Consider the following 114,618-nt stretch of genomic DNA (forward strand, 5'->3'; position numbering starts at 1 on the left):
TCGTCGACAGGATCGACTCGATCCTCTTCTCGAGCTGGCAGCACTTCTCCCTCGTGGTGCAGTGCCTGCTGCTCGCGGCGGTGGCCGCCGTCGTCCTGGCCACGCTGGTCTACCGCAGCCCCACCCTGTCGGCCCTCGTGAACGGTATTTCCGCGATCGGCCTCACGATTCCCGCCTTCGCGCTGATCGGCCTGCTGATCGCCCCCCTCGGCTTCGGGGTGGGCCCGGCGGTGATCGTCGTGGCCTTCTTCGCGGCACTTCCGATCCTGCGCAATGCCGTCGTCGGCCTGACCGGCATCGACCAGTCCCTGGTTGAGGCAGCGCGCGGCATCGGCATGGGCCGGCTCCGCACCCTCGTCCGGATCGAACTCCCCCTGGCCTGGCCGGTCATCCTCACCGGAATCCGCGTTTCGGCGCAGATGGTGATGGGAATCGCCGCGATCACCGCCTACGCCCTCGGCCCCGGCCTCGGTGGCCTCATCTTCTCCGGGCTCTCCCGGCTGGGCGGGGCGAACTCGTTCGAGTCGGTCGCCACCGGTGTCGTGTGCGTCATTCTCCTTGCCCTTGTCCTTGACCTGCTTCTCGTCGGCCTGGGCCGGCTCACAACCCCACGAGGTATCCGTGTCTGAAACAACTCTCCCCTCGCCGGCCGCCGCGGCGGCTCCGCCGATCACCGGCGCCAGCATCCTGCTGGACACCGTCACCAAGCGGTATCCCGGCCAGGGCAAGCCCGCGGTGAACGGGCTCACCCTTGAAATCCCGGCCGGGAAGATCGTGATGTTCGTCGGACCCTCCGGCTGCGGCAAGACCACCACGCTCAAGATGATCAACCGGCTGATCGAGCCCACCGAGGGCCGGATCGTGCTCGACGGCGACGACGTCACCCGGATCGACGGCGACGCCCTGCGCCGGCGTATCGGGTACGTCATCCAGGCCGGAGGACTGTTCCCGCACATGAGCGTCGCAGCCAACATCGCCATCGTTCCCAAAATGCTCGGCTGGAGCAAGGAGCGCATCGCCGCCCGCGTCGACGAACTGCTCGAACTGGTCTCCCTCGATCCCGACCGCTACCGCGACCGGTTCCCGCGCGAACTCTCCGGCGGCCAGCAGCAGCGCGTCGGGGTGGCCCGCGCCCTCGCCGCCGACCCACCGGTGCTGCTCATGGATGAACCGTTCGGTGCGGTCGATCCGATCACGCGCCAGCGCCTGCAGGATGAACTGCTCAACATCCAAAGCGAACTGCAGAAGACCATCGTCTGCGTCACCCACGACTTCGATGAGGCGGTGAAGCTGGGCGACTGGATCGCGATCTTCAACGAAGGCGCCCAGCTCGTCCAGTACGACACCCCCGAACGCATCCTCGCCGAGCCCGCCAACGAATTCGTCGAAAACTTCATCGGCTCCGGCGCCGGCCTCAAGCAGCTGACGCTGACCCGCGTGGACGAGGTCGAGGTGGCTGACGCCGTCGTGGCCCGCCCCGGCGACCTCGCCACCGACGTGCTCTCACGCATGGACGCCGTCGGGCACAACCACTCCGTCATCGTCGATGCACGGAACCGCCCCCTGCAGTGGCTTTCGCGCCGGCAGCTGAGCCGGCTTGAGCGGGTCGGCGCTGCACGCGACCCACGGCTGCCCGTCGTAGGGAACCGCGCCACCCTCAATGACGCCCTCGACACCATGCTCGTCTCGAGCGTCGGCGCGGCGCTGGTGACCGGCCCCCGCGATACGTTCCGCGGCGTGATCGACGTCGACACCGTCATGGACGCGATCGGCCGGGCGCACCGGCATGCCCGCACCGCCCATGCCGAGGGCCGCCCGGTCGGAGTGAACACCGGCACGCTCGAGGCCGTCCGGGCCAGCGGCGCCCCCGGCGTGCCGGCGGCCGGCCTGGCCGGACCGGAGCGCACCGTTGAGTGAGTCCACGCGCGCCGCCGTCCCGGCAGGGCAGGAGGCGGCCCTCCGCGCCGACGCCGCGCCGCTGTCGTGGCGCCCGCTGCTGCTGCAGCTTGCCGGAATCCTGCTGGTCGGCGTGGCCCTGGCGGTCTGGCTGGCCGTGGCCGACCTCAGCGACTCCGAGCGCACCACCCTCAGCCCTGCCTCCCTGGCCGGCTACACCCGTGAGCACCTGGCCCTGACGGGGCTGTCGGCGCTGATCGTGCTGCTGATCGCCGTCCCGCTGGGGGTCCTGCTCACACGCAGGCACCTGGCGCGTTTCAACGGGCCGGTGCTCGCCCTTGCCAATTTCGGCCAGGCTGCCCCGGCCGTCGGGCTCGTGGTGCTTCTTGCCTTCTGGCTCGGCTTCGGGTTTCGGGCCGCGGTCGCCGCTCTGGTGCTCTACGCCATGCTGCCCGTTCTGCGCAACACCATGGTCGGCCTGAACCAGGTCGACCCACGGCTGGTCGAGGCTGGCCGGGGGATGGGCATGAGTGCCCTGGCCGTGCTGCTGCGGGTCGAGCTTCCCCTTGCGGTTCCCATCATGCTCGCGGGCATCCGGACCGCCCTGGTCCTGCTCGTCGGCACCGGCGCCCTGGCCACCTTCATCAACGGCGGCGGCCTCGGCATCCTGATCACCACCGGCGTGAACCTGAACCTTCCGCGCGTGCTCGTGGCGGGCTCGGTGATCGTGGCGCTCCTGGCGCTGCTCGTCGACTGGGCCGGCCGCGTCATCGAGCACGTGGCACGCCCGAAAGGACTCTCATGACCGTGCACCGTTCGCCCTCCGTCACCGGCCGGCGCCAGGTGCTTCCGGGCCTGCTCGCGGCGTCGGCGGCGCTGCTGGCCGGCTGCGGCCTGCAGCCGGCCACCTCCTACGTGCCCGAGGCCGGCCCGGGATCGATCGAGGTCCTCGAGGGTGCGGAGGGCGCCGAGCTGACCGTCACCTCGAAGAACTTCACCGAGCAACTGATCCTCGGGAAGATCTCGGTGCTGGCCGCCGCGGCGGCCGGATTCGACGTCACCGACCTCACCAATGTGCCCGGCAGCCAGCCGGTCCGCGAGCTGCTCGTCTCCGGCGACGCCGACCTGACCATCGAATACACCGGCACGGCGTGGCTGACCTTCCTGAACCAGTCCGAAGGCATTCCCGACAAGGAAAAACAGTGGCAGGCCGTCCACGACGCCGACCTCGCCAACAACCTCACCTGGGGCCGGCCCGCACCGCTGAACAACACCTACGTCATCGCGGTGCGCACCGAGGCTGTAAAGGAACTCGGCGGGATCAGCAGGCTTTCGCAGATCGCCGAGCTGCCCGTGGAGGAGCGCACCTTCTGCGTGGAGTCCGAGTTCAACTCGCGCAGCGACGGCCTGAACCCCATGCTCAAGCACTACGGCCTGACCCGCGGCACTCCCGACGGGGTGCCCGACGGCAACATCGGGGTCTACGACACCGGCGCCGTGTACTCGGCCACCGACAAGGGCGACTGCAACTTCGGTGAGGTGTTCTCGACCGACGGCCGGATCGACGCGCTGGACCTGACCCTCCTCGAGGACGACCTGAACTTCTTCCCCGCCTACAACGCCGCGCCCGTCTTCGGCAGCGAAGTCCTGGAGGAGCACCCGGGTCTCGAGGAGGTGTTCGCCCAGGTCGCGGCCGAACTCACGGACGAGGAGCTGCGGCGGATGAACCTGCTGGTGGATGTCGAGGGCCAGGAACCCGCGGACGTGGCCTTCGACTTCATGGTCGAGAAGGGCTTCATCTCCGAGCCTGGGAAGGGCTGACCTGACGGGGGTGCGCCTTAAGTTTTCCGACTTGCCGCGCCTCATTCACCTCACGGGTGCCTGCGCTCTGCTTTGATGGAAGGCAATTGGGTTGTACGACGCAGTCAACTACCAAGAAGGTTGCCATGGAGTACCGGACGGCCGAACATCCGAGGCCGCAGCATTTCATCCTGCATCTGAGCGACACCCACTTGGTGGGAGGTCCCGGCCCCCTCTACGGGGCGGTGGACAGCGAGGAGCGGCTGCGCCGGATCTTCGCCGACCTGACCGCCTCCGGTGCCCGGCCCGATGCCATCGTGTTCACCGGAGACCTCGCCGACAAGGGCGAGCCCGGCGCCTACGAGAAGCTGCGGGCGATCGTCGATCCCGCCGCTGAGCGCCTCGGGGCGAAGGTGGTGTGGGCGATGGGCAACCACGACGACCGCGCCAGCTTCCGCGAGGGCCTCCTCGACGAAGCCCCGGGCACCGGACCCGTTGACCGATCCTACGACGTCGACGGGCTGCGGATCATCACGCTCGACTCGAGCGTCCCGGGTCACCACCACGGCGCGGTCAGCCGCGGCCAGCTGCTGTGGCTGGCCAACGAACTGCTCACCCCCGCCCCGCACGGCACCATCCTGGCCCTGCATCACCCGCCGGTGCCCAGCGTCCAGGACCTCGCGGTCCTCGTGGAGCTGCGCGGGCAGCGGGATCTGGCCGAGGTGGTGCGCGGCTCGGACATCCGGGCCGTCATCGCCGGACACCTCCACTACTCGACGACGGCAACCTTTGCCGGGGTCCCCGTCTCGGTCGCCTCGGCCACCTGCTACACCCAGGACCTGCTGTTCGACGGCGGCGGGACCCGGGGCCGCGACGGCGCCCAGTCCTTCAACATGGTCCACGTCTACGAGGACACGATCGTGCATTCGGTGGTCCCGTCCGGCCAGTACACCGCGGTGGGGGAGACAGTTCCCCGCGCCGAGACCCGGCGGCGCCTTGAGGCGGCGGGGGTGCGGATCGCCGAGGCGGCCCCGGCCCGCCAGTTCACCGGGGTTTGACCGGCTCACCTGAATTTGACCGGCTCAGCGGAGTCTTACCAATCCAGTGGGGTCGAACCGGTTCAGCGGGGTCGAACCGGCCGCCGCGTCAGGCCAGCGCCGGGGGCCGCGGCACGCAGAACAGGGTGCGCGGATCCTGAAGCAGGGCCGGGCGCTCGAAGTCGCCGCGGCGCACCCAGCCGTCCAGGTCCACCCCGCGCAGCAGGACATCCTCAACCAGCAGCACCGGCCCGGCGGTGCCGGTGCGGAACCGCTCCGGATCGGCACCGGCGAGCACCACCGTGTCGCCGTCGGCGATGCCGTGCTCGAAGACCGCGAGCTGGCGGTCCCACTTCGGGGCGGCCCGGCCGCCGGGGGCCTGCAGCGGCATCCGCAGGGCCGCCTCGGACTCCCCGGCGGGGACGGCGTCGGCCCGCCAGACCCACACCCGGCCGCCGGCGGGTTCGGCCGGAAGGATCTCCCGTTCGGGCTCCGGCCACAGGTAGGGCAGGTCCTCCGGAACGCCGGGGAAGCGGCCCCGGTAGATCTCCGGGGCCTTCTGGATCAGGTTCGACTGGTGGCTCAGATGCACGCCGGCGTCACCGAGCCACGGCGGCAGCGGGACGTCCTGCGGGTCGGCGTCGGGGGCGAATTCCCGGATCAGCAGGCCCGTCGTATCGGCGTGCCCGCGCGAGACCCACTCCTCAACCATCGCCAGGCCGTAAAGGCTCAGGGCCGGCACATAGCCCATCCACATCCGGATGGCCGGGTGCCGCTGCCACCCGTAGTCGGGAAGAACGAGCGCCCGGAGCGCCTGCAGCGTCTCGACGCGCTGCTTGCCCAACCGTGCCTGGTCGAGCACGGCGGCGCTGGCAGCGAAGTCCGGGTACGGCAGGAACGTCTGCATGGAGCAAGTCTGGCACGCGCCCGGACGGGCTACTTCTCCCAGGGCGCCTTGACCGGGAAGTACTTCTCGAGGAACTCCGTGACCAGCCGCGCCCGCTCGTCGGCGGGCACCTCGGGAAAGCTTCCGTCATTGAGGCAGAAGAAGTCGAAGTTCCGCTTGTCGAGCATCTTGTTGAGGCTCTTCAGGCCCGACCGCGCGGTGGTGTCGACGTATTTCACCCGCGCCATCTCCTGGGTGACCGCCCGCCCGGTCAGCAGCGAGTAGTAGTGGTAGAGCGAGTTGGTGACGGAGATGTTGTCCTTGGCGCGGAAGGTTGAGGCGGCGGTGGCCTTGAACTCCGCGGCGAACTCCTGCTCCATCTCCAGCAGCACGCTTCTGCGCAGCGGAGCCGCCGTGTGCTCGAGGTGCCGGGTCGTGATCCGGCCGAACCGCTCGTGGAGCAGCCGCCGGTTCACGCGCGCCGCGTTCTCGAAGCCGCTGCGCTCGGCGTCGTTCTCGCCGAGGCCGATCCGGGTGTCGGCCTCGATGAACTTGGTGATCCCCCCGGGGGAGAAGAACATGTCCGGGGCCACGGGGCGGCCGAAGAACATGTCGTCGTTGGAGTAGAGGAAGTGTTCTGCGAGCCCGGGAATGTGCTGCAGCTGGGCCTCGACGGCCTGCGAATTGTGGGTTGGCAGCACCGAGGGATCCGAGAAGTGTTCCTCGGCCCGCACCAGGGTCACCGAGGGGTGGTCCGCCAGCCACTCAGGACGCTGAGAATCGGTGGCGATGAAGATCCGGCGCACCCAGGGGGCGAACATGTACACCGAGCGCAGCGCGTACTTCAGCTCGTTAATCTGGCGGAAGCGCGCCTCGTGGTCGTCGCCTTCACCGACGACGGCGCCCTTCATCCGGGCGGCGCGTGCCGCCTGGTATTCCGGGCTGCTGCCGTCGACCCAGGAGAAGACGAGGTCGATGTCGAAGCCGATGTCCGAGGCGTGGTCGGCGAACATATTGTCGATGGTGGGCCACTTCAGGCCGTGGCGGTCAACGGATCCGCGCACCGCCTCGCCCGCCGGCACGGTGCGGCGGGTCAGCGAGTTCTCCACCGGAAGTTCGATGTTGTCGGCGTGAAGGGTCCACAGTTCGATCTGCACGCCGGCGGAGGGCCCGTAGGCCAGCCCGCCGATCGGTTCGATGCGGGGGCGGAACAGCCGGTAGATGCGGGCCTTGCGGCTGTGCGACAGGGACCCGTCCGCGACCAGCAGTGTGGTGCGGCGCTTGGTGTCAACGGTGCGTGAATAGAAGGGTTCGTTCCGGCACGCCTCCACCAGGGCCGTGCGCAGCCGCTCCTGGTCCTTGACGTCGATGGCGATGACGGGACGTTCGTCATTGCCGCGCACCAGCAGGAACTCGATGCCGGCGGCATCGAGGGCCACACGGATAAACAGCAGGTCCTCGACCATGGCCTCGTGCGGGGTGCGGTCGGAGTTGATCAGGGTGAAGCGCCGCTTGACGGTGGTGATGTCGGAGCGGTCGGTGAAACGGGCGACTGCCGCACGGGAGGCGGACTCGAGAATCTCGGCTTCGTTCTCCGGTTCGGGAGCGCCGAAATAAATGTCGTGTTGTGCAGCCGTGTCTGTAATCGTTGCCTCCGCGCAGATGGGTGTGAAGCTCCAATGATAGAGCCTGCGGGCGGCTGTTCTTCAAGGCGCCGGTCCGGTACCGGGTGCGGTACGCGGGCGCGCGGCACCCGGCCGTTCCGGCCCCGGAACCGGGCCTAGTAGGTGCGGTAGAGCTCTCCGACCGGGACCTCGGCGTCGAGCCGGTTCTCGGGCCCGGGCAGCGGGCACGCCCACGCCTCGTCGTAGGCACACGAGGCGTTGTAGCAGAAGTTCAGGTCGATCACGATGCTGCCGGGCTGGCGGCCCTCGCCCAGGTGGGCGCCCTTAATGGTGTCGAGCAGGTACCGCCCGCCCCCGTAGGTTCCGCCGTCGCGCCCCGCGGTGGTGTCGCGCAGGGGAAGGAAGATGCCGCCGCCGTAGGACTGGAGGCGCCATAGCGCGAGCTGCCCGAGTCCCGGCAGCACGACGCTGCCCAGCCGTTGGAAGGGCACGGTGCCGTCGGTGCCCGTCTCGACGTCCCGGACCTCCCCGGCCCCCTCATCGCTCACCGCGGCCTCGAACCGGTAGGCAGGGTCGTAGTCGGCCATGGCAACCCCCGAGAAGCGCTCCTTCGCCGCATCGTCGAGGGGCGAGGCCGGGTGGGTGCCCAGCAGGTGGTCCCGGCCGGCCCGCCACAGGGCGTGGGCCGCCTCGGGGGAGTCCTCGGCTGCGCTCCTGCGCACCAGCCCGTAGAGCTTGAACACTGATTTCCGCCAGTCCGCCGTGTCGAGGGCGGTGGTGAGCAAGGTCATGCGTTCAGGGTACCTCCGAGCCGGACGCCCCGACTATGCCACCGCCCTGCGTACTGTGGGGACGGTGACCCTTGGTATCTTTCTGGTCGTACTCGGCGCCATCTTCGCCGGAGCCGTGGCCCAGCGCATCGCCGGCCTCGGCTTCGCCCTGCTCATCGCCCCGTTCCTCGTGCTGATCCTTGGCCCCCACGAGGGGGTTCTGCTGGTGAACATCTGCGGGGTGGTGTCCTCTGCGATTATCGTCGGACGGGTCTGGCGCGACATCGACTGGAGCATGTTCCGCTGGCTGACCCTTCCCTCACTCCTCGGTTCCGTCCCGGGCTCGCTCATCGCCGTCGCCGCCCCCGCGGCGCCGCTGGCGGTGACCGTCGGCGCCGTCGTGCTCGCCGCCCTGTCCATCTCCCTGGTGCTCCAGCGCTCGGACGTCGTCGTCCGGGGCAATGCGCCCAAGGTCCTGGCCGGGTTCGGTGCCGGGCTCACGAACTCGATGGCCGGTGTTGGCGGACCGGCGGTGAGCGCTTACGCCGTCCTGGCGAGGTGGCCGCAGCGGCCCTTCGCGGCGACCCTGCAGCCCTTCTTCGTCGTTATCGGGCTGGTGACCCTCGCGATCAAACTCCTGCTCGACCCGGCCCAGGCTCCGGTGCTCGACCCCTGGATGTGGGGAGCCATCGGCGGAGTCATCCTCGCCGGCATCTTCACCGGAGAAAAGCTCGGGCGCTTCGTGCGGGACGACACCGCCCGCTTGGCCGTCGTCGTTATCGCCTTTGTCGGGGCCGGGCTGGCCACCGCCAGGGGGATCGCCGACCTGCTCGGCTAGCCCGCCGGTGCCGCCGGGCCGCGTCGGTGGGCGGAGCCGGCCGAAGCCGGTGGCACCATTGAAGGGATGAAACTTCCACGCCGGAGACCGACAGCCGTTCCCATGCCCCTCTGGCTGCAGGGGGTGTTCGAGCTCGGCCAGGCTGCAGCGATCTCCGCGGCCCTGGTCCTGATCCCGGTCGCCGCGGTGTGGCTGACCGGCGGATTCGCCGACCGGGACGCCGTCTCCGCGGCGCAGTCGGCCGGCCACGCCTGGCTGGTGATGCACGGGGTGCCGCTGGTGCTCACCTTCCCGCCGGGGACGGTGATCGCCGGGACGACCTCAGGCCTGCTGCACGCCGTTCCGCTCGGCCTGGTGCTCGTGCCGTTCCTCCTCGCCTGGCGCGCCGGACGGCGCCTTGCCCGCGCCTCCTACACCGACCAGCTGTGGCAGGCCGTTCTCGGGGCGCTCGGCATCTACGCGGTGGTGGGCGCCGCCGTGGCCTACTTCTCGACGAACGCCGACGTCACCGTGTCCCTGACGGCGGGTGCGCTGATCCCGCCGGTGTCGGCGGGCCTTGGGATCGTCACCGGCGCCTACCGTGAGGCCGGCGCCTGGAGCCGCCTGATCGGCGTGGACCTTGCCTCCTGGATCGCCCGGACGAGCCAGCACTCGCGCTGGGCCGGATCGTACGCCTGGTCCGTGGTGCGCTCGGCCTTCCTGGGTGTGCTGGCGGCCACCGGCCTGGCGGCGCTCCTGCTCGCCGCCGCCGTGGCCCTTCACTGGACCGAAGTCATTACCGTGTACGAACGCCTCGAGGCAGGGATCGCGGGGTCGACGGCCCTGACCCTTGGGCAGCTCGGCCTGCTGCCGAACCTCGTGGTGTGGACCCTCGCCTGGGCCTCGGGGGCAGGGTTCTCCCTCGGCACCGGCAGCTCGCTCACGCCTATGGCCAGCACCGTCGGTCCCCTCCCCGCCGTCCCGGTGCTCGGCGCTCTGCCGGCCGGGGCCCTCGAATTCGGCATCGTTGCCCTGGCCCTGCCCGTGGTGGCGGGCCTGCTGGCAGGATGGTGGTTCTTCCGGGAGGGCGAGAACCATTTCGATGAGTGGCTGAGCCTCAAGACCTCGGCCCGCTGGCTCACCTCGATCGTCTCCACGGTGTGCCTCGGACTCTTCGTGGGCCTCCTCGCGGGCCTTGGCGGCGCGGCACTCGCCCTGCTGTCGCGGGCATCGCTGGGCATCGGCCGCCTGACCGACCTCGGACCGGACCCGCTCGCGGTCGCCCTGTGGCTGGGTGCCGAGGTCGGGATCGGTGCGGTGCTCGGCTACGCCATGGCGCCCCTGCTGGAGCGCGAACCGCAGAACCGGGACGCCTGACCCTCTCCGGACGCGGGACGCCCGGCTCAGTCCGGAAGGAACCCGTCAGTCCGGAAGGAACCCGTCGAGGGTCAGCAGCCGGTCCTGGCATGCCCGCTCGGCCTCGAGGGTCAGGGCGGTGTCGATGCAGTCCTCGTAGTTCGCGGTGACCGGCCACAGGGCGATCAGGACGGCGGTGGAGAGCGCGAGGAAACCGGCAAGGCCGACCCCGACGGCGGCGGTGACGCGCACCAGCCCGCCCAGCCGGCGCCGCACCGCGCGCACCAGGGTCGCTATTCCCAGCACGAGGGCCAGGACGCTGAAGCCCAGGCCCAGGACCTTGAACGGCAGGTCGAGGGAACTGGTGGCCACCGCCGCCACGAGGCTGACCAGGAACCACATCGGGAGCGCCCGGGAATCCTCCTCGGGAGCGGGCCCCGCCCCGGTGGCGGGCCGGCCGGCGCCGTGCGGGCGGTGGGATGAGTCATTGGACGGGTGGTCGGATGGGCCGTTCGACGGTGGTGCGGGCCGCTGTTTCATCCTCCAACCCTAGCCGCTGCGGTTTACGCCGGGCCGACCGTGCCGCCTACAGTGGAGCCATGCGCATCGTTCTCCTGGTCTCCGGCACGGGGTCCAACCTCCAGGCCGTCATCGACGCGGTTGCCTCCGGCGGCCTCGACGCCGAAATCGCCGCCGTCGGCGCCGACCGCCCCGGAACCCTCGGTGTTGAGCGGGCGGCGCGCGCCGGAATCCCCACGTTCGTCGTCGACTTCGCGGACTACCCGGAGCGCTCCGACTGGAACGACGCGCTGGGGGAGGCGGTCGCCTCCTACGCCCCCGACTACGTCGTCTCCTCCGGGTTCATGAGGATCGTCGGCCAGGGCTTCCTTGACCGGTTCCCCAACCGCTACCTCAATACCCACCCCGCGCTGCTGCCAAGCTTCCCCGGCGCCCACGGGGTCCGCGACGCGCTCGCCTACGGCGTCAAGGTCACCGGGTGCACCGTGATGATCGCCGACGCCGGCGTGGACACCGGCCCCATCCTCGCCCAGGCGCCCGTCGCCGTCCTGCCGGAGGACACCGAGGAGACCCTCCACGAACGCATCAAGGTCGAGGAGCGCAGGCTCCTGATCGAAACCCTGCAGGCGCTGGGGAGCGCACAGTGAACGCGCTGGTCGCGAACGCCGTCTACGTCAACGGCCGGCGGAGGATCGAGCCGGACAACCTCGACTCGACCTTCGAGGCGATGCGTGAGACCGCAGGCATGGGCTGGATCGGCCTGTACCGCCCGGACCGCGCCGAGATCCAGGCGGTGGCCGGCGAGTTCGGGCTGCACGAGCTGGCCGTCGAGGACGCCGCCAACGGCCACCAGCGCGCGAAGCTCGAACGCTACGGCGAAACCCTGTTCGTGGTGCTGCGCCCGGCCCGGTACCTGGACCGCGAGGAGAAGGTCGAGTTCGGCGAGCTCCACGTCTTCGTGGGCGCCGACTTCGTCGTCACCATCCGGCACGCGGAGTCCCCGGACCTGGGTACGGTGCGCGAGCGCATGGAGGCGAGCCCCGACCTGCTGTCGATGGGCCCCCAGGCGGTGCTGTACGCGATCCTCGACGAAGTCGTCGACGAGTACCTGCCCGTGGTGAACGGGCTTGAAAACGACATTGACGAGATCGAAAACGAGCTCTTCGGCGGCGACCCCGATGTGTCCCGGCGGATCTACGAACTCCACCGGGAGGTCATCGAGTTCCAGCGGGCCACCCAGCCGCTCCAGGCCATCATCGAGTCGCTGCAGCGCGGTTCCACCGCTTTTCGGGGCGAGGGGGAACTCGCCCGGCGCCTGCGCGATGTGCTCGACCACGTGCTGCGCATCGTGGAGCGGGTCAACACCTTCCGCACCCTGCTGCAGAGCCTGCTGACCGTCCACTCAACGCTCGTGGCCCAGCGGCAGAACGAGGAGATGACCCGGCTGACGGAGACGTCGCTGGCCCAGAACGAGGAGGTCAAGCGGATCTCCTCCTGGGCTGCGATCCTCTTCGCCCCGACCCTCGTCGCCTCGATCTACGGGATGAACTTCGATGTCATGCCCGAACTGCACTGGGTCCTGGGCTACCCCTTCGCGCTGCTGCTGATGATCGCCATGGGGGTCGGCCTCTACTGGGCCTTCCGCCGCCGGAAGTGGCTCTAGCTTCGGGAACCTCCGATCCGGATGCGATGTCCGTCACAGCGGATCGGTTTTCCTGACTTGTTGCCCTGAGCCACCGATAGTGTGGACCGGGCGGAACCGACGCCCCGGGCGCCCGGCGTCCCGCACTTCCACCTTGGGACACTCCATGAGCCTTTTTCGCACCGCGGTCCTCACCGCCGCCCTTCTTACCGTCACCGTCACCGCCTGCGGCACCCCGGCGCAGCCGGCCGCCCCGGAATCCGCGGCACCGTCGCCGGCCAGTTCGAGCGCGCCGGCATCGAACATCCGCCAGCCGGAGTCCAATGACCTCGTCACCGAGAACTCGCACGAGGGGGCGCGGGCGTTCCTGTTCCACTACTTCGACCTCACTGCCTACGCCCTGCAGACCGGGGACACGGACGTGCTCCTCGCCCACCTCGACGGCGCGGCCGCCGAGGCCGAGCGGGTTGGCCGCATCGCGAAGGTGTACGAGGACGGCGGGTGGATCCTCGGCGGGCAGCCCAAGGTCAAGAACGTCCTCATCACCTCGCCCGAAGGCGCCGGCGGCGCGGTGAGCGCGCTGCTCCCCGTCAATCCCGGGGAGTACACGGCCTTCGGCGCGGAGGGTCAGGTCCTTGAGCACCGGCCGTTCAGCCCGGAGGGGACCATCTACACCGCGTCCGCGACGTACGCCGACGGGGCATGGAAGCTCACCTCGCTGGAGGAAACCCCCGGGGCCGAACTGCCGGAGTAGGACTGTCCCCAAGGGGAACTGCCCTCTCCGGCGTGCATGCCGTGCCCTACGGCAGTTCCGCGCCCCGCGTCTCGGGGGCATTCCGGGCCATCCACAGCACGGCGGCGAGCACCAGGGCGCCGGTGAGCGCGAAGGTCAGGGGTAGTCCAAGGTAGGGCCAGAGCAGGGACCCGAAGATGAGCGGCACCAGCCCGGCCCCGACCCGGGAGACCGTCGAGGCCCAGCCGAAGCCCGACCCGCGCAGGTGCGTAGGGTAGAGCTCCGAGACGTAGGTGTAGAGCACCGGGATGGCGACCTGGATCAGGAAGCCGAAGGCCAGGAGCCACAGGGTCGCGACCAGGGGCAGTTCGACGGTGAGGGCGAACACGACCAGGACGGCGGCCGAAAGCGGCCCGGTGACCCCGAGGATCCACTTGCGGCCCACCCGCTCCACGAGCAGTGCCGCCGCGATTACGCCGAACAGCCCGATGCCGGTCATGCCGGCCGTCGTGATGAACGCGACCGACTGCTTGTACCCGGCCTCGATGAGGATCTTCGGCATCCAGGTGAGCGCCCCGTAGTACACCAGCAGGATGGTCAGGAAGAGCGACCAGGCCGTAAGGGTCAGCCGCCAGTTGTAGCGCCAGATGCCGGAGAACTGACTGGTGAGCCCGCCCAGGGTCAGCTTCTCCGCCGTGCCGGGCTCGGGCAGCCGCCATGCGACCGGCTCACCGCCGGTGCGCTCGACGAGGGAGTCGATGACCTTCCGGGCCTCCTCCTGCCGGCCCTTCTGCACCAGGTACAGCGGGGATTCAGGGACCGAGCGGCGCACCCAGAACACCAGCAGCGCAGGCAGGACCATCACCAGCATGGCGTACCGCCAGTTCCCGAAGGTCGCCACGAGCAGCGTGGTGACGACGCCGCAGAGGAAGGCTCCGATCGGCCACCAGGCGTCCATGGCGGTGAGCACCCGGCCCCGGTGCCTGCGGGGGGTGAACTCACCGACCAGGGCGTAGTCCACCGGGATGCAGCCGCCCAGGCCGAACCCCGCGGCGAAGCGGAAGATGGAGAACCACACGATGTCGGGGGAGAAGGCGCCGAGGACGGTGAAGACGGAGAAGATCAGCAGGGTCGCGGTGAACGCCGTCCGGCGGCCGATGAGGTCGGCGATGGAGCCCCAGGCGAATGCCCCGAGGGCCATGCCAATCAGGTTCGAGGTGCCCACCCAGGCCGCCTGGCCGGGGGTCAGGCCCCAGTCGGCGGAGAGCAGGGGGATGAGGTAGCCGTTGAGGGTGACATCCCAGGCATCGAACATGAAGCCGAGGCCACCGATCAGGAAGATCCTTCCCTGCACGCGCCAGCGCCACGGAAGGTCCTGGACCACCTGGTCGCCGGTGGGTAATGAAATTGAGGTGCTCACGGTGCCTTCCTGGACGGGCGGGGTGATTGCGAAACTTTACAGCCGCGCGAAGGGGCACTGAAAATGTGTCCCTGGTGATCTGCAACGCAGAAATGCCGAGTTAAAGTCCTGATGACTCTAATCTGTGCAGGTCCGATTCTACGCCGGTCCGGGGCCCTCGCCGGAGCGCCTATAGAATTGGTGCGACCCCCCGCACAGCCACAGTACGGAGATCTGCGTGAGCCCCACCCATCTTGACCGTGTTCCCATCCGCCGGGCCCTGATCTCGGTGTACGACAAGACCGGTCTGGAGGATCTGGCCCGCGGCCTCTCCGCGGCGGGGGTAGCCCTCGTCTCCACCGGCTCCACGGCGTCCCGCATCGCCGCGGCCGGAGTGCCTGTGACCGAGGTGTCCGAGGTCACCGGCTTCCCCGAGTGCCTCGACGGCCGGGTCAAAACCCTCCACCCCAAGATCCACGCCGGCATCCTCGCCGACCGCCGCCGCGACGAGCACGTCGCCCAGCTGGCCGAGCTTGACGTCGAGGCCTTCGACCTCGTCGTCGTGAACCTCTACCCCTTTGTCGAGACGGTCCGCTCCGGCGCCGCCCCCGACGACGTCGTCGAGCAGATCGACATCGGCGGCCCCGCCATGGTGCGCTCCGCCGCGAAGAACCACCCCTCGGTCGCCGTCGTCGTCGACCCGGCCCGGTACGCCGACGTCGTCGCCGCCGCGGAGCAGGGCGGATTCGACCTCGGCGCCCGCCGCCGCCTCGCGGCGCTGGCCTTCGCTCACACCGCCGCCTATGACACCGCGGTGGCGACCTGGACCGCAGCCCAGTTCGGCGATGACACCGAGGGGGACACTTCCGGGAACATCGTGTGGCCTGCCTACGCCGGGCAGGCCCTGGAACGCTCCGAGGTGCTGCGCTACGGCGAGAACCCGCACCAGCCGGCGGCCCTCTACGCCGACAAGGCCGCGGCCCCCGGCATCGCCCAGGCCACCCAGCTGCACGGCAAGGCCATGAGCTACAACAACTTCGTCGACGCCGACGCCGCCCTGCGCGCCGCCTTCGACTTCGATGAGCCCGCAGTGGCGATCATCAAGCATGCCAACCCGTGCGGTGTCGCCGTCGGTGCCGCCGGCGCGGAGGACCCGATCGCCGACGCCCACGCCAAGGCGCACGCCTGCGACCCGGTGTCGGCCTTCGGCGGCGTGATCGCCGCCAACCGGGAGGTCAGCGCCCGCATGGCCGAGGCCGTGAAGGACATCTTCACCGAGGTCGTGATCGCCCCGGGATTCGCCCCCGAGGCCGTGGAGATCCTCTCTCAGAAGAAGAACATCCGCCTCCTCGTCCTGCCCGAGGGCTACCGGCGGGAGCCGGTGGAGCTGCGCCAGGTCTCCGGCGGCGTGCTCGTCCAGCGGGCCGACGCGCTGCAGGCCGACGGCGACGACCCCGCCAACTGGACCCTCGCCGCCGGTGAGCCCGTCGACGAGGCAACCCTCGCCGACCTCGCCTTCGCCTGGCGCGCCTGCCGGGCCGCGAAGTCCAACGCCATCCTGCTGGCCGCGGACGGTGCCTCGGTGGGAGTGGGCATGGGCCAGGTCAACCGCCTCGACTCCTGCCGGCTGGCCGTGGAGCGGGCCAACACGCTCGCCGGCGACGGCGTCGAGCGCGCCCGCGGGTCGGTCGCCGCCTCCGATGCCTTCTTCCCCTTCGCCGACGGCCTGCAGATCCTGCTGGACGCCGGGGTGCGCGCCGTCGTCCAGCCCGGGGGATCGGTGCGTGACTCCGAAGTGATCGACGCCGCAAACGCAGCGGGCGTTCCCCTGTACTTTACCGGCGCACGGCACTTCTTCCACTAGCTCCGGCCAGCCCCTCGGGTAGGTTGGAACCGAGGGATACCCAGAATCCACAGCATCCGAAGACTCCCAGGGAGACGCCAATGGCCAAGATCATTTACACTCACACCGATGAAGCGCCCATGCTGGCAACCTACTCATTCCTGCCGGTCATCGAGGCGTTCGCGTCGACGGCCGGAGTGGACATCGAAACCCGCGACATTTCGCTCTCGGGCCGCATCCTCTCCCTCTTCGGCGACCGCCTCACCGAAGACCAGCAGGTGCCCGACGCGCTGGCCGAACTCGGAGCCCTCGCGAAGACCCCCGAGGCGAACATCATCAAGCTCCCCAATATCAGCGCCTCGATCCCGCAGCTGAAGGCCGCAATCGCCGAGCTGCAGGGCCAGGGCTACGCGCTGCCCGATTATCCGGACGCCCCCGCCACCGACGAGGAGAAGGAAGCCCGCGCCCGCTACGACAAGGTCAAGGGCAGCGCCGTCAACCCCGTCCTGCGCGAAGGCAACTCCGACCGGCGGGCCCCCGCCTCGGTGAAGAACTTCGCCCGCCAGAACCCCCACAGCATGGGCGCGTGGACGCCGGAGTCGAAGACCCGCGTGGCCTCCATGGGCGCCGACGATTTCCGGTCGAATGAGAAGTCGGTCGTTCTCGACGCCGAGGACACCCTCCGTATCCAGTTCGTCGATGCCGACGGCGCCACCACCGTCCTGAAGGAGTCCGTCCCCGTCCTCGCCGGTGAGGTGGTGGACGGCACTGTGATGCGCGTGGCCGCCCTCGACGAGTTCCTGAAGGCACAAGTCGCCCTCGCCAAGCAGGAGGACCTGCTGTTCTCGGTCCACCTGAAGGCCACCATGATGAAGGTCTCGGACCCCATCATCTTCGGGCACGTGGTGAAGGCCTTCCTGCCCGAGCTGTTCGCCACCTACGGCGAGCAGCTGGCCGCCGCCGGCCTCAGCCCGAGCAACGGCCTCGCCTCGATCCTGGGTGGGCTCGACGCGCTGCCCGCCGACGTGCGCGACGGCGTGAAGGCCGCCATCGAGAAGGGCATGGCCGAGGGCCCGAAGCTGGCCATGGTCGACTCCGACCGGGGCATCACCAACCTCCACGTGCCCAGCGACGTGATCGTCGACGCCTCCATGCCGGCGATGATCCGCAGCTCCGGACACATGTGGGGGCCGGACGGATCGGAAGCCGACACGCTCGCGGTCATCCCCGACAGCAGCTACGCCGGCATCTACACGGCGGTCCTCGATGACTGCCGGGCCAACGGCGCCTTCGACCCCACCACCATGGGCACCGTCCCGAACGTCGGACTGATGGCACAGGCCGCCGAGGAATACGGCAGCCACGACAAGACCTTCGAGATCGCCGCGGCCGGCACCGTACAGGTCCTCGACCGCGCGGGAACCGTCCTCATCGAGCACGAGGTCCAGCCGGGCGACATCTGGCGGGCCTGCCAGACCAAGGATGCGCCCATCCGCGATTGGGTCAAGCTCGCCGTGACGCGCGCCCGTGCGTCGGGAATGCCCGCTGTGTTCTGGCTCGACGAGAGCCGCGCCCACGACGCCAACCTCATCGCCAAGGTCCGGGAGTACCTCGGGGAGCACGACACCGAGGGCCTGCAGATCGAGATCATGACCCCGGAAAAGGCCACCGCCTTCACCCTGGAGCGGATCCGCAAGGGAGAGGACACCATCTCGGTGTCCGGCAACGTCCTGCGCGACTACCTCACCGACCTGTTCCCGATCCTCGAGCTGGGGACCAGCGCCAAGATGCTCTCGGTGGTTCCCCTCATGAACGGCGGCGGACTCTTCGAGACCGGCGCCGGCGGGTCGGCGCCGAAGCACGTCCAGCAGTTCCTGAAGGAGAACCACCTCCGCTGGGACAGCCTCGGTGAGTTCCTCGCACTGGCCGTGAGTTTCGAGCACCTCGCGGTGTCGACCGGAAATGCGCGCGCGCAGATCCTCGCCGACACCCTTGACCGGGCCACCGGCACGTTCCTGCTTGAGAACAAGTCGCCGAGCCGCCGGGTCGGCGAGATCGACAACCGCGGCAGCCACTTCTACCTGGCGCGGTACTGGGCGCAGGAACTCGCCCAGCAGACCGAGGACACCGAACTGGCGCAGGCCTTCTCCGTGGTCGCCGAGGCGCTGGCGTCCAATGAGGAGACGATCGTCGCCGAACTCCTCGCCGTGCAGGGCTCGCCCGTCGACATCGCCGGCTACTACCACCCCGACGTCACCAAGGTGGCCTCCGCGATGCGTCCGTCGCAGAAGCTCCAGGAAGTCCTGGCGATCCTCGCCGCCTGACGGGCCACCCGGCTCCAACGACCGGCAACCGTCCACCCGAAAAGGCCGCTCCCGCATCCGCGGGGGCGGCCTTCTCGGGTTGAAAGGACGGCCCTACACCGAATCGTTGGCGTAGCGCAGCCCCAGCTGGGCCCGGATCCCGTCAAGCAGGTGCATGGTGGTGAGCGTGTCCGCCAGCGGCATGGTGGGGCTCTCGATCAGCCCGGCCTGGATGCAGCGGGTGGTCTCCCGCAGCTCGTAGGTGTACCCGGCGCCCACGGAGTCGAAGGTTTCGGTCCGCAGCTCGCCGCCCTGCGGCTGGACCGTGAGCTCGCGCGGGTTGTGGAGCGGCCCGCCGCCGGTGCGCAGCCAGCCGCCGCTGCCGGCAACGGTTGCGGAGGCCGGGCCAAGGGCGCCGAGGGAGGAGGTCAGCTGGGCCTGGGCGCCCCCTTCATAGCTGAGCGTCACGGCGTTCTGGACGTCCACCCCGTCCCCGTTCAGTTCCCCGGAGGCGGAGACCGACGCGGGGAAGCCGAGGGCGCCGACGGCCCACGTGAGGGGGTACACGGTGAGGTCGAGCAGCGCTCCGCCGCCGGCGGCGGGGTCCCAGATCCGGCTGGACGGGTTGTAGCCTGCGGGGAAGCCGAGGTCGGCCTGCACCCAACGGATCTCGCCCAGTTCGCCGGAGGCGATGATGTCCAGGGCGCGGTTGACGCTGGGCAGGAAGCGCGTCCACACGGCCTCCATCAGGAATCGGCCGCGGGCGGCGGCGAGGTCGATCAGGACCGCGGCCTCGGCCGCGTTGACGGTGAAGGGCTTTTCGCACAGGACGTGCTTGCCGCTGGCCAGGGCAGCGCGGGCCACCTCGAAGTGCTGTGCGTGCGGGGTGGTGACGTAGACGACGTCGACGTCCGGGTCGTCGAAGAGCTGCTGGTACCCGGGCACCCCGCCGGCATCCCCGTAGCTGGCGGCGAAGCCGAACCGCCCGGCGAACTCACGGGCCCGGTCGGCGCTGCGGGAGCTCACGGCGTGCAGGACGGCGTCCTCAAGCAGGGCGATGTCCGCGGTGACCTTCGAGGCGATGCCGCCGGTGGCCACGACCCCCCACCGCAGGGGGCGGCCGGTGGCCGCCAGGGGGCTGGGCGCCCCGGGCCCGGCGCAGGGAGGCTGAACAACGAATCGCTGGTGAGGTGTCATGACCTCATCCTTTCGGCGAAAGCCCCCGCGGTCCAGCGCCGACGCCGTGTCCGGGTCCGCGCCACGGCTGCTTCCGGTGGCTGGCCCGGTGCCCGGTCCGGTATCCGGCGGGACAAGAAGAAATCCCGGTACCGCCGAGGCGGTACCGGGATTCCCCGCTCAGCCCGTCGCAGGGCCGGATCTAAAAGGTTACTTGACGATCTCGGAGAGCGTGGGATCGTCGGCGTAGGCCTCTGCTGCGTTTTCCTTGGTGACGATCTGCGGCTCGAGCAGGTAGGCCGGAACGACCTTCACGCCGTTGTCGTAGGACTCTTCGTCGTTGACTTCCAGCTCCTCGCCGGCAGCAAGGCCTTCGACCATGGTGATGGAGTGCTCCACCAGGTCGCGGGTGTCCTTGTTGATGGTCGAGTACTGCTCGCCCGCGATGATCGACTTGACCGACTCAACCTCGGAGTCCTGGCCGGTGACGATGGGGATGTCCTTGCCAGCGGCCTTCACCGAGGTGAGGATGGCGCGGGCCAGGGTGTCGTTGGGGGACAGGACGCCGTGGAGTTCCTCGGAGTCGTAGTTTCCGGAGAGCAGGGTGTCCATGCGGCGCTGGGCGTTCTCCGCCTTCCAGCCCTGAGTGACTGCCTGGTTGAACTCGGTCTGGCCGGAGACGACGTTCAGCGTGCCGTCGTCGATCTTTGGCTTGAGGACGCTCATCGCACCGTCGAAGAAGACCTGGGCGTTGGCATCGTCGGGGGATCCAGCGAACAGCTCGACGTTGTAGGGTCCTTCGCCCTTCTCTGCCATTCCGTCGAGCAGGGCCTGGCCCTGCAGCTCGCCGACCTGGAAGTTGTCGTAGGCCACGTAGTAGTCGACGTTCTCCGTGTTCGTGAGGAGGCGGTCGTACGCGATGACGGTGATGCCGGCCTCGGCGGCCTGTGACAGCTGGCTACCCAGCTGGGCGCCGTCGATGGCACCGACAATCAGGACCTCGACGCCGTTGGTGATCATGGAGTTGATCTGGTTCTGCTGCTCCGAAACACCGCCGTTGGCGAACTGCACGTCGGGCTCGTAACCGGCCTCGGTCAGGCCGTCGTTGAACAGCTTTTCGGCCAGGACCCAGTTCTCCGAGGTCTTCTGGGGAAGGGCGACGCCGATCGCGGTGCCTTCCTCGAAGCCTCCGGCGGCCGCTTCGCCGCCACCGCCGCCGCCCTCGTTGCCGGTGCCCGCATCTTCACGGCCGCAGGAGGTCAGCGCGAGCGCCGAGATTGCAGCGACTGCCGCAAAGGATTTTGCGAAATTACGCATTCCATTCTCTTTCTTTAGCTTGCTTTTTTCGGACGGTTGAAACTTGTCGGGCGCCACCGTGAAGGTGCCGGCCGTCAGGATTTGGAGATGACTTCCTTGGTGGAAATCGACTGCTCGCTGTCGGGGCTCCGGACCTCGCTCGGCAGGTCCGGCTTGGACTTGTTGCCGAAGTTGCGGGTCAGGAGGCCGGTGATTGAGGGCTTGCCCTGGGTCTTGTTGTAGACGTCGAAGGCGACGGCGACGAGCAGCACGAGACCCTTGATGATCTGGGTCATGTCCGCGCCGATACCCAGCAGCTGCAGGCCGTTGTTCAGCACGGCCATCACCAGGCCGCCGATGATCGAGCCGATGACCGTACCCACGCCGCCGGTCACCGCGGCGCCGCCGATGAAGACCGCAGCGATAGCGTCAAGCTCCCAGCCGACGCCGTCGAACGGGCCGGAGGCGGTGGAGCGGCCCACGAAGATCATGCCGGCCAGGGCCGCCAGGATGGACATGTTCATCATGACCATGAAGTTGACCTTCTTGCTCTGGACTCCGGAGAGCTCAGCGGCGTGCCGGTTGCCGCCGACGGCGTACACGTGGCGGCCGGCGATGGTCTTGTTCGAGATGAAGCCGAAGATCACGACCAGGGCGCCGAGGATCAGGCCCGGGATCGGGAAGGAGGTGCCGGGACGGCCGGTGGCGAACAGGTAGGTCGCGTACAGGATGGCTGCGGAGATCAGCCCCACCTTGACGAGGGAGACCCACATCTCGGGGACCTCGGCGCCGACCCGGGCCAGGCGCTTGCGGCTGCGGAGTTCGCTGTAGATGACGAAGGCGACAAGGAGCAGGCCCAGCAGGACCGTGAGGTTGTTGTACCCGGTGACCGGGCCGACCTCGGGGAGGTAGCCGGAGCCGATGTACTGGAAGCCCTCGGGAACCGGGACCGTGTTGGACTTGCCGACGAACTGGTTGGCGCCGCGGAAGAGCAGCATGCCGGCGAGGGTCACGATGAACGCCGGTATCCCGACATAGGCGACCCAGAAGCCCTGCCAGGCCCCGATCAGGGCGCCCAGAAGCAGGCCGACGAGGATCCCGCCGAACCACGGCAGGCCCCAGTCACGCATGGCGATCGCCACGACGATGCCGGCGAAGGCCGCCACGGAACCGACGGAGAGGTCGATGTGCCCGGCGATGATGACCAGCACCATCCCGATCGCGAGGATCAGGATGTAGGAGTTGCCGTTGAAGAGGTTCATCATGTTGCCGGAGGTCAGCGTCTTGCCTCCGGTCTGCCACTGGAAGAAGATGACCAGCGCGATCAACGCGAAGATCATCCCGAACTGGCGGGTGTCTCCGCCGAAGATTTTCTTGAGGGAATTCATGGTTGGCGTCCTAGGGGCTTCGGTCAGGCAGCTTTTTTGCTGGCGGTCATCAATTTCATGAGGGATTCCTGGCTTGCGTCCTCCCGGGCGATCTCACCGGTGATGGCACCCTCAAAGATTGTGTAAATACGGTCGGACAGCCCGAGCAGTTCAGGAAGCTCGGAGGAGATGACGATGACTCCCTTGCCCTGCGAGGCGAGGCGCTGGATAATCCCGTAGATCTCGAACTTGGCACCGACATCGATGCCGCGGGTGGGCTCATCGAGGATCAGCAGCTCGGGGTCGGTGAACATCCACTTCGACAGGACCACCTTCTGCTGGTTCCCGCCCGAGAGCTTCGCGACGCCCTCGTTGACGCTGGGCGTCTTGGTGCGCAGCGACTTGCGGTATTCCTCCGCAATCTTGTACTCCTCGTCCTTATCGACGACGAGGTTGCGGGTAATCTTCTTCAGGTTCGCTGAGACGGTGGTCGACTTGATGTCGTCGAGCAGGTTCAGGCCGAGGGACTTGCGGTCCTCGGTGACGTACGCCAGGCCGGCCTCGATGGCCTGGGGCACGGACTTCAGCGTCACCTCCTTGCCGTTGATGAAGATCTGTCCGGATTTGAAGTTGCCGTAGGAGCGGCCGAAGACGGAGCGCGCTAGTTCGGTGCGTCCGGCGCCCATGAGGCCGGCGAACCCGACGATCTCGCCGCGGCGCACGGAGAAGTTCGAACCCTTGGCGACGAGCCGGTCGGGGACCGAGGGGTGGCCGACGGTCCAGTCGCGCACCTCGAAGAACACCTCGCCCAGCTTCGGGGTGTGCTCCGGGAAGCGGGATTCGAGGGAGCGGCCGACCATGCCGCGGATGATGCGGTCCTCGTCGACGCCGTCCTCCTTCACATGGAGGGTTTCGATCGACTTGCCGTCGCGGATGATCGTGATCGAGTCGGCGATCTGCTCGATCTCGTTGAGCTTGTGGGAGATCATGATGCACGAGATGCCTTTGGAGCGCAGCCCGGACATGAGGTCCAGGAGGTGCTGGGAGTCGGTCTCGTTCAAGGCGGCGGTGGGCTCGTCGAGGATGAGCAGCTTCACCGACTTGCTGAGCGCCTTGGCGATCTCGACGAGCTGCTGCTTGCCGACGCCGATGTCCTTGATCTTGGTGGTGGGGTGTTCGGAGAGTCCCACCCGGGCCATCAGTTCGAGGGTTTCGCGGTTGACCTTGTCCCAGTCGATGACCCCGAAGCGGGTCGGCTCATTGCCTAGGAAGATGTTCTCGGCGATGGAGAGCTCGGGGATGAGGGCCAGTTCCTGGTGGATGATGACAATGCCGGCGGCCTCGCTGGAGCGGATGTCCTTGAACTGGACCTCGGAGCCCTGGAAGATGATCGATCCGGAGTAGTCCCCGTAGGGGTACAGGCCGGACAGGACCTTCATCAGGGTGGACTTGCCGGCGCCGTTCTCGCCGCAGATCGCATGGATCTCGCCGGCACGCACAGTGATCGAAACATCGGAAAGGGCCTTGACGCCAGGGAATTCCTTGGTGATCGATCGCATCTCAAGGATTGTGTGGTTCTCCATTGAAGCCTCCCGGCAATGACGGCGTTGTCTCGGTGCAGGCCTCCGAAGCGACCCAAAAGAATTGAACCCTGCCCCTACGCTTGCCGTCAAGTCTTGAACGCAAGACGCAGTGTTTTGACTCCTAACAGTTACGAAGGGACCAGCGGGATGACCGCGCGTGCCGGCTGCGACAGGACGACGGCGGCGCCCCCGAGCGCCTCGGCCCGGTCCCCGAGCGCGGACATGTGAACGCTCGTCGTCTCGCCGACAATGGGCACTGAGTGGCGCAGGAGGCCGCGGCGGATGGGGTTCAGCAGGATGTCCCCGAGCCCCGTCAGGGGCCCGCCCATCACGACCACTTCGGGGTTGATCAGGTTCGCCACGTGGGCCACGGCCCGCCCGATGGCCAGCCCGGCGTCGTCGATCACGCGCAGGGCCGCGGTGTCACCGCCCAGGGCCAGTTCGACAATGCCCTGGGTGTCCACCGGCTGGCCGGATCCACGGTTGAGCAGTTCGATCATGGTGGAGGTCGAGGCGACGGTTTCGAGGCAGCCGCGGTTGCCGCACCGGCACACCAGCCCGTGCTCGCTGATCGTTGTGTGCCCGAGCTCTCCGGTGATCCCCACATTGCCGTAGAAGAGCGAGCCGTTGAGGATCAGGCCCGCCCCGATGCCGGAGCCGACCTTCATGAACATGAGGTTCTCCACCCGGCTGTGCTGGCCCCAGGTGATCTGGGCCAGGGCGCCGAGGTTGGCGTCGTTCTCGATGTAGACGGGCATACCGAGCCGGGCGCCGAAGGTCTCCCGGATGTTGATCCCGACCCACTCGGGCAGGATCGCGCCCTGCACCACGGTGCCGGTGCGCCGGTCGATCGGGCCGGGAATGCCGATACCGGCGCCGAGCACTGCCGACCGGGAAATGCCGGCCTGGCTCAGCACCGTGTCGAGCAGGTCCGCGGCGACCCGAAGGCCCTCCGCCGCGCTGTGCCCGAGGGGCAGGGCCGCGGCCTGCTCGCGCAGGATGCGGTAGTCGAGTCCCGCGAGCACCACCCGCACGTGGCGGCGGCCGATGTCGATTCCGGCGGCAACCGATCCGTTGTCATTGAGGATGACGGAAAGGGCCCGCCGCCCCGAACTCGTGGTGGGGACGGTGGTGACGATCCCGCTCCCGGCCATCACCTTGACGATGTTCGAGACCGTGGCGGTCGAGAGTCCGGTCTGGCGGGCGAGTTCCGCCTGCGTCTGGGGGCCTCCGTTGACCAGGGCCCGGATGATGCGCTGCTGGTTCTGTTCCCGGAGTGCTGACTGGGATCCCGGCCGCGGAAGCAGTGCGCCGGGGTGGATCCTCGTCGTCGAGGCGGGTTCTGCGCGCATGTATCCAAGGGTGCCTCAGCGCCCGCTTGTAGTCAAGAAGTTAACGCAGCTTGGTGCTGCTGTGCGAGGCTGCGGTAGCTCAACGCGTTCTCCCGGATTCCGGCCACCTCTTCATCGGAGAGTGGCCGGCGGACCTTCCCGGGGACGCCGGCCACGAGCGAGCGGGGCGGGACGACCGTCCCCTCGAGCACGACGGCGCCAGCGGCCACCAGCGACTCCGACCCGATGACCGCCCCGTTGAGCACCGTGGCGTTCATGCCGATCAGGCAATCGTTTTCGATTGTGCAGCCGTGGACCACGGCGCCGTGGCCGACGCTGACCCCGCTGCCGATGGTCGTGGGGAAGCCCGGATCGGCATGGACCACCACATTGTCCTGGAGGTTACTTCCCTCGCCCACCCGGATGGGCGCGGTATCGGCGCGCACGCTGACCCCATAGAAGGCGCTGGCCGACTCGCCGAGCACCACGTCGCCGATGATCGATGCGGTGGGTGCCGTGAATGCCGTGCCGGCGATGCTCGGACTGGTTCCGTTGATGCTGATGAGGTGGGCCATACGGCCAGCATAGGGGAGGGGCAGGGTGCGGGTCCGGGCGGAGGCGGCCTAGTTGAACACGATGGTCCGGTGCCCGTCGAGCAGGACCCGGTGTTCGGCGTGCCACTGCACGGCCTGCACCAAAGCGCGGCCCTCCAGTTCCCGGCCGATCGCCACGAACTGCTCGACGCTGCGGGCGTGGTCGACCCGGATCACTTCCTGTTCGATGATCGGGCCCTCGTCAAGGGCCCCGGTGACGTAGTGCGCCGTGGCGCCGATCAGCTTCACGCCGCGGGCATGCGCCTGGTGGTAGGGGCGCGCCCCCTTGAAGGAGGGCAGGAAGGAGTGGTGGATGTTGATGGCCCGCCCGCGCAGGTCGGCGCAGAGGCGGTCGCTGAGGATCTGCATGTACCGGGCGAGCACCACGAGGTCGATCCGGTGTTCAAAGATGAGCGCGCGCAGCTGCTCCTCGGCGTCTTCCTTCGTCTCCGGGGTCACGGGGATGTGGTGGAACTCCACCCCGTAGAACGCGGCGAGGTCCGCAAGGTCGGGATGGTTCGAGACGATCACCGGAACCTCGATGGGCAGCGTGCCGGAGCGGTGCTGGAACAGCAGGTCGTTGAGGCAGTGGGCGGCCTTCGAGACCAGGATCAGCGTCCGGGTGGGCGTGCCGTCCACGTTGAGCTCCCAGTCCATACCGAAGGAACGGGCGACCGGCTCCAGCTGCCGGCGCAGTTCGGCCTCCCCGGCGTCCGTGGCCAGTGCCACGCGCATGAAGAAGGTTCCCGTGTCCGCGCTCCCGTACTGCTGGGACTCGGTGATGTTCGCACCGGCGGCGACGAGGGCCCCGGACACTCCGTGGACAATGCCCGGCCGGTCGGGGCAGGAGAGCGTGAGGGAATAGGAGCTCGATGCTGGTGCGGTCACCGTCCAAGGCTACCGGGGTCCTGGGCTACCGGGCAGGCACCGGTTCCCGGGAGCCCAGAACCTTCAGCGCCGCCCCGGCCGCGGCGCGGCCCGCGCGGGTGGCCCCCACCGTGGAGGCGGACGCGCCGTAGCCGACCATCAGGAGGCGCTCCTCGCGCATCACCCGGACGCCGTCCATGCGGATGCCCCCGCCGGGTTCGCGCAGGTGCAGCGGGGCCAGGTGGTCGATCGAGGCCCGGAAGCCGGTGGCCCACAGCACGACGTCGACGGGTTCGTAGGTGCCGTCCTCAAGCTCGACGCCGTGTTCGGTGAGCCGCCGCATCGGCCCGCGGGAGATGAGGATTCCCGCCTCGATGCCGGCCGCGTACTGCGCCGTGAGGGAGATGCCCGTGGTGCCCACGACACTCTTCGGGGGAAGCCCGGCGCGGGTGCGGGCGTTGACCGCGGCCTCGATCTCCCGCCCCCACTCCGGGGTGAAGTCCCGGTCGAGCCATTCCACCGGCCGGCGGGTGCTCCAGATCGTGCTCGCCCCGGCGTCGTTGAGCTGGAGCAGGAACTGGGCCGCCGAGGTTCCCCCACCGACCACGAGGACCCGCTTGCCGGTGAAATCGGGAGCGGCCCGGAACCCGTGGGTGTGAAGCTGCTGGCCGCGGAAAAGGTCCCGCCCCGGATAGTAGGGCAGGTAGGGGCTGTCCCAGGTGCCCGTGGCGTTGATGACGGCCCGTGCCCGCCAGGAGATGCCCCCGCGGCCGGTGACCTCAAGGCGCTCTCCGCCGTCGATGCGGTCGACGCGGGCCACGCGCGCCGGGCGCAGCACCGGCAGTCCGAACTCGGCCTCATAGGCGCCGTAGTAGCGGGTCACGACGGCCGAGGACGGCTCCTTCGGGTTGGGGGTATCGAAGGGCAGGCCCGGCAGCGGGTGGAGTCCGTGGGCGGCATCGAAGGTCAGCGACGGCCAGCGGTGGCGCCAGGCGCCTCCGGGGCCCTCGTTCGCGTCGAGCATCACGAAGCCGCTGCCCGGCTCGATCCCGTGCTTGCGCAGATAATAGCCACTGCTCAGGCCGGCCTGGCCGGCACCGATGACGACGATATCCGTCTCGCGCACTTCGTTGTCCACTATCCCGCCCTGTTCCACCGGCGTCGGCACCGGCATCCATCGGCCCGGCGGAGACCGGGCATGTGAACGGTGCAACCGGCCCAAATCCACGTGTATTCCGGTGCCGCCCCCAGAAGTGGCCCGCCATGAGGAGCATCACACTGCCGGGCAGGCCTCCCCGGCGCCGAGTCGGTAACCGCGCCGGTGAGGGCGCCGGTGAGGGCGCCGGTGAGGGCGCCGGTGAGGGCGCCGGTGACGGCGCCGGTGCCGCCGCCGGGAGCGCGGCCGGGAGCGGAAAGGTGCGCCGGGACCCGCCGGCCGGGTGGCACCGTCCGGAGCGCTGCGGCTAGGATAGGTGGCGCCGCGACTGGCGTAGGGTGGGCAACCACCGGGAAGCGGCACGCACTGCGGGGAGCCGGGCGAGGGCCCGAAAGACTCCGCGGGGCACTGTGCCAACCACGGATCGCACGCCTGGGCCGGGGGTTACTTCCGCCGCTGAGCGCCGCCCCGAGTGGGCTGCACCACAGTGCTGCGGGTAGCCTGAGCTGTAAAGCACCCCACCACCGAAGGACCTTCCGTGACCACTTCGCCCCTGACCGATTCCGTCACCAACGCCCCGCTGTCCGAGATCGACCCGGAGATCGCCGCGGTCCTGCGCGACGAGCTGGGCCGCCAGCGGGACACCCTCGAAATGATCGCCTCCGAAAACTTCGCCCCCCGCGCCGTGCTTGAGGCCCAGGGCTCGGTCCTGACCAACAAGTACGCCGAGGGCTACCCGGGACGCCGCTACTACGGCGGCTGCGAGCACGTCGACGTCGCCGAAAACCTCGCCATTTCCCGCGTCAAGGAGCTGTTCGGCGCCGAGTACGCCAACGTGCAGCCCCACTCGGGCGCGCAGGCCAACGCCGCCGCCCTCGCCGCCATGATCCGGCCGGGCGACAAGATCATGGGCCTCTCGCTGGCCCACGGCGGGCACCTCACCCACGGCATGAAGCTGAACTTCTCCGGCAAGCTCTACGAGGTCGCCGCCTACGGTGTCGAGGAGGACACCCACCGGCTCGACATGGACCGGGTCCGCGCCCAGGCGCTCGCCGAGAAGCCCGACGTCCTCATCGCAGGCTGGTCCGCGTACCCGCGCCACCTCGACTTCGAGGCGTTCCGCTCCATCGCCGACGAGACCGGTGCGCTCCTGTGGACCGACATGGCCCACTTCGCCGGACTCGTGGCCGCGGGCCTGCACCCCAGCCCGGTCCAGTACTCCGACGTGGTGACCTCGACCGTCCACAAGACCCTCGCCGGACCACGCTCCGGAGTCATCCTGGCCAAGCAGGACTGGGCCAAGAAGCTCAACTCGAGCGTCTTCCCGGGCCAGCAGGGCGGGCCGCTGATGCACGTCATCGCCGCAAAGGCCACCGCCTTCAAGATTGCCGGATCCGCCGAATTCAAGGAACGCCAGGAGCGAGTCCTCGAGGGCGCCCGGATCATCGCTGAGCGCCTCACCGGGTCCGACGTCACCGAGCACGGCGTCTCCGTCCTGACCGGCGGCACGGACGTGCACCTGGTGCTTGTCGACCTGCGCAACTCGAGCCTCGACGGGCAGCAGGCGGAGGACCTCCTCCACTCGGTCGGCATCACCGTCAACCGCAACGCCGTTCCCTTCGATCCGCGGCCTCCCATGGTCACCTCCGGGCTGCGCATCGGCACCCCGGCGCTGGCCACGCGCGGGTTCGGTGCCGCCGAGTTCACCGAGGTCGCCGAAATCATCGCCGCGGCCCTCAAGCCGTCCCCCGACGTCGCCGCCCTGCGGGCACGGGTGTCGGCCCTCGCCGCCAACTTCCCGCTGTACCCGGGCCACGAGGAGTGGTAGGAGAACTCCCCGCGGGCGCCGCCTCCTCCCGGGCGGCGGCGTCCGGGGAGTTCGACATTCCCAGCGTGGAATGCTGCTTCACCGGGTGCTGTGACCGCGGGAAGGCGTTCCTTCTTGAACTGATCGAGACCCCTGAAACGACCGGAGAACGTTCATGAGCACCACCACCGCCCGCGTCCTCGACGGCAAGGCCACGGCCGCCGCGATCAAGGACGAGCTCGCCGTGCGGGTCCGCGAGCTCGCCGCCCGCGGCGTGCAGCCCGGGCTCGGCACCGTCCTCGTAGGGGACGACCCGGCCAGCAGATCCTATGTCGCAGGGAAGCACCGCGACTGCGCCCAGGTCGGCATCCGTTCCATCCGCCGGGACCTGTCCGAGTCCATCACGCAGGAGGAGCTCGAGGCGGTCATCGACGAACTCAACGCCGACGACGACACCACCGGGTACATCGTCCAGCTTCCCCTGCCGAAGCACATCGACACGAACCGCATCCTGGAGCGGATCGACCCCGACAAGGACGCCGACGGCCTGCACCCGACCAACCTGGGCCGGTTGGTGCTCAATGTGGGCGCGCCGATGGCCTCGCCGCTGCCGTGCACGCCCAACGGCATCATCGAGCTGCTGCGGCGCCACGGCATCGAACTCGCCGGGCGCAACGTGCTGGTCGTCGGACGCGGTGTCACCGTCGGCCGGCCGCTTGGGCTCCTCCTGACCCGCAAGGCGGTCAACGCCACGGTCACCCTCGCCCACACGGGCACCACCGACCTCGAGGACCACCTCGCGCGGGCCGACGTCGTCGTGGCCGCGGCGGGCTTCCCCGGAATGATCAAGGCGGCGCAGCTGAAGCCCGGGGCGATCGTGCTCGACGTCGGGGTCACCCGGATCGAGGAGCCCGAGACGGGCAAGGCGGTCCTTTCCGGCGACGTCGAACCTGCCGCGGCCGAGGTCGCCGGCTGGCTGTCACCCAACCCCGGCGGCGTCGGGCCCATGACCCGGGCAATGCTGCTGGCCAACGTCGTCGACGCCGCCGAGCGCCGGCTCTAGCCGCAAGCTCGCCCGAAAACGACAACCGCACCGGAAATATCCGGTGCGGTTGTCGTTTCCGGATACGAGCGTCGTCGTCGGGTGCGCTGGCCGTCCACCCGCCGCTCTCCTGCCCGGATTGGCTAGTCCCAATGGCTTTTCTGGCCTAGGCTTGGCTGGTGCCTCCCAACCTCACCGCTGAGCCTGTTATTGCCGCGCGCGCCCTGAGCAAGCACTACGGCGAGTTCGCCGCCGTCGACGGGATCTCCTTCGAGGTGCCGGCCGGGGAGGCCTTCGGGCTGCTGGGCCCCAACGGAGCCGGCAAGTCGACAACGATGAAGATGATCGGCGGGGTCTCCCAGCGCACCTCCGGCGAGCTCTCCATCATGGGCCTCGACCCCGAACGGCACGGCCCCGAGGTCCGTGCCCACCTTGGCGTCGTGCCGCAGCAGGACAACCTCGACGAGGAACTGCGGGTCCGCGACAACCTCCTGGTCTACGGGCGCTACTTCGGCCTGCCGATGAGCTACCTGAAGCCCAAGGCCGACGAGCTCCTTGAGTTCGCGCAGCTGACCGAGAAGGCCGGCGCCAAAGTCGACTCGCTCTCGGGCGGCATGAAGCGCCGGCTGACCATCGCGCGGTCGCTGATCAACGAGCCGAAGATCCTGCTCCTCGACGAGCCCACGACGGGCCTGGACCCGCAGGCCCGCCACATCCTCTGGGACCGGCTCTTCCGCCTCAAGGAATCCGGGGTCACGCTGATCCTGACGACCCACTACATGGACGAGGCCGAACAGCTGTGCGACCGCCTGGTGGTCGTGGACAAGGGCAGGATCATGGCCGAGGGGTCGCCGGCCACCCTCATCCGGGAACACTCGACCCGCGAGGTGCTCGAACTGCGGTTCGGCTCCGAACGCAACACCACCGTGGCGGCCGACCTCGAGGGCATCGGGGAGCGGCTCGAGACCCTGCCCGACCGGGTCCTGATCTATGCCTCCGACGGCGAGGCGGCCCTCGAGCAGGTCACCGCCCGCGGCCTCCACCCCATCACCTCCCTGGTGCGCCGGTCCTCCCTCGAGGACGTGTTCCTGCGCCTGACCGGAAGGAGCCTCGTTGACTGAGCACCGCACCGGTGCCCGCCCCGCGGCCCCCTCCGGCACGCCGGGACCGGGGGGCGCCCATCCACCTGAGATTTCGGCCGCCCGGGCACGTGCCTTCGGCTCCTGGTACTACGCCGAACATGTCCTGCGGGTCATGAACAGCTACCGGTGGACAATCCTCGCCTCGAGCGTGGGCACTCCGGTGATGTACCTCTTCGCCATGGGCGTGGGCCTGGCCAGCCTGGTCGACAGCTCCGGGGCCGGGACGTTCGGCGGCGTGAGCTACCTCGCCTTCCTCGCCCCCGCCCTGCTGGCCTCGGCCGCCCTGATGGCGGCGACGAACGAATTCACCTACCCGGTGATGGACGGCTTCAAGTGGCGCCGGGTCTACTACGGCCCGCACGCCTCGCCGCTGGGCACCCACCAGATCGTCAACGGCCACATCATCGCCGTCACCCTGAGGCTGGCGGTGATGTCGGTCATCTACTTCGCCATCGTGGCCCTCTTCGGGGCCTCGCCGTCGCCCTGGGGCTGGGTCGCCGTGCCCGTCGCGGTGCTCAGCGGCCTGGCCTTCGGCGTGCCCCTGATGGCCTACGCGGCAAGCCTCACCGAGGACAAGGGCCAGTTCGCCCTGGTGATGCGGTTCATCGCCACCCCGCTGTTCCTGTTCTCCGGAACCTTCTTCCCGCTCGACACCCTTCCGCTGCTGCTGCGCTGGATCGGCTGGATCTCACCGCTGTGGCACGGCACGGAGCTGGGGCGGGCCCTGACCTACGGGCATGCCATCCCGCCGGGCCTCGCCGCGGTCCACCTGATCTTCCTGATCGCCCTGACGGTGCTCGGCTGGCGCCTGGCCCAGCGGACCTTCGCCCGAAGGCTGGGCGCATGACAAACCCGCTCTCCGTCGAGGACTACCGGCTCACCGGCCGCACACGCACCCTGGGCGCCCTGTATTCGCGCAACGCCCGCGCCGTCATCGCCCGCGGCCTGCGCGCCACGAAGAGCAGCAACTGGATGGTGATGGTCTCCGGTTTCTTCGAACCGGTGCTGTACCTGCTGTCGATGGGCGTGGGCCTCGGCGCGCTCGTGGGCACGGTGACCGGCCCCGGCGGTTCCGAGATCAGCTACGCCGCGTACATCGCCCCGGCCCTGCTGGCGGTGTCCGCCATGAACGGCGCCGTCTACGACAGCACCTGGAACGTCTTCTTCAAGATGAACTTCGCCAAGCTGTACCAAGGGATGCTCTCGACCTCGCTCGGGCCGCTCGACGTCGCCATCGGCGAGATCTTCCTGGCCCTGCTGCGCGGGGCGCTCTACGCGACGGGGTTCACGGCGGTGATGGGCGTGATGGGCCTCATCACCACGCCGTGGGCGCTGCTGATGATTCCCGCCTCGGTGCTGATCGCCTTCGGGTTCGCGGCGTTCGGCATGGCCATCACCAGCTTCATGAAGACCTTCCAGCAGATGGAGTGGGTGAACTTCGTGATGCTGCCCATGTTCCTGTTCTCTGCGACCTTCTACCCGCTGAGCGTTTACCCGCAGCCCATCCAGGTGTTCATCCAGGCCCTGCCGCTCTGGCACGGTGTCGAACTCCTCCGGCAGATCAGCGCCGGGGTGTTCACCGCGGCCACCGGGGTCCACGTGCTGTACTACGCCGCCATGATCGCTATCGGCGTGGTGCTCACCACCGGGCGGCTGCGGGCGCTGTTCCTCAAATAGCGGTGCCGGCCCGCGGGACCGGCACCGACCCGCGGTGCACCGGCATGCAGTGGCGGACCCCGCACGGTGGCGCATACTGTGCACATGAATTCCGCCCGGCGCGACCGCACCCTCCCCGTCCTGCTCGCGGTGCTCGGCCTCCTCGTGGTGGTTGCCCTGGCCGTCGTGTTCTCCCGCGGGGAGGTGAAGCTGCTCGATGCCTCCACTCCCGGCGGTGTGGTCCAGCGCTACTCCGCGGCGGTGATCGACGGGGATGATGAGGCCGCGGCCGCCTACCTCACGGAGCAGTCCGAGCCCTGCGACGAGTTCCATACCCCCACCGAGGACAACCTTCGAATCAGCCTCGTCGCGACCCGGGAGCGGGAGAACACCGCGGACGTCGAGGTGTCGATCGTGACCTTCGATGCCGGCGGTCCCTTCGGCTCCTCGGAATACGAATCCCGGGATGAGTTCGGCCTCGTCCGCGACAACGGCGGCTGGCTCATCGAGCGGGCCCCGTGGCAGCTGCGCGTGTGCGACGCCGGTTCGGAGGCCCGGTGAGCACCGGCACGCGGGCCGCCCCCGGGCGGAGCGCTGCTCAGCCGGTCCTGCGCCGGCTGATCGTCTTCACGCTGCTCTTCGCTCTGGTGCTCATCGGCGCCGGCGGCCTCACCGGACTGCTCGGGCGGCTCCTCAACTCCGGCGACGTGCTGGTCGCGGACGATGTCGCCGGCCTGGCCCGCTCGCTGGCCTTCACCCTCGTCGGCGGACCGCTGGCCGCCCTCCTGTGGTGGGCCGCCTGGCGGCGGGTGGAAAGCGAACGGTCCTCGACCGCCTGGGGCCTCTACGTGGCCGGGATCTACGCGGTGTCGCTGATCACCGCGGCCACCGCGCTGCTCGGCACGGCAGCCTCGCTCATCGGCGGCGACCCGGAGCGGTGGTCCTGGGGCCTGGCGCGCGGCCTCGTCTGGACCGGGGTGCTCCTGTGGCACCACTGGATGTGGCGCCACCGGACCAGGGGTCCCCTCGCACTGAAGGATCTTCCGCTCGTTGGGGGCTACATCTTCGGACTCGTCCTGGCGGTCGGTGGGGCCTACTCGGCGCTGGCGGGCCTCCTCGGCGCCGCCGTCGAGGGCTTCACCTCGCCCGGAGCCATCGGGGTGCCCTGGTGGCGCGCGTCCCTTTCGGCCCTCGTGTGGGCGGCCGGGGGAGCCGGTCTGTGGCTGGTGTACTGGGTGCGCGGCGGCGGACGGCGCCTGCGCACGGCGCTCTCCAACGTCGCCCTGGTGCTGTTCGGGGTACTCGGTGCGGGTCTGCTGACCCTCGGCGGGCTGGGCACGGTGCTCTTCGTGCTGCTGCGGCTCGCCTTCGACCGGACGGATCCGCTGCCCGCGCTGCTGAATCCCCTGGCGCCGGCGCTCGCCGCGGCGGCAATCGGCGCGCCGGTGTGGGTCTACCACCTGCGCGCCGCCGCCACCCGGGCCGAGGGCACCCGCCTGGGCGGCCGGCTCGTCACCTCGGGCGTTTCCCTGGCGGCCGCGGCGGCCGGCGTCGGCGTGATCGTCAATGCCCTCCTCGCAGCGCTCGCCTCGCCGGTGGTCGGCGCCGACCCCCGGACGCTGCTGCTTGGGGGAATCAGTTCGCTGGCGGTGGGCGGCCCGGTCTGGTGGTTCGCGTGGCGCCCGACCGCGGCACCCGGCGCCGGGGAACGGTCCCGGCGCAGGGTCTACCTCGTGGCGGTCTTCGGCATCAGCGCCCTGGTCGCCCACATCACGCTGCTGGTGCTCGGGTACCTGATCTTCGAGTTCCTGCTCGCGGACGTCGGCGGGGCGGCACTGATCGAGCGCGTGCGGGCACCCCTGGGGCTGCTCCTGGCGACGGGCGGAACGGCCGCCTACCACTTCAGCGTCTGGCGCCAGGACCGGGCGGCCGGAGGGACCGTGCCCGCGGACCGCCGGGCGATCGGCTCGGTGATCCTTGTGGCCGGAACCGGCGCCGAGACGCTCGCGGAGCTGATCGGCGGGATCACCGGCGCCGGGGTGACCCTCTGGAGGCGGGCCGATCCCGCCCCGGACGCGGCGGTGCCCTCCGGGGAGGAACTCGCCCGGGCCCTCGACGGCGTGGTGGGGGATCGGGTGCTGGTGATCGTCGGCGCGGGCCGGGGGATCGAGGTCATCCCGGTGGCCGGATAGGGCACCGCCAGAGGTTGCCTCCAGCATCTACCGGAGGGGCACGCCCCGACGCATACTGGGACCATGATTGGATCCTGGCAAGCAACTGTCCTTGACTGCCCCGACCCCGGGCAGCTCGCCACCTTCTATCAGAACCTGTTCGGCATGGTCCGGGTCGACGAGTCAGATGACTGGATCACCATCGGTGACGCCGCCGACCGGCCCGCGCTGGCCTTCCAGCTGGTGGAGGATTACACCCCGCCGAAGTGGCCCGGGCAGGAGCTCCCGCAGCAGATGCACCTCGATGTGCTCGTGGCCGACCTCGACGAGGCCGAGGCGCAGGTCCTCGCCGGCGGCGCCGTGAACCTCAACTCGGGCACCGACACCTTTAGGGTCTACCTTGATCCGGCCGGCCACCCGTTCTGCCTGGTCGCCGGCTGAGGCCGGTTCCGCCGGACGGGATCAGCACCGACGGGATCAGCACCGGACGGGATCAGCACGGACGGGATCAGCACGGACGGGATCAGCACGGACGGGATCAGCACCGGCGGGATCAGCACCGACGGGATCAGCCCACGAGGGCCGCGTACACCACGTAGTTGTCGTCGAACTCCCCGGTGGCAGGGTCGTAGCCGTCACAGGTGATGAGCCTCAGCTCCGCGCCGGGGGTGTTCCCGTAGACCTTCGCGGTCGGGAAGGCGGCCTTGGCGTACGCCTCGCCGCGCAGGACCTTGAACTCGGCGGTGCTTCCGTCCTCGCGCGCCACGCTGATGCGGTCGCCGGGCTTCAGCGCCCGGAGGTCGGCGAAGACGCCCTTGCCGCCGTCAGTGGCGTTCACGTGGCCGAGCAGGACGGCGGGCCCCCGCTCGCCCGGGGTGGGGGACTCGGTGTACCAGCTGGCGGGGGCGCCGGGGCCGTCGGGCGGCACCTCGAGGGTCTTATCCGCGCGCAGTCCCAGCCGGAGCAGCTCAGAGGTGGCGCCGATCGCGGGGATGGAGAGGGATACCGGCGGCGATGCCGCCAGGACCGCCGGCGCCTGCGGTGCAGGCGCCGGGGCCTTGGTGGGCGCCGTGGTCTCGGCCGGGCCCGGGGAGTCCGCGGATGGCGCCGGTGTGCCGGGGGCCGCGGACGGGCTGGGGGAGGACGTGCTCGTCGGGGGCGGGGATGTCCCGGGGCCGGAGGCGGCCGGGGTTCCGCCGCAACCGGCCAGGAGGATGACGGCGGCCGCCGCCGGGGCTGCGAAGCCCCAGCGGCGGCCGGTTGTTCTGCTCATCACGGGATGAGGACGGGGTTACGCGTTGTCCGCTGAACGGCGGCGGACGGCGTAGGTGCCGCCGGCTGCTGCCGCGAGGAGCAGGCCACCACCGAGGGCGATCATGGCGGTGTTATCGCCCGCACCCGGCTGCTCGACGCCGGTGTCCGCGCCGCCGTTGGGCATTGCCCCCATCTGCGAGGCGACGAGCGTGCCGCACAGGGCGGGCGAGGTGGCACCCAGCGGGAGGTCGGGGTTCAGGTCGCTCGGCGAGTTGAACGCTTCCTCCGAGCCGGTCGAGGTGGCGGGGTCGAGGCCGTGGACCACCACGACGGCGGTTCCGGCTTCGAGTGCGGCCTTGGTGTCCGCGTCGAGCTCGATGGAACGCTGGATGGAGTAGGTTCCGCCCTGTCCACCCAGTGCCAGGTTCAGGCCCTCGGCGGGGGTTGTGGCGCCGCTGGTGCTCAGGGTGGTCAGGATGCCGCCGTAGCCGGGGGCACCTTCACTGACACTGATGATGCCGTCGCCGTTGGCATCGGCCTCAGGGGTCGGGCAGACGCCCTGGGCGCCACCGTGGATGTGCTGGACGTGCGGGTAGGGCCCGTCCATGAAGGTCTCTGCGAGGCCGGAAACCTGAAGGTTGACCATGGCGGTGTTGCCGGTGACATCGACGGTGATAGTACCGGTTCCCGTGGTGCCGTTCAGCTGGCCAAGGGTCGATGAGTAGGAGCCGTCCGCGGCCAGGGCGGGGGATCCCGCCAGGGCGACTGCGCCGAGGGCAAGGGCTGGAGCTGCAAGGAGACGCATTTTCTTATTCATGAGAATTTCCTCCATAAGTGCGGATGATGCAGGCCGGTAGGGGGCGCGCACACAGGAGGTTCGGGGTGAGATGGATCACGGATGGGTGAATCTGAAAAAACTTTTCCGGCCCGGGTGAGGCGGGGGCCCGCGCGCAGGCGTTCGCCGGTGGTGGAAGCCGTCGGGAGGGGGTTCGTTGTTTGGAAGAATGGGCCCATGCAGTCATTGGGAAGCACAGGAAAGCCCGCCCGCCGGGGTATCAGCGTCCGCATGGGGACGGTGGGCATGGCCATCATGATCGTCGTGTTCCTCGTCGCCGTGGTGTTCGCGGCCAACGAGAACGACGTCGTCGGCTGGCTCGTCGTGCTCATCTCCCTTGGCTGGCTGCTCATCTTCTCCTACGTGGTCTTCACCCTCCGCGGGGCCGCACGGAAGGCCGCTGACCGCTTCAGCGAGGCGCAGCAGGGCTTCGCCCCCGCCCGGCGCCAGGCCGGCCCCTCCGACGAGGCGACCCGCGCCCGCGACCTGAAGCTCGATCACAGCTTCAAGATCGTCCAGGTCCAGGTGGGCGTCGTCCGCGAATACCTCGGCCGCGACGAGGGCATGGTCGAGCGCGCCCTGGAGACCATCGAGATCACCTCGCACAACGCCCGGTCGATGATGAAGAACGCCGGTGACGGGCCCGTCGAGGGCACCATCGTCGACTAGGCGCCCAGCCGTCCTGATCGGGTTCTGCCAACATGATTCGCCCGGTGCTCCGGGGTAAGGTGGGTCGAGTGAGTGCCGCTTCCGATATCCCGATGAAACCCCTCCGGATTGCTTCAGTTAACGTCAACGGAATCCGTGCCGCCTACAAGCGCGGCATGGACCAGTGGCTGGCCGGGCGGGACGTCGACATTCTCTGCCTGCAGGAGGTGCGCGCCCCCGACGCCGTGGTCCGCGAACTGCTCGGTGATTCCTGGCACCTGCTCCACGCCGAGGCGGAGGCCAAGGGCCGCGCGGGCGTGGCCATCGCCTCCCGCGTCGAACCCTCCGCCACCCGGACCTCGATCGGGGAGCCCTACTTCGACACCTCGGGACGCTGGGTCGAGGCCGACTTCAAGGTGAACGGCTCCTCCCTGACGGTGGTGAGCGCCTATGTCCACTCCGGTGACGTCGGCACCCCCAAGCAGGACGACAAGTACCGCTTCCTCGACGTCATGGAGGCCCGCCTGCCGGCGCTCGCCGCCGAGTCGGACCACGTGCTCGTTGTCGGCGACCTCAACGTCGGCCATACCGAACGGGATATCCGCAACTGGAAGGGCAACGTGAAGAAGGCCGGCTTCCTGCCGGAGGAGCGCGCCTACTTCGACCGGTTCTTCGGCGACGGCGTCGGTTATGTCGACGTCCACCGGGCCCTCTCCGGCGATGTCGACGGTCCCTACACCTGGTGGTCCTGGCGCGGGAAGGCCTTCGACAACGACACCGGCTGGCGGATCGATTACCACCTCGCGACCCCCGGGCTCGCCGCGGCGGCGGTCGAGGCCACCGTCGACCGCGCGCCGTCGTGGGACACCCGTTTTTCCGACCACGCCCCCGTGGTCGTTGACTACTCTCTCTAGACGACAGGAAGCGCGCCATGACCCTCACCGCACCCACCGGCCGCCAGCGCATCCTTTCGGGGATGCAGCCCTCCGCGGGATCGCTCCACCTCGGCAACTACCTCGGTGCGCTGGTGCACTGGGTCCGGATGCAGGAGGACTACGACGCGGTGTTCTTCATCCCGGACCTGCATGCGATCACCGTGCCGCAGGACCCCGCGGAGCTCGCCGAACGGACCCGGATCACCGCCGCCCAGTACATCGCCGGCGGGGTCGACGTGGACAAGGCCACCCTCTTCGTCCAGTCCCATGTGCCCGAGCACGCCCAGCTGGCCTGGGTGCTCAACTGCATCACCGGGTTCGGTGAGGCCTCGCGGATGACCCAGTTCAAGGACAAGGCCTCGAGGCAGGGCTCCGAGCAGGCCAGCGTCGGCCTGTTCACCTACCCCATCCTGCAGGCGGCGGACATCCTGCTGTACCAGCCCGAGGGCGTCCCGGTGGGGGAGGACCAGCGCCAGCACGTCGAACTCAGCCGCGACCTCGCGCAGAGGTTCAACGCCCGCTTCGGTGAAACCTTCGTGGTGCCCAAGCCCTTCATCCAGAAGGAGTCGGCCAAGATCTACGACCTGCAGAACCCGACGGCCAAGATGTCGAAGTCGGCCTCGTCCCCGATGGGGCTGGTGAACCTCCTCGACGATCCGAAGGTCACGGCGAAGCGGATCCGGTCGGCGGTCACCGATGCGGGCACCTCGATCACGTTCGACCGCGAGGAAAAACCCGGGGTTTCGAACCTGCTCACGATCTACTCCGCGCTGACCGGCCGCTCCATCCCGTCCCTCGAGGCGGAGTACGAGGGACGGATGTACGGGCACCTGAAGGTGGACCTGGCCGAGGTGGTCGCCGAGTCCCTCGGGCCCATTCAGGCGCGCGCCGCCGAGCTCCTCGACGATCCTGCCGAACTCGACCGCCTGCTCGCCAAGGGGGCGGCCAAGGCGCGGGAGACCGCCTCGGCGACGCTGGCCGATGTGTATGCGAAGGTGGGGTTCCTCCCCACTCCGGTCCCGGCCGGGGCGCGTTAGGCCATGCGGCAGCGGATGAGTGAGCTGCGCCGCGACCCGGCCGACGCCGGGCCGGGACTGTCCGAAACCACCTGCGTGGGTGTCACGCTGCCGGTCCCCGAACCGCTGGCGGGGGAGCTGGAACGCTGGCGGGCCTCCTTCGGGGATCCCATGGCCTTCCTCGTGCCCCCGCACATCACGCTCATCACCACGACGCCGGCCACGGACTGGGAATGGACGCTCGAGCACGTGCGCGCCGTGGCCGCGAAGCAGGGTCCCTTCACCGTGACGCTCAGCGGCACCGGCTCCTTCCGGCCGCTGTCACCGGTGGTGTTCCTCAATGTGCGTGCCGGGTTCCGGGAATGCGTAGAGCTTCACTCCCGGCTGCAGACCGGACCCCTCGAACGCACCCTCGAGTTCCCCTTCCACCCGCATGTCACCGTCGCCCACGACGTGAGCGAGGCCAGTATGGACGAGGCCGCGCAGCAGCTGAGGTCCTTCGAGGCCTCCTTCGAGGTCCGTACCATGGGACTGTATGAGCATGAGCATTCTGGGTTGTGGAAACTGCGGGAAGAGCTGAGCTTTGGCGAAGACACCGAGGACCGCGAGGAGCGCTGATCCTGCCTCTCCGGCCGACCACGCCCGGTTGGTCCTGAAGATCCTCGAAGCACGCCAGAACCTTACCCGCGCCGAGCGGGACAACGCGGGCGCCGCGGCCGTCGCCGCCGCCCGGCTCCGGGTGGCACTCGCCCGGCTGAGCGCCCTGCGGCCGCTGCGGGCGCTCCAGCTGTACGCACTGCGCCGCGGAGCGCTGCTGGCCGCAGGAATCGCCTACCGCATGTTCTTCGCGATCGCTGCGATGCTCGTGGCGGGGTTCTCCATCCTCGGCCTGGTCATCGCGGGGGACACCCGGCTGCAGGACCTGATCGTCGAAACGGTCGGCGCCACCACGCCGGGCCTCATCGACACGGGCGACGGCGGGCTCGCCACCCGGGAGGAACTGTTCTCGGGGGCGGGGTTCGGTGCCGCGCTCGTCATCTCGACGGCCGTCATGCTCATCTCTTCGCTCGTCTGGATGGCGGGCATCCGTGCGGGCATGCGGAGTATCTTCGCCCTGGGCCCGGTGACCGAGAGTGCCCTGAAGATCATCCTGAAGGATCTTGCGGTGCTGCTCGTCCTCGCCGTCGCGCTGCTGGTGACGACAGGCGTCGGGTTCATTGCCAATACGATGCTTGACTTCGCCCTCGACCTGGTGGGGCTGACCGAAGCGTCGCGTCCGCTGACGCAGTTCGCCGGCTTCGCCATCATGCTCGTCCTCGATACGGCGGTCGCCTCCCTCCTGCTCCACACCACCTCCGCGATCGACATGCCCCGGAAGGTCCTGCTGCAGGCCGCGCTCTTCGCCGGGGTGGGCAGTACCGTGCTGCGCACTGTGAGCGCATCGCTCCTTGCAGGTCTTGGCAGCTCACCGCTGCTCGCGCCGTTCGCCGTGATCCTCGGCCTCTTCGTCTGGTTCTACGTGCTGAGCCAGGTGTACCTCCTGGCGGCGGCGTGGGGCGCCGTGGGAACGGCCGACGCCGCGGCGCTGGCCGCCCATGAGCACCGGGAGAAGGCGGGCACGCTGCGGCAGCAGAGCCGGAAGGCCCGCCGCAGGCCCTGACCCGGCGCAGCCCTCGGCGGAAGGGCAGCCCGGGGCGGAGGATGCCGGCCGGGACGCGGAGCGAAGGATGCCCCTTCAGGGATGCCGGCCGGGACGCGAAAAGGGCGGCCCCGCCGGGGCCGCCCTTTATCGGACGCAGGTTGGCCGGAGCCACCCTCAATCGCTACCGCGTCGGGTCAGATCCTGCGGGTCAGGATGGCCTGCTTGACCTCGGAGATGGCCTTGGTGACCTGGATGCCGCGCGGGCAGGCTTCCGAGCAGTTGAAGGTGGTGCGGCAGCGCCACACGCCTTCCTTGTCGTTGAGGATCTCGAGGCGCATGTCGCCGGCGTCGTCGCGGGAGTCGAAGATGAAGCGGTGCGCATTGACGATCGCGGCGGGGCCGAAGTACTGGCCGTCGGTCCAGAACACGGGGCAGGACGAGGTGCACGCGGCGCACAGAATGCACTTGGTGGTGTCGTCATAGCGCTCCCGGTCCTCGGCGGACTGCAGGCGCTCCCGGGTGGGCTCGTGGCCCTTGGTGATCAGGAACGGCATGATCTCGCGGTAGGACTGGAAGAACGGCTCCATGTCCACGATCAGGTCCTTCTCCACGGGCAGGCCCTTGATCGGCTCGACCAGGATCGGCTTGGAGGTGTCGAGGTCCTTCAGCAGGGTCTTGCAGGCGAGCCGGTTGCGGCCGTTGATCCGCATCGCGTCGGAACCGCAGACACCGTGGGCGCAGGAGCGGCGGAAGGACACCGAGCCGTCGTGCTCCCACTTGACCTTGTGCAGGGCGTCGAGCACGCGGTCCGTGCCGTACATGGTCAGCTGCCATTCGTCCCAGTGTGCCTCGTCGGAGACCTCGGGGTTGTAGCGGCGGACCTTGAGCGTGATGTCGAAGGAGGGGATTTCCCCGCCTCCGACGCCGGCGGGAAGCTCGACCTTCGAGGCCGGCTCTTTTTCGATGGTTGGGGTGCTCATCAGTACTTACGCTCCATCGGCTGGTAACGGGTGAAAATGACCGGCTTGGTCTCGAGGCGGACGCCGCTGGTCTCGACGGCGCTGGGGTCTTTGTAGGCCATCGAGTGGGTCATGAAGTTCTCGTCGTCGCGGTTGGGGTAGTCCTCGCGGAAGTGGCCTCCGCGGGACTCCTTGCGGTGCAGGGCTGCGGCGGTCATGACCTTGGCCATGTCCAGCAGGAATCCGAGCTCGACGGCCTCGAGGAGGTCGAGGTTGAAGCGCTTGCCCTTGTCCTGGACGGAGATGCGCTTGTAGCGCTCCTCGAGCCCGTCGATGACGCGCAGCGCCTCGAGGAGGGTCTCCTCGGTGCGGAACACCTGGACGTTGGCGTCCATGATGTCCTGGAGTTCTTTGCGGATCTGGGCGACGCGCTCCCCGCCCTCGGAACTGCGGGCCGTGTCGAGCAGGGCGACGGTATCGGCCAGCGGGTCCTCGGGGATGTCGACGAAGTCGGCGGTGAGGGCGTACTCCGCCGCGTAGATGCCGGCCCGCTTGCCGAAGACGTTGATGTCCAGCAGCGAGTTCGTGCCCAGCCGGTTCGAGCCGTGCACCGAGACGCAGGCCACCTCGCCGGCGGCGTAGAGCCCGGGCACGATGGTGTCGTTGTCCTGAAGGACTTCGGCCTTGATGTTCGTGGGGATCCCGCCCATGGCGTAGTGCGCCGTCGGGAAGACCGGCACCGGCTCGGTGTAGGGCTCGACGCCGAGGTAGGTCCGGGCGAACTCGGTGATGTCCGGGAGCTTCGCGTCGATGTGCGCCGGCTCGAGGTGCGTCAGGTCGAGCAGGACGTAGTCCTTGTTCGGCCCGGAGCCGCGGCCCTCGCGGACCTCGTTGGCCATCGACCGGGCGACGATGTCGCGCGGTGCCAGGTCCTTGATGGTCGGGGCGTAACGCTCCATGAAGCGTTCGCCCTCGGAGTTGCGCAGGATCGCGCCCTCGCCGCGGGCGGCCTCCGAGAGGAGGATGCCCAGGCCGGCCAGGCCCGTCGGGTGGAACTGGAAGAACTCCATGTCCTCGAGGGGGATTCCCCGGCGGAAGGCGATGCCCATGCCGTCGCCGGTGAGGGTGTGGGCGTTGGAGGTGGTCTTGTAGACCTTGCCGACGCCGCCGGAGGCGAAGATGACGGACTTGGCCTGGAAGACGTGAAGCTCGCCCGAGGCGAGGTCGTAGGAGACGACGCCGGCGACTCGCTTCTGCAGCCGGGTCACCCCGTTCTCGGTCACTTCCTGGTCGACCATCAGCAGGTCGAGGACGTAGTACTCGTTGTAGAACTCGACGTTGTGCTTGACGCAGTTTTGGTAAAGCGTCTGCAGGATCATGTGGCCGGTGCGGTCCGCGGCGTAGCAGGACCGGCGGACCGGGGCCTTGCCGTGGTCGCGGGTGTGGCCGCCGAAGCGGCGCTGGTCGATCCGGCCCTCGGGGGTGCGGTTGAACGGCAGCCCCATCTTTTCGAGGTCGAGGACGGCGTCGATGGCTTCCTTGGCCATCACCTCGGCGGCGTCCTGGTCGACGAGGTAGTCACCGCCCTTGACGGTGTCGAACGTGTGCCACTCCCAGTTGTCTTCCTCGACATTGGCGAGAGCGGCGCACATGCCTCCCTGCGCGGCGCCCGTGTGTGAGCGGGTGGGGTAGAGCTTTGTCAGTACGGCCGTGCGCGCCCGCTGACCGGACTCGATGGCCGCGCGCATCCCTGCGCCGCCTGCTCCGACGATGACGACGTCGTACTTGTGGACCTGCATGCTTGTCGCTCTTTCTGTTGAAACAATGAAGCGGCCGCCTGGGCGGCCGGCGGCCTACGCGGTGGGGCAGTAGGAGGCGACGTGGGCCACGCCGTCGATGACCGGGCAGGGGTCGAAGGTGAAGATGACCAAGGTGCCCAGGAGGATGATGACGACGGTGGCCGTGTAGAGCACGCCCTTGAGCCACATGCGCGTCGAGTTCTTCTCCGCGTAGTCGTTGATGATGGTGCGCACGCCGTTGGTGCCGTGCAGCATGGCCAGCCAGAGCATCACCAGGTCCCAGATTTGCCAGACCGGGCTGGCCCACTTGCCGGCGACGAAACCGAAGTCGACCTGGCTGATGCCGTCGCCGGCCACCATTGAGGTCCACAGGTGGACGAAGATCATCACCACGAGGACCACCCCGGACAGGCGCATGAACAGCCAGGCGCCCATCTCGAAGTTGCCGCGGGAGGAGCGGGAGCGGGAGTAGCCGGGGGAGACGCGCCCGGATCGGGGGCTTTCTACAGTGGGAACAGCCATGGCTTAGTGACCTCCGAAGACAACCGAAAGATGGCGGATGGAGAAGGCGAGCATTGTCAGCGCCCAGAGGCCGACGACGCCCCACAGCATCTGGCGGTGGTAGCGCGGGCCCTTTTTCCAGAAGTCCACGGCGATGACGCGGAGTCCGTTGAAGGCGTGGAACACGATGGCGCCGATGAGGCCGAGTTCGCCCAGGCCCATGATGGGGTTCTTATAGGCGGCGATGACCGCATCGTAGGCTTCCGGTGAGACCCGGACCAGGGACGTGTCCAGGACGTGGACGAGGAGGAAAAAGAAAATCACGACCCCGGTGATGCGGTGTGCTACCCACGACCACTGGCCCTCGCGGCCACGGTAGAGGGTGCCAGCTGGTGTCTTCGGCATTGAATTTACCTCCCTGCATCGCACGGGCGTTAGCGTGTCTTCCACGCAGGAATGTCGCCGGTGCGAGAGCACTCTAATTCAAGGATAATCTAGGCCGGGGACGGGCCGCCTTCAATTTAGGCTCCCCTATACTGTGAGGCTGTTCACATTGACGGAGCGGGCCGCGGTACTGATCTTTCCGAAAATCGTTCCCGCGCGCTCCGGAGGTGTCAGCTAACGTGGGAGGCGATGACTACCGAGAGGGCAGCCGCCCAACCCCAGAACGTGTTCGACCGATTCCATGCCGTGATCCCCGCGGGCGGGGTCGGCACCCGGCTGTGGCCGCTGTCCCGCGCCGCCGCGCCGAAGTTCCTCCACGATCTCACCGGCTCCGGCAGCACCCTGATCCGGGCGACCTACGACCGGCTCGGCCCGCTGTGCCCGGGGCGCACCATGGTCGTCACCGGTGTGGTGCACCGCGGGGCGGTCCTCGCCCAGCTGCCCGAGCTTGAGGACACCAACCTGGTCCTCGAGAGCGAGCCCAAGGATTCAGCGGCGGCCATCGGGCTGGCCGCGGCCATCCTGTACCGCCGGGACCCGGACATCATCATGGGCTCCTTCGCGGCGGACCAGGTGATCACCCCCGTCGACGTCTTCCAGGACGCGGTGCGCGAGGCGATCCACACGGCGGCCCAGGGCTATATCGTCACCATCGGCATCGAGCCGACGCACCCGTCCACCGGGTTCGGCTACATCCGGGCGGGCGAGGCCCTCGACATCGCGGGGGCGCCCAGCGCGCACGCCGTCATCGAGTTCGTCGAGAAACCCTCGGAGCAGGTGGCGCGCGGCTACCTCGAGTCGGGCAAGTACAGCTGGAACGCCGGCATGTTCGTGGCGCCGGTGGCGCTGATGCTCAAGCACCTCGAGGCGAACGAGCCCGAGCTCTACGCCGGCCTGAGCGAAATCGCCGACGACTGGGACACCCCGCGCCGGGTGACGACCGCGCGGCGGATCTGGCCGTCCCTGCCGAAGATCGCCATCGACTACGCCGTGGCCGAGCCCGCGGCGGCCGCCGGCGACGTCGCCATGATCCCGGGCAGGTTCACCTGGGACGACGTCGGAGACTTCGCGGCGATCGGCAGGCTGCACCCGGCCACCGAAACCAGCAAAATCACGGTGATGGGGGAGGGGGCGCGGGTCTTCGCCGAAAACGCCTCGGGCATCGTCGTTTCCGATACCAAGCGGGTGATCGCGCTGATCGGCATCAACGACGTCGTCATCGTCGACACCCCCGACGCGCTGCTGGTGACGACCAAGGAACACGCCCAGGAGGTCAAGAAGGCCGTGGAGCACCTGCGGGCCAGCGGCGACACCGACGTCCTTTGACCCGGCCGCGGACGGGAGCAGGCCCGGCCGGTGGCCGGAACGGCCCGGCCGCGACACTTCCGGAGACCTTCGGTGACGCCGGCCGGCGCCCGCTTTACGGTTCCGGGGGCGCGGGTCGGTAGGCTTGGAGGGTGGAACTCAAACGCCCCGACGCAGCAGTACCGCACATCGGCGTGTGGCTCGCCCCCCTGCTCGAAGAACTGACCCACTTCCGGCGCGACCTCCACTCCCACCCCGAGCTTTCCTACAAGGAATACCGGACCACCGACCGCATCGTTGAACGCCTCGAGCAGGCCGGCCTGCAGCCCAAGCGGCTGGAAAACACGGGCGTGTGCGTCGACATCGGGCAGGGGCCCATCAAGGTGGGCCTGCGCGCCGACATCGACGCGCTGCCGATCGTCGAGGAGACCGGCCTGGAGTATGCCTCGGTCAACCCTGGCGTGGCCCACGCGTGCGGCCACGACATCCACACCACCGTCATGGTGGGCGTGGCGCTGGTGCTCGCCTCGATCGACGCCCAGACCCCCCTCGACGGCACGGTGCGCATCATCTTCCAGCCCGCCGAGGAGACGATGCCCGGCGGGGCGCTCGAGGTGATCGCCCAGGGCATCCTCGCCGATGTTCCGCGCATCCTCGCCCTGCACTGCGACCCCCGCATCGATGTCGGACAGGTGGGCACCCGCATCGGGGCGATCACCTCGGCCTCCGACACCCTCCGCGTCGAGCTCACCGGACGCGGCGGCCACACCTCGCGCCCGCACCTGACCGAGGACCTGACCTTCGCGCTGGCCTCGATCGCCGTCAACGTGCCCGCCGTGCTCTCCCGGCGCATCGACGTCCGCAGTTCGGTGTCGGTGGTGTGGGGCCAGATCCACGCCGGCTCGGCGCCCAACGCGATCCCGGCCCACGGGTTCCTCTCGGGCACCCTGCGCTGCCTCGACGGGGAGGCCTGGCAGTCCGCCGGCGACCTGTTCGACCATGCGGTGCGCCAGGCCGCCGCGCCGTTCGGGGTGGAGGTGCAGCTCGAACACATCCGGGGCGTGCCCCCGGTGATCAACTCCGAGGCGGAGACGGGGCTGCTCGAGGCCGCCGCCCGCGCCGAACTCGGCCCCGACGCCGTCGTCCTCACCCCGCAGTCGATGGGCGGGGAGGATTTCGCCTGGATGACCCAGGAGGTCCCCGGCGCCATGATGCGCCTTGGCACGCGCACTCCGCGCGGGGAGACCTTCGACCTGCACCGCGGCGACTACGTTCCGGACGAGCACGCGATCGGCTGCGGTGTGCGTGTCATGGCCGCCGCGGCGCTGCGCGCGGTGCTCGGACTGCGGCACTGACCGGCGCTGCGGCGCTGCGGAGCTGACCCGGCGACCTGAGCCGGCCGCGGACCCGGGGTCCTGGTCCGGCCGGACCCAAGTTTCGAGCTGCCGCGGAGCATCCCCTCCCGGCGCGGGCGCGGCGCGGCCGGCACGCACCGTGGGATATCCTGAGGTGTAACAAATCCCGAACAATGTTGACGCGGCCGACGGCGGTGGTAGTGTCGCGCGTCACCCGCCCACTAGAGTGATCCCATACTGTGCTGCACTCAAGGTGCCGCCAGCGCCGTGGCCCGACCAGTGAAAACAGAGCTTCGAGCCAGACTCGGAGCGGACACTCACCGGCGTTCAGCCGCGGGGCTTATCTTTCTTTTCTGGAGGAATATTGAAGAACTCACTGCGCACAACCAGGCGCGGCGCCGCCCTTTCGGCTGCCGTCCTCGGTGCGTCGGCCCTCATTCTCAGCGCCTGCGGCGCACCGCCCGCCGAAGAGGCCGGTGGATCCGGCGAGAATTCGGACTACCTCGGCTGCATCGTCTCCGACTCGGGCGGATTCGACGACCGCTCCTTCAACCAGTCGAGCTACGAGGGACTGAAGAAGGCCGAGAAGGACCTCGGCATCGAGATCAACCAGGCCGAGTCCCAGGCCGAGACCGACTTCGGGCCCAACGTCGACCAGATGGTCCAGCAGGGCTGCGACCTCACGGTCACCGTCGGCTTCCTGCTCGCAGACACCACCAAGGAAGCGGCCGAGGCCAACCCCGATTCGCACTTCGCGATCGTCGATGACAACTCGATCGAGGCCGACAACGTCAAGCCGATCATCTACGACACGGCCCAGGCCGCGTTCCTGGCCGGCTACGCCGCGGCAGCGACCTCCGAGACCGGCAAGGTGGCCACCTACGGCGGCATCAACATCCCGACCGTGACCATCTTCATGGACGGCTTCGCCGACGGCGTCACCTACTACAACGAGCAGAAGGACGCCGACGTCCAGCTGCTCGGCTGGGACAAGGAAGCCCAGAACGGCACCTTCATCGGCAACTTCAACGACCAGGGTGCGGGCAAGACCAACACCCAGAACTTCATCAATGAAGGCGCCGACGTCATCATGCCCGTTGCCGGCCCGGTCGGCCTCGGCACCCTCGACGCCGTGATCGAAGCCAACGAAGGCGGCAAGAAGGCCACCGTAGTGTGGGTCGACTCCGACGGCTTCGAGACCGCCGGCAAGGGCGAGGAGTTCATCCTCACCTCCGTCATGAAGCTCATGGGCGACGCCGTCAATGAGGTCATCAGCTCCGACGTCGAGGGCGACTTCGACAACACCCCATATATCGGCACCCTAGAGAACGGGGGCGTGGCCCTGGCCCCGTTCCACGACCAGGAAGCCAACGTTCCTGAAGAGCTGCAGGGCGAGCTCGACGAAATCAAGGAACAGATCGTTTCGGGCGACATCGCGGTTGAGTCCGCAGCGAGCCCCAAGTAGCACCGAGCAGTCCTTGAACCGCTTCCCTCCTGCGGATCCAATCCCCGGGAGGGAAGCGGTTCGTTTTTGTGGACCGGGATGGGGGCACCCGGTGCCGGCACTGACAACGCAAGTCTCCGCACAGAACAGATTGGGTGGGTTGTGAAACTCGAACTCAAAGGAATCACCAAACGGTTTGGTTCCCTGGTCGCCAACGACCACATCGACCTCGTGGTCGAACCCGGACAGGTCCACAGCCTCCTGGGCGAAAACGGTGCCGGTAAGTCGACGCTGATGAATGTCCTCTACGGGCTGTACCAGCCGACCGAGGGCACCATCCTCGTCAACGACAAGCCCGTGACCTTCTCCGGCCCCGGCGAGGCGATGGCCTCCGGCATCGGCATGGTGCACCAGCACTTCATGCTGGTGCCCGTCTTCACCGTCGCCGAGAACGTGGCGCTGGGCAATGAGTCGGTCGGCGCGGGCGGGCTGCTCAACCTCTCCGAGACCCGCACCCGTATCCGGCAGATCTCCGACCAGTACGGGTTCGACGTCGACCCCGACGCCATCGTCGAGGATCTCCCGGTGGGCGTCCAGCAGCGCGTCGAAATCATCAAGGCCCTGGTCCGCGACGCCGAGGTCCTCATCCTCGACGAACCGACTGCCGTCCTGACGCCCAAGGAGACCGACGAGCTGCTCGGCATCATGGGCCAGCTCAAGGCCGACGGGAAGTCGATCGTCTTCATCTCCCACAAGCTGCGCGAGGTCAAGGCCGTTTCCGACGTCATCACCGTCATCCGGCGCGGCAAGGTGGTCGGCACCGCCGAACCCGGCGCGTCAACCACCGAGCTCGCCTCCCTGATGGTGGGCCGCTCGGTCAGCCTGACCCTCCAGAAGGCGCCGGCCGCCCCCGGCGAGGTGACCTTCTCGGTGCGCGACCTCACGGTGCGCGCCGCCAACGGCCAGCACGTCGTCGACGGGCTCAGCTTTGACATCGCCAAGGGCGAGATCCTGGCCATCGCCGGCGTCCAGGGCAACGGCCAGACCGAGCTCACGGAGGCCATCATGGGCCTCCAGGAGCACGTGAGCGGCTCGATCACCCTCGACGGCGAGGAGCTGCTGGGGCGCAGCGTCCGCGACGTGATCAAGGAGGGCGTCGGGTTCGTCCCGGAGGACCGCAGCGTCGAGGGCCTCGTGGGCACCTTCTCGGTCGCCGAGAACCTCATCCTCAACCGCTACGACGAGGCGCCTTTCGCGCGCGGCCTGACCATGCGTCCCGCCGTGATCGAGAAGAACGCGCAGGAGAAGATCGCCGAATACGACGTGCGCACCCAGTCCGCCTCCGCGGCGGCGGGAACGCTTTCAGGCGGCAACCAGCAGAAGGTCGTCATGGCGCGGGAGTTCTCCCGGCCGCTTAAACTGTTCATCGCGTCCCAGCCCACCCGCGGCGTCGACGTCGGCTCCATCGAATTTCTCCACAAACGCATCGTCGCCGAGCGCGACGGCGGCACCCCCGTGATGATCGTCTCCACCGAGCTCGACGAGGTCCTCGAGCTCGCCGACCGCATCGCCGTGCTGTACCGGGGGCGCCTGATGGGGATCGTCCCGGCCGACACCTCGCGGGATGTCCTGGGCCTGATGATGGCCGGCATGCACGCCGACGAGGCCCTGGCACAGGCCACCGAACTTCAAGGAGGGGACCAGTGAGTCCGCAGGAAAACCCGCCGGTGACACCGGATACCGCCGGCGGCCAGCCGCCCACCCGCCGGGCAGCCCAGGAGGCCGCCCGCGAGGAGGAACGGCGCCTCGAGGCCGCCGCCGAAACCGGCGGCGGACAGGTCCCGCCGCCGGCCGTGCCCGCCTCCCCGGCCGCCCTCGCCCCGGCCGGACCGGGGGATGAGCAGCCGCTGATGCAGCGGATCATGACCGGCAACGCCCTGGTGGCCGTCCTGGCCGTGGTCCTCTCGCTCATCCTGGGCGGGCTGCTGATCGCCGTCACCGACGAAGACGTGGCCCGCTCCGCCTCCTACTTCTTCTCCCGGCCCATGGATACTATCGGCGCCGCCTGGTCGGCCGCCTCCGGTGCATACGCCGCCCTGTTCCAGGGCTCGGTCTTCAACGCCGGCGGCGACAGCTTCGCCCGGATGATCTACCCGCTGACCCAGACACTCACCGTCGCCACGCCCCTGATCTGCGCCGGCCTCGGCGTCGCCCTGGCCTTCCGCGCCGGGCTGTTCAACATCGGCGCCCAGGGTCAGATCCTGATCGGCGCCACCCTCGCCGGCTGGGTCGGGTTCACCGCCAACCTGCCCTTCGGCCTGCACCTGCTGCTCGTGATCCTCGCCGGCATGCTCGGCGGTGCGATCTGGGGCGGGCTCGTCGGCGTGCTCAAGGCGCGCACCGGCGCCCACGAGGTCATCCTCACCATCATGCTCAACTACATCGCCATCAACCTGGTGCTGTACCTGCTGAGCACCCCCGGCTTCCAGCGCCCGGGTTCGACGAACCCGATCAGCCCGCAGCTCGAGGCGACGGCGCTGTACCCGCCGCTGCTGGGCAGCGGCTTCCGGCTCCACTGGGGCTTCGTCGTCGCCGTGCTGGCCACGGTCTTCGTCTGGTGGCTGCTCAACCGCTCCACGGTCGGCTTCGAACTGCGGGCCGTGGGCGCCAACGCCACCGCCGCCCGCACCGCCGGAGTGAGCGTGAGCAGGGGCTACATCCTCGCGATGGCCATCGCCGGCGCCCTCGCCGGGCTCGCCGGTGTGGCGCAGGTCGCCGGCACCGAGAAGGTCCTCACTTCAGGGGTGGCCGCGAGCTTCGGCTTCGACGCCATCACCGTGGCGCTGCTGGGCCGTTCCAGCCCGTGGGGCACCTTCGCCGCGGGACTCCTGTTCGGCGCCTTCCGCGCCGGCGGCGTCACCATGCAGGCCTCGACCGGAACGAGCATCGACATCGTCCTGGTCGTGCAGTCCCTGATCGTCCTGTTCATCGCGGCCCCACCGCTGGTGCGGTCGCTCTTCCGCCTGCCCACCCCGGGAGCCGTCCCGCCGGCCCGCAGGAACCGCAAGACCGCAGCCACCGGAGGCGCAGCATGAGTACAGTCACCACCGCAGCCCCGGGCCGCTCCGCAGCACCCGCAGGAGCAGTCCGCAGCTGGAAGACCCCGATCCTGTTGGCCGTCCTGGCCGTCGTCGCCCTGCTGGTCTTCGGTGCGGGAGCGCCCCGCAACAATGTGACCTTCCGGCTCTCGGACCCCAATGACGCCATCGTGCTTCCCGACCTGGTGCTGCCCGCCGCGGCGACCGGCTGGCTCACCGCCGTGGTGCTGGCCGCCCTCGCGGTCCTGGCAGTCCTCGCGGTCCGGCGCGGGGCGGGGGTGCCCGTGTGGCTCGTTGCCGTCTTCGCGGTGCTCTTCCTCATCGGCTTCCTCACCTGGGTGATCGGCAGCGCCAACAACCCCAACGTCGCCCTGTACGGGCTGCTCGCCGGGTCCGTGACCCTGGCCGTGCCGCTGATCTTCGGCTCGCTCTCCGGGGTGCTCAGCGAACGCTCCGGCGTCGTGAACATCGCCATCGAGGGCCAGCTGCTCTTCGGGGCGTTCGCGGCGGCCGTCGCCGCGTCGGTCTCCGGCAGCGCCATTGTCGGCCTGTTCGCGGCCGCCCTCGCCGGCGTCATCGTCTCCTTCCTCCTGGCGGTGTTCAGCATCCGCTACATCGTCAACCAGGTGATCGTCGGCGTCGTGCTCAACGTGCTCGTCTCGGGCCTGACCGGCTTCCTGTTCTCCTCCGTGCTGAGCAAGGACGCCGAGACGTGGAACTCGCCCCCGCGGCTTCCGGTGCTGAGCATCCCGGTGCTGTCCGAGATCCCCATCCTGGGCCCGATCCTGTTCGAGCAGACCATCGTCGGCTACCTCATGTACATCGCCGTCGCCGTCATCTACGTGGCGCTCTTCCGCTCCCGGTGGGGCCTGCGGACCCGCGCGGTCGGGGAGCACCCCAAGGCCGCGGACACCCTGGGCGTCAACGTCAACCGGATGCGCTTCATCAACGTGCTGCTCGCCGGTGTCGTCGCCGGCGTCGGCGGGTCCTTCTTCACGCTGGTCTCGGTCTCAGGATTCGGCCGGGACATGACGGCCGGACAGGGCTACATCGCCCTCGCCGCGCTGATCTTCGGCCGGTGGAACCCGATCGGCGCGTTCTTCGCGGCCCTGCTGTTCGGCTTCGCGACGAACCTCTCGAACGTGCTCAGCCTGCTCGGGACCCCGGTCCCGGACCAGTTCCTGCGCATGCTGCCCTACGTCGTGACGGTATTCGCCGTCGCCGGCCTCGTCGGGCGCTCCCGCGCGCCGGGAGCCAGCGGCATCCCCTACGTCAAGGGCTGAGCACCGGACCCCGGGGCCGCCCGTCAGGCGGCCCCGGGCCCCGGCCGTGCAACGCCCCCCGAAATCCCACGACCGACCCGAACCAGACAAGCGACCCCAACCAGACAAGCGACCCCAACCAGAAACAGGAGCGATACCGGTGACCGACCCGGCCCTCGAACCCCGCGACCTCCCCTGGGAGGAGCTGAAGCAGGCGGCCACCGCCGCGATGCAGCGCGCGTACGTCCCCTACTCGAAGTTCCCCGTCGGGGCTGCTGCCCTGATCGACGACGGCCGCATCATCTCCGGGTGCAATGTCGAGAACGCCTCCTACGGGCTGACCCTGTGCGCCGAATGCGCACTGGTGAGCAGCCTGGCCATGACCGGCGGCGGCCGCATCGTCGCCTTCAGCTGCGTCGACGGCTCGGGGAACACCCTGATGCCGTGCGGGCGCTGCCGCCAGCTGCTCTACGAGTTCCGCGCCCCCGGCATGGTGCTGCAGACAGTTAGCGGCATCCGCTCCATGGACGAGGTCCTTCCGGACGCCTTCGGGCCCGAGAACCTCTCCTGAATCCCAGCGCGACCCACCCCACGAACCCCAGAGGTAGAACCATGACCGAAGCCTTCGACGCCGTCGACATCATCCGGACCAAGCGGGACCGGGGCACTCTCACCCCGGAGCAGATCGATTGGACGATCGACGCCTACACGCGCGGCGCCGTCGCCGACGAGCAGATGGCCGCACTGAACATGGCCATCCTGCTCAACGGCATGGACCGGGCGGAGATCTCGCGCTGGACCGCGGCGATGATCGCCTCGGGGGAGCGCCTCGACTTCTCCTCCCTGGGCCGGCCCACCAGCGACAAGCACTCCACCGGCGGCGTGGGCGACAAGATCACCCTGCCGCTGGCACCGCTCGTGGCGGTCTTCGGGGTCGCCGTGCCCCAGCTCTCCGGCCGCGGCCTCGGGCACACCGGCGGCACCCTCGACAAGCTCGAGTCCATCCCCGGCTGGCGGGCACACCTGAGCAACGACGAGATGATGCGCCAGCTCGCCGACGTCGGCGCCGTCATCTGCGCGGCGGGCACCGGCCTGGCCCCCGCCGACAAGAAGCTCTACGCCCTGCGGGACGTCACCGGCACCGTTGAGGCCATTCCGCTCATCGCCTCCTCGATCATGAGCAAGAAGATCGCCGAGGGCACCGGCTCACTGGTCCTCGACGTCAAGGTGGGCACCGGCGCCTTCATGAAGACCCGCGAGGACGCCCTCGAACTGGCGCGCACCATGGTCGACCTGGGCACCGACGCCGGAGTGCGGACCGTGGCTCTGCTGACCAACATGAGCACCCCGCTCGGACTCACCGCCGGCAACGCCATCGAGGTTGAGGAATCCGTCGAGGTCCTCGCGGGCGGAGGACCCGAGGACGTCGTCGAACTCACCGTGCGCCTGGCCGAGGAGATGCTCGCCGCGGCGGGCGTGCCCGACGCCGACCCCGCAGCGGCCCTGCGCGACGGCCGCGCCATGGACGTCTGGAACCGCATGATCGAGGCGCAGGGCGGAGATCCCCGCGCCGCCCTGCCCGTGGCCCGGGAGTCCGAAACTCTCTACGCCCCCGCCGACGGCGTGCTCGTCGAACTCGACGCCCTGTCCGTCGGCGTGGCGGCGTGGCGGCTCGGCGCGGGCCGGGCCCGCAAGGAGGACGCCGTCCAGGCCGGCGCCGGGGTGCGGATGCACGCCAAGCCCGGAGCGCTGGTGCGTGCCGGAGAGCCGCTCATGACCCTGCTGACCGACACCCCGGAGCGGTTCGAGCGGGCCCGCGAGGCCCTCGCCGATGCCGTCGTGATCGCCCCGGAGGGCTCCCGTCCGGCCCAGGAACTCATCCTCGACCGGGTCTCCTAGCACGCAGCTCCCCGCCGGCCCGCACCCGGGCCGGCGGGGGAGTCCGTGCGCCTGCACGGGCACGGGGATGGGGGCAGGGGGAGGAATTAGGGGGCCCGAATCGGGGGTCTCCCTGATGTGGCCCGCCCGGTCCCCGCGCAGACTGATCCAATGCTTGATAACGAGGATCCTGCCCGGCGGTGCGGGCCTGCGGCCGGCGGTTCCCCATGGACTTGATGTTCTCCCTGCTCGCAGGGGTCAACGAATGGGTCATCGACGCCGCGGCACAGCCCTGGGTGTACCTGGTGGTGTTCCTCTGCTGCACCGTCGACGGGTTCTTCCCGCCCTTCCCCAGCGAATCGGTGGTCGTGGGCCTGGCGTCCCTGATCCTCACCCAGGGCCACCCCAACCCCTGGCTGCTGATGCTGGCCGCCTCGCTCGGGGCCTTCCTCGGTGATAACACCGCCTACGCCATCGGCCGGGGAATCGGGCTGACCCGGTTCCGGTGGATGCGCCGGCCCCGCATGCGCCGCTCCTTCGCCTGGGCGAAGTACGAGCTCGACAAGCGGGCGGCCTCCCTGCTCCTGGTGGGCCGCTTCCTGCCGATCGGCAGGGTGGCGGTGAACCTCGCCGCCGGCACCACCGGCTACCCGCGCCGGCGCTTCGTCGCCCTGTCCGCCCTCGCCGGCGGCGTCTGGGGGGCGTACTCCGTGGGCATCGGCGCGCTGGCCGGTGCGTGGTTCGCCGGCAACCAGCTGCTGGGGGTCGCCGTGGCCATCGCGGTGGCCGTGGTGGTCGGCGTGGCCGTCGACCGGGTGCTCAGTGCAGCCTCCGGCAGGGCGGCGCCCCGGGTGCTTCCGGCGGCGGCCGGACCGGAGGTTCCCGACCTCGACCAGGCCGCCTAAGGGTGCGGCCCGTCCGGGCCCACCTGTAGGGTTGAACGCGTGACGAACTCCTCCCAGACCCCCGCCCCAGGCACCTCCTTCGACATCCGCAGCCTCCCCAAGGTCTCCCTCCACGACCACCTCGACGGGGGCCTGCGCCCCGCGACCATCCTCGAGCTGGCGGCCGAGGTGGGGCATACCCTTCCGGCCTCCGACGCGGAAGCGCTCGGCCGGTGGTTCCGCGACTCCGCCGATTCCGGAACGCTGGAGCGCTACCTCGAAACCTTCGACCACACCATCGCCGTCATGCAGACCCGCGGCGCCCTGGCGCGGGTGGCCCGCGAATTCGTCGAGGACCTCGCGGCCGACGGCGTCGTCTACGGCGAGGTGCGCTGGGCCCCCGAGCAGCACACCGCCCAGGGCCTGAGCCTGGATGAGGCCGTCGAGGCCGTGCAGGAAGGGCTCTCGGCGGGCGTAGCGTCCGCCCGGGCCGCCGGGCGGGTCATCCAGGTCGGCCAGCTCATCACCGCCATGCGCCACGCCGACCGCGGCCAGGAAATCGCCGAACTCGCCGTCCGGCACCGGGACCGCGGCGCCGTGGGCTTCGACATCGCCGGAGCCGAAAAGGGCTTCCCGCCCTCACGGCTTGCCGAGGCGTTCACCTACCTCGCCGCCCACCAGTTCCCCGCCACCGTCCACGCCGGCGAGGCCGACGGGCTGGAGAGCATCGTTGATGCGCTGGTCTCCGGGCGGGCCCTGCGCCTCGGCCACGGGGTGCGCATCGCCGAGGACATCTCCCTCGAGGAAGCCGACGCCACCGGAAACGGGGAGGACGGCGTCGAGACTGCCGTCCTCGGCCGGGTCGCCGCCTGGGTGCGCGACCGCGGGATCGCCCTGGAGCTGTGCCCGTCGTCGAACCTGCAGACCGGAGCGGTTGAGGCCTTCGGGAACGACATCGGAAGCCACCCGATCGACATGCTGTACCAGCTGGGCTTCAAGGTCACCGTGAACACCGACAACCGGCTGATGAGCGGGGTGAGCCTGACCGGGGAGTTCGAACTCCTCGCCGACACCTTCGGGTACGACCTCAGCGACCTGCTGGAGCTGACCCTCAACGCCGTCGACGCCGCCTTCCTCCCCCTCGAGGACCGGGAAGCCCTGACGGAGTTCGTGGTGTCCGCGTTCGAGACCGCCGCTTCCTAGGCCGCCATGCCCGACGCACCCGGATCCGCCGATCCGGCGGGCGGCGCCGGCGCCGCGGTTGACCGCCTGGTTGAGGTCATCGCCGTCCTGCGGGCCCGGTGCCCGTGGATGGGTGCACTTACCCACGCCTCGCTCGTGCAGTACCTGATCGAGGAGAGCTACGAACTCGTCGAGGCCCTCGAAGCGCTCGGCGGGCCCGCCGGCGCGGAGGCGGGAAACCCCGGGGTGCGGACCGACCTGCTGGGCGAGCTGGGCGACGTGCTGCTGCAGGTGGTGCTCCACGCCCAGCTCCAGCACGAGCAGGGCAGCTTCGGCCTGCGGGAGGTCGCCGAGGGGCTGACGGCCAAGATGATCCGCCGGAACCCCCACGTCTTCGCGGCCGACGGCTCGCTGCTGGCCCCCGACGGAGGTGCGGGCGCCACCGCCGAGGAGATCGCCCGGACCTGGCAGACGGTGAAGGAGCGCGAACGCCCGGACCGCGCCTCCGCCTTCGACGGAATTCCGCAGCACCTTCCCGCCCTGGCCCGCGCCGCTTCAATCCTGCACCGGGCCGGGACGCTCGGCGCGCTGCCCGCCCCCGGAGGTGTCGTCCCGGACGGAGCGGCAGCCCCCGACGGAGCCGCCGCGGCCGGCCCGCTCACCGAGGAGGAGCTCGGCGACGCCCTCTTCGCGCTGGTGCGCGGTGCCGCCTCCCGGGGGCTCGACCCGGAGCGGGCCCTGCGCGCCGCCGTCCGGCGCTTCCAGGACTCGGTGGCCGGTTCTCCACCGGGCGGAGCCGCGTGACGGGCGTCCGCCCCCCGCGGCGGTGAACTACCCTTAAGACGGCACTGCCAACGCTTTGACCACCGTCCCGCGGTGGAATCTCGACCCCTCCAACCCAAAGGAGCATTTCCATGGCAATCATCGACGCCATCCACGCGAGGGAAATCCTCGACTCCCGCGGCAACCCCACCGTTGAGGTGGAGGTCCTGCTCGACGACGACACCTTCGGCCGCGCCGCCGTCCCCTCCGGCGCCTCCACCGGTGCCTTCGAGGCCAACGAACGCCGCGACGGCGACAAAGCCCGCTACCTGGGCAAGGGCGTCCTGCAGGCCGTCGAAGCGGTCATCGACCAGATCCAGCCCGCCCTCCTCGGCTTCGACGCCGCCGACCAGCGCGCCATCGACCAGGCGATGCTCGACCTCGACGGCACCGAGAACAAGTCAAGCCTCGGCGCCAACGCCATGCTGGGCGTCTCCCTCGCCGTGGCCCGCGCCGCCGCCGAATCCTCGGCCCTGCCGCTCTACCGCTACCTGGGCGGCCCCAACGCGCACGTCCTGCCCGTGCCCCTGATGAACATCCTCAACGGCGGCTCCCACGCGGACTCCGACGTCGACATCCAGGAATTCATGATCGTTCCCCTCGGTGCCGCCTCCTTCTCCGAGGGCCTGCGCTGGGGCGTCGAGGTCTACCACGAGCTCAAGGCCGTCCTCAAGGAAAAGGGCCTCGCCACGGGCCTCGGCGACGAGGGCGGCTTCGCCCCGAACCTGCCCTCGAACCGGGACGCGCTCGACCTGATCACCACCGCGGTGGAGCGGGCCGGCTACAAGCCCGGATCCGACATCGCCTTCGCCCTTGACGTCGCGGCCTCCGAGTTCTACAGCGACGGGGTGTACACGTTCGAGGGCAAGTCCCTCAGCACCGCCGAGATGAGCGCCTACTACGAAGAGCTGGTGCGCGACTACCCGCTGGTGTCCATCGAGGATCCCCTGGACGAGGAGGACTGGGAGGGCTGGAAGGCCCTTACCGCGTCCCTCGGCGACAAGGTGCAGATCGTCGGCGACGACCTGTTCGTCACCAACCCCACCCGCCTCGAGCGCGGCATCACCGCCGACACGGCCAACTCGCTGCTGGTCAAGGTCAACCAGATCGGCACGCTGACCGAAACCCTCGACGCGATCTCGCTGGCCCAGCGCTCGGGCTACACCACGATCACCTCGCACCGCTCCGGCGAGACCGAGGACACCACGATCGCCGACATCTGTGTTGCCACGAACGCCGGCCAGATCAAGACCGGCGCCCCCGCCCGGTCCGAGCGCGTCGCGAAGTACAACCAGCTGCTGCGCATCGAAGAGGAACTCGACGACGCCGCCCGTTATGCCGGGCGCAGCGCCTTCCCGCGTTTCACTGCATAGTTGAACCGGAGGGCAGTTACCCTCGTTAGACGGGGTCCGCAAGGATCCCGTCGCAGCAACCAGCCGAGGAGTGCCATGTCTGCCCGCCGCCCCAACGTGCCGCATGCCGTCCGTCCGTCGCCCCACGCGGCGGACCGGACGGCTGCCGGGGCACCCCCGGCGACATCCGGCACCCATCCGGGCCAGGTCGGAGGGCCGCCGGCGGACCGGGTCCGGACCAAACCCGCCGCCGGCTCGGCACCCGCACCCCAGCCCGCCCCGACCCGGAAACATGCATCGCCGTCCGAGGTCCGGGCCGCCGAACGTGAGCAGCTCGCCGGGGCCATCCGCAGGGCAGGGGCCAGCGCGGTCCGGCCCCGGAACCGCGTGATCGTTCCGGCCGAGGACGCCAAGCCCATTCCCGCGCAGTCGTTCTCGGGGCGCCTGCTGGCACTGGCCCTCGTCCTCGTAGCGGTGATCGTGCTGCTCGTCCCCTCGGTGAGCAACTACCTCCGCCAGCAGGGCGAGGTGGCGGCCCTGCGGGGGCAGATCGCCGAGCAGCAGCAGGCCCAGGAGCAGCACCGGGCGGACCTGGCCCGCTGGGACGACCCCGCCTACATCAAGCAGCAGGCCCGTGAACGCATCTTCCTCGTGATGCCGGGGGAGAAGCGCTACCTCGTCAAGGGCGGCTCGGGCATCGAAGAGTCAACAGGCACCGGCTCGGCCGGACAGCCCGAAGACCTCCCGTGGGTCGATTCGCTGTGGGAATCGGTCTCCCGCGCCGCGACGGACTGACAACACCAGAACACCTGCCGCACCGGGCAGCAAGGAAGGACCCCAAGTGGCTCAGCAGGACGAGCGGACCCCCACGGCCCGGGACCACGAGGTCCTGAGCCGCCAGCTCGGGCGGCCGGTCCGCGACGTCGTCGAGATCGGGGCACGGTGCGTGTGCGGCAACCCGCTGGTGGCCGTGACCGCACCCCGCCTCAGCAACGGCATACCCTTTCCCACCACCTACTACCTGACCCACCCCGTCATCACTTCCGCCGTGTCCCGGCTTGAGGCCGACGGCGTGATGACGGAAATGACGGAGCGGCTCGGCCGGGACGCCGACCTCGCCGAACGGTACCGGGCCGCACACGAGGCCTACCTTGCCGCCCGCGAGGAGGTCGGCGAGCGGGCCGGGACCGGCCCGGTCCCCGAGATCGCCGGGGTATCCGCCGGCGGCATGCCCACCCGGGTGAAATGCCTGCACGTCCTGGTGGGCCATTCACTGGCCGCAGGACCCGGGGTCAACCCGCTGGGCGACGAGGCGCTCGAGGGCATCGCCGAGTGGTGGACAGCCGACGTGTGCTACTGCACCGGCGCCTGGGACACCTCCGGAGAGCCGCCCTCGGCCGACCTCAGCCGGCACACCAAGACCCAGGGACTCAGCCCCGAAGAGCTCGAGCGCAAGCGTGCCGGGCGACGAGCCGAAGCACAGGAGAAACAATGAGGACCGCCGCGGTTGACTGTGGAACGAACTCCATCCGGCTGCTGATCGCCGACATCGAGGACGGCGTGCTGGCCGACGTCGAACGGCGCATGAAGGTGGTGCGCCTCGGGGAGGGGGTCGACGCCACCGGCCGGCTCTCCGAGGCCGCCCTGGCACGGACCTTCGAGGCCACCGAGGAATATGCCGAACTGATCCGCCGGCACGGCGCCGAAGGGCTCCGCTTCGTCGCCACCTCCGCCTCCCGCGACGCCGAGAACCGGGATGTCTTCGTTGAGGGCATCCGCCAGCGCCTCGGCGTCGAGCCCGAAGTCATCAGCGGTGACGAAGAAGCGTCACTGTCCTTTCGCGGCGCCGTGAGCGTGATTGACGTGCCCGAGACCGACACCGTGATGGTCGTTGACCTCGGCGGCGGCAGCACCGAGTTCGTCGCAGGGCGCGGCGGCGCCGTGACCGCGGCCCGCAGCATGGACATGGGCTGCGTCCGGTTCACCGAACGCTTCCTGCGCTCCGATCCGCCCGCCGGAGCCGAAATCGAGGCGATGGAACGCGAGGTCCGCGCGCTGATCAGCGAGGCCGGACGGGAGGTGCCCTTCGGGGAGGTGAGCACCCTGATCGGTGTCGCCGGAAGCATCACCACGGTGACAGCGCACGCGCTGCAGCTTCCCTCCTACCTCCCGGAGCGCATTCACGGCGCACGCCTGAGCACCGCCGCCATCGCCGGAGCCGCCGACGACCTGCTGCGCCGCGACAGGGCCGCCCGCGCGGCCCTGCCCTACATGCACCCCGGCCGGGTCGACGTCATCGGCGCCGGGGCCCTGATCTGGAAGTGCGTCGTCGAGCACATCGCCGAGGCCACCGGCGGCCGGGTCGACTCCGCCGTGGCCAGCGAACACGACATCCTCGACGGCATCGCCCTCAGCGTTCCCGCCCTCCGGAAGTGATTTTTTGACCTTTTCGCCCTCCAGCACCCCTTCACCCACCCGGGCGGCCCGCCGCCGAGCCTCCCGAGCCGCCGCGGCGGTCCTCGCCGCGGCGATGCTGCTGTGCACTGCTGCCCCGGCCCGGGCCGACCACGTCCGGGACAAGCAGTACTGGCTGCAGGACTACGGGGTGACCGAGGCCTGGAAGTCAACGCAGGGCGAAGGGGTCAAGGTCGCGGTGATCGACAGCGGCGTCGACAGCTCCCACCCCGACCTGCGCGGCGCCGTCACCGCCGGGATCGACGCCTCGGGCGCCGGACGCGGGGACGGCCAGCAGGGCATCGGCGAGGTCCCCGAGCACGGGACCCTCGTGTCGACCCTCCTCGCTGGCAGGGGGCATGGGCCGCGTCCCACCGAAGGGGCCGCGCCGTCCCCGCTCGAAGCTTACGGCCAGGGCCCCGACGGCATCGTCGGGGTGGCCCCGAAGGCTGACCTGCTCGCCGTGTCGGTGTGGATCGAGGGGCCCAACAGCGGCCCCAACCCGGCGGGGGTCGGCACGGACGAGCAGATCCCCAATGCCGTGCGCTGGGCGGTGGACAACGGGGCCAAGGTCATCAACATGTCGCTCGGGAGCACCTCGACCACCTGGCCCGAGAGCTGGGACGAGGCGTTCCTCTACGCCGAGAAGCGCGACGTCGTCATCGTGGCCGCCGCGGGCAACCGGGCCGGCGGGCTCACCCAGGTCGGCGCCCCCGCCACCATCCCCGGCGTCCTGTCGGTCGCTGGGCTGGACCGCAGCGGGGTGGCGAGCAGGGAATCCTCGTCCGAGGGCATCAGCATCGCCGTCGCGGCGCCGTCGGAGAACCTCGTCGGCGGGCTGCCCGGGGCGTTCTACGCCGAATGGTCGGGAACCTCGGGTGCCGCGCCGCTCGTCTCCGGGGTGGCGGCGCTGATCCGCTCCAAGTACCCGGAGCTGAGCGCCGCGCAGGTCATCAACCGCATTGTCGGCACGGCCCGCGACGCCGGCGCGCCGGGCTTCGACACCATCTACGGGCACGGCATCCTTGACGTCGCCGCCGCCGTCGGCCCCGGGGTCGAGGTCTCCGAGGCCAACCAGCTCGGCAGCATCGAGCAGTGGATCCAGGTGTACCGGCGGGGGAAGCCGCCCGCGGAGGCGGCACCTCCGGCTCCGGCCGAGAACACGGCCGCCCCCGATATCCCGGCCGCCCTGGTCCCGCAGGCCCACGAAGGGGCCGGATCCTCGACGGTGCTGCCCCCGGTGGTGGTCCTGGGCTTCTCCGGCCTGTTCGTCCTGCTCCTGGTGGCCGGAACCGTCCACGTCCTGCGGGTCCGGCGCACCGAGCGCCTGGCGCCCCCGCGGGAGGAGCCGGACACCGGTGCCTTCGACGTCCCGCAGCGGACCGACCGCCCCGCTGAAACCGGCCAGGGCAGCCCGCGCGGCTGAGCGGGTAGAGGTTCCTCACAGTTAGTGAAGACTTTCACAAAGTCCGGTACTATCGAGCCATGGCATCGAACTCACTGTTCTCTGATCGTCCGCGCATCCTCGTCGTCGGAGGCGGCTACGTCGGCCTCTATGTGGCCCGCAATCTGCAGAAGAAGGTGAAGTCCCACGGTGGCATCGTCACCCTGGTCGACCCCCTTCCCTACATGACGTACCAGCCGTTCCTCCCCGAGGTGGCCGCCGGAAGCATCGAGGCGCGCCACGCCATCGTCTCGCACCGTGTGCACCTGCCCCAGACCGAGCTCATCAGCGGCCGGGTCACATCGGTCGACCACGCCGCGCGCACCGCCACGATCGAGCCCGCAGGCGAGGGTGAGCCGTTCACGCTCGGCTACACCGACATCGTCATGGCCGCCGGCGCGATCACCCGCACCTTTCCCATCGAGGGGCTGAAGGACCAGGGCATCGGCCTGAAGACGATCGAAGAGGCCGTCGCGCTGCGCAACCAGATCCTCGAGCGCATCGAGACCGGGTCGCTGATGCCCGCCGGCCCGGCCCGGGACCGCATGCTGACCTTCGTCGTCGTCGGCGGCGGGTTCGCCGGCATCGAAGCCATCACCGAGATGGAGGACATGGCCCGCGATGCGGTGAAGAAGAACGCCCGCCTCAAGCGCTCCGACGTCCGCTTCGTCCTGATCGAGGCCATGCCGCGCGTCATGCCCGAGGTCACCGAGCAGCAGGCCGTCTGGGTCGTCGAGCACCTGCGCTCGCGCGGCATCCAGGTCCTGCTCAACACCTCGCTCGCCAGCGCCGTCGAGGGCAACCTGAAGCTGATCAACATGCCGGACAAGACCCCGGCCGACGAGTTCGCCACCGACACCCTCATCTGGACCGCCGGCGTGCAGGCCAACCCGGTCGTCCGCTCCACCGACTTCCCGGTCGATGACCGCGGCCGCCTGCGGGCGAACGCCGAGCTGCGCATCACCGGCGACGACGGACCCCTCCAGCATGCCTGGACCGCCGGCGACGTCGCGGCCGTGCCCGACCTCAGCGGCGGCGGCGTGGGCGGATTCTGCGTCCCCAACGCCCAGCACGCGGTCCGCCAGGCGAAGCGCCTCGCCAAGAACATCTACGCCCAGAACTACGGCGTGGGCCGCGTCCAGGAGTACAAGCACACCAACCTGGGTGCCGTCGCGGGCTTCGGTACCTTCAAGGGTGTCGCCAACATCATGGGCTTCGGGATGCGTGGCTTCCCGGCCTGGCTGGCGCACCGCGGGTACCACGGCATGGCCATGCCGATGTTCGAGCGCAAGGCCCGGGTCATCTCCAACTGGTCGATGAGCTTCATCTTCGGCAGGGACCTCGCCCCAATCGCGGACCTGCAGACCCCGCGCCGGCAGTTCCGCAACGCGGCCACTCCGCCGCCGAAGAAGGACACCGCCCTTCAGTCGGCACCTCCGGCTCCGGCCGGAAAGGCGAGCGGCAAGGCCGCCTCGAACGCCTGATTCAACCGGTCCGCCGGAGACGACGGTGGGTTCCCGCAGACGCGGGGGCCCGCCGTCGCCGCTTAACCGGTGATGCCCTCCACCCGGGGTCCATCCGGTGCCCTGCCGCGCCCGCCAAACCCTGGAGCGGGCGCGGGTGTCCCGGCGCGATATTCTTGACCTGCGGAGCATCCCGCCCCAGTAGCCCAATGGCAGAGGCACCAGACTTAAAATCTGTTCAGTGTCGGTTCGAGTCCGACCTGGGGTACCACCGGGCCCGTTGGCCTGTAACCTGAGCACTTCCTCCCGGCTGCCGGGGCCCCCGCGGGCCGGCCCGACCGCCGCCGTGGGCTCCCAACCGGCTCCCACCATACGCAGCAAGTCAGCCCCGCACCTCGACGCGTTGACCGGACGATCCGCCGCCCGATCATCGCCCCACCGCCCCAGTGTCAACCCCGCTGGACCCTCGGTGTGACGAGCGTTACAAGGATGTAACCGGATTCCCTTATGTTCGACCCATTTTTGCATTAGCTTTTCTACATACCAGGAACACCTGGTGAGTGCAGCGAAGGCTGACGATGCCTTTCGGTCGAGGAGAAAAATTGATGACTGTAACACGCAACCCGATGCGGTCCGGCATCGGGGAGAATGCTCCGCGCGCAGCGAAGATCGCAGCCCTCAGCCTGGGTATTGCACTCTTTGCCTCGGGCTGTGGCGGCGGCGGCGGCGGATCCACAACAAACGAGGACGGCGCCGAGCCCGGCGCCTCGGCGTCCGCCGAGACCGCGGGCGCGCTGTCCTGCCCGCCCAGCGAAGGCGGCGAGGCTGCGGAAGCCGGCGAGAAGGGCGACCCCTCGGCTGTCCCCGAGGCGAAGACCGTCACCGATACACCCCTGAAGTTCGGATCCATCCTGCCGACCACCGGGGCCCTCGCGTTCCTCGGCCCGCCGGAAATCGCGGGTGTGAACCTCGCGGTCAAGGAAGTCAACGAAGCAGGCGGCGTCCTCGGCAAGGACATCTCGGTGGTCCACCGCGACTCGGGCGACACCACCACCGACATCGCCACCCAGTCGGTCACCGAACTCCTGTCCCAGGATGTCAGCGCCATCATCGGCGCCGCTTCGTCCGGCGTCTCCAAGACCGTCATCAACCAGATCACGGGTGCCGGCGTCGTGCAGTTCTCCCCGGCGAACACCTCCCCGGAGTTCACCGACTGGGACGACAAGGGCCTGTACTGGCGCACCGCACCGTCGGACGTCCTGCAGGGACGCACGCTCGGCAACTACATCATGTCCTGCGGCGCCCAGACCGTCGGCATGATCGTCCTCAACGACGCCTACGGCACCGGCCTTCAGGCCAACATCACCGAGACCGTCGAAGGAGCCGGTGGCAAGGTCGTTGCCGCCGAACTGTTCAACGAAGGCGACTCGCAGTTCAGCAGCCAGGTCGATGCGGTGGTCGCGGCCAAGCCCGATGCCATCGTCATCATCACCTTCGACCAGGCCAAGAGCATCGTTCCGCTGCTCACCGGCAAGGGCATCGACCCCTCGAGCATGTTCATGGTCGACGGCAACACCACCGACTACAGCAAGGACCTGGAGCCGGGCACCCTCGAGGGCGCCCAGGGCACCATCCCCGGTCCCTTCACCGGAGATGAATTCCAGAAGGCGCTGCTTGAGATCGACCCCAAGCTGACCAGCTGGAGCTACGCCGGTGAAAGCTACGACGCCGTCAACCTGATGTCGCTGGCAGCCGAGGCTGCAGGCAGCACCGACGGAACCGCCATCGCCGGAGAGCTCGAGGCCGTCTCCAAGGACGGCGAGAAGTGCTTCGACTTCGCCGGCTGCGTGACCCTGCTGCGCGACGGTGAAGACATCGACTACGACGGCATCTCCGGCCCGGTCTCCTTCGACGAGAACGGTGATCCCACCGAAGCCGCCATCGGCATCTACCAGTACGACGAGAACAACGTGCCGCAGCCGAGCCGTTCCGAGGTTGGCAAGCTCTAACCTCAGGATCTCGGGTCAGCACATCCGCTGCACCGGAAGGCCCCGTCCACCAGGGCGGGGCCTTCCGCCTGTCCGGGCCCGTCCGGGGACCACTTAACGACAAACGCACCCGATAGATCGGGTGCGTTTGTCGTTAAGTGGCGCGTGGGTCGTTATCGGGTGCGTTCGGCGGTTTCGTTGTGCCGGGGGGAACGGGCGACGGCGTAGGAGCCACGGCGCAGCTGCGCGGCCCACTCATAGGTCGACGCCGTGGGCAGGGGATTGCGGACCGGGTCGAACCGCAGGTCCTCCTGACCCTGGTCAGGGTCAACCGTGAGCGTGAGGGTTCCAAACGGAATCCAGGGCCCCAGCGGACGGGCAAAGGACAGCTCCATCGACCAGGCGTGTCCCTTGAGCCTGCGCCGGAAGGCCGGCAGCGACGCCGGAAGCCGGCCGGGGGCGGTCGGCTGTCCGGTGGTCCGCGCGGCCAGCAGGACCGGCCCGCGTGCTCCCCGGTACGGCATCATGGTGGTCAGCGGGGAGCGGGCGATGTTCAGCCGGGGGACCAGCAGGAACCGGCCCAGCGGTGAACTTCCCGTCGAGGACAGCAGCAGATCGGCGTGCGCGTCGCCCGAGGGAATCCTCACCGCGAGGCCGATGATGTCCGGCAGGGGACCCGGCAGGCCCACCGACCGCGAGAGCCGCGCCTCGACCGGGGTGCTGCCCGCGGTGTCGAGCCACGGGATGCCGCTTGAGGCGCCGCCGTCGACGGCGAGGTATCCCGTCAGGCGCACCCCGCCGGGATGGATGGGGCGGGAAGGCCGGAGAACCTTCAGCGCCCGGAACACTTCCATGAACCCCCTGCCGACCAGCCGGGCCGGTAGTGTGCCCCTCGGTTCTGTCATCCTCGGCGCCGTGCCCGTCACTTGCGGGCGCCCTGGTTCTGCGCTCCCGTGAACTCCGTTCATTGCGTCCTTCCCCGTCCGCCGTGGAAAACCGTCCGGGCCCTGCGGTCGAGACGGTCCCCGGCAGTCTAAAGGCCCGCCAGCAGGGCTTCCATCTCCTTAATTTCGGACTCCTGCGCTTGCACTATCGACGCGGCGAGGTCCTTGGCGCCGGGATCGGCGCCCACCTCCAACTCCTGTTCCGCCATGTCGATGGCGCCCTTGTGGTGTTCGATCATCCCGGCAAGGAACAGCCGTGACGCTTCGTCGCCCTCGGCACCCGCGAGCTCCTCGAGCTGTCCGCCGCTCATCATCCCGCTGCCCTCGCCGGCGGCCTCCCCGCCGTGTCCGGAACCGTGGCCGGATCCGCTGCCGCCGCCCGCGTCGGGCTTCCCCCACGCGTCGAGCCAGGCCTTCATCGTTCGGATCTCCGGCGCCTGGGCAGCCTTTATCCGGGTGGCCAGCGCAGTGATCTCCGGGTCGATTCCGGTCTTGGTGAGCATCGAATCGCTCATCTCCACTGCCTGCTCGTGGTGCGGGATCATTCCGGCGGCGAACTCCACGTCGGCGGCGTTGGACAGCCCGGCCGACACGGTCGGGGAGCTGGACGCCGACGGCGGCGCCTGCCCGGAGTCATGGCCGGAGCCGTGCCCGGCCTCCGGGCCGGCTCCACAGCCGGCGAGGACAAGGACCAGGGCGAGGCCGGTCAGGGTCGAATAGCGTTTCATATTCATCATCCTTTGGGTTCTCGAGTGGACCGACTCTTCGGTCCCGGAGTATTCACGGCGTTCAGCCGGGCGTTCCCGCGAGGCGCCGCGGGTCGAGATTGAGCCGGCGCAGCAGCTGGGCGTTGAGTGCCACGACGATCGTCGAGACGCTCATCAGCACGGCTCCGGCCGCAGGCGACAGCAGCACCCCGGCGAATGCCAGCACGCCGGCCGCCAGCGGCACCGCGGCCACGTTGTATCCCGCGGCCCAGACGAGGTTCTGGATCATCTTCCGGTAGCTGGCCCGCGACAGGTCGATCATCGAGAGCACCGCGCGCGGGTCATTGCCGGCAAGCACCACTCCGGCGGTCTCGATGGCGACGTCGGTCCCGCCGCCGATCGCGATCCCGACCTCCGCGCGTGCCAGCGCGGGGGAGTCGTTGACGCCGTCGCCGACCATCGCCACCGTCAATCCCCGCGCCTGGAGTTCGGCGACCTTCGCGTCCTTGTCCTGTGGGAGGACCTCGGCGAAGACCTCGTCCACGCCCAGGTCGCGGGCCACCGCGTCGGCGACCTGCCGGGCGTCGCCGGTGATCATCGCGACCTTGACCCCGCGGTCCTGCAGCGCCTTCACCGCGGCCCGGGACTCGTCCCGTACCCGGTCCTCGAGCGCGAGCGCCCCGATGACGCTGCCGTCGCGGACCACGGTGAGCACCGATGCCCCACGAGAGGTCCACTGGGCCACCGGCCCGGCGATGCCCGCCGGGATGTCGAGGGAGAGCTCCCGCAGGAGGTTCGGCCCGCCGACAAGGACCTCGGAGCCGGCCACGGTGGCCCGCACCCCGCGTCCAGTCATCGAGGAGAACCCGGTCCCCGCATAGGCGAGCTCCGTCGCCCCGGCGTCCCCGGCGGCGGCCCGGGCCACGGCCCGCGCCACAGGATGCTCGCTGTCGGCCTCGGCCGCCCCCGCAAGCGCCAGCAGCTGGGAGTGGCTCATGCCGGGCACTGCGGCCACGCCGGTGACCTCCGGGCGGCCCTCGGTGAGGGTCCCGGTCTTATCGAAGAGGACGACGTCGATGGTGCGCATCCGCTCCAGCGCCAGCCGGTCCTTGATCAGCACCCCGGCCCGGGCAGCCCGCTCGGTCGACAGCGCGATCACCAGGGGGATGGCCAGGCCGAGGGCGTGGGGGCAGGCGATGACCAGCACCGTCACCGTGCGGACGACGGCGTCCTCGGGGCTCCCGAGGGCCAGCCAAGCGAGGAAGGTCACGATGCCGGCGCCCAGGGCGAAGTAGAACAGCAGGGCGGCGGCGCGGTCCGCAAGGGCCTGCGCCCGGGAGGAGGAGGCCTGTGCGTCGGCGACGAGCCGCTGGATGCCCGCCAGCGCCGTGTCACCGCCGACCGCTGTCACCGCCACGCGCACGGCGTTGTCGGTGGCCACAGTGCCCGCCGTCACGGGGTCGCCCTTCCGGCGCAGCACGGTGCGCGATTCGCCGGTGATCATCGATTCGTCGAACTCCGCCGCGCCCTCGGTGACCGTGCCGTCGGCGGGCACCCGGGCCCCCGACCGCACCAGGACGACGTCGCCGGGGGCCAGGGATGACACCGGGACGGTCTCGATCCCGTCCGCGGTGACGCGATCGGCTTCGTCTGGCAGCAGGGCGGCGAGGGCGTCGAGGGCGCCGGCGGCCGACCCGAGGGCGCGCATCTCCATCCAGTGCCCCAGGAGCATGATGACGATCAGCAGGGCGAGTTCCCACCAGAAGTCCAGGTCGAACCCGCCAAGGCCCAAAGTGGTGCTCCAGGAGGCGGCGAAGGCCACGGTGATGGCCATGGCGATCAGCAGCATCATCCCGGGCCGCCGCGACCTCAGCTCGCCCCACCCGCCGCGGAGGAAGGGGGTACCGCCGTAGATGAAGATGGCCGTGCCGAGCACCGGGGAGATCAGCGCCGCGCCCGGGAAGGTCGGCAGGCCGTACCCCAGGATCATGGCGAACATGGGGCTGAAGGCGACGACCGGGACGGCGAGGGCGAGGCTGATCCAGAACCTGCTGCGGAACATGGCGGTGCTGTGGCCGGCGTGCTGGCCCGACGCATGGACCTCGTGGTCTCCGTGACCGGCCTGACCGGAATGACCGGCATGACCGGCATGACCGATGGGCGGGGCGTGGTGTGCCGCCGCGGGTGCGGACTGCGGATGGGGCCGACCAGGCGGAGATTTCAGGGACCCGCCGGGGCGCGGGGGAGAGGCGGGCGCCTCAGGGGAGTGCTGGTGCGCCTCGGGGGAGTGCTGGGTTCGATGCTGCATGGGAGGCTCCTTGACCCGACCGAGTGATGCTGACGTACCGAACATATACCCCTGGGGGGTATGCGTCAAGGGGTTTCGATCGAAGAGGGTGGAGGACCTTCCACAGAGTTAAAAGACTGCGGGCGGCCCGTTTCCGGTGCCGCCCGCAGTCCTGTACTGAGCAGTTCTGTACTAGGTAGATCAGGCCGTATCGGCCAGGGTGCCCAGGTACAGCTGGATCACCTTGGGGTCCTTCATCAGTTCGCGGCCGGTGCCGGTGTAGGCGTCCTTGCCCTGGTCGAGCACGTAGGCACGGTCGCAGATCTGCAGGCACCGCCGCGCGTTCTGCTCGACCATGATCACCGAGACGCCGGCCCGGTTGATTTCGTGGACGCGCAGGAACGTCTCGTCCTGCTTGACGGGGGACAGGCCCGCCGAGGGCTCATCGAGCAGCAGCACCGCCGGTTCCATCATCAGCGCCCGGCCCATGGCCACCATCTGGCGCTCGCCGCCGGAGAGGGAGCCGGCCCGCTGGGCGCGCCGCTTGCCCAGTTCCGGGAAGAGGCCGGTGACGAAATCGAACCGCGTCTTGAAGTCCTTGGGCCGCTGGTACATGCCCATCTGCAGGTTTTCCTCGATGGTCAGCGTCGAGAAGACGTTGTTGTTCTGCGGTACGAAGCCCACGCCCTGGCTGACCAGGCGGTTCGCCTTGAGGCCGGTGAGGTCCTTGCCGCGGACCATCACCTGCCCGGAGTGGATCTTCACCAGGCCGAACATCGCCTTGAGCAGTGTCGACTTGCCGGCGCCGTTCGGTCCAATGATGCCGATCAGTTCGCCCCGGCGGGCCTCGATGCTGCACCCGTTGAGGATGTTGACCCCGGGCAGGTACCCGGCCACCAGGTCGGTGACCTTCACCACGGAGTCGCCTTCGTACTCGCTCATCGCTTTGTCTCCTCAGTGCCGGTCGATCCGGTGCGGGTGGATCCGGGTTCGCTGACCTCGGTGATTGAGTGGCCGAGGATTCCCTCGTCCTCGGTGCCGACGACCGACTCGGAGTCCTGGGCGAGCTCCTCCTCGAGGCGCTCGACGCCGGTCGAGTCGCCCAGGTCGACGTCGTGGTGGGCGCCCAGGTAGGCGTCGATGACGGCCTGGTCCTTCATCACGATGTCGGGCGGCCCCTCGGCGACGACCTTCCCCTCGGCCATCACCACCACCCAGTCGGCGATGTGGCGGACCATGTGCATGTCGTGCTCGACGAACAGCACCGTCATGCCTTCGGCCTTGAGGTTCTTGATGTGGTCGAGCAGCGACTGGGTCAGGGCCGGGTTCACGCCGGCCATGGGCTCATCGAGCATCACCAGGCGCGGCTTGACCATGAGGGCCCGTGCCATCTCCAGGAGCTTGCGCTGCCCGCCCGAGAGGGAGGCGGCGTAGTCGTCCCGCTTGGTGTCGAGCTTGAACTTCGCGAGCAGCACCTCGGCCTGGGCGGTGATCTCCTTCTCGCGGGCACCCCAGAGGCCCTTGAACAGCGCCTTGGCAAGGCTCTCGCCGGGCTGCTTGGTCGCACCGAGCCGCATGTTCTCGATGACCGTGAGCTTGCCCATCACCTTGGTGAGCTGGAAGGTGCGCACCATGCCCATCCGGGCCACCTTGTACGGCGGGACCTTGGCGAGCGGTTTGCCGTCAAACTCCCAGTCCCCGCTGTTGGGGTTGTCGAATCCGGTCAGCAGGTTGAACAGCGTCGTCTTCCCGGCGCCGTTGGGGCCGATCAGGGCGGTGATCTTGTTGCGCGGAATCTCGAGGTATTCGACGTCGACGGCGTTGATGCCGCCGAAGCTGCGGGTGACGTTCTTCGCGACGACGATGGGGTCCCGCTTGCGGCAGCCCGGGGCGGCCTCGCCGGTGGCGATGGGCCGGGTGTCGTTCATGTAGTCCTCACCCGCGGGGGCCGCGGCGACGGCGGACCCCGCCATCGAATCCGCCGGCGTGGCGCGGTGCGCGCCACCGCCGGACGGGACGTGGTTGGTGGAATTCTCGCTCATGCGAATGCCAGCTCCTTCTTATTGCCCAGCACGCCCTGCGGCCTAAAGACCATCAGCAGCATCAGGGCGATACCGACGAGGATGTAGCGCAGCTGCCCGGCCTGGGTGTTGGTGAGGAAGGTGATGGCACCCGACTCGATCGCGCCGTACAGGATGCCCTGGGTCAGCGACAGGACCACCCAGAACATCATGGCGCCGATCACCGGTCCCAGCACGGTGGCCATGCCTCCGAGCAGCAGGCAGGTGTAGAGGAAGAACGTCAGCTCGGTGGCGTAGTTCGCGGGTTGGACGGCGCCGCGGGGGAGGGTGAACACCATCCCCGCGAGCGATCCGAGGATGCCGCCGATCACCAGTGCCTGCATCTTGTAGGCGTAGACGTTCTTTCCGAGGGCGCGGACGGCGTTCTCGTCCTCCCGGATGCCCTTGAGGACGCGTCCCCAGGGGCTGCGCATGAGCAGCCACACGGTGAGGCAGGCGAGGATGACGACCGACCAGCCCACGACCCGGATCCAGAAGTTGCGCTCGTTCATCGCCAGGGGGCCGATGTTGTAGGTGCCCGCAGGGAAGGGGTTGAGGGCGTAGAACCCGCCCTCGAAGGCCGCCAGCCCGTTCGCCGAGCCGGTGACCTCGGTGAGGTCATTGGTCGTGACCACGTACCGGATGATCTCCGCGGCGGCGATGGTGACGATCGCCAGGTAGTCCGTGCGCAGGCGCAGGGTCGGGATGCCCAGCACGATGGCGAACACCACCGACGCGAGCATTGCGACGAGCACCGCGACCGGCAGGGGGGCATTGAAGGTCAGCGTGGAGATGGCGAAGCCGTAGGCTCCAACGGCCATGAAGCCCGCCTGCCCGAAGTTCAGCAGGCCCGAGTAGCCGAAGTGGACGGCGAGGCCGAGGGCGGCGAGCGCGTAGGCCGCCGTCGTCGGGCTGATGAGTTCGCCGAAGGCGTTGACAAGGATGTTTCCGAAATCCATTGGAACCCCTAACCTATGCGCTCGCGGCGGCCGAGGATACCCTGCGGCCGGAAGAGGAGCACGAGAATCATGATGAGCAGAGCGCCGACGTACTTCAGGTCGGCCTCAAGCCAGAGCGTTGAGATTTCGACGAACAGCCCCACGATGATCGAGCCGATGAGCGCCCCGAAGACCGTGCCGAGGCCGCCGAGCACAACGCCGGCGAAGATCAGCAGCAGGATCTGCTGGCCCATGTTGAAGGAGACCCCCGGGCGGTAGTAGGCCCACAGGATGCCGCCGAGGGCGGCGAGCATGCCGCCGATCACCCAGACGATCCGGATCACCCGGTCGACGTCGATGCCCGACGCCGCCGCCAGCGCGGGATTGTCGGCCACCGCACGGGTCGCCTTCCCGATGCGGGTCTTCAGCAGCAGGAACGCCACCAGCAGGATGACAACGAGGCTCACGATGAGCGAGTTCAGGTTGTTCCTCGAGATGGAGAGCGCCCCAAGGTTGAGAATCTCGCCCTGGGAGCCGGGAAGCTGGGTGGTTGCCCCGCCGAAGTTGAACTGGATGATGTAGCGCAGCGCCAGCGCCAGGCCGATGCTGACGATCATCATGGGCACGAGGCCGGTGCCGCGGTTCCGCAGCGGCTTCCACAGCCCGGCGTCCTGCACGTAGCCCAGCACGCCGCCGCCGATCACCGCCAGGACGATGGCGACCGGTGCGGGGAGTCCGAGCGCGGCGAACCCGAAGGTCAGGACCGCCCCGAGGGTGACCATCTCGCCGTGGGCGAAGTTGGTCAGGCCCGTGGTGCCGAAGATCAGTGAGAGTCCGACGGCGCTCAGCGCGAGGAGCAGCCCGAAGCTGAAGCCCGCGAGGGCGCGTTCGGCGAGGGTGTCCCAGAAGGTTCCGCCCTGGGCGACGATTCCCTCACCGAACAGGAAGAGGGTCGTGGCGTTCGAGGTTCCGGCGAAGGTGACCGTGCGCGGGTTCTCCTGGCCCTCGGCGAGGGTGATTCCCTCGGGGAGGGTGTCTTCGTCAACCTCGACCTCATAGGAGCCCTGTTCCGGCACACCGATTGACCAGAAGCCGTTCTCGCCGGAGGTGGTTTCGCCTTCAAAGCCGTTGCCGGTGGCCGTGATGGTGACGTCGGCGATGGGGCCGTCGACGCCCCGGAGGACGCCGCTGATGCGGTCCTGGAACTCTTCCGCCTGAACAGTTGCAGGTACTGCCGAATTCATCGCCCTTACGGGCGGCTGGGTGGACGCCTGCGCTGACGGTGCGCTGAGAAGCACGGCGAGAAGGACGCTGAAAAGGGCAGCGATCATCTTCCCGAGCCGTGCAGGCGTCGGTTGGGTTATCAAGATAGGAACCTCCACTGTGGGGGCCGCCTGCCGGACGGGCAGGAGATCATGCGTGTGACTGGTGTCACTCAATGTGGAGTTTATGTTACTCGGGCGCTGTTTCCGTTCCGAACCAATCGGCCCCGGGCAGGTAGCGATTGGATAACAACTGCGCGCAACGGCGCGGAGGACGCGGCCCGGGGCGGGAACAAAAGCCCACTTACAGCGTTGATATGGGTAGGGTTGGAACACTTACAGCCCCCAATTGGAGGACTACACAAAATGGCAATCGGCGGAAATCCGGTTTTCAACGGAAAGACCTTCCGTTCTGCCGCCCGCGGCACCAGCCCGGCGGCCTACGGCACGACGACCTTCGCGGGTCAGTCGGCCCTGAACCAGCAGCAGCTGGAGCACATGTACAACCGCCCTGCGGCGGGACCGGCCGAGACCGGCCGGATGACCTACGACGACGTCATCGTCAAGACGATCCTCTCGATCGCAGTTGTTCTCGTAGGCGCGGCCATCCCGGTATTCCTCGTGCCGGGACTCGCGCCGGTCCTGATGGTCGTCGGCCTGATCGGCGGACTCGTCCTGGGCCTGGTCAACTCCTTCAAGCGCGAGCCGGTCCCGGCTCTCATCCTCGCCTACTCGGCGCTCGAGGGCATGTTCCTCGGCGGAATCACCATGTTCCTCGAGGCATCCTTCCCCGGTATCGCGATCCAGGCGCTTCTTGGCACCCTGACGGTGTTCGGCGTGACGCTGGCCCTGTTCAAGAGCGGCAAGGTGCGTGCGACACCCAAGGCGATGAAGTTCTTCATGATCGCCATGCTGAGCTACCTGGCGTTCTCGCTGATCAACCTGGGCCTGATGGCCTTCGGCCTCAATGACAACCCGTGGGGCCTGCGCAGCGAGGAATTCCTGGGCACCGGCATTCCGTTCGGCGTCATCATCGGCATCTTCGCGATCGGCCTCGCGGCGTTCTCGCTGATCATCGACTTCACCCAGATCGACGAGGCGGTCAAGCACGGCGCCCCGCAGCGCTACTCCTGGACGGCCGCGTTCGGCCTCACGGTCACGCTGATCTGGCTCTACGTCGAGTTCCTGCGCCTGATCGCGATCCTGCGCGGCGACGAGTAACACGGGCGCAGCACCGCTCGCTGACTAAAGAACCACAAAGGAAGGGCCCGCAGCATCAGCTGTGGGCCCTTCCTTTGTGGATCCGGTGGTATCCGCGGATACCACCCGGACTGTCAGCGGCCGGCGCTCAGGCCACCCGGCGGGCCCCGGCGTCGGGCAGAACGCCGAAGATCACCGGCGACGTGAACCCTGCGTCGGCGAAGGCGGCGGTGACCGCCTTGGTAACGGCGTCGGCGTCCTCGGTGCGCACGAGGGCGATCGCGGCGCCGCCGAAACCGCCGCCGGTCATGCGCGCGCCCACGGCACCGGCCGAGACCGCGGTGTCGACGGCGAGGTCGAGTTCGGGGCTGCTGATCTCAAAGTCATCGCGCATCGAGGCGTGGCTCTGGTTCAGCAGCGGCCCCAGGGCGCCGGGGCCCTTGGTGGTGAGCACGGCGACGGCGTCCTCCACCCGGGCGTTCTCGGTCACCACGTGGCGCACCCGCCGGAAGGTCTCCTCGTCGAGGATCCCCGCGGCGTTGCCCAGGTCGCCCACCGAGAGATCGCGCAGGGCGGGCACACCCATCTGCCGGGCGCCCTCCTCGCAGGATGCGCGGCGGGAGGCATAGCCGCCGGTCGAGTGGGAGTGGCTCACCCGGGTGTCCATCACGAGCAGGGTCAGCCCAGCGCCGTCGAGGTCGAGCGGCACGAGCATCGTCTCGAGGCGGCGGCAGTCGAGGAAGACGGCGTGGCCCACCTCGCCCAGCAGCGAGGCCGTCTGGTCCATGATGCCGGTCGGCGCGCCGACCATCTCGTTCTCGGCCAGCCGCCCAATCGAGGCCAGCTGGGAACGCGAGAGCCCCGCAGAGGCAAGGTCATTGGCCGCCGCGGCGACGGCGCACTCAAGCGCTGCCGAGGAGGAGAGCCCGGCCCCGACGGGCACCGAGGAGTCGACGAGCAGGTCCATGCCCGGGACCGCGTGGCCCGACCGGCCGAGCGCCCAGAGGACGCCCACCGGGTAGGCGGCCCAACCCTCGACGTCGCCTGCGGCCAGCCCGTTGAGGTCGGCGGTGACGACATCGCCCTCGCTGAACGTTGAGGCGACTCGCACGGTGCTGTCGGTGCGGGGCCGGGCGGCAACCGTTGTCGAGCGGTCGATGGCGAAGGGAAGCACGAAGCCGTCGTTGTAGTCGGTGTGCTCACCGATCAGGTTCACCCGGCCCGGAGCCGACCAGACGCCGGCCGGCTCGGTGCCGAAGCGGGCGGTGAACGCCGCCGCGAGTTCTGCTGCGGAGAGAGTCATGAGGTTGCCTTTCCTGGGGTTCCCGGCACGGCGTTGCGCAGTCGGTCGGCAACCTGCTCGGGGGTGGTGTCGTTGATGAACGCGCCCATGGCCGCTTCGGAACCGGCGAGGAACTTCAGCTTGTCCTCCGCACGGCGCGGCGAGGTCAGCTGCAGGTGGAGGTAGCTGGCGGGGCGGATGAGCGCATCCAGGGGTGCCTGCTGCCAGGCGGCGATGTACGGGGTGGGGGTCGAGTACAGGGCGTCGACCTTGCCCAGCAGGTTCAGGTAGACCTCGGTGAGGTCATCGCGCTCGGCCGGGTTCAGCGCCGCGAGGTCGGGGACCTGGCGGTGCGGCACGAGGTGCACCTCGAGCGGCCAGCGCGCGGCGAACGGGACGAAGGCGCTGAAGTGCTTGCCCTCGAGGATCATCCGTTCCCCGGAGTCCCGCTCCTTCTTCAGAGCGGCGCCCATCAGCGTCTCGCGTCCACCGGAGGCCTCGTAGAAGGCGGTTGCCTGCGCGCCGAGCTGCGCCGCACGCGGCGGGATGAAGGGGTAGGCGTAGATCTGCCCGTGCGGGTGGAGCAGGGTGACGCCGATTTCGGCGCCGCGGTTCTCGAAGGGGAAGACCTGCCGGATGCCTTCCATCGCCGAGAGGGCCTCGGTGCGCTGGGCCCACGCGTCAATGACGGTGCGGGCGCGCTCGGGGGAGAGGGAGGCGAAGGAGCCGTCGTGTGCCGGGTCGAAGGCGATGACCTCGCAGCGGCCGAAGGCCGTCGTCGTCGTGCCCCATTCAGGGGTATCCGGCAGCGAGCCGAGCTGCGGGCCGAAGGAGGCGAAGCGGTTCTCGAACACCACCACCTCGTAGTCAGGGGCCGGGATCTCCGAGAGGTAGCGCTCGCTCGACGCGCACAGCGGGCACTGGTCGGCCGGGGGGAGGTGCGTGCGGGTCTGGCGGTGCGCGGCCACGGCGACCCACTCGCCGCTGAGCGCGTCGTAGCGGGCATCACCGGTCGCGGTGCCGCGGGGGTCGAGGCCGCGGCGGTCGGCCGTCGCGGCGGGATCGGCGTGCAGCCGGGCCGAATCGTCCGAGGCGTCGAAGTAGATGAGCTCGCGGCCGTCCGAGAGCGTGGTGGGGATGATATGCGTCATGTGAGGGCTTTCCTTGCGTCCTTGATGGTCTCGGGGGTGGTGACGAGGGTGTGCAGTGCGAAGCCGGGCTCCGCAGGGAGGGTATCGGTGATCAGGCAGGAGGTTTCCTCGAGGCCCGTGATGCGGGCCAGGCTCACGACGCCGAACTTGGTCGAGTCGGCAAGCACCACGAGGTGCCCGCAGCCGTCGGCGAAGGCCCGGTTGGTGTCGGCCTCGGCGAGGTTCGGGGTGGTGATGCCGGCGTCGACGTCGACGCCGTGGACGCCCATGAAGCACAGGTCGACGTTGAGTGCGCGGATGGCGGCGGTGGCCAGCGGGCCCACGAGGGCCTCGGAGGGCGAACGTTCCCCGCCGGTGAGCAGCACGGCAGGCCCGCGGCCCCCGGCGGTGAGCCGGTGGAGCCGGTCGGCGGCAGGCAGGGAGTTGGTGACGACGGTGAGTCCCTCGATCTGCGCCAGGTGGTCAACGAGCTGGACGGTCGTTGTGCCGCCGGTCACCGAGATGGTCATGCCCGGGAGCACCAGCTGGGCCGCCGCCCGGGCGATGGCCCGTTTCTGGGCCGCCTGGCGGCGCGCATTGGCGGGAAAGCCCGGCTCGGCCGCCGCCAACACCCCGGCCCGCGCCGCGCCGCCGTGGATGCGGTGGACCGAACCGGCGGCCTGGAGGGCGTCGATATCGCGCCTCACGGTCATCTCGGAGACCCCGAGCTTGCCGGCGAGTTCGGTGACGCGCACCACCGGGCGGCCGTCGAGGGCGGCGAGGATGGCGGCGTGCCGCTCTGCAGCGAGCATCGCACCTCCCTGGCAGCGGTGGGGAAGACAGGTGCCGGAACCGCTCCGGCGCTGGATCGACATGGTGGGTAACAAAATCGAACAGAAACAAACATATCCGAAAGTTGCGGCCGGGGAAAGCGCACCCTCCCGGTGCTTCCGTCCGGGCGGGCGCGCTCATCCCGGCGGCGGTAGCATCGGACCATGGACACTCCGCGGCGGCCGGCCTCCGGCACGAACTACCTCCTGACCTCCGGCAGCTCCACGGCGGTGATCGCCTCCCTCGCGGCGGCCCTCCGCTCCTACACCGTGGACGGGGTGCAGCTGACCGAGACCTGGGGCGATGACTCGATTCCCGCCGGCGGCGCCGGGATTCTCCTCGCCCCCTGGGCCAACCGCGTCGACCGCGGCGTGTGGACGCTCGACGGCGCCGAGCAGCGCCTCGACATCACTGAGCCGTCCAAGGGCAACGCCAGCCACGGACTGCTCCGCAACACCGGCTACTACGCCCAGTCGGTGGCCGAGGACGCCGTCGTCCTGGCCGCCGAGATCTTCCCCCAGCACGGCTACCCGTTCCACCTGACCCACACCGCGTCCTACGAGCTCAACGGCGGGGGACTGCAGGTCACGCAGTCGCTGACCAACCACTCCGACGCCCGGGCGCCATTCGGCCTGGGCGCCCACCCCTACCTGAAGATCTCCGGGGTGCCCACCGAGGACCTCACCCTCACCGTGAACGCCGACACCGTCTTCGACACCGACGAACGCTCGATTCCGGTGACCCGCGTGTCGGTCTCCGGCGACCGGGACCTGCGCGGCGGGAAACGGGTCGGCGACATCGAGTTCGATTCGGCCTTCACCGGGCTCACCACCGTCGACGGACGCTTCGAGCACACCCTCGCCGCGCCGGACGGCCGGTCGGTGACGCTCTGGGCCGACCCGGAGTTCGAGTTCGTCCATGTGTTCATCAGCAGGACCTACCCCGGCGTCGACCGCGCGGTCGCCGTCGAACCGATGACGGCGCCGGCCAACGCCTTCAACTCGGGCCACGGCCTAAGGTGGCTCGAGCCCGGGGCCACCTTCGCCGCGCGGTGGGGAATCCGCCCGCGCCTCGGATAACTCGCGGCGCAGGCTTGTGTGGAAAGATTGGCTCATGCAGCGACTCTCCGGAGGTTTCCCCAAGCGGGCCCTCCCGCGCGCCGTTCCCGCCGCCGCCACCCCCGGCGCCGCTGACGGCGCGGCTGCATCACCCGCCACCGCCCCCACCGGGGCGGGCGACCCCGCCGGAATGTCCTCCCGCGCACCCCGCGGCACTGACGGCGGAGCCCCTGCACGGCGCGGACGCCCCGCACCCCAGGACGATGTTCCCTACGCACTGAGGGTCGGCGCCGCCTGGTCCTGGCGCGTGGGCATTGTCCTGGTCGTCGCCGGCGTCCTGATCTGGCTGCTCAGCCACATCTCGCTGATCGTCATTCCGCTGATGATTGCGGGCCTGCTCGCCTCGCTGCTGCTGCCGCTGACCAGCTTCCTGATTCGCCACAAGGTGCCCACCGGGCTGGCGGTCACCCTGACGGTCCTCGGGCTGGTGGTCCTCGTCGTCGGAGCGCTCTCACTCGTCGGCCGGCAGCTGGCGCTGGGCTTCGCGAGCCTGTGGGGGGAGACCCGCGCCGGGATCGAGCAGCTCCTCGCTGGGTTGTCCGACGGGCCGCTGAACCTCACCACCGACGAGGTGGTCGGCTTCCTGCAGGAGGCAGGGGACGCCCTCCAGAACAACGGTGGAACCATCGTCAGCGGGGCGCTGTCCTTCGGGTCGAGCGCCGGGCACTTCGCTGCCGGTTCGCTGCTGACCCTGTTCGCCCTGTTCTTCTTCCTGCTCGACGGCGGACGGATCTGGCGCTTCATCGTCGGCCTGGCGCCGGTGCGCGCGCGGGCGGCGATCGATGGCGCGGGCCGGCGCGGCTGGACCTCGATGGGCAGCTATGTGAGGGTCCAGCTTCTCGTGGCCTTCGTTGACGCCGTCTGTATCGGTGCCGGTGCGGCCATCATCGGGGTACCCCTGGCGCTGCCGCTGGCGGTGCTGGTTTTCATCGGCTCCTTCATCCCCATCGTCGGAGCCCTCGCCACCGGGTTCGTCGCCGTGCTGCTGGCCCTGGTGGCCAACGGCTGGGTCAACGCCCTGATCATGCTCGCGATCGTGCTCATCGTCCAGCAGCTCGAGGGAAACTTCCTGCAGCCCATGGTCATGGGACCGGCGGTCGCCCTGCACCCCCTCGCGGTGGTGCTCGCCGTGACCGGCGGAACCCTGGTCGCGGGAATCCCCGGCGCCCTGTTCTCCGTGCCGCTGCTCGCCGTGCTGAACACCTCCGTGAAATACATTGCGCGGCGGGCCTGGGAGACCGACCCTGCCCTGCGCGGGTCGCACCCGGCCCCGGGCCCGCTGCCGCTCACCTAACCCCGAAAAGGAACACCCTGTGACAGAGCAGACCGCCCTCGGCGCCGCGTCCACCCACACCCTTGAGGAGATGTCCCGGCTTCCGGTCACCCTCGGGGACATCGAGGCCGCCCAGGAGCTGCTGGCCGGCGTTATTGCGCGGACCCCCATCGAGGAGTCCCGGGCGCTGGGCCGACTCATCGGTGCCAACGTCTGGCTCAAGTGTGAGAACCTCCAGCGGGCCGGCTCCTTCAAGGTGCGCGGAGCCTACACCCGGATGGCGAAGCTCACCCCGGCCGAACGCGCCCGTGGTGTGGTCGCGGCCTCCGCCGGCAACCACGCCCAGGGCGTGGCGGTTGCGGCCAGCCGGCTGGGCATTCAGGCCCGCATCTTCATGCCGCTGGGGGTGGCGCTGCCCAAGCTCGCCGCCACCCGCGGACACGGCGCGGAGGTGGTCCTCCACGGGCACAACGTGGACGAGGCCCTGGCCGAAGCCAAGCGGTACGCCGACGAGACCGGCGCGGTCTTCGTTCACCCCTTCGACAATGTCGACGTCGTCGCCGGGCAGGGAACGATCGGCCTTGAAATCCTTGAGCAGTGCCCCGAGGTCGACACCATCCTGATGGGCGTCGGCGGCGGCGGGCTCCTCGCCGGGGTCGCGGTGGCGGTCAAGGCCCGGGCGCGCGAACTCGGCCGCAACATCCGCATCATCGGCGTGCAGGCCGAAAACGCCGCCGCCTACCCGCCCTCGCTCGCCGCCGACGCGCTCGTGCCTTTGACGAAGGTCTCGACCATCGCCGACGGCATCGCCGTGGGCCGGCCCGGGCAGCTGCCGTTCTCCATCATCCGGGAGCTCGTGGACGACGTGGTCACCGTCAGCGAGGACTCCCTCGCGCGGGCCCTGATCTTCCTGCTCGAACGCACCAAGATGGTCGTCGAACCGGCCGGCGCCGTCGGGGTCGCCGCGCTGCTTGACGGCAAGCTCACCGAGAACGGCGCCCTGCCGGGCAACACCGCCGTCGTGCTCTCCGGGGGCAACATCGACCCCATGCTCATGCTCAAGGTGATCCAGCGCGGCCTCGCCGCCGCCGGCCGCTACCTCGTGGTCCGCATGCTGCTCGATGACCGGCCCGGCTCGCTGGCCACCATCTCGCGGATCATCGCCGAATCCGATGCCAACGTCACCGGCGTCGACCACACCCGCGTGGGCGGCTCCATCAGCATGGGCGACGTCGCCATCACCATCAATATGGAGACCAAGGGTGATGAGCACTGCGAACAGGTCCTGAGCAACCTGCGGGCCGAGGGTTTCCAGCCCGTCGTGATCCAGGGCTGAGATGCTGGCCCGGCGCGCGAAGCTCGGCCTCACCACCGTCCTGGCCTTTGCCGCGGTGCTGTGGGCGCTCTACCTCATCGACACGTTCTCCGGGCGGGGGCTGACCTCGGTCCTCGCCATTGAACCGCGCCGGGTCCGGGGGCTTGACGGGATCCTGTTCGCCCCGCTGCTCCACGGCGGCGTCGGGCACCTGCTGAGCAATACGCTGCCGCTGGTGGTGCTCGGGTTCCTCGCGTTCCTCGAGGGCCTCCGGCGGTTCGCGGTGGCCCTGGGCACCAGCTGGCTGGCCAGCGGGCTCGGCGTCTGGCTCACCGGCGGAGGGCTGACCATCGGCGCCTCGGGTGTGGTGTTCGGCCTGTTCACGTACCTTGTGGCCCGCGGCTTCTACAACCGCAACTGGAGGCAGATCCTCCTGGCGGTGCTGCTGTTCCTGATGTACGGGTCGATCCTCTGGGGGGTCCTGCCGGTGGTCGGCTCGAACGTCTCGTGGCAGGCGCACCTGTTCGGCGCCCTCGGCGGGATCCTCGCGGCGTTCCTGTTGCGGAAGCGGCCCGTCCCTTCCGGAACGGGCCGCGTCCTGCGCCGCTGAGCCGCCGCCCGGCCTGGCCGGGTGCGGCGGGGTGCTGCTAGCCCGCGTAGGGCTTGGCGGAGAGAATCTCCACCGTGATGTTCCGGCCGTTGGGCGCGGTGTAGCTGACGATGTCGCCGGCCTGCTTGCCCTGGATGGCGGCACCGAGGGGCGAGCGCTCGCTGTAGACGTCGATGTCGGTGTCTCCGGCGACCTCGCGGCTGCCCAGGAGGAAGGACTCGACGTCGCCGGCGATCTTCGCCTCGACCATCATGCCGGGCTCCACCACGCCGTCGTCGGCGGGCGCCTGGCCGACCTGGGCGTTGTTCAGCAGCTCGGTGAGCTGGCGGATGCGGGCCTCGGCCTTGCCCTGCTCCTCCTTGGCGGCGTGGTAGCCGCCGTTCTCCTTGAGGTCTCCCTCGGAGCGGGCCTGCTCGATGCGAGCCACGATCTCTGTGCGCCCGGGCCCGGAGAGGTGTTCCAGCTCGGCCTTGAGGCGCGTGTAGGACTCCTGCGTGAGCCAGGCAACGGGTGCGCTGTTAGTGGACACGGGGCATCTCCTTAGGTATGTCCGGATCCGCGGAGGCGGGCCGGCTCTTGATGTTCTGCCGCCGGCCGGCACCGAAAGGCCGACCACAAGCAAGAACCCCGCCGTCTGGGTGACCGCGGGGGTCTCCGTCGGGGCGGGGTGGTATGCCTCCAGTCTAGTCAGCACTTCCAGATAACCCAAGAAAAAACCCAGCGCCCTTCTTTTTGCCGCCGCCCTTGCGTCGCCGGGGCGATTTCGGGGGAGCGGCTTTCCCGCCGAGGGCGCAGCTCACCACGCTTTGGGGAGGGCGAAACGTGGTGACGTGCAGTTTCGGCGGTGGCCCTCCCGCCGAGTGCGCAGATGACCACGCTTCGTGGAAGGTGAAACGTGGTGACGTGCAGTTTCGACGGGCGGAAACCCGTCAGTCGCGCGTTCCGGCGATCCAGCAGCTGTCCACGCCGCCGGAAACGCCCGGGGAATCGGTGCGCAGCTCGACCTGCTGCGCCGTCGTGCGGCCGCCGGCACCCTCGGAGGCGGGGCCGGGCCCGATGGTCACAACCTTCCACCCGACGATGGCGTAGTTCTCGCTCAGCACCTGCACCGCGCAGTGGGCGGTGGCATCGGTGGGCTTGGTCACCTCGAAGTCAACCCGTGCCTGCTCGTCGGAGGAGAAGGAGAACCCGACGTCCTTGAAGGAAACCCGCGGGCTCACCGTGGAAAAGGCGAAGATTCCAATGGCGATCACGGCCGCGGCGAGGGCGCCGATGACCCACCAGCGGCGCCGTCCGGCCGCCCGGGCCGGCTTGGGGGCACCGTAGCGATTGGCTACTCTTGGGGTAGGCGCATTTCCGGAGCTCACCTCCGTATTTTACCGTCGATCCGCGGGGTGGTTTGCCTGCGCCGCGGACCGCACTTGTGCCCCACCCGACCCTCACCAGGAGCCTCCTTGTTCAGCACGGATAAACCCGCCGCGTCCCGTTCCGGATTCCGCCTCCTGGCGGTCCATGCCCACCCCGACGACGAGTCGAGCAAGGGCGCGGCGACCATGGCGAAGTACGCGGCCGCCGGCGTCGACGTGCTCGTTGCCACCTGCACGGGAGGCGAACGCGGATCCATCCTGAACGCGGCCATGGAAGGCGACCCCCACGCCCGCCGCGACCTGGCCGGGCTGCGCCGTCTGGAGATGGCCCGCGCCGCGGAGATCCTGTCGGTGAAGCAGCGATGGCTGGGCTTCGCCGACTCGGGGCTGCCCGAGGGGGACCCGCTGCCGGACCTGCCGGCGGGCTGCTTCGCCCTGCAGCCGCTGGAACGCGCCGCTGCGCCGCTGGTCCGGCTCGTGCGTGAGTTCCGCCCGCACGTGATCCTCAGCTATGACGAGAACGGCGGGTATCCGCACCCGGACCACATCATGGCCCACCGGGTCGCCGTCGAAGCCTTCGAGGCGGCAGCGGACCCCTCCCGCTACCCCGGCACCGGCGAGGCCTGGCGCGTCGACAAGCTCTACTACGACCGCGCCTTCAACCCCGAGCGTTTCCGGGCCCTGCACTTCGCCCTCGAGGAGGCGGGGATCCGGTCGCCCTACTCCGAGCGCATCGCCCAGTGGCTCGAGGCCGACGCCGAGGGGCACCAGCCGCCGGCACCCACGCACGCGACCACTACGCAGATCGACGCCGGCGACTACTTCGGGCTGCGGGACAAGGCGCTGATGTCGCACCGCACGCAGGTCGACCCCGAGGGGTTCTTCTTCGCCGTCTCCGCCGACATGCAGCGCAAGGTGTGGCCCTGGGAGGACTATTCGCTGATCCACTCCCACGTCGGGTCCACCCTTCCGGAGGATGACCTGTTCGCCGGAATACCGGAGCCGCGCTGAGCCCGGGCCACGTAGAATTGGAAGGTGGCGGGCTTTCTGCCGCCGGATTTGAAAGTGGTGCAAAGTGAACCTCCCGCTCAACCTGGCCGCCGCCGTGGCTTCCTCAACCGGGGATGACCTTCGGCCGGGTCTCGACCCGGAGTCCGTGACGCCGGGAACCCTGGGCTTCATCTTCACGGTGGTGATCGTCGTCGCCGTCATCTTCCTCATCCGGGATATGAGCAAGCGGATCCGCCGCGTCCGGTACAACTCCATGCTCGAAGAGGGCGGGGCCGGACCCGATGCCGCCCGCCCGGCAGCGACGGACCGTCCGGAGTCCACGGACCGTCTGAAGTCCACGAACCGTTCGGAGTCCGGACCGGGCGCAGGCACCGGAACGGCCGGACGGGACTGACCCGTGGGCGGGCGGCTGACGGCCCAGGCATCGGCCTACCTCCGCCAGCACGCGGACAACCCGGTCGACTGGTGGCCGTTCGGGGATGAGGCGTTCGCCGAGGCCCGCGCCCGGAACGTTCCGGTGTTCCTCTCCGTCGGCTACGCGGCCTGCCACTGGTGCCACGTCATGGCCCATGAGTCCTTCGAGGACGACGTCGTCGCGCAGTACCTCAACCAGCGGTTCGTCAGCATCAAGGTTGACCGCGAAGAGCGCCCGGACGTCGACGCCGTCTACATGGGGGCAACCCAGGCCATGACCGGCCAGGGCGGGTGGCCGATGAGCGTCTTCGCCCTCCCCGACGGCCGCGCCTTCTTCGCCGGCACCTACTTCCCGCCCTCGCCCATCGCCGGGCGCCCGTCCTTCCGTCAGGTCCTCGAAGCGGTCTCCGAGGCGTGGAACCAGCGCCGGGAGGAGGTCGAGCGCAGCGCCGCGGCGCTCGCCGAGGGCCTGGGCGCGGCGCAGCGGCAGAAGAGCGACCTCGTCGGAGTCCTCGGCCTGGACTGGGAACCGGATCCGGTGCGGATCCCCGCCGGGTCCGGCGCGCCCGTGGCGGACGCGCTGCTTGAGGCGGCGGTGCGCGCGCTGGCCGAAGGGGAGGACCGGGTGTACGCCGGCTTCGGAGGCGCGCCCAAGTTCCCGCCGTCCACCGCACTCCGTTTCCTGCTCGCCCACGCCCGGGGCACCTCGGCCATGGCCGAAGAGGCCGCCGGGCTCGCCGGTCGGACCCTCGAGGCCATGGCGGTCTCAGGCATCTACGACCGCCTCGGCGGCGGCTTTGCCCGCTACGCGGTCGACCGGGCCTGGGCGGTGCCGCACTTCGAGAAGATGCTCTACGACAATGCCCAGCTGCTGCGCCTGTACGCCGAATCCTCGCTGACTGCGCGCACCGACGGCCAGCGGGCGCTTGCCGCCGACGTCGTGCGCGGCACGGCGGAGTGGCTGATCGGGGAGATGGTGGTCGACGGCGGCGCCTTCGCCTCATCGCTCGACGCCGACACGATCATCGACGGGCGTTCGGTGGAGGGCGGGACCTACGTCTGGACCCGCGGGGAGCTGGAGGCGGTGCTCGGCGCCGAGGCGCAGGCCGTCGCGGACCTGTTCGACACCGCCGCCGGCGCCGTCGAGGACGGCGCCTTCACCCTGCACGCCGGCAGGGCCTTCACCGCCGCCGAACGCCGGCTCTGGGAGCGGGCGGCGCCACGGCTCCGCGAGGCCCGCGCGGCGCGCCCGCAGCCAGGTCGGGACAGCAAGGTCGTGGCGGGGTGGAACGGCCTGGCCATCGCGGCGCTGGCTGACTCCGGGGCGGCCCTTGGCGAGCGGCCGCTGATCGACGCGGCCGCCGCCGCAGCGTCCTACCTGCTGAAGGTTCACTGGGACGGCGCGGTGCTGCGCCGGGTCTCCCACGAGGGGCGCGCTATCGGCATCGAGGGACTGCTCGAGGACTACGCCGGGTGCGCGGAGGGTTTCCTCGCCCTGTTCGCTGCGACGGGGGATACCACCTGGTACACCGCCGCGGAGCGGCTCCTCCTCACCGCCGAACGGCGGTTCCTGCGCGGTGGACGCCTGGCCGACTCCGCTTCCCCGGACGGGCCGCTGCTCGCCGCCCAGGGCTCCGAGGAAGGCTCCGACCCGCTCGACGGGCCCACCCCGAGCGGTACGGCCCTGTTCGCCTCGGCCCTGCTCACCTACTCCGCCTACAGCGGGTCCGCCCGGCACCGGGCGCTGTCGGCCGAGATCCTGCGCTACGCGGCCCACCTGGCCGACCGCGCCCCGTCCGCCGTCGGCTGGGCGCTGGCCGCGGCCCAGGCCTTCGCCGCCGGCCCGCAGGAGCTCGCCGTCGTGGGGGGCCCACCGGAGGCCGCGGCGGCGCTCGCCTACGCGGGACGGCGTTTCGGGCGGGCCGGTCTCGTCCTCGCCCCGGCGGATCCGGACGGCGCGGCGGCGGACGGTGCCGTGCCGCTGCTCGCGGGCAGGACGCCGGGGGAGGCAGGTGCGCCCCGGGCCTATCTGTGCCGGGGGATGGTCTGCCAGCGCCCGGTTGAAACCCCGGCGGAACTCGTGGAACTCCTTTCGGCGCCCTGAGGGCGGCCGCGGGGTCAGACGGTGGCCGGGTCGAGCACGGCGAGCAGGATGGCCGCGAAGTGCGCGGCGAACGCGGCCACGGTGAAGGCGTGGAAAAGCTCGTGGAAGCCGAAGCGTTCGACGCTGAAGTTCGGCCGGCGCAGCGCGTAGAACACCGCCCCGGCGATGTAGAGCGCGCCGCCGGCCAGGATGAGCACCGTGACCAGCGGGTCGGCCGCCCAGAAGGCGGGGAGGTAGAACAGGGCGCCCATGCCAAGGGCCACATAGACCGGCACGTAGAGCCAGCGCGGCGCGTTGAGCCACAGGATCCGGAACAGGACCCCGATGAGCGCGCCCGCCCAGATGATCCACAGCAGGGTCACCGCGGTGCTGCGCTCGAGCATCGCCCAGGCCAGCGGCGTATAGGACCCGGCGATGACCAGCATGATGTTCGTGTGGTCGAGCCGCTTGAGCACCAGGCGCGTCCGCGCACTCCAGTTTCCGCGGTGGTAGACCGCGCTGACCCCAAAGAGCAGGACGCCGGTGGCGGCATAGACGGCCGAGGCCGCCCGAAGCCCGTCGGTGGGGGCGGCGAGGACGAGCACGATGCCCGCCGCGAGGGCCAGGGGAGTGGCGACCGCATGGATCCAGCCCCGCCAGGACGGCTTCGCCGCCAGGGCCTCGGCCACGTCGTCGAGGGCCGCCTCCACCGGTCCCGGCGGGTCCGCTGGGGCTGGCTTCTTCCGGCGCTGAGAAGGCGAAGTCATGCAAAGAGAGTAACCTACGGTCGCGTAAGTTACCGACGGGTAGCGATGTGGGGGAGTCAACCTACGGGTGATTTCCCGCCGGGCCGGTACCGTAGGGGTAGCGCTCCGGAAGGCGCGCGGACATCGGACCGAAAGGAAGGGCGACCCGGGCGTGTTCCTGAAAATCCCAGAATTCGCCTACAGCTTTTATGAACGGCGGCTCCAGCGCGGTCTGAGCCCGGAGCGCATTCCGCACCATATCGGCGTCATGGTCGACGGCAACCGGCGGTGGGCGAAGCTCGCCGGCGCCCCGACGAGCCACGGGCACCAGGCCGGGGCCGACAAAATCCACGAGTTCCTCGGCTGGTGCGAGGAACTCGGCGTGGACGTCGTCACCCTCTACATGCTCTCCACCGACAATATGGGCCGTCCGCAGGAGGAGATCGAGCAGCTCCTCGACATCATCGCCAACACCCTCGACCGGCTCGGCGAGAGCCACCGGGTCCGCGTCCAGCCCGTGGGCGCACTCGAACTGCTCCCCGAGGACCTCGCCGGGAAGCTCGCGGACCTCGCGGCCCAGACCGCGGAAATCGACGGGGTCCACGTCAACGTCGCCGTGGGCTACGGCGGACGGCGGGAGATCGTCGACGCCGTCAAGGAACTCCTGCTGAACTCCGCGGAGGAGGGCAAATCCCTCGAGCAGCTCGCGGGGGAGCTGACCGATGAGCACATCTCGTCGTTCCTCTACACGCGCGGCCAGCAGGATCCCGACCTGGTCATCCGCACCTCGGGGGAGCAGCGCCTCTCCGGGTTCCTGATGTGGCAGAGCGCGTACAGCGAGTTCTATTTCTGCGAGGCGCTCTGGCCGGACTTCCGCCGCGTCGACTTCCTCCGCGCCCTGCGCGACTTCGGGCGACGGCAGCGCCGCTTCGGTTCATAACGGTTCATCGGCAATTCATTTTCGACACGGTAATTCTGCTGCTCGTCCCGGCCGCTGTCGGCGTAGTCTTTCCCCATCCACCGGCGCCTCCGCCGGCGGACGGAGAGGCCGCCCATGACGCCGGAACGCACACCCGTTCCGCACAGCCCGGGGAGGCCGGACCCGGCCTCGGCCCGGGCCGCCTCGCCCCACCTCGAACTCGGGGTGCCCGCACCCCGGAGCGGAGTCCACGTGGCACCATCCAACACCACCTCATCTCCGGCCGCCGATGGCCGGCGCAGCTACGTCATCGACACCTCGGTCCTGCTGTCGGACCCGCGGGCGGTGCTGCGGTTCGCCGAGCACGAGGTGATCCTTCCCGTCGTCGTCATCTCCGAGCTCGAGGGCAAGCGCCACGATCCGGAGCTCGGCTACTTCGCGCGGAAGGCGCTGCGGCTGCTCGATGACCTGCGGGTCAAGCACGGCGGGCTGGACACGGCGGTCCCTCTCGGGGAAGAGGGCGGAACGCTGAAGGTCGAGCTCAACCACGTCTCGCCGGAGGTCCTGCCGGTCGGGTTCCGCGGCGCCGGCAACGACGCACGGATCCTGGCCGTCGCCAAGCACCTCTCCCTCGAGGGCAGGGACGTCACCGTGGTCTCGAAGGACCTGCCCATGCGGGTGAAGGCCTCCGCCATGGGGCTGCTCGCCGACGAGTACCGCAACGAACTCGTGAAGGACTCCGGCTGGACCGGGGTGGCCGAACTCGATGTATCGGTCGAGGACCTCAACGCCCTCTACGACCACCGGCCGGTGCACTCGGATGCCGGCGCGGAGCTGCCCGTCAACACCGGTGCGATCCTCCATTCGCCCCGCGGTTCGGGGCTGGCGCGGGTCGGGGCGGACAAACAGCTCCGCGTGGTGCGGGCCGACCGGGATGTCTTCGGCCTCTCCGGCCGTTCCGCCGAGCAGCGCCTGGCCATCGACCTGCTGCTGGATAAGGAGGTCGGCATCGTGTCCCTGGGCGGACGGGCCGGCACCGGTAAGTCGGCGCTGGCCCTGTGTGCCGGGCTGGAGGCCGTCCTGGAGCGGCGGGAGCACCGCAAGGTCGTGGTGTTCCGGCCGCTGTATGCCGTGGGCGGGCAGGAGCTCGGGTACCTTCCCGGCAACGAGAACGACAAGATGAACCCGTGGGCTCAGGCGGTTTTCGACACCCTCGGCGCGCTGGTCTCGCAGGAGGTCGTCGAGGAGGTGCTCGACCGCGGCATGCTCGAGGTGCTTCCGCTGACCCACATCCGCGGGCGCAGCCTCCACGACTCCTTCGTCATCGTCGACGAGGCGCAGTCCCTCGAGAAGAACGTGCTCCTGACGGTGATGAGCCGGATCGGGCAGAACTCGCGGATCGTGCTCACCCACGACATCGCCCAGCGCGACAACCTCCGGGTGGGCCGGCACGACGGCATCGCCGCCGTCGTCGAGACCCTCAAGGGCCACCCCCTGTTCGGGCACATCACCCTCACCCGGTCGGAGCGCTCGCCCATCGCGGCACTGGTCACCGACCTGCTGGAAGGTGCCGAGATCTAGGGGCGCACTTCGGGGCGGCACCCCGGCCGTAAGGGCGGACGGCCTGCGTGGGGACGGCCGGGGCGCGTCGGTGACGTAGGGTATTTTGCATGCCTACACCCGACTTCGTCCTTGAACTGAGGGAAAAGATCGGCCACGCCCCGCTCTGGCTGCCAGGGGTTGGCGCGGTGGTCTACAACGAGGCGGGGCAGGTGCTGCTGGGCCGGCGCGCGGACAACGGCCGGTGGACGATCATCACCGGCATGGTCGACCCGGGGGAGGAGCCGGCCCAGGCGATGCGCCGGGAGGTGTACGAGGAGACCGGCGTGGACGTTGAGGTCGAGGTCCTCCTCAACGTCGGCGTCGTCGGCCCGATCACCTTCCCCAACGGCGACGTCTGCACCTTCCTGAACCTCGACTTCCGCTGCCGCTACCTCGGCGGGGAGGCCCGCGTGAACGACGACGAGTCCCTCGATGTGGGCTGGTTCGCCCTGGACGCCCTGCCGGAACTCAATCCGCGCCACCGCGAGCTGGTCCTCACGGCCGCCGCCGCCGACGGCGTGCCCACCTTCCACCGCTGACCCGGACACACCCCTTAGCGACGCACGCACCCGTTAACGACGCACGCACCGGATAAAACCGGTGCGTTTGTCGTTTTCGGGTGCGTTGGCCGCGTTCGGGCGTGCGGGAGGCGTCAGGCCTGCGGCGGGCGGGTCATCGACAGGACGTCGAGCGCCGTATCGAGCTGTTCCTCGGTGAGCTCACCGCGCTCCACGAAGCCCAGGGCGAGCACGGCCTCACGCACGGTGAGCCCCTCGGCGACGGCCTTCTTGGCGATCTTCGCGGCGTTCTCGTAGCCGATGTACTTGTTCAGCGGGGTGACGATCGACGGCGAGGCCTCGGCGAGGAAGCGGGCCCGCTCCACGTTCGCGGTGATCCCGTCGACCATGCGGTCGGCCGAGACGCGGCAGGAGTTGCTGAGCAGGCGGATCGACTCGAGCACGTTGCGGGCGATCACCGGGATGCCGACATTGAGCTCGAAAGCGCCGTTGGTGCCGGCCCAGGCCACGGTGGCGTCGTTGCCGATGACCTGCGCGCAGACCATGAGCACTGCCTCCGGGATGACCGGGTTGACTTTGCCGGGCATGATCGAGGAGCCAGGCTGCAGGTCGGGCAGGGCGATCTCGCCGAGGCCCGTGTTCGGGCCGGAGCCGAGCCAGCGCAGGTCGTTGTGGATCTTCGTCAGGGACACGGCGATGGTGCGCAGCATCCCGGAGACCTCGACGAGACCGTCGCGGTTCGCCTGGGCCTCGAAGTGGTCCCGGGCCTCGGTCAGCGGAAGATCGGTGTCGGCGGCGAGCAGCTCGATCACGCGCGCCGAGAAGCCGGCCGGGGTGTTGATGCCGGTGCCGACGGCGGTACCGCCCAGGGGAACCTCGGCGACACGGGGCAGGGACGCCTGGATCCGCTCGATGCCGTAGCGGACCTGCGCGGCGTACCCGCCGAACTCCTGGCCGAGGGTGACCGGGGTGGCGTCCATCAGGTGGGTGCGTCCGGACTTCACCACGGTGCTGAACTCCTCGGCCTTGCGCTCCAGCGCGGCGGCGAGGTGCTCAAGGGCCGGAATCAGGTCGTTCGTCAGCGCCGAGGTCGCCGCGACGTGCACCGAGGTCGGGAAGACGTCGTTCGAGGACTGGGAGGCGTTGACGTGGTCGTTGGGGTGGACCGTCACCGTGCTGCCGGCGGCCTCAAGGGCGCGCGTGGCCAGGGTGGCGATGACCTCGTTGGCGTTCATGTTCGAGGAGGTCCCCGAGCCGGTCTGGTAGATGTCGACGGGGAAGTCGCCGTCGTACTTGCCCGCCGCCACCTCCTCGGCTGCGGCTTCGATGGCCCGGGCGCGCTCGCCATCGAGCACCCCCAGTTCGGCGTTGGCAGTCGCAGCTGCCTTCTTGATGCGGGCCAGCGCTTCGATGTGCGCCCGCTCAAGGGTGGTGCCGGAGATCGGGAAGTTTTCAACGGCGCGCTGGGTCTGCGCGCGGTACAGGGCGTTGGCCGGAACGCGGACCTCGCCCATGGTGTCGTGCTCGATCCGGAATCCGGCGTCCTGGGAAGTGTTCGGGGTTGGCGTCATGGGCCAATTCTCGCCTCAGCGCTTACAGTGCGCCAAATCCGGAGACCCGCACGACCTTGCCCTCCGCCAGCCGGTACGATACCCCGACGACGGCGGTCGAGCCGGACTCCACGGCGTCGGCGATGACCCGGGAACTGTCGACCAGGCGCTTGGAGGTCTGCCGCACGTGCTCGACGGCGGTGCCGTTGACCTCTGTCGTTCCGTCGCGCCGGGCCGTCAGCACGGAGGGGGTGATGCGCTCCACGAGGTCCCGCAGGAACCCGGTGGGCATGTTCCCGGTGTCGATGGCGTCCATCGTCGCGGTGACCGCCCCGCAGTTGTCGTGCCCGAGGACGACGATCAGCGGCACGCCCAGCACGCTCACGCTGTACTCAAGGGAACCGAGGACGGCGTCGTCGATCACCTGGCCCGCGGTGCGGACGACGAACACGTCGCCGAGGCCGAGGTCGAAGATGATCTCAGCGGCGAGCCGGGAGTCGGAGCACCCGAAGATCACGGCGAAGGGGTTCTGGTTGTGCACCAGGGAGGTCCGGCGCGAGGCGTCCTGGTTGGGGTGGGAGGAATCCGCGGCGACGAAGCGCGCGTTGCCTTCCTGAAGTCGGAGCCAGGCCTGGGCGGGGGTCAGTTGCTCGGTCACGCCCCCCACTCTACCGGTGGGTCAGGGGGCCTCGGCAGTCGGCGGCGCGGGCTCGACGTCGGCCAGGACCGCTTCGGCCAGCACGTCGAATTCGGCGAGGTCGGCCTCGCCGCTGAGGATGAGGGTCGATCCGTCCACCTCGGAGGTGAGCACCGTATCGCCGTTTGAGGCATCGAGCAGCTCCCACTCGACCCCGCCGATGGTGCGTCCGCCGGAGACCTGGGCCTCACCGGCCTGCTGGGCCGTCCAGGACGGGTTGCCCTCGACGGTCTGGGTGAACTGGATGAAGCCCTTATCCGGGGTGAGGTAGCCGACCTCCCAGTAGTCGACGCCGTCGCTGGTGCCCGCGGTCCAGCGCGCGAAGTTCGAGTTCCAGTCCTCGGGCAGCTCCGGGGCGGCCGGCGCGTAGCCGGCGTCGCCCGCGGCCTGGCCCGCGACCCGCTCGACGTCGATGTCGCGCTGGTAGGTCTCGGCGGTGTGCGTGGGATTGATCAGGACGACCGGGACGACGATCGCGACCGTCGCGGCCACCGCCATCACCATGCCCACCACCGTCGAGTTGGCGCGTTTGGCCTGGGCGGGGGTCAGGACCGGCTTGGGCGCCGGGTTGTCGGCGCCGGGCTGGTCGCCGTCGGGGCCTGCGGTTCCCTGCTGTGCATCGCTCACCTTCCCATTTTCCCCCACCGGAGGCCCCCGGCCTAAACGGGATGCGCCAAGCCCGGCTCCACTGGCGGACCGGCCCCACTATGATGGCTTCAGGGACTGTGCCGGCCCGCCGGCGGAACCGGACCTGCGACAAACACTGCCTTCAACGACGAGGACCCACGTGACCGACAACGCCGCAAACCCCCCCGCCCAGAACGCCCAGTACTCCACCCTGTCGCCGGCCCTGGCCGTCGGTGACCAGGAGCCTGACCGCAACCTCGCGCTGGAACTGGTGCGCGTGACCGAGGCCGCGGCCATCGCCGGCGGGCACTGGGTGGGCTTCGGTGATAAGAACCTGGCGGACGGCGCCGCGGTCGACGCCATGCGCTCCCTGCTCTCCACGGTCCACTTCAACGGCATCGTCGTCATCGGTGAGGGCGAGAAGGACGAAGCCCCGATGCTCTACAACGGCGAGCGGGTCGGCGACGGAAGCGGGCCGCTGTGCGACGTCGCGGTTGACCCCATCGACGGCACCCGGCTGACCGCCTTGGGCATCAATAACGCGCTCGCCGTGCTCGCCGTCGCCGAACGCGGCACCATGTTCGACCCGTCGGCGGTGTTCTACATGGAAAAGCTGGTCACCGGCCCGGAGGCCGCGGACATGGTCGACCTGCGCCTGCCGGTCAAGCAGAACCTCCACCTGATCGCCAAGTCCAAGGGCAAGAAGGTCAGCCAGCTCAACGTCATGGTGCTCGACCGGGACCGGCACAAGCCGCTGATCGAGGAGATCCGCGCCGCCGGGGCCCGCACGAAGTTCATCATGGACGGCGATGTCGCCGGCGCGATCGCCGCGGCCCGCGAGGGCACCGACGTCGACGCCCTGATGGGCATCGGCGGAACCCCCGAGGGCATCGTGGCCGCCTGCGCCATCAAGACCCTCGGCGGCGTCATCCAGGGCCGACTGTGGCCCACCAGCGACGAGGAGAAGCAGAAGGCCATCGACGCCGGGCACGACCTCGACCGGGTCCTCTCGACGGATGACCTCGTCACCAGCGACAACTGCTACTTCGCCGCGACGGGCATCACCGACGGCGACCTGCTGCGCGGGGTGCGGTACAACAAGGACAAGGTCCTCACCCAGTCGATCGTCATGCGTTCGAAGTCCGGGACCATCCGGGTGGTGGACGGCGAGCACCAGGCCCACAAATGGGAAAGCTACGCCCGCATCAAGTAGGCGGATCAAGTAGGCAGGTCAAGCAGGCAGGTCAAGCAGGCAGATCAAGCAGGGCGCCGGCCTCCGCCGGGGAAAGGGCCGGTGATGGCGATGGCTCCGCAGCGTGACTCGACCCGCCCGCTGGGTGTGGCCGTGATCGGCTACGCCTTCATGGGCAAGGCGCACTCCCATGCGTGGCGAAATGTCGCCGGGTACTTCGAGGTGCCGGCCTTCGAACAGAAGGTCCTCGTCGGGCGGGACGCCGACTCGGTGGCCGACGCCGCCCGGCGGTACGGCTGGCAGGAATCCGAGACCGACTGGCGGAAGGTTCTGGACCGGCCGGACATCGACATCGTCGATATCTGCACCCCGGGGTGGCTGCACGCCGAGATCGCCGTGGCCGCCCTTGAGGCCGGAAAGCACGTCCTGGTGGAGAAGCCGCTGGCCAATACCGTCGCGGAGGCCGAAACCATGGTCGCGGCCGCCCGCGCGGCCCGGGCGCGCGGCGTCCAGTCGATGGTCGGGTTCAACTTCCGGCGGGTCCCCGCGCTCGCCCTGGCGCGCACGCTCATCGCCGAGGGCCGGCTCGGGGAGATCCGCCAGGTGCGCACGGCGTACCTCCAGGACTGGCTGGCCGACGCCGAGGCGCCCATGGTGTGGCGGCTGCAGAAGGAGAAGGCGGGCTCCGGGGCGCTCGGGGACATCGCCTCCCATGCCATCGACCAGGTGCAGTTCCTGCTGGGGGACACCGTCGCCGATGTCACCGGCCGGATGCGCACCTTCGTCGGGTCCCGCCGCGGGCCCGACGGCCCGCAGGAGGTCACCGTCGACGACGCGGTCTGGGCGAGCCTTTCCCTGACCTCGGGCGCGGTGGCGAGCGTCGAGGTGTCACGGATGGCGCTGGGCCGGAAGAACGCGCTGCGGATCGAGGTGTTCGGCACCCGCGGGTCCCTTTCCTTCGACTCCGAGTCGCTCAACGAGCTCTCCGTGTTCGACGGCGCGGTGGCCACCGCCGGGCAGGGGTTCACCCGCGTCCTGGTCACCGAACCCGAACACCCCTACCTCGAGGCGTGGTGGCCGCAGGGCCACCTGCTCGGCTGGGAGCACTCCTTCACCCACGAGATCCGCGACTTCCTGGTGGCCGTGGCGGCCGGCACGGAGCCGAGCCCGTCCTTCGAGGACGGGCTGCAGCTCCAGCGGGTGCTTGCCGCGATCGCCGAGAGCGCGGCGTCGGGCAGCGCGATCGTGAAGGTCGCCTGACGCGCTTACTGCAGCTGCCGCCGGCGGCCGCGGAGGAGTCGGGCGCGCCGCTGCCGGGCCTCACGTAGCGACGCCGGGCGGGCGCGCCGCTGCCGGGCCTCACGGAGCGACGCCGGGCGGGTACCCGTGACGGCCGGATCGCGGACCAGGTCCATCATCAGCGCAGTGCACAGGCCGATCATGATGAGCAGGAACGGCGCGGCGGCGATGATGGTCAGCGTCTGCAGGGCCTGCAGGCTTCCCACCCAGAGCAGGGTGGCCGCCACCGCCCCGGTGAGCAGCCCCCACAGCACGGTGATCCACTTCGGCGGCACGGCCGCGCCGAAGGAGGACAGCGAGCCGAGGACGATGGAGGAGGCGTCGGCGCCGGAGATGAAGAACACGGCCACGAGGAGCACCACGACGACCGAGGTGATGGCGGCCAGCGGGTAGTCGGCCAGCAGGGCGAACATCGCCGACTCCTGGCTCTCGGCGTTAGCGGCCGCGATGTCGGTGCCGGAGTCCTGCGCGGTGATCGCGGTGCCGCCCCAGACGCTGAACCAGAGGACGCTGATGGCGCTGGGCACCGCGACGACGCCGATCACGAACTCCCGGATGGTGCGTCCGCGGGAGATCTTGGCGAGGAAGGAGCCGACGAAGGGGGTCCAGGAGACCCACCAGGCCCAGTAAAAGATGGTCCAGGTGGAGAGCCACTCATGGCCGCCGAACGCCCCGGTGCGCGAGGCCATCTGCGGCAGGCTGACGAGGTAGCTGCCGGCCGAGGCGGGGATCAGTTCAAGGATGAACACCGTGGGTCCGACGACGAAGAGGAAGAACAGCAGGGCCAGGGCGAGGATCATATTGCCGTTGGAGAGCCACTTGATGCCTCGGCTGATGCCGCTGACGGCGGAGATGACGAAGCAGATCGTCAGCAGGGCGATGATGCCGATCTGCAGGCCGAGGCTGCTTCCGGTGCCGAAGACCTCGGTGAGGCCGCCGTTGATCTGCATCACGCCGAGGCCCAGGGACGTCGCCGATCCGAAAAGCGTGGCGAAGATGGCGAAGACGTCGATGGCGCGCAGCGCTCCGGGGGCCGGCCTGCCGCGGAACAGGGGGAGGAACGCGCCGCTGAAACCGGCGCCGCGGCCCTTGCGGTAGGCGGAGTAGGCGAGGGCGAGGCCGACGACCGCATAGATGGCCCACGGGTGGATGGCCCAGTGGAACAGCGTGTAGTTCATGGCCTGGCGCGCGGCGGCCGGGCTGCCCGGTTCGATGCCCTCCACGGGCGGCGTGAGGTAGTGGGAGATGGGCTCGGTGACGCCGTAGAACATCAGGCCGATGCCCATGCCGGCGCTGAACATCATGGCGATCCAGGACAGCGTCGAGTAGCGGGGTTTCTCATCGTCGCGGCCGAGCCGGATCTTGCCGTACCGGCTGAAGACGAGGAAGAGGGCGAAGGAGACGAAGCCGGTGGCCGTCGCCACGAAGGCCCAGCCGAAGTTGGTGACGAGACCGGCGAGGACGGCGGCGGTGACGTCGGTGAACTCCGACGGGAAGATCGCCGCGGCCAGGACGAGTGCGGTGACGACGCCGAGGGCGGTGAAGAACACCGGCCGGTCAAGCCGGGCGGAGCTTGCGGCGGGGGCGGCGGGATCGGGTTCCGGCAGGGCGGGAGCCGGGCCGGAATCGAGGCTGGATTCGGGGAGGTCGGGAGCCGGTGTGTCGTGCTGTCCGGGTGGTCCTTCAGATCGTGCGGCGGTTCTAAGCATACTTTCCACCCTACGTGCGGGTACGCCACGGGCTCGACCGGAGGCGCCTCCGGGTGTCTCTTGTCACACCCGCAAGCCCCCCGGAACTCCTGCGGCCGGAGGGTGCTGCCTGCGCCCGGAGTGCAGTAATCACGGTGCCGGGGAAGGCGGAGCGGTCGGTGCTGCGCTCCCGATGGGGTGGCCCCCGGCGGCGCACGCCCGCAGGTGCGGTCCCGATAGAGTTGGCTCATGAGCCTCTCCGTAACGCCCTGCCTTGACCGCGCCCTCTGGGATGCCGGTGTGAACGCCCTGTCCGGTCATCCCCAGCAGCTGTGGGGGTGGGGCCAGACAAAGGCTGACCACGGGTGGTCGGTGGAGCGCGTCGAGGTGCGCGACGGCGGCGCAACGGTCGGCTCGGCGCAGGTGCTGCTGCGGAAGCTTCCGTTCCCCCTGCGCAGCCTCGCCTACATTCCGCGGGGACCGCAGGCCGAGAAAGGCCGCGAGGTGGATGTCCTCGACGCCGTGGCGGCACACGTCTCCTCGGTCCACGGCTCCGTCGCGCTCTCGATCGAACCGGACTGGGAGGCCGGCAGCGCGGTCGAGGCGCGTCTGGCCTCCGCCGGCTGGAAGCGCAGCGCCAATACGATCCTCATCGGGCGCACCCTGATCCTGGACCTCACGCAGTCCACCGAGGACCTCCTGGCGGGGATGAGCAAGAAGCACCGCCAGTACATCCGCAAGTCGGGCCGGGAGGCCCTCGACTACCGGCGGGTCGTCCGCGGGGAGCTGCCGGCCTGCCTGGCCGTCTACCGCCAGACCGCGGAGCGGGCCGGATTCGGGATCCACGAGGACTCCTACTACTTCGACATCTTCGATAACCTGGGCGAGGCCTCCCCGGTGTACGCGGCGTTTTCCGGCACCGAGGTGGTGGCCTTCCTGTGGCTCTCCGCCAGCGACGCGACGTCCTTTGAGCTGTACGGCGGAATGACCGAGGAGGGCGAGCGGCTCCGTGCGAACTACGCCCTGAAGTGGTTCGCCATCGAGGAGATGAAGCGCCGGGGGATCACCCGCTACGACTTCAACGGACTCCTCAACGACGGCGTCTCGAAGTTCAAGATGGGCTGGGCCGGCCACGAGGACCAGCTGATGGGCACCTGGGACAAGGCGCTCTCACCCCTGTACCCGGTGTTCGCGTCGGCCCTGCCGCTGGCCAAGACGGCGGTGCGGGGCGGCCGGGTGCTGGTCGGTGCGGCCGCGGCCAGACTCCGCCGCTGACCGGGCCGGGCCGGGCGCGGGACTCAGGCGCCGTCGACTCCGTCCGCGTCTCCACCGACGGTGACGGCGAAGGCAAGGACGCCCTCGTCGGTGCTTTCCCCGGCCGGCCGTACCAGGACCGGCGCTTCCCCGGCGGGGATGAAGGCGCTCTGGCCCCGGGCCAGCAGCAGGTCCGAGGCGGGGGAGTCGAGCAGGATTGAGCCGGACACGGCGAGGACCACCGTGGGCCCGTGCTGAGCCAGCGGCACGTGGGAGGGAGCCATGCTTCCCTCCTGCCCGGGCGCGGAGACCGGGTCGAGGGCGATGCGCTGGAGCTGGAACTCCGCGAACGGCGGGCGGTACAGCTCCTGCCCGAGCATTGTGCGCTCGGGCTGCAGCGCCGGGGGTGCGAGCGGCTCGAACACGACGGTCCTCAGGAGTTCGCGCGTGTCGACGTGCTTCGGGGTGAGCCCGCCGCGGAGCACATTGTCCGAGGAGGCCATGACCTCGATGCCGAGCCCGCTGAGGTAGGCGTGGATGTTTCCGGCGGGGAGGTAGAGGACCTCCCCGGGCTGCAGTGAGACCCGGTTGAGCAGCAGGGCGATCAGGACGCCGGGGTCGCCGGGGTACTGCGAGCCGAGTTCGGCCACGGTGGCCAGGTCCCGGGTGAAGCGGGGGTCGCCTGCGTCCCCGGATCCTTCCGGTGGGGCCGATACGCCCGCTTCGACCGCCGCGACGATCTCCGGACGGGCGGCAAGGAGCATCTCGAAGCCCGAACGGAGCCCGGTGGGGCCGGAGCCGAGTTCCGCAGCCACAGCGCCGAGCACCTCGGCCTCCTCGGAGCCCGGCTCCAGCAGGGTCTCGAGGTGGCTGAAGACGGCGGCGGCATCGGCCAGCGGCCGGAACCCGCACAGCGCCTCGAAGGGGGAGAGGGCGAACACCATCTCGGGTTTGGCGCTGCGGTCCTTGTAGTTGCGCTCGGGCGCGTCCGCCGGGACGCCGGCGCTCTCCTCGGCGTCGAAGCCCGCTTCGGCCTGCGCGGTGCTGGGATGCACCTGCAGCGAGAGCGCCGACCCGGCGGCGAGCACCTTCATGAGGTAGGGGAGCCGGCGCCCGAACCGTGCCGCCACCTTCCCGCCCAGGGTTCCGTCGGGGTCGGCGTCGATGACCGCGTCCAGCGGGGAGCGTCCATCCGGCAGCTGGGCAACGGACGGCGCCCCGGGGTGGGCACCGATCCACAGTTCGGCCTCCGGCCCGCCGGAGGGGGCCCTGCCCAGGAGCTCGGCGATCGCGGTCCGGGAGCCCCACGCATAGGGCCGGATGGTGTTCTCGAGCAGGTACATGGCGCTCCTCTTCGTCGGGGTCAGGCCGGGGAGCATTCCCCGTTGTTGGCCAGCAGGGTGCTCAGGGTGGCGTCGTCACCGATGGCGGCGAGCTGGTCGAGGTACTCCTGGGTGATGCCCGGATCAGTGGTCTGTGCGGGAAGCACGGTGGTCAGGCCTGCGCGCTCAAGAGCGGGAAGCTCCCCGGCGGCTCCGGCATCGGTCCCGGAGGCCGCGGCGAGCTCCTGCTGGACGCGGGAGTGGATGTCGTCGAAGTTGGGGTAGGTGACGAAGTTGTCGGCGGGGGTGCCGAAGTCCGGCGGGCCGATGGTCAGGCGGCGCGTCTCGTGCTCCTTGGCCTTCAGCGCCAGGTCCACGAAGCTTCCGAGCTGGTCCTGGGGGATGTCGGTCTCGACGACCTGGGTTCCGGCCGCGGCGATCGCCTGGAAGTGGGTGAGCAGCGTCGCAGGGTCGAGCTGGGCGATCATGGCCTGCTGCACGCACTGCTGCCGGGAGATGCGGTCGTAGTCGGTGACGAACTCGCGCGACCGGGCGTACCAGAGGGCATGGAAGCCGTCGAGGGTCTGGACTCCCGGCGGGATCCAGCCCTCGGGCGGGTAGTGGCGCACCGGGTCGGTGCCGGGGATGTCGGGGCCCGAGATCGGAACCCAGCCGCCGGCGTTGATGCGGATGCCGCCCATTGCGTCGATGAGCTCCTCGAAGCCGTTGAGGTCGACGAGGAGGTAGCCCTGCACCTCGAGGCCGAGCACTCCTGATGCGGCGTCCATCATGGCCTCGGCCCCGGGGTCCTTGCTGCCCGGGTAGAGGTCGGCGTAGTTCTGGGAAACCGTGGTGTAGAGGCTGTTGATGATGCACTCGTCGCCGCAGTTGTAGCCGTCGGGGTACACCTCGCGCAGCGGCGAGTCTTCCGGGAACGGGGCGTTCTGGAAGTTGCGCGGGATGCTGAAGGTGATCGTCGCCCCGGTCTTGGCGTCGACGCTGATGACGGAGATGCTGTCGGGGCGGCGTCCGGTGCGGTCCTCCCCGGCGTCGCCCCCCATCAGCAGGAAGTTGTAGCGGCCGTCGACGGGTTCGAAGGCCGGCCCGGCCTGGAAGATCGAGCCGACGGTGAAGCGGCCCAGGCCCAGGAGGTAGGCGCCGTAGGCGAGCGAACCGCTGGTGGCGAACATGACGACGGCGAGGGCGGCGGCCACCACGGGCCGCACCCCGCGCTCGAGCAGCGGCAGGCAGATGATCCGCAGCGTGTTGATGAACAGGAACGCCCAGCCGGCGGCCAGCGCCAGCAGTATGGCGACCAGCAGCAGCGACCACAGCTGGTGGGTCACGAGGGTCACGAGGATCTGCCGGTTTGAGGCGGCCAGGACGGCGCCGGCGATGGCCAGGACCCAGACGGTGAGGGTGACCCGCAGCGCCCGGCGGCCGAGACGCCGGTCACCGGCGACGATCTGGGCCGAACCGGGCAGGAACAGCGTCAGGACGAGCAGGAAGAAGGCACGCTTGGTCCGCACCTCGGGCGGGGCCGACTGGGGGTAGCGCACCGGATCGGTGAGCTGCCCGCGGACGTCCCGCGCGGGGGTGGAGGCACTGGGGTTGTCGATCATGGGGTCTCCGTCGCGCGGCGGGCGGCGCGCCCGCGGAGGGCGGCACCCTTCGCGGTGGCCGTCTCCTTCAGGTCCGCCGCAAAGGAGACGAGCTGGGCCCTCAGCCTTTCGGCGGTGTCGCCCTCACCGGCGGCGAGGATGCGGGCGGCGAGCAGCCCCGCATTGCGGGCTCCGCCGATTGAGACGGTGGCCACGGGCACACCGGCGGGCATCTGGACGATGGAGAGCAGCGAGTCCATGCCGTCGAGGTACTTCAGCGGGACGGGCACACCGATCACCGGCAGCGGGGTGACGGAGGCGAGCATCCCGGGCAGGTGCGCGGCTCCGCCGGCTCCGGCGATCAGGACGCGCAGCCCGCGTTCGTGCGCCTGCCGGCCGTACTCGATCATTTCCACGGGCATCCGGTGCGCCGAGACGACGTCGGCCTCGTAGGCGATCCCGAACTCGTCGAGGGCCGCGGCCGCCTGCTCCATGACGGGCCAGTCCGAATCCGAACCCATCACCAGTCCCACCAGGGGGTTGATCACTATTTTTCCTTCCAGGAATCGGTCCCGTCGCGCAGGATCGCAGCGGTCCTGCCGGCGCGGGCCCGGACCGTCTGAAGGTCCTCACCCGGCGCGGCAACGACATTCACGTGGCCGATCTTGCGGCCGGGGCGCACCTCTTTGCCGTAGAAGTGCACTTTAGCCGACGGTTCCGCGGCGAGGGCCTCGGCGTAGGCGCCGAAAATGTCGGTGTTGGCTCCGCCCAGGTAGTTCTTCATCACCACGACCGGTCCGGTCGGGGAGGTGTCCCCGAGCGGAAGGTCGAGGACTGCGCGCAGGTGCTGTTCGAACTGGCCGGTGACGGAGCCGTCCATCGTCCAGTGCCCCGAGTTGTGGGGGCGCATCGCCAGTTCATTGATCAGGAAGCCGGAGGGGGAAGCGGGCGTTTCGAACAGTTCAACGGCCATCACGCCGGTCACCTCCAGCGCCTCGGCGAGCCGCAGCGCCGCCTCGGTGGCGGCGGCCGCCACCGACGGGTCGAGCCCCTGAGCCGGGGCGATGACCTCATCGCAGACGCTGGCGACCTGGATCGAGTGAACGACGGGCCAGGCACGGGTCCGGCCCGACGGCGTGCGGGCCACGAGGACCGACAGTTCGCGCTCGAACGGCACGAACTGCTCTGCGAGGAGGTCACCCGCCCCGAACCAGTCGGCGGCCCGGGGGAGGTCCGCGGGCGTCTCCAGGACGAGGACGCCCTTGCCGTCATAACCGCCGCGGGGGGTTTTCAGGACCACGGGCCAGCCGGCGGTGCGGCCGAAGGCCTCGAGGGCACCGAGATCGGCGACGGGGGCCCAGCGCGGGTTGGGCAGGCCGAGGTCCTCGACCGCGCGGCGCATCCGCAGCTTGTCCTGGGCATGGGCGAGGGCCGAGGGGCGCGGCTGCACATTGACGCCTTCGGCGGTGAGCTGCTCCAGCAGCTCCCCGGGCACATGCTCGTGGTCGAAGGTGAGCACATCGAGCCCTGCGGCGAACGCGCGCAGCGCATCGAGATCGGTGTAGTCGCCAACGGTTGACGAAGCGACGGCGGCCACGGCCGACACGCCGGGCCCCTCCGCCAGGACCCTCAGTTCGAGGCCGAGCTCAATCGCCGGCGCTGCCATCATGCGGGCCAGCTGGCCACCGCCCACTACGCCAATTACGGGAAAAGTCACTATCTCAGGGTACCTAGAAGCGCAGCCATCGCTGGGATGCGGGGGGCCGGACGGAGCCGAAGAGGTAGGAAACGCACAGGTTCGGCCCGTAAGATGAGGGCTCGTACGCCACGCGCCGGCGCGGAGCGGGACGCCGCCCGGCGTTCCGCCGGGCCGCCTGCAGTGGCGAGCCCGACGCTCTGCGGTGGACGGTAATTACCCTTGGACCGCGGAGGTCACATGTCAGCAGTTACGGAACGCATCCGGGGCCTCGTCTCCCTCTTCTGGCGGGAACTCGCCAAATTCGGGGCCGTCGGAGGAGTGGCGTTTGTCATAGACAACGGGCTGTTCTGGTGGCTGATCCACGGCCCGATGGCCGGCAGCGAGGTCAAGGCCCGTCTGGTGTCCGCCTCCGTCGCGACCCTCTTCGCCTGGGTCGCCAACCGCTACTGGACCTTCCGCCACCGCAGGCAGCCCAACCCGCTGCGCGAATTCTCGATGTTCGTCCTGATCAACCTGATTGGAATGGGCATCGCCGCCGGCTGCGTGTGGCTCGCCAAGTACCCCTTCGGGATCCTCGATCCCAATCTGCTGTTCCTTGCCGGCATCGCGGGCACGGTGCTCGCGACCGCCGTGCGTTTCGTGGCCTACCGGTTCTGGGTCTTCAACGTCGAACTCGATGAGGACCCGAACTTCAGCCAGGACCACGAACTCCTGCACGTCTCCACCGGCACCCTGCCCGAGGCCGGGGCTGCCGGAAACGTCCGCATCGGCACCGGGGATCCGGACCCGAAGTAGCCCGTCCCCGGCCCTGGCTCCGGTCTCAGCCGGCGTCCGGGGCGAAGGCCGCCCGGGCGCCCACGCGTTCACCGTCGAGCAGGCTCTGCGTGATCGGAACCTCCGGATGGACGACGATGAGGGTTCCGTCGACGCTCCAGACCGCCAGTGCCGCCGCCAGGGCCCGGGTCAGGGAAGTGTCCGCTCCCAGGAGGACGACGCCGGCAGGCTCAGGCACCGCCGCATACAGCCGGTTCAGCCCGGCGACCGTCAGGGGATCCGCGGGCCCGGCACTGTCGAACAGGACGGTGGAGGCGTCCTGCGCCACGGCGTCGGCGAAATAATCGCCGTAGGAACGCACCTCGGCGGCGTAGTCGACCGCCCCCGCCGGCAGCGGCGCGGGCCAGCGCAGGGCCAGCGCGCCAAGGGCGACGGCGACCTGCACCGCCGGCGGGGCCACCTCCCGCTCGGCCGAGGTCACCACAAGGTCGGCGCCTGATGCCGGGCCGGGATCGGTTCCCGGCGGAGCGGGTGGAGGAACCAGGACCGCCCCCACCTGCCAGCAGGCCAGCGCCCATACCAGGGACTTCCAGTGAACCGGCAGGTCGAGCTGGACGCGCGTACCGGCCTCGGCGTCGAGTTCCTCAACGAGGAGGTTCGCTGTTTTCGCGACCCAGTTGTCGAACACCCTGCCCGACAGTTCGATGCGGCCGTCGGGGCCGTACCAGACGAGGCGCGGAGAGGTCGCTTCCCGCAGGCGGGAGAGGACGGCCGTGGGAAGAGGGTGCTGGTCCATGGGTATTTCTCCGAAGGTGGGGACGGGTGACGCCGCGATTAGAGGCGCGTGCGCTTCCCAGCATAGAATTGATGGGACGTGCGCACCGCGGGGAGGGCAGCCCCGGCATCCCGGGTCTTATCCAAGTAGTGCGGCGGGTAATTCGAGTAGGTTTTCCCGCGTGGCGTTCGCCCGGGAATGGAAATTCGCTCTGTAAAATTGCCGCCCCCGCTTGACTCCTGTGTATTACACCCTTGTAATTAGGTATCGGATTTTTTCCAGCACCCCGGCGCGAGCGTCGACCGGGATGAGGCTGGGACGGGGACACCGGAAGGGCTGACTATGGGGAATCCAGAACGCGTCGAGGACCAACGCAACATCGCAGCGCATGCTTCGGCGCGCTACGGTTCGCGGGGGGTGCCCGACGACTGGTTCATTGACCCCGCCGACCCCGGTGCGGCCGAGCGGTACCGCGCGGATACGCGCAGTTCCCTCGAGGACCAGGCCACCGCCTTCCTGGCGGCTCATGAAGCACTGACCGGCCTGCCCGAAGTGGAGCAGGGCCCGAGCAGCCTCCTCGTCCTGCCGGGCCGCTCCGACGACGCCTGGAGCGCGCAGGAACCGGCCCCGGGCGAGCGGAAGGCCCAGCCCGAGTGGCCCGGCCTGCCGCCGGCCGGCGGCTACGATGACGGCGAACTCGGCTGGCAGTCGGATGCGCTGTGCGCCCAGACCGACCCCGAGGCCTTTTTCCCCGAAAAGGGCGGCTCCACCCGGGACGCCAAGAAGGTCTGCGGTGCGTGCATGGTGCGTTCGGAGTGCCTCGAGTACGCGCTTGAGAACGACGAGCGCTTCGGCATCTGGGGCGGACTCTCGGAGCGCGAGCGGCGCCGGCTGCGGAAGCGAGCAGTCTGATTCTGCTTGACCTCCGCGTTACGGCCGTCGTCGTAGCCCACAACGGCGCCCGCTATCTTTCCACAACCCTCGAGGCCCTCGCCGGGCAGACCCGCCCGGTCGACTTCTGTGTCGGCGTTGACACCGGCTCCACCGACGATTCGGCGTCGACCCTCCAGCTCGGCCTTCCCGTCGGCGCGCCCGTGGTGGGCTCGCCGGCTCGGGCCGGCTTCGGTGCCGCCGTCCGGACGGCCGTAGCGCAGATTCCCCCGCGGAAGGCCGCCGCGGAGGGTTCAGAGAACCAGGACTGGCTCTGGCTGCTTCACGACGACTCGGCACCAGGGCCTACGGCGCTCGAGGAGCTCCTTCTGGCCGTCGAGCGCGCACCCTCGGTGACGGTTGCCGGGACCAAACAGGTTCACTGGGACAACCCCCGGGAACTCCTCGACGTCGGGCTCTCCATCAGCCGGTGGGCAGAGCGGCTCACCCTCATCGACGTCGACGAGCACGACCAGGGCCAGTACGACGCCCGCAGCGACATCTTCGCCGTGAACTCCGCCGGGATGCTCATCCGCAGGGACGTCTGGGATGCGCTGGGCGGGTTCGACCCGGCACTGCCGGGCGTGGGCGACGACATCGACTACTGCTGGCGCAACCGCCTCGCCGGGCACCGGGTGGTCGTGGTGCCGGCCGCAGTGCTTCACCATGCCTCCTCCCGCGGGACCGGGCCGGTCGGCAGCCGGGCCGCCCGCCGGGCCGAGGTTTTCCTTCGGCTCAAGCATGCCCCGCTGTGGCAGGTGCCCTTCCTCGCCGTCGGCGCGGTGCTCGGTGGTTTCGGCCGGCTCCTGCTTGGACTGCTCGCCAAGGATCCCGCCCACGGTACGGGGCAGCTTCTGGCAAGCCTCGCTGCGGCGTTTCGTCCGGTGGTCCTGGCCCGGTCCCGGCGCAGCGCCCGACGGACCCGGCGGCTTCCGCGGGGCGTCGTGCGGCCGCTGCTCACTCCGCGCCGCGAGGTCTGGGCGCACCGCCGGTCCGTCCTTGAGGCGTTCACCGCCCGCGGCGCGGTTGCCGGGGGAGGCGGCATGGGGGCCGTTCCCGAGCAGGACGTCCCGGCCGGTGACAGCAATGACGATTTCGCGGCGCTGGCGGCGCCGGGCCGGGCCTGGGTCGGGGCGGGGGCTCTTGCCGCCGCGGCCGTGCTGCTCGGTGTTTCACTGGTGGCCCTGCGCGGCTGGATCGGCGCCCCGTCCCTGGCCGGGGGAGCGCTGCTGCCCCTTCCGCCCACGCCGGGGGAGATATGGGAGAAGGCCTCGGCCTGGTGGGTGCCCCTGGGCTCCGGGGCGCCCGGGCACGGCAGCCCCTTCTCCTACCTGCTCTGGGCGCTCTCGGCGCTCGGGCTGGGAAACCCCAATGCAGCGCTCGTCACTCTCCACCTGCTCGCGCTGCCGCTGGCCGGGCTCGCCGCCTGGTTTGCGGCGGGCGCGCTCACCCGCTCGCGCGGGCTGCGCCTGTGGGCGGCGTTCTTCTGGGCCGCGGTGCCGGCCCTGCAGGTCGCGCTCGGCAGCGGCAGGCTCGGCGCCCTGCTTGCCCACCTCCTGCTGCCGCTCGTGCTCCTGGGCCTGGTCCGTGCCGTCGGCGCCGCCGCCTCCGTGCCGTCCGCAACCGGTGAGGTCCGGCTGCGGCCCGGCACGAATGGGGTGCCCAGCTGGACCGCCGCCGCAGCGGCCGGCCTTGCCCTGGCCGCAGCCACCTCGGCGGCGCCCTCACTGCTGCCCGCCGCTGTCCTCGGCATCACTGCGGCATGCCTGATCCTGCGCCGGAGGGCCCGGACCCTCTGGTGGTCACTGCTTCCTCTCCTCGTCCTGGCCCTGCCGGTCGCCATCTCCGCGGGGCTCGAGCCGCGGGGCATCCTCGGGGACCCGGGAGTGCCGCTTCAGTTCTCCGCTGCCGCACCCTGGCAGCAGGTGCTGGGCTACCCGGTGTCCTTCGACGCCCTGGCCGCCCCGGCCGGCATCCCGTCGGCCGGGCCGTGGGCCCTGGCCGCCGCCCTCGTCGTGGGAGCGCCGGCCGTGCTGCTCGCCGCCGGCGCGCTGTTCTCCGGGCGCATCCGCCCGGCGGTGCTGTCCGCGTGGGCCTTTGCCCTCCTGGTGCTGGCCTGCAGCGCGGCCTCGGCCTACCTGCCCGTCGCGGCGGGCCCGACCTCCCTCATTCCGCCCTTCCCCGGCCCCCTGGTCTCGGCCTTCAGCCTGGCCGTGCTCGCGGCCGCCCTCCTGGGCGCCGACCGCCTGGCCGCCCGGACGGCGCCCGCCGGAGCGCCCCGGCGCGGGCTCCGGCCGCTGCTCGCGGCGGGGGCGGTCGTGCTGGCCCTCGGTCCGGCAGTCAGCCTTGGGCTGTGGACCCTTCCCCAGGTGCTTGCGGGGCCGGCCTCCGGCACGGCGGCACCCGCTTCCGCCGGGGAGTCTCCTGCAGGGGACGGGACAGCGGGGAATGGGACTGCGGGGAATGGGACTGCGGACACCGCTCCAGACGGTACGGCGGCCTCCGGCACCCGGTTCGGAGCCGACCTCCGAGTCTCACCCAGCCCGGCCCGGACCCTGCCGGCGACCGCCGCCGACCGCGGCAACGGACCGGACCGCACCCGCACCCTGGTGCTCCAACGAACGGAGGAGGGCGCCATCGAGGCCGCCCTGGTCCGCGGCGGCGGCACCACCCTCGATGCGCTGTCCCCGCTGTACGCCGCCCGTGCCGTCCAGGGGCCCCCGGGCCGGGCGGATGTGCGCGGCGACGACGACGCGACGGCAGCACTTCGCACCACCGTCGCGGTGATCACCGGAGGAACGGGCACCGACCCGCGGGAGGACCTCCGCGCACTTGGCGTCGGCTATGTCGTGCTCAAGCAGAGCGGAACGGCAGCGGAACTGCTGGCCGGGCAGCTGAACTCCGTCCCGGGACTGGCCGCCGTCGGCAGTACACCCTCCGGCTGGCTCTGGCGCGTGGTGCCGCCGGCAACACCGGCCGGCGTCGAGGACGCCGGCGCGCAGACCGCGCGGGTGCGCATCCTCGATGCCTCCGGCAGCGCCGAGGCACTCGTTCCCTCCGGCCCGCTCACCGTTGACGCCGATATCCCGTCCGGGTCCGAGGGCCGCACCCTGGTGCTCGCGGAACGGGCGGATCCGGGCTGGAAGGCCACCCTCAACGGGCGGGCCCTGGACAGCCAGTCGACGGGATGGGCCCAGGCCTTCGCGCTGCCCACTGCCGGCGGTGAGCTCGAGGTGAGGTTCCTCAGCCCCTGGCAGCCGTGGGTCGAGGTTGGCCAGGCCGCGGTCCTGCTCATCACGCTGCTGCTCGCGCTGCCCCTTCCGGCCGGTCTGAAGCTGGCGCGCGTGCCCGCGTCGGTGCGTCCGGCGCAGGGGCAGGCCGGCGCTCCCACGGCACCCCGAAGCGGGCACACACCGGAGGAGCCCATGCGGCACGGGTCGGGTGCCCTGAAGGTGGGCGCCGGAAGGGGCCAGCACGGGACCGGTCCCGGTCTCGTGGGATCGAACTCTGGAAAGACGGAAGCATGAGCGGCGGCACCGACAGGGGACCTGGGAACGGACGGACCGAGGGCGGGAGCTCCGGACAGCCCGCCCCGCAGGAGGGACTTCCGCAGGAGGAAACCCCCCGGGCGGGAGGAAAGCGGGAGGAAGCGCACCAGGAGGGCACCGCCCGGCGCGCGTCGGAACCGGCTGGCCCCGACGCTGCTGCGGTGCAGGATCCCGCCCCCGATGCGGCACCTTCCGCAGCGGCGGCAGTGGCGGCCGCGTCGGCAGCCGGGGCCCCCCGCCGGCGCGGACTGCGAGGGCCGCGGGGCGCCGCGGCCGCGGTGCTGGTGCTGGGAGCCACGGCGGCGCTGGCCACCGGCACCCTGATTCCCCGGCCGGCTGCGGACGCCCGCGGCTATGATCTGGCAGAGACGGCCGTGCCCGCCGGGGACTACACGGCGGTCTGCGCCGGACCGCCCCGGCTGCTCGGCGCCGATGCCGGGAGCATCGACCCGGAATTCAGCCCCGTCTCCAAGTCGGCCAAGACCTCCGTCAGCGCCATGGTCCTGGGGGACCTCTCGGGAGCGCTTCCGGGCAGCGCCCTTTCCCCCCTCGGTGGCGGCGACCCGCTGGCAGTGCTCTCGAAGGGACCCTCGGAGGGTGCGGAGGCCGCCCCTCCGGCGAGCAGCGACTCCACCGGGCTGACCAGCCGGACCGCCGGAGTGGCTGGCGGTACAGCCGTTCAGGATGCCTCGGTGTTCCGGGCCGAACCGCTCGGCGCGCAGACCCCGGTGGCCGGTGCCATGTTCAGCTACACAGCCAGGGACGGCGACCTGCGCGGGCTCGCCGCCGCCCCCTGCCAGGCGCCCTCGAACGACCTGTGGATCCTCGGGGCCGACACCACCGTCGGCTCAACCTCGGTGCTTCTCCTGTCCAACCCCACCTCGACCCCGGCGACCGTCGACCTCGAACTGACCGGCGCCGAGGGACCGCTGAAGGCCGCCGGCGGCACCGGGCTGCTCGTGCCGCCGGGCGAGACCCGCCAGCTGGTCCTTGGCGGTCTCGCGGCCGACCAGGAGCAGCTCGCGGTGCGGGTGCGCAGCACCGGCGGCCGGATCACCGCCTATATCCAACAGAGCGTGCTGCGGGGGCTCACCCCCGGCGGGGTGGAGCTGCTGACACCGACCGCCGGTCCCGCGGAAACCCAGGTCCTTCCCGGGGTGTCCATCCAGGATGCCGTCACCGCGCGGCGCATCCAGGAGCAGAAGGGGTACGAAGGGGCCGCCCCGGCCCTGCAGGTGCTGGTACCCGGAACCAGCGACGCCGTCCTCGACGTGGTGGTCCTCGGCCCCGACGGCGAGCGGGCCCTCGACGGCGGCGGCGTCGTCACGGCCCGGGCGGGAGCGTTGACGACGCTGCCGCTCGATGAGCTGCCCGAGGGGAACTACACCATCGCCGTCAGCGCCGATGTTCCGGTTTCGGCGGCCGTGCGGGTCAGCCGGGGGACGGGCCCGGGCAAGCCCGTCGATCAGGGACTTGCCGTCGCCGCGGCGCGGATCGGCGGAGATTCGAGTGTCGTCTTCGCCGACGGCACTGACGCCTCGCTGGTCTTCGGTTCGCCGTCGGGCCGCTCGGAGGTGAGCGTGACCGGTATCCGGGCCGACGGGACCCTGGGCACCCCGAAAATCTTCAACCTTGCCGGCGGCACGTCGGTGGCCGTGCCTGCCGCGGAACTGATGGAGGGCGCCGCCGCGGCGGTCATCAGCGCCACGGGGGATCCCGTCTACGGCGCCCAGGTCAACACCCTCTCCGGTGCCGCCGGCATCTCGGTGAGCGCAGTGCCCCCGGGAGCCACGGGTCGCGAGAGCATTCCGGTTCTCCTCGGGTACTGACCGTCGCCTGATCAACTTCGCCGCGGAGGCCGCGGAGGCCGCTGAGGCGCGGCGCCGGACCGGCGGCCGGCGCGGGAAAGCGCAGCCGGTCAGGCCTGGGAGCGCCCGTAGGCGGGGTCAACGGCCTCCGGCGCCATCCCGAGCAGCTCAGCGGCCTGCTCGACGACGACATCGTGCACCAGCTCGTTGACCGGCATCACGCCCTTGGCCGCCATCTCCACCGGGTGGCGGTAAACGGTGATCGCTGCCGGGCGGCCCGGCGCGGCCGGGGTCGCGGAGCCGAGCAGGTCCCGTATCTTCTCCCGGGTCATGTCCTCAAGCCCGTCGGGGATCTCCTGGACAATGATCTGAAGGTCCTGGATCCGCTCGCCCCAGAGCCGTTCAAGGCGCTGGGCCGATTCCATCACCCAGTCGTCAAACCGCTCCGCCCTCGTCCGGA

Annotated in this window: 104 protein-coding genes and 1 tRNA gene (1 of these 105 running past the window's edge); 63 read left to right on the plus strand and 42 right to left on the minus strand. The window is 69.9% G+C overall.

Annotated features, from left to right (window positions below):
* From I6N91_RS00970 to I6N91_RS00990, 5 genes are all read left to right on the plus strand, one after another.
* Nucleotides 1–629 carry the 3' portion of an ABC transporter permease gene (locus I6N91_RS00970; protein WP_198810052.1) on the plus strand. It extends 13 nt beyond the left edge of the window, so the window shows 629 of its 642 coding nt (coding positions 14–642); the start codon falls outside the window, past its left edge; it ends in the stop codon at nt 627–629.
* A complete protein-coding gene (locus I6N91_RS00975) occupies nt 622–1,917 on the plus strand; it encodes an ATP-binding cassette domain-containing protein (RefSeq protein ID WP_307843183.1) in 1,296 nt (431 codons plus the stop codon). Before I6N91_RS00970 ends, I6N91_RS00975 begins: the two co-directional genes overlap by 8 nt.
* 61 nt (nt 1,918–1,978) lie before the next feature.
* Nucleotides 1,979–2,701 (plus strand): ABC transporter permease, encoded by a 723-nt coding sequence (locus I6N91_RS00980; protein WP_374058889.1) that lies wholly within the window; start codon nt 1,979–1,981, stop codon nt 2,699–2,701.
* The gene (locus tag I6N91_RS00985) at nt 2,698–3,717 is read left to right on the plus strand and encodes a glycine betaine ABC transporter substrate-binding protein (RefSeq protein WP_198810053.1); all 1,020 of its coding nucleotides are present in this window, start codon (nt 2,698–2,700) and stop codon (nt 3,715–3,717) included. Before I6N91_RS00980 ends, I6N91_RS00985 begins: the two co-directional genes overlap by 4 nt.
* 125 nt (nt 3,718–3,842) lie before the next feature.
* Nucleotides 3,843–4,754, plus strand: coding sequence for a phosphodiesterase (locus tag I6N91_RS00990; protein WP_198810054.1), 912 nt, complete (start codon nt 3,843–3,845; stop codon nt 4,752–4,754).
* Nucleotides 4,755–4,842: 88 nt separating this feature from the next.
* Here I6N91_RS00990 and I6N91_RS00995 read toward each other — a convergent pair whose 3' ends face one another.
* The 3 genes from I6N91_RS00995 to I6N91_RS01005 all read right to left on the minus strand — a co-directional run bounded on the left by I6N91_RS00995 (nt 4,843) and on the right by I6N91_RS01005 (nt 8,035).
* The gene (locus tag I6N91_RS00995) at nt 4,843–5,640 is read right to left on the minus strand and encodes an MSMEG_6728 family protein (protein ID WP_198810055.1); all 798 of its coding nucleotides are present in this window, start codon (nt 5,638–5,640) and stop codon (nt 4,843–4,845) included.
* A gap of 29 nt (nt 5,641–5,669) precedes the next feature.
* Complete coding sequence (locus I6N91_RS01000; RefSeq protein ID WP_374058890.1) at nt 5,670–7,199, minus strand: stealth family protein; 1,530 nt, start codon at nt 7,197–7,199, stop codon at nt 5,670–5,672.
* 200 nt (nt 7,200–7,399) lie between these two features.
* On the minus strand, nt 7,400–8,035 hold the full coding sequence (locus I6N91_RS01005; RefSeq protein WP_198810056.1) for a DUF1684 domain-containing protein: 636 nt from the start codon (nt 8,033–8,035) through the stop codon (nt 7,400–7,402).
* Nucleotides 8,036–8,099: 64 nt separating this feature from the next.
* On the opposite strand from I6N91_RS01005, the gene I6N91_RS01010 reads away from it, so the two are divergent.
* Both I6N91_RS01010 and I6N91_RS01015 read left to right on the plus strand, forming a co-directional pair.
* The gene (locus I6N91_RS01010) at nt 8,100–8,852 is read left to right on the plus strand and encodes a sulfite exporter TauE/SafE family protein (protein WP_307843184.1); all 753 of its coding nucleotides are present in this window, start codon (nt 8,100–8,102) and stop codon (nt 8,850–8,852) included.
* Between the two features lie 102 nt (nt 8,853–8,954).
* Nucleotides 8,955–10,208, plus strand: a complete 1,254-nt coding sequence (locus I6N91_RS01015; RefSeq protein ID WP_233091293.1) for a DUF6350 family protein — start codon at nt 8,955–8,957, stop codon at nt 10,206–10,208.
* 45 nt (nt 10,209–10,253) lie between these two features.
* Here I6N91_RS01015 and I6N91_RS01020 read toward each other — a convergent pair whose 3' ends face one another.
* Nucleotides 10,254–10,727 (minus strand): hypothetical protein, encoded by a 474-nt coding sequence (locus I6N91_RS01020; protein WP_198810058.1) that lies wholly within the window; start codon nt 10,725–10,727, stop codon nt 10,254–10,256.
* Between the two features lie 59 nt (nt 10,728–10,786).
* Between I6N91_RS01020 and purN the strand changes: the two genes are divergently transcribed.
* The 3 genes from purN (at nt 10,787) to I6N91_RS01035 (ending at nt 13,102) form a co-directional block, all read left to right on the plus strand.
* Nucleotides 10,787–11,353 carry a phosphoribosylglycinamide formyltransferase gene (gene purN, locus I6N91_RS01025; protein ID WP_198810059.1) on the plus strand — a complete coding sequence of 189 codons (567 nt, stop codon included), beginning with the start codon at nt 10,787–10,789 and terminating at the stop codon, nt 11,351–11,353.
* Nucleotides 11,350–12,369, plus strand: a complete 1,020-nt coding sequence (gene corA / locus I6N91_RS01030; RefSeq protein ID WP_307843185.1) for a magnesium/cobalt transporter CorA — start codon at nt 11,350–11,352, stop codon at nt 12,367–12,369. Before purN ends, corA begins: the two co-directional genes overlap by 4 nt.
* Before the next feature lie 145 nt (nt 12,370–12,514).
* A complete protein-coding gene (locus tag I6N91_RS01035; RefSeq protein ID WP_198810060.1) occupies nt 12,515–13,102 on the plus strand; it encodes a DUF6318 family protein in 588 nt (195 codons plus the stop codon).
* Nucleotides 13,103–13,148: 46 nt separating this feature from the next.
* Here the strand turns inward: I6N91_RS01035 and I6N91_RS01040 are convergent, their stop codons facing one another.
* Complete coding sequence (locus I6N91_RS01040) at nt 13,149–14,501, minus strand: MFS transporter (RefSeq protein ID WP_198810061.1); 1,353 nt, start codon at nt 14,499–14,501, stop codon at nt 13,149–13,151.
* Between the two features lie 217 nt (nt 14,502–14,718).
* Here I6N91_RS01040 and purH point away from each other — a divergent pair, with 217 nt between their 5' ends.
* Nucleotides 14,719–16,344, plus strand: coding sequence for a bifunctional phosphoribosylaminoimidazolecarboxamide formyltransferase/IMP cyclohydrolase (gene purH / locus I6N91_RS01045; protein WP_198810062.1), 1,626 nt, complete (start codon nt 14,719–14,721; stop codon nt 16,342–16,344).
* A gap of 80 nt (nt 16,345–16,424) precedes the next feature.
* The gene (locus tag I6N91_RS01050; protein ID WP_198810063.1) at nt 16,425–18,647 is read left to right on the plus strand and encodes an NADP-dependent isocitrate dehydrogenase; all 2,223 of its coding nucleotides are present in this window, start codon (nt 16,425–16,427) and stop codon (nt 18,645–18,647) included.
* A gap of 93 nt (nt 18,648–18,740) precedes the next feature.
* On the opposite strand, the gene I6N91_RS01055 is transcribed toward I6N91_RS01050, so the two are convergent.
* From I6N91_RS01055 to I6N91_RS01090, 8 genes are all read right to left on the minus strand, one after another.
* Nucleotides 18,741–19,823, minus strand: a complete 1,083-nt coding sequence (locus I6N91_RS01055; protein WP_198810064.1) for a Gfo/Idh/MocA family protein — start codon at nt 19,821–19,823, stop codon at nt 18,741–18,743.
* Nucleotides 19,824–20,012: 189 nt separating this feature from the next.
* The gene (locus I6N91_RS01060; protein WP_198810065.1) at nt 20,013–21,119 is read right to left on the minus strand and encodes a sugar-binding protein; all 1,107 of its coding nucleotides are present in this window, start codon (nt 21,117–21,119) and stop codon (nt 20,013–20,015) included.
* A gap of 74 nt (nt 21,120–21,193) precedes the next feature.
* On the minus strand, nt 21,194–22,486 hold the full coding sequence (mmsB, locus tag I6N91_RS01065; RefSeq protein WP_198810066.1) for a multiple monosaccharide ABC transporter permease: 1,293 nt from the start codon (nt 22,484–22,486) through the stop codon (nt 21,194–21,196).
* 23 nt (nt 22,487–22,509) lie between these two features.
* Entirely contained in the window at nt 22,510–24,048 is a 1,539-nt protein-coding gene (mmsA, locus tag I6N91_RS01070; RefSeq protein WP_198810067.1) for a multiple monosaccharide ABC transporter ATP-binding protein, read from the minus strand.
* Between the two features lie 128 nt (nt 24,049–24,176).
* Nucleotides 24,177–25,400: an ROK family transcriptional regulator gene (locus I6N91_RS01075; protein WP_198810068.1), complete on the minus strand. Its 1,224-nt coding sequence runs from the start codon at nt 25,398–25,400 to the stop codon at nt 24,177–24,179.
* Nucleotides 25,401–25,432: 32 nt separating this feature from the next.
* Nucleotides 25,433–25,954: a gamma carbonic anhydrase family protein gene (locus tag I6N91_RS01080; protein WP_198810069.1), complete on the minus strand. Its 522-nt coding sequence runs from the start codon at nt 25,952–25,954 to the stop codon at nt 25,433–25,435.
* A gap of 48 nt (nt 25,955–26,002) precedes the next feature.
* The gene (gene purU / locus I6N91_RS01085; protein WP_198810070.1) at nt 26,003–26,860 is read right to left on the minus strand and encodes a formyltetrahydrofolate deformylase; all 858 of its coding nucleotides are present in this window, start codon (nt 26,858–26,860) and stop codon (nt 26,003–26,005) included.
* A 25-nt stretch (nt 26,861–26,885) separates the two neighbouring features.
* Nucleotides 26,886–27,965 carry an NAD(P)-binding domain-containing protein gene (locus I6N91_RS01090; protein ID WP_307843186.1) on the minus strand — a complete coding sequence of 360 codons (1,080 nt, stop codon included), beginning with the start codon at nt 27,963–27,965 and terminating at the stop codon, nt 26,886–26,888.
* Between the two features lie 137 nt (nt 27,966–28,102).
* Here I6N91_RS01090 and I6N91_RS01095 point away from each other — a divergent pair, with 137 nt between their 5' ends.
* From I6N91_RS01095 to I6N91_RS01135, 9 genes are all read left to right on the plus strand, one after another.
* Nucleotides 28,103–28,306, plus strand: a complete 204-nt coding sequence (locus I6N91_RS01095) for a hypothetical protein (protein WP_198810072.1) — start codon at nt 28,103–28,105, stop codon at nt 28,304–28,306.
* A gap of 227 nt (nt 28,307–28,533) precedes the next feature.
* The gene (glyA, locus tag I6N91_RS01100; protein WP_307843187.1) at nt 28,534–29,823 is read left to right on the plus strand and encodes a serine hydroxymethyltransferase; all 1,290 of its coding nucleotides are present in this window, start codon (nt 28,534–28,536) and stop codon (nt 29,821–29,823) included.
* Nucleotides 29,824–29,977: 154 nt separating this feature from the next.
* Nucleotides 29,978–30,865 carry a bifunctional methylenetetrahydrofolate dehydrogenase/methenyltetrahydrofolate cyclohydrolase gene (locus I6N91_RS01105; RefSeq protein ID WP_198810073.1) on the plus strand — a complete coding sequence of 296 codons (888 nt, stop codon included), beginning with the start codon at nt 29,978–29,980 and terminating at the stop codon, nt 30,863–30,865.
* Nucleotides 30,866–31,023: 158 nt separating this feature from the next.
* Complete coding sequence (locus tag I6N91_RS01110; protein WP_198810074.1) at nt 31,024–31,965, plus strand: ABC transporter ATP-binding protein; 942 nt, start codon at nt 31,024–31,026, stop codon at nt 31,963–31,965.
* A complete protein-coding gene (locus I6N91_RS01115; RefSeq protein WP_233091294.1) occupies nt 31,958–32,833 on the plus strand; it encodes an ABC transporter permease in 876 nt (291 codons plus the stop codon). Before I6N91_RS01110 ends, I6N91_RS01115 begins: the two co-directional genes overlap by 8 nt.
* Entirely contained in the window at nt 32,830–33,663 is an 834-nt protein-coding gene (locus I6N91_RS01120; RefSeq protein ID WP_198810075.1) for an ABC transporter permease, read from the plus strand. Before I6N91_RS01115 ends, I6N91_RS01120 begins: the two co-directional genes overlap by 4 nt.
* 84 nt (nt 33,664–33,747) lie before the next feature.
* Nucleotides 33,748–34,203, plus strand: coding sequence for a hypothetical protein (locus I6N91_RS01125; protein WP_198810076.1), 456 nt, complete (start codon nt 33,748–33,750; stop codon nt 34,201–34,203).
* The gene (locus tag I6N91_RS01130) at nt 34,200–35,834 is read left to right on the plus strand and encodes a DUF5671 domain-containing protein (RefSeq protein ID WP_307843188.1); all 1,635 of its coding nucleotides are present in this window, start codon (nt 34,200–34,202) and stop codon (nt 35,832–35,834) included. The genes I6N91_RS01125 and I6N91_RS01130 overlap by 4 nt, the downstream gene beginning before the upstream one ends.
* A 63-nt stretch (nt 35,835–35,897) precedes the next feature.
* Nucleotides 35,898–36,254, plus strand: coding sequence for a VOC family protein (locus tag I6N91_RS01135; protein WP_198810077.1), 357 nt, complete (start codon nt 35,898–35,900; stop codon nt 36,252–36,254).
* A gap of 127 nt (nt 36,255–36,381) precedes the next feature.
* Here I6N91_RS01135 and I6N91_RS01140 read toward each other — a convergent pair whose 3' ends face one another.
* Together I6N91_RS01140 and I6N91_RS01145 are read right to left on the minus strand one after the other, a co-directional pair.
* The gene (locus I6N91_RS01140) at nt 36,382–37,086 is read right to left on the minus strand and encodes a class F sortase (RefSeq protein WP_198810078.1); all 705 of its coding nucleotides are present in this window, start codon (nt 37,084–37,086) and stop codon (nt 36,382–36,384) included.
* Between the two features lie 18 nt (nt 37,087–37,104).
* Nucleotides 37,105–37,884 carry a CHRD domain-containing protein gene (locus tag I6N91_RS01145; RefSeq protein ID WP_198810079.1) on the minus strand — a complete coding sequence of 260 codons (780 nt, stop codon included), beginning with the start codon at nt 37,882–37,884 and terminating at the stop codon, nt 37,105–37,107.
* A 195-nt stretch (nt 37,885–38,079) separates the two neighbouring features.
* Here I6N91_RS01145 and I6N91_RS01150 point away from each other — a divergent pair, with 195 nt between their 5' ends.
* The 5 genes from I6N91_RS01150 (at nt 38,080) to I6N91_RS01170 (ending at nt 42,161) form a co-directional block, all read left to right on the plus strand.
* Nucleotides 38,080–38,571, plus strand: coding sequence for a hypothetical protein (locus I6N91_RS01150; protein WP_198810080.1), 492 nt, complete (start codon nt 38,080–38,082; stop codon nt 38,569–38,571).
* Between the two features lie 92 nt (nt 38,572–38,663).
* Nucleotides 38,664–39,464 (plus strand): exodeoxyribonuclease III, encoded by an 801-nt coding sequence (locus I6N91_RS01155; protein WP_198810196.1) that lies wholly within the window; start codon nt 38,664–38,666, stop codon nt 39,462–39,464.
* A 17-nt stretch (nt 39,465–39,481) separates the two neighbouring features.
* Nucleotides 39,482–40,522: a tryptophan--tRNA ligase gene (gene trpS, locus I6N91_RS01160; RefSeq protein ID WP_198810081.1), complete on the plus strand. Its 1,041-nt coding sequence runs from the start codon at nt 39,482–39,484 to the stop codon at nt 40,520–40,522.
* A 15-nt stretch (nt 40,523–40,537) separates the two neighbouring features.
* Nucleotides 40,538–41,119 carry a 2'-5' RNA ligase family protein gene (locus I6N91_RS01165; protein ID WP_233091295.1) on the plus strand — a complete coding sequence of 194 codons (582 nt, stop codon included), beginning with the start codon at nt 40,538–40,540 and terminating at the stop codon, nt 41,117–41,119.
* Nucleotides 41,085–42,161: a YihY/virulence factor BrkB family protein gene (locus I6N91_RS01170; protein ID WP_198810083.1), complete on the plus strand. Its 1,077-nt coding sequence runs from the start codon at nt 41,085–41,087 to the stop codon at nt 42,159–42,161. The genes I6N91_RS01165 and I6N91_RS01170 overlap by 35 nt, the downstream gene beginning before the upstream one ends.
* A 176-nt stretch (nt 42,162–42,337) precedes the next feature.
* On the opposite strand, the gene I6N91_RS01175 is transcribed toward I6N91_RS01170, so the two are convergent.
* Genes I6N91_RS01175 through sdhC form a run of 4 tightly spaced genes read right to left on the minus strand, consistent with a single transcriptional unit; the run spans nt 42,338 to nt 45,807 of the window.
* Nucleotides 42,338–43,123, minus strand: a complete 786-nt coding sequence (locus tag I6N91_RS01175) for a succinate dehydrogenase iron-sulfur subunit (protein WP_198810084.1) — start codon at nt 43,121–43,123, stop codon at nt 42,338–42,340.
* Entirely contained in the window at nt 43,123–44,901 is a 1,779-nt protein-coding gene (sdhA, locus tag I6N91_RS01180) for a succinate dehydrogenase flavoprotein subunit (RefSeq protein WP_198810085.1), read from the minus strand. The genes I6N91_RS01175 and sdhA overlap by 1 nt, the downstream gene beginning before the upstream one ends.
* Nucleotides 44,902–44,955: 54 nt before the next feature.
* Nucleotides 44,956–45,423 (minus strand): succinate dehydrogenase hydrophobic membrane anchor subunit, encoded by a 468-nt coding sequence (locus I6N91_RS01185; protein WP_198810086.1) that lies wholly within the window; start codon nt 45,421–45,423, stop codon nt 44,956–44,958.
* Nucleotides 45,424–45,426: 3 nt separating this feature from the next.
* Complete coding sequence (sdhC, locus tag I6N91_RS01190; RefSeq protein WP_198810087.1) at nt 45,427–45,807, minus strand: succinate dehydrogenase, cytochrome b556 subunit; 381 nt, start codon at nt 45,805–45,807, stop codon at nt 45,427–45,429.
* Between the two features lie 228 nt (nt 45,808–46,035).
* On the opposite strand from sdhC, the gene I6N91_RS01195 reads away from it, so the two are divergent.
* The 19 genes from I6N91_RS01195 (at nt 46,036) to I6N91_RS01285 (ending at nt 67,798) form a co-directional block, all read left to right on the plus strand.
* On the plus strand, nt 46,036–47,172 hold the full coding sequence (locus I6N91_RS01195) for a mannose-1-phosphate guanylyltransferase (protein ID WP_198810088.1): 1,137 nt from the start codon (nt 46,036–46,038) through the stop codon (nt 47,170–47,172).
* Between the two features lie 131 nt (nt 47,173–47,303).
* The gene (locus I6N91_RS01200) at nt 47,304–48,506 is read left to right on the plus strand and encodes an amidohydrolase (RefSeq protein WP_307843189.1); all 1,203 of its coding nucleotides are present in this window, start codon (nt 47,304–47,306) and stop codon (nt 48,504–48,506) included.
* Nucleotides 48,507–48,870: 364 nt separating this feature from the next.
* A complete protein-coding gene (locus I6N91_RS01205; RefSeq protein WP_198810089.1) occupies nt 48,871–49,971 on the plus strand; it encodes a BMP family protein in 1,101 nt (366 codons plus the stop codon).
* 141 nt (nt 49,972–50,112) lie between these two features.
* Nucleotides 50,113–51,657, plus strand: coding sequence for an ABC transporter ATP-binding protein (locus I6N91_RS01210; RefSeq protein ID WP_198810090.1), 1,545 nt, complete (start codon nt 50,113–50,115; stop codon nt 51,655–51,657).
* Nucleotides 51,654–53,045, plus strand: coding sequence for an ABC transporter permease (locus I6N91_RS01215; RefSeq protein ID WP_307843190.1), 1,392 nt, complete (start codon nt 51,654–51,656; stop codon nt 53,043–53,045). The genes I6N91_RS01210 and I6N91_RS01215 overlap by 4 nt, the downstream gene beginning before the upstream one ends.
* A complete protein-coding gene (locus I6N91_RS01220; protein WP_198810091.1) occupies nt 53,042–54,331 on the plus strand; it encodes an ABC transporter permease in 1,290 nt (429 codons plus the stop codon). The genes I6N91_RS01215 and I6N91_RS01220 overlap by 4 nt, the downstream gene beginning before the upstream one ends.
* 133 nt (nt 54,332–54,464) lie before the next feature.
* A complete protein-coding gene (locus I6N91_RS01225) occupies nt 54,465–54,881 on the plus strand; it encodes a cytidine deaminase (protein WP_198810199.1) in 417 nt (138 codons plus the stop codon).
* Between the two features lie 41 nt (nt 54,882–54,922).
* Nucleotides 54,923–56,209 carry a thymidine phosphorylase gene (locus I6N91_RS01230; protein WP_198810092.1) on the plus strand — a complete coding sequence of 429 codons (1,287 nt, stop codon included), beginning with the start codon at nt 54,923–54,925 and terminating at the stop codon, nt 56,207–56,209.
* A gap of 206 nt (nt 56,210–56,415) precedes the next feature.
* Nucleotides 56,416–57,093, plus strand: coding sequence for a DedA family protein (locus tag I6N91_RS01235; RefSeq protein WP_198810093.1), 678 nt, complete (start codon nt 56,416–56,418; stop codon nt 57,091–57,093).
* A gap of 39 nt (nt 57,094–57,132) precedes the next feature.
* Complete coding sequence (locus tag I6N91_RS01240) at nt 57,133–58,275, plus strand: adenosine deaminase (protein WP_198810094.1); 1,143 nt, start codon at nt 57,133–57,135, stop codon at nt 58,273–58,275.
* 6 nt (nt 58,276–58,281) lie between these two features.
* Nucleotides 58,282–59,058 carry a MazG nucleotide pyrophosphohydrolase domain-containing protein gene (locus tag I6N91_RS01245; RefSeq protein WP_233091297.1) on the plus strand — a complete coding sequence of 259 codons (777 nt, stop codon included), beginning with the start codon at nt 58,282–58,284 and terminating at the stop codon, nt 59,056–59,058.
* Between the two features lie 110 nt (nt 59,059–59,168).
* Complete coding sequence (gene eno / locus I6N91_RS01250) at nt 59,169–60,449, plus strand: phosphopyruvate hydratase (RefSeq protein WP_198810095.1); 1,281 nt, start codon at nt 59,169–59,171, stop codon at nt 60,447–60,449.
* A 75-nt stretch (nt 60,450–60,524) separates the two neighbouring features.
* Nucleotides 60,525–61,223 carry a septum formation initiator family protein gene (locus I6N91_RS01255; protein WP_198810096.1) on the plus strand — a complete coding sequence of 233 codons (699 nt, stop codon included), beginning with the start codon at nt 60,525–60,527 and terminating at the stop codon, nt 61,221–61,223.
* A gap of 46 nt (nt 61,224–61,269) precedes the next feature.
* Nucleotides 61,270–61,923 carry a DUF501 domain-containing protein gene (locus tag I6N91_RS01260; protein ID WP_198810097.1) on the plus strand — a complete coding sequence of 218 codons (654 nt, stop codon included), beginning with the start codon at nt 61,270–61,272 and terminating at the stop codon, nt 61,921–61,923.
* On the plus strand, nt 61,920–62,864 hold the full coding sequence (locus I6N91_RS01265) for a Ppx/GppA phosphatase family protein (protein WP_198810098.1): 945 nt from the start codon (nt 61,920–61,922) through the stop codon (nt 62,862–62,864). The genes I6N91_RS01260 and I6N91_RS01265 overlap by 4 nt, the downstream gene beginning before the upstream one ends.
* Nucleotides 62,865–62,868: 4 nt before the next feature.
* The gene (locus tag I6N91_RS01270; protein WP_374058884.1) at nt 62,869–64,308 is read left to right on the plus strand and encodes a S8 family serine peptidase; all 1,440 of its coding nucleotides are present in this window, start codon (nt 62,869–62,871) and stop codon (nt 64,306–64,308) included.
* Between the two features lie 59 nt (nt 64,309–64,367).
* A complete protein-coding gene (locus I6N91_RS01275; RefSeq protein WP_198810099.1) occupies nt 64,368–65,810 on the plus strand; it encodes an NAD(P)/FAD-dependent oxidoreductase in 1,443 nt (480 codons plus the stop codon).
* A gap of 174 nt (nt 65,811–65,984) precedes the next feature.
* Nucleotides 65,985–66,060 (plus strand) — tRNA-Leu (locus tag I6N91_RS01280).
* Nucleotides 66,061–66,394: 334 nt separating this feature from the next.
* Nucleotides 66,395–67,798, plus strand: a complete 1,404-nt coding sequence (locus I6N91_RS01285; RefSeq protein ID WP_198810100.1) for an ABC transporter substrate-binding protein — start codon at nt 66,395–66,397, stop codon at nt 67,796–67,798.
* 152 nt (nt 67,799–67,950) lie between these two features.
* On the opposite strand, the gene I6N91_RS01290 is transcribed toward I6N91_RS01285, so the two are convergent.
* From I6N91_RS01290 to I6N91_RS01320, 7 genes are all read right to left on the minus strand, one after another.
* Nucleotides 67,951–68,631, minus strand: a complete 681-nt coding sequence (locus tag I6N91_RS01290; protein ID WP_198810202.1) for a hypothetical protein — start codon at nt 68,629–68,631, stop codon at nt 67,951–67,953.
* A 179-nt stretch (nt 68,632–68,810) separates the two neighbouring features.
* The gene (locus I6N91_RS01295) at nt 68,811–69,449 is read right to left on the minus strand and encodes a DUF305 domain-containing protein (RefSeq protein WP_198810101.1); all 639 of its coding nucleotides are present in this window, start codon (nt 69,447–69,449) and stop codon (nt 68,811–68,813) included.
* Between the two features lie 61 nt (nt 69,450–69,510).
* Nucleotides 69,511–71,736: a copper-translocating P-type ATPase gene (locus tag I6N91_RS01300; protein WP_198810102.1), complete on the minus strand. Its 2,226-nt coding sequence runs from the start codon at nt 71,734–71,736 to the stop codon at nt 69,511–69,513.
* Between the two features lie 180 nt (nt 71,737–71,916).
* A complete protein-coding gene (locus tag I6N91_RS01305) occupies nt 71,917–72,657 on the minus strand; it encodes an ABC transporter ATP-binding protein (RefSeq protein WP_198810103.1) in 741 nt (246 codons plus the stop codon).
* Complete coding sequence (locus I6N91_RS01310; protein ID WP_307843198.1) at nt 72,654–73,688, minus strand: ABC transporter ATP-binding protein; 1,035 nt, start codon at nt 73,686–73,688, stop codon at nt 72,654–72,656. Before I6N91_RS01310 ends, I6N91_RS01305 begins: the two co-directional genes overlap by 4 nt.
* A gap of 65 nt (nt 73,689–73,753) precedes the next feature.
* Entirely contained in the window at nt 73,754–74,734 is a 981-nt protein-coding gene (locus tag I6N91_RS01315) for a branched-chain amino acid ABC transporter permease (protein ID WP_198810104.1), read from the minus strand.
* Between the two features lie 8 nt (nt 74,735–74,742).
* Complete coding sequence (locus I6N91_RS01320) at nt 74,743–76,044, minus strand: branched-chain amino acid ABC transporter permease (RefSeq protein ID WP_198810105.1); 1,302 nt, start codon at nt 76,042–76,044, stop codon at nt 74,743–74,745.
* 297 nt (nt 76,045–76,341) lie between these two features.
* Between I6N91_RS01320 and I6N91_RS01325 the strand changes: the two genes are divergently transcribed.
* A complete protein-coding gene (locus I6N91_RS01325; RefSeq protein WP_198810106.1) occupies nt 76,342–77,196 on the plus strand; it encodes a Bax inhibitor-1/YccA family protein in 855 nt (284 codons plus the stop codon).
* A gap of 127 nt (nt 77,197–77,323) precedes the next feature.
* On the opposite strand, the gene galK is transcribed toward I6N91_RS01325, so the two are convergent.
* The 3 genes from galK to I6N91_RS01340 are packed head-to-tail and all read right to left on the minus strand — an operon-like array spanning nt 77,324 to nt 80,399.
* Nucleotides 77,324–78,478, minus strand: coding sequence for a galactokinase (galK, locus tag I6N91_RS01330; protein ID WP_198810107.1), 1,155 nt, complete (start codon nt 78,476–78,478; stop codon nt 77,324–77,326).
* Nucleotides 78,475–79,608 carry a galactose-1-phosphate uridylyltransferase gene (gene galT, locus I6N91_RS01335; protein ID WP_198810108.1) on the minus strand — a complete coding sequence of 378 codons (1,134 nt, stop codon included), beginning with the start codon at nt 79,606–79,608 and terminating at the stop codon, nt 78,475–78,477. The genes galK and galT overlap by 4 nt, the downstream gene beginning before the upstream one ends.
* Nucleotides 79,605–80,399: a DeoR/GlpR family DNA-binding transcription regulator gene (locus I6N91_RS01340; protein ID WP_198810109.1), complete on the minus strand. Its 795-nt coding sequence runs from the start codon at nt 80,397–80,399 to the stop codon at nt 79,605–79,607. Before I6N91_RS01340 ends, galT begins: the two co-directional genes overlap by 4 nt.
* 183 nt (nt 80,400–80,582) lie before the next feature.
* Between I6N91_RS01340 and I6N91_RS01345 the strand changes: the two genes are divergently transcribed.
* The 4 genes from I6N91_RS01345 to I6N91_RS01360 all read left to right on the plus strand — a co-directional run bounded on the left by I6N91_RS01345 (nt 80,583) and on the right by I6N91_RS01360 (nt 84,734).
* Entirely contained in the window at nt 80,583–81,497 is a 915-nt protein-coding gene (locus I6N91_RS01345) for an aldose 1-epimerase family protein (protein WP_198810110.1), read from the plus strand.
* Nucleotides 81,498–81,666: 169 nt separating this feature from the next.
* Nucleotides 81,667–82,830 (plus strand): AI-2E family transporter, encoded by a 1,164-nt coding sequence (locus I6N91_RS01350; RefSeq protein ID WP_198810204.1) that lies wholly within the window; start codon nt 81,667–81,669, stop codon nt 82,828–82,830.
* A 70-nt stretch (nt 82,831–82,900) separates the two neighbouring features.
* Nucleotides 82,901–84,145: a threonine ammonia-lyase gene (ilvA, locus tag I6N91_RS01355; protein WP_120167336.1), complete on the plus strand. Its 1,245-nt coding sequence runs from the start codon at nt 82,901–82,903 to the stop codon at nt 84,143–84,145.
* A 1-nt stretch (nt 84,146) separates the two neighbouring features.
* The gene (locus I6N91_RS01360) at nt 84,147–84,734 is read left to right on the plus strand and encodes a rhomboid family intramembrane serine protease (RefSeq protein WP_120166983.1); all 588 of its coding nucleotides are present in this window, start codon (nt 84,147–84,149) and stop codon (nt 84,732–84,734) included.
* Nucleotides 84,735–84,771: 37 nt separating this feature from the next.
* On the opposite strand, the gene greA is transcribed toward I6N91_RS01360, so the two are convergent.
* Nucleotides 84,772–85,263, minus strand: coding sequence for a transcription elongation factor GreA (greA, locus tag I6N91_RS01365; RefSeq protein WP_198810111.1), 492 nt, complete (start codon nt 85,261–85,263; stop codon nt 84,772–84,774).
* A 400-nt stretch (nt 85,264–85,663) separates the two neighbouring features.
* Complete coding sequence (locus I6N91_RS01370) at nt 85,664–86,101, minus strand: DUF4307 domain-containing protein (RefSeq protein WP_307843191.1); 438 nt, start codon at nt 86,099–86,101, stop codon at nt 85,664–85,666.
* Between the two features lie 87 nt (nt 86,102–86,188).
* On the opposite strand from I6N91_RS01370, the gene mca reads away from it, so the two are divergent.
* The 3 genes from mca (at nt 86,189) to I6N91_RS01385 (ending at nt 89,630) form a co-directional block, all read left to right on the plus strand.
* Nucleotides 86,189–87,112, plus strand: coding sequence for a mycothiol conjugate amidase Mca (gene mca, locus I6N91_RS01375; RefSeq protein ID WP_198810112.1), 924 nt, complete (start codon nt 86,189–86,191; stop codon nt 87,110–87,112).
* A 64-nt stretch (nt 87,113–87,176) separates the two neighbouring features.
* Nucleotides 87,177–87,506, plus strand: a complete 330-nt coding sequence (locus I6N91_RS01380) for a hypothetical protein (protein ID WP_198810113.1) — start codon at nt 87,177–87,179, stop codon at nt 87,504–87,506.
* A gap of 3 nt (nt 87,507–87,509) precedes the next feature.
* Entirely contained in the window at nt 87,510–89,630 is a 2,121-nt protein-coding gene (locus I6N91_RS01385) for a thioredoxin domain-containing protein (RefSeq protein WP_198810114.1), read from the plus strand.
* A 14-nt stretch (nt 89,631–89,644) separates the two neighbouring features.
* Here the strand turns inward: I6N91_RS01385 and I6N91_RS01390 are convergent, their stop codons facing one another.
* Entirely contained in the window at nt 89,645–90,298 is a 654-nt protein-coding gene (locus I6N91_RS01390; protein WP_307843199.1) for a hemolysin III family protein, read from the minus strand.
* Between the two features lie 235 nt (nt 90,299–90,533).
* On the opposite strand from I6N91_RS01390, the gene I6N91_RS01395 reads away from it, so the two are divergent.
* From I6N91_RS01395 to I6N91_RS01405, 3 genes are all read left to right on the plus strand, one after another.
* On the plus strand, nt 90,534–91,295 hold the full coding sequence (locus tag I6N91_RS01395; protein WP_198810206.1) for an isoprenyl transferase: 762 nt from the start codon (nt 90,534–90,536) through the stop codon (nt 91,293–91,295).
* A 114-nt stretch (nt 91,296–91,409) separates the two neighbouring features.
* Nucleotides 91,410–92,855, plus strand: coding sequence for a PhoH family protein (locus I6N91_RS01400; protein WP_198810116.1), 1,446 nt, complete (start codon nt 91,410–91,412; stop codon nt 92,853–92,855).
* 89 nt (nt 92,856–92,944) lie between these two features.
* On the plus strand, nt 92,945–93,415 hold the full coding sequence (locus I6N91_RS01405) for an NUDIX domain-containing protein (protein ID WP_198810117.1): 471 nt from the start codon (nt 92,945–92,947) through the stop codon (nt 93,413–93,415).
* Between the two features lie 113 nt (nt 93,416–93,528).
* On the opposite strand, the gene I6N91_RS01410 is transcribed toward I6N91_RS01405, so the two are convergent.
* The 3 genes from I6N91_RS01410 to I6N91_RS01420 are packed head-to-tail and all read right to left on the minus strand — an operon-like array spanning nt 93,529 to nt 96,268.
* Complete coding sequence (locus I6N91_RS01410; protein ID WP_198810118.1) at nt 93,529–94,965, minus strand: class II fumarate hydratase; 1,437 nt, start codon at nt 94,963–94,965, stop codon at nt 93,529–93,531.
* Nucleotides 94,966–94,987: 22 nt separating this feature from the next.
* The gene (locus tag I6N91_RS01415) at nt 94,988–95,602 is read right to left on the minus strand and encodes a carbonic anhydrase (protein WP_198810119.1); all 615 of its coding nucleotides are present in this window, start codon (nt 95,600–95,602) and stop codon (nt 94,988–94,990) included.
* Nucleotides 95,603–95,623: 21 nt separating this feature from the next.
* The gene (locus I6N91_RS01420; protein ID WP_307843192.1) at nt 95,624–96,268 is read right to left on the minus strand and encodes a DUF4245 domain-containing protein; all 645 of its coding nucleotides are present in this window, start codon (nt 96,266–96,268) and stop codon (nt 95,624–95,626) included.
* A 160-nt stretch (nt 96,269–96,428) separates the two neighbouring features.
* Between I6N91_RS01420 and glpX the strand changes: the two genes are divergently transcribed.
* Complete coding sequence (gene glpX / locus I6N91_RS01425; RefSeq protein ID WP_198810120.1) at nt 96,429–97,481, plus strand: class II fructose-bisphosphatase; 1,053 nt, start codon at nt 96,429–96,431, stop codon at nt 97,479–97,481.
* Between the two features lie 84 nt (nt 97,482–97,565).
* Nucleotides 97,566–98,720, plus strand: a complete 1,155-nt coding sequence (locus tag I6N91_RS01430) for a Gfo/Idh/MocA family protein (protein WP_233091299.1) — start codon at nt 97,566–97,568, stop codon at nt 98,718–98,720.
* A gap of 5 nt (nt 98,721–98,725) precedes the next feature.
* On the opposite strand, the gene I6N91_RS01435 is transcribed toward I6N91_RS01430, so the two are convergent.
* Nucleotides 98,726–100,468 (minus strand): BCCT family transporter, encoded by a 1,743-nt coding sequence (locus I6N91_RS01435; protein ID WP_198810121.1) that lies wholly within the window; start codon nt 100,466–100,468, stop codon nt 98,726–98,728.
* A 228-nt stretch (nt 100,469–100,696) separates the two neighbouring features.
* Here I6N91_RS01435 and I6N91_RS01440 point away from each other — a divergent pair, with 228 nt between their 5' ends.
* On the plus strand, nt 100,697–101,722 hold the full coding sequence (locus I6N91_RS01440) for a peptidoglycan bridge formation glycyltransferase FemA/FemB family protein (protein ID WP_198810122.1): 1,026 nt from the start codon (nt 100,697–100,699) through the stop codon (nt 101,720–101,722).
* A gap of 23 nt (nt 101,723–101,745) precedes the next feature.
* Here the strand turns inward: I6N91_RS01440 and manA are convergent, their stop codons facing one another.
* The 4 genes from manA to I6N91_RS01460 are packed head-to-tail and all read right to left on the minus strand — an operon-like array spanning nt 101,746 to nt 106,341.
* Nucleotides 101,746–103,044 carry a mannose-6-phosphate isomerase, class I gene (gene manA, locus I6N91_RS01445; RefSeq protein ID WP_198810209.1) on the minus strand — a complete coding sequence of 433 codons (1,299 nt, stop codon included), beginning with the start codon at nt 103,042–103,044 and terminating at the stop codon, nt 101,746–101,748.
* Nucleotides 103,045–103,064: 20 nt separating this feature from the next.
* Nucleotides 103,065–104,645: an LCP family protein gene (locus I6N91_RS01450; RefSeq protein WP_198810123.1), complete on the minus strand. Its 1,581-nt coding sequence runs from the start codon at nt 104,643–104,645 to the stop codon at nt 103,065–103,067.
* A complete protein-coding gene (gene purE, locus I6N91_RS01455) occupies nt 104,642–105,145 on the minus strand; it encodes a 5-(carboxyamino)imidazole ribonucleotide mutase (protein WP_198810210.1) in 504 nt (167 codons plus the stop codon). Before purE ends, I6N91_RS01450 begins: the two co-directional genes overlap by 4 nt.
* A 26-nt stretch (nt 105,146–105,171) precedes the next feature.
* The gene (locus tag I6N91_RS01460; RefSeq protein ID WP_198810124.1) at nt 105,172–106,341 is read right to left on the minus strand and encodes a 5-(carboxyamino)imidazole ribonucleotide synthase; all 1,170 of its coding nucleotides are present in this window, start codon (nt 106,339–106,341) and stop codon (nt 105,172–105,174) included.
* Between the two features lie 219 nt (nt 106,342–106,560).
* On the opposite strand from I6N91_RS01460, the gene I6N91_RS01465 reads away from it, so the two are divergent.
* Nucleotides 106,561–107,118, plus strand: coding sequence for a GtrA family protein (locus I6N91_RS01465; RefSeq protein ID WP_198810125.1), 558 nt, complete (start codon nt 106,561–106,563; stop codon nt 107,116–107,118).
* Between the two features lie 25 nt (nt 107,119–107,143).
* Here I6N91_RS01465 and I6N91_RS01470 read toward each other — a convergent pair whose 3' ends face one another.
* The gene (locus I6N91_RS01470; RefSeq protein ID WP_198810126.1) at nt 107,144–107,893 is read right to left on the minus strand and encodes a TIGR03089 family protein; all 750 of its coding nucleotides are present in this window, start codon (nt 107,891–107,893) and stop codon (nt 107,144–107,146) included.
* Nucleotides 107,894–108,214: 321 nt separating this feature from the next.
* Between I6N91_RS01470 and I6N91_RS16985 the strand changes: the two genes are divergently transcribed.
* From I6N91_RS16985 to I6N91_RS01485, 3 genes are read left to right on the plus strand one after another with little or no spacing between them, the layout of a single operon-like run.
* Nucleotides 108,215–108,784: a WhiB family transcriptional regulator gene (locus tag I6N91_RS16985; protein ID WP_233091300.1), complete on the plus strand. Its 570-nt coding sequence runs from the start codon at nt 108,215–108,217 to the stop codon at nt 108,782–108,784.
* 2 nt (nt 108,785–108,786) lie between these two features.
* Nucleotides 108,787–112,329: a glycosyltransferase family 2 protein gene (locus I6N91_RS01480; RefSeq protein WP_198810211.1), complete on the plus strand. Its 3,543-nt coding sequence runs from the start codon at nt 108,787–108,789 to the stop codon at nt 112,327–112,329.
* The gene (locus I6N91_RS01485; RefSeq protein ID WP_198810127.1) at nt 112,326–114,179 is read left to right on the plus strand and encodes a DUF5719 family protein; all 1,854 of its coding nucleotides are present in this window, start codon (nt 112,326–112,328) and stop codon (nt 114,177–114,179) included. The genes I6N91_RS01480 and I6N91_RS01485 overlap by 4 nt, the downstream gene beginning before the upstream one ends.
* An 89-nt stretch (nt 114,180–114,268) precedes the next feature.
* Here I6N91_RS01485 and I6N91_RS16990 read toward each other — a convergent pair whose 3' ends face one another.
* Complete coding sequence (locus I6N91_RS16990; protein ID WP_233091301.1) at nt 114,269–114,583, minus strand: metallopeptidase family protein; 315 nt, start codon at nt 114,581–114,583, stop codon at nt 114,269–114,271.
* Nucleotides 114,584–114,618 lie beyond the last annotated feature (35 nt).

This window comes from Arthrobacter sp. MSA 4-2 (genome assembly GCF_016405885.1).
Classification (GTDB): domain Bacteria; phylum Actinomycetota; class Actinomycetes; order Actinomycetales; family Micrococcaceae; genus Arthrobacter_D.

Coding starts and splice junctions, on each gene's coding strand:
- I6N91_RS01405 (WP_198810117.1), top strand. CDS start 92,945: ATGCCTACACCCGACTTCGTCCTTGAACTGAGGGAAAAGATCGGCCAC.
- I6N91_RS01055 (WP_198810064.1), bottom strand. CDS start 19,823: ATGACACCTCACCAGCGATTCGTTGTTCAGCCTCCCTGCGCCGGGCCC.
- I6N91_RS01095 (WP_198810072.1), top strand. CDS start 28,103: ATGAGGAGCATCACACTGCCGGGCAGGCCTCCCCGGCGCCGAGTCGGT.
- I6N91_RS01300 (WP_198810102.1), bottom strand. CDS start 71,736: ATGCAGCATCGAACCCAGCACTCCCCCGAGGCGCACCAGCACTCCCCT.
- I6N91_RS01265 (WP_198810098.1), top strand. CDS start 61,920: ATGAGGACCGCCGCGGTTGACTGTGGAACGAACTCCATCCGGCTGCTG.
- I6N91_RS01075 (WP_198810068.1), bottom strand. CDS start 25,400: ATGCGCGCAGAACCCGCCTCGACGACGAGGATCCACCCCGGCGCACTG.
- I6N91_RS01485 (WP_198810127.1), top strand. CDS start 112,326: ATGAGCGGCGGCACCGACAGGGGACCTGGGAACGGACGGACCGAGGGC.
- I6N91_RS01275 (WP_198810099.1), top strand. CDS start 64,368: ATGGCATCGAACTCACTGTTCTCTGATCGTCCGCGCATCCTCGTCGTC.
- I6N91_RS01120 (WP_198810075.1), top strand. CDS start 32,830: ATGACAAACCCGCTCTCCGTCGAGGACTACCGGCTCACCGGCCGCACA.
- I6N91_RS01450 (WP_198810123.1), bottom strand. CDS start 104,645: ATGATCGACAACCCCAGTGCCTCCACCCCCGCGCGGGACGTCCGCGGG.
- ilvA (WP_120167336.1), top strand. CDS start 82,901: ATGTCCCGGCTTCCGGTCACCCTCGGGGACATCGAGGCCGCCCAGGAG.
- mmsA (WP_198810067.1), bottom strand. CDS start 24,048: ATGGAGAACCACACAATCCTTGAGATGCGATCGATCACCAAGGAATTC.
- I6N91_RS01195 (WP_198810088.1), top strand. CDS start 46,036: ATGACTACCGAGAGGGCAGCCGCCCAACCCCAGAACGTGTTCGACCGA.
- I6N91_RS01175 (WP_198810084.1), bottom strand. CDS start 43,123: ATGAGCACCCCAACCATCGAAAAAGAGCCGGCCTCGAAGGTCGAGCTT.
- I6N91_RS01245 (WP_233091297.1), top strand. CDS start 58,282: ATGCCCGACGCACCCGGATCCGCCGATCCGGCGGGCGGCGCCGGCGCC.
- I6N91_RS01125 (WP_198810076.1), top strand. CDS start 33,748: ATGAATTCCGCCCGGCGCGACCGCACCCTCCCCGTCCTGCTCGCGGTG.
- I6N91_RS01155 (WP_198810196.1), top strand. CDS start 38,664: ATGAAACCCCTCCGGATTGCTTCAGTTAACGTCAACGGAATCCGTGCC.
- I6N91_RS01060 (WP_198810065.1), bottom strand. CDS start 21,119: ATGCGTAATTTCGCAAAATCCTTTGCGGCAGTCGCTGCAATCTCGGCG.
- I6N91_RS01430 (WP_233091299.1), top strand. CDS start 97,566: ATGGCGATGGCTCCGCAGCGTGACTCGACCCGCCCGCTGGGTGTGGCC.
- I6N91_RS01005 (WP_198810056.1), bottom strand. CDS start 8,035: ATGACCTTGCTCACCACCGCCCTCGACACGGCGGACTGGCGGAAATCA.
- I6N91_RS01230 (WP_198810092.1), top strand. CDS start 54,923: ATGACCGAAGCCTTCGACGCCGTCGACATCATCCGGACCAAGCGGGAC.
- I6N91_RS16990 (WP_233091301.1), bottom strand. CDS start 114,583: ATGGAATCGGCCCAGCGCCTTGAACGGCTCTGGGGCGAGCGGATCCAG.
- sdhA (WP_198810085.1), bottom strand. CDS start 44,901: ATGCAGGTCCACAAGTACGACGTCGTCATCGTCGGAGCAGGCGGCGCA.
- I6N91_RS01015 (WP_233091293.1), top strand. CDS start 8,955: ATGCCCCTCTGGCTGCAGGGGGTGTTCGAGCTCGGCCAGGCTGCAGCG.
- I6N91_RS01440 (WP_198810122.1), top strand. CDS start 100,697: ATGAGCCTCTCCGTAACGCCCTGCCTTGACCGCGCCCTCTGGGATGCC.
- I6N91_RS01165 (WP_233091295.1), top strand. CDS start 40,538: ATGAGTGAGCTGCGCCGCGACCCGGCCGACGCCGGGCCGGGACTGTCC.
- I6N91_RS01360 (WP_120166983.1), top strand. CDS start 84,147: ATGCTGGCCCGGCGCGCGAAGCTCGGCCTCACCACCGTCCTGGCCTTT.
- I6N91_RS01145 (WP_198810079.1), bottom strand. CDS start 37,884: ATGAATAAGAAAATGCGTCTCCTTGCAGCTCCAGCCCTTGCCCTCGGC.
- I6N91_RS01035 (WP_198810060.1), top strand. CDS start 12,515: ATGAGCCTTTTTCGCACCGCGGTCCTCACCGCCGCCCTTCTTACCGTC.
- I6N91_RS01465 (WP_198810125.1), top strand. CDS start 106,561: ATGTCAGCAGTTACGGAACGCATCCGGGGCCTCGTCTCCCTCTTCTGG.
- I6N91_RS01340 (WP_198810109.1), bottom strand. CDS start 80,399: ATGCTCGCTGCAGAGCGGCACGCCGCCATCCTCGCCGCCCTCGACGGC.
- I6N91_RS00990 (WP_198810054.1), top strand. CDS start 3,843: ATGGAGTACCGGACGGCCGAACATCCGAGGCCGCAGCATTTCATCCTG.
- galT (WP_198810108.1), bottom strand. CDS start 79,608: ATGACGCATATCATCCCCACCACGCTCTCGGACGGCCGCGAGCTCATC.
- I6N91_RS01400 (WP_198810116.1), top strand. CDS start 91,410: ATGACGCCGGAACGCACACCCGTTCCGCACAGCCCGGGGAGGCCGGAC.
- I6N91_RS01220 (WP_198810091.1), top strand. CDS start 53,042: ATGAGTACAGTCACCACCGCAGCCCCGGGCCGCTCCGCAGCACCCGCA.
- I6N91_RS01290 (WP_198810202.1), bottom strand. CDS start 68,631: ATGGAAGTGTTCCGGGCGCTGAAGGTTCTCCGGCCTTCCCGCCCCATC.
- I6N91_RS01310 (WP_307843198.1), bottom strand. CDS start 73,688: ATGGCGGGGTCCGCCGTCGCCGCGGCCCCCGCGGGTGAGGACTACATG.
- I6N91_RS01305 (WP_198810103.1), bottom strand. CDS start 72,657: ATGAGCGAGTACGAAGGCGACTCCGTGGTGAAGGTCACCGACCTGGTG.
- I6N91_RS01410 (WP_198810118.1), bottom strand. CDS start 94,965: ATGACGCCAACCCCGAACACTTCCCAGGACGCCGGATTCCGGATCGAG.
- I6N91_RS01050 (WP_198810063.1), top strand. CDS start 16,425: ATGGCCAAGATCATTTACACTCACACCGATGAAGCGCCCATGCTGGCA.
- I6N91_RS01435 (WP_198810121.1), bottom strand. CDS start 100,468: ATGCTTAGAACCGCCGCACGATCTGAAGGACCACCCGGACAGCACGAC.
- eno (WP_198810095.1), top strand. CDS start 59,169: ATGGCAATCATCGACGCCATCCACGCGAGGGAAATCCTCGACTCCCGC.
- manA (WP_198810209.1), bottom strand. CDS start 103,044: ATGTACCTGCTCGAGAACACCATCCGGCCCTATGCGTGGGGCTCCCGG.
- I6N91_RS01255 (WP_198810096.1), top strand. CDS start 60,525: ATGTCTGCCCGCCGCCCCAACGTGCCGCATGCCGTCCGTCCGTCGCCC.
- I6N91_RS01080 (WP_198810069.1), bottom strand. CDS start 25,954: ATGGCCCACCTCATCAGCATCAACGGAACCAGTCCGAGCATCGCCGGC.
- I6N91_RS01320 (WP_198810105.1), bottom strand. CDS start 76,044: ATGATCGCTGCCCTTTTCAGCGTCCTTCTCGCCGTGCTTCTCAGCGCA.
- galK (WP_198810107.1), bottom strand. CDS start 78,478: ATGACTCTCTCCGCAGCAGAACTCGCGGCGGCGTTCACCGCCCGCTTC.
- purE (WP_198810210.1), bottom strand. CDS start 105,145: ATGGGTTCGGATTCGGACTGGCCCGTCATGGAGCAGGCGGCCGCGGCC.
- I6N91_RS01105 (WP_198810073.1), top strand. CDS start 29,978: ATGAGCACCACCACCGCCCGCGTCCTCGACGGCAAGGCCACGGCCGCC.
- I6N91_RS01315 (WP_198810104.1), bottom strand. CDS start 74,734: ATGGATTTCGGAAACATCCTTGTCAACGCCTTCGGCGAACTCATCAGC.
- I6N91_RS01345 (WP_198810110.1), top strand. CDS start 80,583: ATGGACACTCCGCGGCGGCCGGCCTCCGGCACGAACTACCTCCTGACC.
- I6N91_RS01235 (WP_198810093.1), top strand. CDS start 56,416: ATGGACTTGATGTTCTCCCTGCTCGCAGGGGTCAACGAATGGGTCATC.
- I6N91_RS01350 (WP_198810204.1), top strand. CDS start 81,667: ATGTCCTCCCGCGCACCCCGCGGCACTGACGGCGGAGCCCCTGCACGG.
- I6N91_RS01185 (WP_198810086.1), bottom strand. CDS start 45,423: ATGGCTGTTCCCACTGTAGAAAGCCCCCGATCCGGGCGCGTCTCCCCC.
- I6N91_RS01285 (WP_198810100.1), top strand. CDS start 66,395: ATGACTGTAACACGCAACCCGATGCGGTCCGGCATCGGGGAGAATGCT.
- I6N91_RS01135 (WP_198810077.1), top strand. CDS start 35,898: ATGATTGGATCCTGGCAAGCAACTGTCCTTGACTGCCCCGACCCCGGG.
- I6N91_RS16985 (WP_233091300.1), top strand. CDS start 108,215: ATGGGGAATCCAGAACGCGTCGAGGACCAACGCAACATCGCAGCGCAT.
- mmsB (WP_198810066.1), bottom strand. CDS start 22,486: ATGAATTCCCTCAAGAAAATCTTCGGCGGAGACACCCGCCAGTTCGGG.
- I6N91_RS01020 (WP_198810058.1), bottom strand. CDS start 10,727: ATGAAACAGCGGCCCGCACCACCGTCGAACGGCCCATCCGACCACCCG.
- I6N91_RS01140 (WP_198810078.1), bottom strand. CDS start 37,086: ATGAGCAGAACAACCGGCCGCCGCTGGGGCTTCGCAGCCCCGGCGGCG.
- I6N91_RS01325 (WP_198810106.1), top strand. CDS start 76,342: ATGGCAATCGGCGGAAATCCGGTTTTCAACGGAAAGACCTTCCGTTCT.
- I6N91_RS01470 (WP_198810126.1), bottom strand. CDS start 107,893: ATGGACCAGCACCCTCTTCCCACGGCCGTCCTCTCCCGCCTGCGGGAA.
- I6N91_RS01150 (WP_198810080.1), top strand. CDS start 38,080: ATGCAGTCATTGGGAAGCACAGGAAAGCCCGCCCGCCGGGGTATCAGC.
- I6N91_RS01295 (WP_198810101.1), bottom strand. CDS start 69,449: ATGAAACGCTATTCGACCCTGACCGGCCTCGCCCTGGTCCTTGTCCTC.
- trpS (WP_198810081.1), top strand. CDS start 39,482: ATGACCCTCACCGCACCCACCGGCCGCCAGCGCATCCTTTCGGGGATG.
- I6N91_RS00995 (WP_198810055.1), bottom strand. CDS start 5,640: ATGCAGACGTTCCTGCCGTACCCGGACTTCGCTGCCAGCGCCGCCGTG.
- sdhC (WP_198810087.1), bottom strand. CDS start 45,807: ATGCCGAAGACACCAGCTGGCACCCTCTACCGTGGCCGCGAGGGCCAG.
- I6N91_RS00985 (WP_198810053.1), top strand. CDS start 2,698: ATGACCGTGCACCGTTCGCCCTCCGTCACCGGCCGGCGCCAGGTGCTT.
- purN (WP_198810059.1), top strand. CDS start 10,787: ATGCGCATCGTTCTCCTGGTCTCCGGCACGGGGTCCAACCTCCAGGCC.